Below are 115,343 nucleotides of genomic sequence, written 5' to 3'. Positions count from 1 at the left end.
GCCCGAAAAGCAGAGCGTGGAGAAGGAGTCCGGCGGCGCCGCGAAGCCCCCGGCGGTGAAAGCCGCTCCGGCCGTCACGCTCAGTGCCCCCGTCTCCCTGCGCAGTCATTTCTCCGGCCGCTGCATCGACGTACCGGCCCACGACTTCAGCGACGGCAAGGCGCTGTTCGTGTGGGACTGCAACAACGGCGAGGCGCAGAAGTGGCAGTTCGCCTCGGACGGCACCATCCGCATCAAGGGCAAGTGCCTGGACGTGGCCAACGCGAACTTCAGAGACGGCACCCCCATCCAGATCGCCTGGTGCAACGGCAACGCCGCCCAGAAGTTCGTCCTGAACCCCAGCCACGATCTGGTCAACACCGTCGTCGGCATGTGCGTCGACATCAAGGACGGCAACCGGGGCAGCGGGGCCTGGCTGCAACTGTGGACCTGCACGGGCGCCGACAACCAGAAGTGGAGCGTCTGACCACAGCGCACCACAGCACCACAGCACCCCATGACCACCGCACCACCGAACCACAGCGCCTCGGCTCCGAGAGCACCGCTACCGAAGCCCGCACGCCCCCTCGGGGACGAGGCATGATGACATCGTCGGCTCGCCGACAGGCGCCCCCGGCCCATGGGGGCGCTCACTGAAGACGCCCCCGCAGCAAGGAGGTTGGTGCGTGTCGCGCCAGGTACTGTCGGTCGGCTCCGGGGACCGCTATCGGACGATCGGTGAGGCACTCGCCGTTGCCCGCACCGGGGCGCTCATCAGCGTCCGGCCCGGGACGTACGCGGAGAACCTGGTGATCCAGACCAGGGTCACCCTGACCGCCGCCGAGGGGCGGGGCACGGTGGAGATCCGGCCGCGTTCGGGCAGCGTGATCTCGCTGCGCGCCGACGCCGTGATGTTCTCCGAACTGACCCTGCGCGGCGGTGACGCCGAGCTGCCGGCCGTGGACGTGCGGCGCGGCCAGGCCGCGTTCGACGGCTGCGAGATCGTCGGCGCCGCCTGGACCGCGATGCTTGCCGGGGGTACGGGCTCCCTCGCGCTGCGGGACTGCCGGGTGAGCAACCCGCAGGGTGCGGGCGTCGTGGTGACCTCGACGACGCCCACCACCGTGGAGTCCTGCACGCTCGAACACCTGGGCACCAGCGGCCTGGTCCTCGCCGAGCAGGGTGAGGCCCGCGTCCGTGACTGCACGGTGCGCGACGCCCGCGGCAACGGCCTGCTCGCCAACGGCGAAGCTCGTGGCAGCGTGGAGGACTGCGACCTGTCCTCCACGGACAAGCCCTCCATCGCCCTGGAACAGAACTGCGCCGTCTCGGTGGTCCGCACCGTGGTGCACGACACCAGCACCGGCGTGCACCTGAGCAGCGTGGGCCGTACGACGCTGGAGGACGTCCGCGTCACCGGTGCCTCCGGCAACGGGATAGCGCTGGCCGGGGGCACCGACCCGGTGCTGCGCCGCTGCCGCGTCTCGCGCGTCCGGGGCCATGGTGTGCTGGTCACCGACCGGGCGCGCGGCACATTCGAGGACTGCTGGGTGGACGGCGCGCAGGGCGCGGCGCTGCGGGTCGCCGGGGCCGCATCCCCCGCGCTGACCGGCCTGACGGTCCGCGACTGCGACGGTGCCGGGCTGCTCCTCGAGGAGGACTCGGCCCCGGAGCTGGACCGCCTGGAGGTGATCGGCGGCTCGCCCGCGATAGCCGTGCTCGGCGGCGCCAACCCGCTGCTGCGCAGGGCCCGGCTGGTGGAGCCCACCGGCGACGGCATCGCGGCCACCAGGGACGCCCGGGGCCGGGTCGAGGACTGCGAGATCATCCGGCCGAAGGGCGCCGGTGTGCGCGTGGCGTCCGGCAGCACTCTCTACCTGGCCGGCGGCGGGGTCTCCGACGCAGTCACCAGCGGCCTGGTCGTGGAGGACGGCGGGAACGTGACCGTGCGCGACTTCCGCGTCGAGGTGACCGGCGAGGAGGGTGTGGTGGTTGCCGGGGGTGGGGAGCTGACCGCGAACCGCACCGCGGTGCACGCCCCCAAGGGCCATGGCTTCCTGCTCCAGGAGGGCGCTCTCGTCTCGCTCAGCGGCTGCGAGGCCACCGGCGGCGCCCAGGACGGCTTCCGGGTGGAGTCCACCGCGCCGGTCTCGCTCGTCAACTGCCTCGCCCGGGAGAACGAGGGCGGTGGCCTGGTGCAGACCGCGCCCGGCGAACGGCTCGCGGTCGAGGGCCTGAACAGCATGGGCAACGGCAAGCGGGACGCCTGGGGCACCGGCAGCGCCGAGAACACCGACCCGGCCGGCTCCGGAGCAGCGGACGCGCCCCCGGCGGACCGCGCGGACGGCCCGCTCGGCGCCCTCAACGCGCTGATCGGCCTGGAGAACGTCAAGCAACAGGTGCGTACCCTGGTCAACCTGACCCAGCTCGCCCAGCGCCGCCGGCAACTCGGCATGCCCGCCCCGCCGATGAGCAGACACCTGGTCTTCGCCGGCCCGCCCGGCACCGGCAAGACCACCGTCGCCCGCCTCTACGGGTCCATCCTGGCCGAGCTCGGTTCGCTGCGCAGCGGGCACCTGGTGGAGGTCTCACGCGCCGACCTGGTCGCGCAGGTCGTCGGTGGTACGGCCATCAAGACCAGCGATACCTTCCAGCGGGCCCTCGGTGGCGTGCTGTTCATCGACGAGGCGTACACGCTCACCGCGGACAGCGGCAACGGCGGCGCCGATTTCGGCCGCGAGGCCGTGGACACGCTGCTGAAGCTGATGGAGGACCACCGAGACGACGTGGTGGTGGTCGCGGCCGGCTACTCCCGTGAGATGGACGCCTTCCTCGGATCCAACCCGGGTCTGGCATCCCGCTTCTCGCGGACCGTTGAGTTCGAGAACTACTCGGTGCCCGACCTGGTCGCGATCATGGAGAGCATGTGCGCCCAGCACCAGTACGAGCTGGGCGAGGGCACCGCGGCTGCACTGGCCGCGCACTTCGCGGCTATGCCGCGTGACGCCGGTTTCGGCAACGGGCGTGCCGCGCGTGGGGTGTTCGAGGAGATGGTGGACAGGCAGGCGGTCCGGCTCTCCGCGCAGCCGCAGGTCAGTGAGCGTGATCTGCGGCAGTTGCTGCCGGACGACGTCTCCGCCACCGCCGCCGCGACGGCCGCCGACCCCGCCGTACCGGACGACGACCCGCTGACCCGCCTCGGCGACATGATCGGCCTGGCCGAGGTGAAGCGCGAAGTCGCGGATCTGGTCAACCTCATCACCGCGGCCCGCCACCGTGCCGCCGCCGGGCTGCCGGTCCCCTCACTCAGCAATCACCTGGTCTTCACCGGCCCGCCCGGCACCGGCAAGACCACCGTCGCCCGCCTCTACGGGGAGGTCCTGACCCAGCTCGGCGTCCTTGAGCGAGGCCAGCTGATCGAGGCGGCCCGCGCCGATCTGGTCGGCCGGTACATCGGTCACACCGCCCAGCTCACCCGCGAGGTCTTCGAACGGGCCCGAGGCGGCGTGCTGTTCATCGACGAGGCATACACCCTCACCCCGCGGGGCGGCGGCGCCGACTTCGGGCAGGAGGCGGTGGACACGCTGCTGAAGCTGATGGAGGACCACCGTGACGAGGTGGTCGTCATCGTCGCCGGCTACACCGAGGAGATGGAGCGCTTCCTCGACTCCAACCCGGGCCTCTCCTCACGGTTCCCGCGCCGGATCACCTTCGCCGACTATTCCTCCGAGGAGCTGGTCACCATCGTGCGCACCCAGGCGGCGAGCATGGGCTACGAGTGCGGACCCGGCACCGGCCCGCTGCTCAAGGAGTACTTCGACGCGGTGCCCCGGGACCGTTCTTTCGGCAATGCCCGCCTGGCCCGCCAGGTGGTCGAGTCGATGGTCACCCGCCAGGCGGGACGGCTCAGTTCGCTGGCCGCGCCCACCCTGGACGATCTGCGTGTCCTCCTGCCCGCGGACGTCACGGCCGTGGCACCGAAGGTGGCTCCCCGGTGAGGCCGCCCGCCCGCGGGTTCGCCCGCCTGCTGTCCGGCACCGGCCTCGCCGCCGCCCTGCTGCTGCCCACGGCCGTTCCGGCCCAGGCGGCGCCCAGCGCACCGGCGGCCGACGGGGAGAAGGGCCAGGAACTGCCCGGTATGCCCTCCGCGCTCGATCCGGAGGCCGATGAGCTGGCGTGCACCCCAGCCTCCCGCCAGGAGGCGAAGAAGCAGGACTGGTCGCGCCAGCGTCTCGATCTGGACAGACTGCACCGTCACAGCACCGGGGCGGGCGTGACCGTCGCCCTCATCGGCACCGGTGTCGCCCCCGGCGCGGCCGGGCTGAGCGGCCGGGTCACCGCCCGGGGTACGGCCGCTGACGACTGCGTCGGGCACGGTACGTTCCTGGCCGGGCTGATCGCCGGGACCGGCGGCGACAGCCCCCGTCTCGCCGGGGTCGCCCCGGGCGCGAAGATCCTGGCCCTGCGCGGCACCGACCGGCGCGGGCGGGCGAGCTCCGCCCTGGTCGTGGACGCGCTGCGTGAGGCGACCGAGGCCCGGGCCGAAGTGATCGCGGTCGCGGTGGCCCTGCCGCGCCAGGACGCGGCGCTGAGCGGTGCGGTCGCCGAGGCCCGCCGCGCGGGCGCGGTGGTCGTCGCCGCGGCCGCCCCGGACCCGCCGTCCCGGGGCGGTACCGACGAGATCCCGTCCCGTACCTACTGGCCGGCCGGTGAACCCGGCGTCCTCTCGGTCGCCGGCATGCTTCCCAGCGGCGCCCGCCCGGACGGCTCCCCGCCCACCGACGGCATCGACCTGGCCGCCCCGGGCGCCGGAGTGGTCTCCGGCGGCCCGCGCGGCGAAGGCCACTACCTCGGCGGTGGCGTCCCGGTGGCCACCGCCTACGCCGCAGGGGCCGCCGCGGCCGTCCGCGCCGCCCATCCGGACGACTCGCCCGACGAAGTGGTCCGCCGTCTGACCGCCGCCGCCTACCCCGCCGACATCCCCCAGCTGGACGCCTACGCCGCCGTCACCACGGTTCTCGGTGATCCGGGCGGGTCCGCAGGCGCGGAGCGCGCCGCGGATGCCGTGACCGTTCGCGACTCCTCCGCAGCCGACCGGGCCACCGGCCGCGCCACCCTCTTCGTCCTCCTCGGCTCAGCCGCCGTCCTCGCTGTCCTGTGGGCCGGTTTCGCCCTTTCCCGGGCCCGCGCCCGGGGATGGCGTCCGGCGGAAGCGGGCGTGACGGGAAAGGGCTGAGCCCCTCGTCCTCGCGTCCTCTCAGTCCTGCTGTCCCTGGCTCTCCTCGACCAGCGCCGTCTGCATCAACCGGGGCCGGCGGCGGGCGATGTGGAGGGCTCGGCCCGGCGGGAGGTTGAGGGGCTTCGCGTTGCCGAAGAGACGGCCCTCCGTGGGAGGGCAGGAGAGCAGGACGGCGGGGTTGTTGGCCTCGTCGAGCCGGCGGATGAGAGCGTCACTGAGGCCGCGGCCGGCGCCCATCGCGCTGCGGGCGACGACCAGGTGCAGGCCCATCTCGAAGCCGAGGGTGACATGCTCGAAGAGCGGCTCGAAGGGACTCTGGAAGGAACTGCCGGAGACCATGTCGTAGTCGTCTACCAGGATGAACAGACGTGGGCCGGTCCACCAGTCGCACCTGCGCATGCGGGCGGGGGCGATGTCCGCGCCGGGCACGCGGGTCTTCAGCGCGCGGGCCGCGCCCTCGATCGTTTCCTTGAGGTTGTCCAGCGAGATCACATGCCCGATGCGGTACTCCTCGGGGATGGCGTCCACCAGGGTGCGGCGGTAGTCCACCGCGATGATCTTCGCCTCTGCCGGGGTGTAGCGGGTGGTGATGCCCTTGGTGATGCCGCGCAGCAGGTTGGTCTTGCCGCTCTCGGTGTCGCCGACCACGATCAGGTGCGGGGTGCGGCTGAAGTCGTGCCAGACCGGCTCCAGGGCATCCTGGTCGATGCCGAGCGGGATACGCATGCCGCCGCCCTCGGTGGGCTCGGGCGCGGGGAGTCCGGCGAGCGGGAGCCGGTGCGGCAGCATCCGGACCTGCGGAGCGGGTGCGCCCGACCAGTGCCGGGACACCTCGGCGACCAGGTGGGCGACACCGTCGCCGAGGTCGTCGAGAGATCCGCTGCCGTCCAGCCGGGGCAGGCCGGCGAGGAAGTGCATCTTGCTGTCGGCGGTGATGCCGCGGCCGCCGCTGCGCGGCACCGAGCGGGCCTTACGGGTGTCGATCTCGGAGTCCATCGGGTCGCCCATCCGCAGTTCCAGGCGGGTGGCGGCCTGGTCACGGACCTGGGCGGACAGCTCCACCCAGCGGGTGGTGGTGATGATCAGGTGAATGCCGTAGTTGAGGCCGCGGGCGGCGAGTTCGTTGAACTTGGGGATCAGGTCGTCGTAGTCCTGGCGGACCGTGGACCAGCCGTCGACCACCATGAAGACGTCGCCGAAGGGCTCGTCGGGGAACTCCCCGGCGGCCCGGCGGCGGCGGTAGGACTGCATGGAGTCGAGGGTGTGGTCCACGAAGAACTGCTCACGGTGGGCGAGCAGCGTCATCACCTCGGCGACCGCCCGGTGCACCCGCTCCGGGTTGAGCCGCGCCGCCACTCCGCCGACGTGCGGAAGGGCGGCGAGCTGCGAGAGACCGCCGCCGCCGAAGTCGAGGCAGTAGAACTGGATCTCGGCGGGGGTGTGGGTGAGGGCGAGGGCCGCGATCAGGGTGCGGGCGAGGGTGGACTTGCCGCTCTGCGAGCCGCCCGCGACGGCTACGTGACCGCCGGCTCCGGAGAGGTCCACGACCAGTGGATCGCGGCGCTGCTCGAAGGGCTTGTCCACGAGGCCGACCGGGACCCGCAGCCTGCCGGTGCCGGACCAGCCCGCGGCGGTGAGGCCGCGCTCGGGGTCGGGAGCGATGCCGGGCAGCAGGACGTCCAGCGGGGACGGTTCGTCCAGCGGCGGCAGCCACACCTGGTGGGCGGCGGGGCCGGAGTCGCGCAGCCGGTCGAGGGCCACGTCGAGCAGGGCCTCCTCGTCACCCGTCTCCTCGGTGTCCGGCTCCGGTTCGGGAGCGGCCGCCAAGGTGCGCGGCACCACCCAGCCGCTGGTCCACGGCACCACCTGACTGGCCACCCGGGCCTGCACCACCGCGCCGGTGCGGCGCCGGTAGGCGCCGGAGGAGTACGCGGCGCGGAACCGGGTCAGGGACTCCACACCGGACTTCAGGTAGCCGCTGCCGGGCTGGGACGGCAGCTCGTAGGCGTCCGGCACGCCGAGCACGCCCCGGCTCTCCATGGCGGAGAACGTGCGCAGGCCGATCCGGTACGACAGGTGGCTCTCGAGCTGGTGCATACGGCCCTCGTCCAGGCGCTGCGAGGCGAGCAGCAGGTGGACTCCGAGGGAGCGGCCGAGGCGGCCGATCATCACGAACAGGTCCATGAACTCCCGGTGCGCGGAGAGCAGTTCGCTGAACTCGTCGACGACCACGAACAGGCTCGGCAGCGGCGCGAGGTCCGCCCCGGCGGCGCGGGCACGCTCGTACTCCAGGGCGGAGGTGTAGTTCCCGGCGGAGCGCAACAGCTCCTGGCGCCGTATGAGTTCACCGTGCAGGGCGTCCTGCATGCGTTCCACCAGCGCGACCTCGTCGGCGAGGTTGGTGATGACGGCCGAGGTGTGGGGAAGTTCCTCCAGGCCGAGGAAGGTGGCGCCGCCCTTGAAGTCGACCAGGATGAAGTTGAGGGTCTCGGAGGAGTTGGTCAGGGCGAGGCCGAGGACGAGTGTGCGCAGGAGCTCGCTCTTGCCGGAGCCGGTGGCGCCGATGAGCATGCCGTGCGGGCCCATGCCGCCCTGTGCGGACTCCTTGATGTCGAGTTCCACCGGGCGCCCGTCCACGCCGACCGCGATCGGCACCCGCAGCCGGGTGGAACCGGTGTGCCGGTCGAAGAGTGCTTGCGGGTCGTGCCGGTGCAGGTCGGGAATGCCGAGGAGCGTGGTCAGCTCGACGTCGGTCTCCAGCGGCTGCGCGATGTCGGTGCCCAGGCTCATCCGGCGGGGGGCGAGCAGCCTGGCCAGCGACTCCGCGCCGAGCGGGCCCAGCCGGTCCGGCCGGCCGAGCGGCACGGACCGCTCCTTGCGGCTGCGGTCGGTGCGCACCAGGCTCACCCGCTCGGGCCCGACGGTCAGTCGCAGCATGTTGCGGCCGGGCCGCCAGCGCAGCGCGCCGGACACGTCGAGAGCCAGGGCGTTGCGGTAGCCGTGCCCCTCCCAGCGGTGGCCTTCGGGCACGGTGACGCCGTCCAGGACGACGATCGTGTAGGGCTCGTCACGGCCGGGCCGGGCGTCCGGGTCGAAGCCGGGGCGCTCGGCGAACTCGGCCCCGAGCAGGTCGTCGAGCTCGGTGAGGTCGGAGGTGATCCGGCGGGCCGGGCCGGCGCCGTCCTCCTCGTGCGGGTCCAGCACGTGCGGCAGCCACTTGGCCCACTCCCAGTCGGGCCGCCGCTCGTCGCTGACGCACAGGGCGATCCACAACTCCTCGGGCGCGTGGAACACCGCGAGCTGCCCGAGCACGGCGCGCACGAGGCCGCGTACCGCCTCGGCGCCGGGGCCCTCACCCGGGTCCTCGCCGCCCTCCCCGGACGGCGGGACGCCCGGCTCGGCCTGGTCCTTCCCAGGTGCTTCCTCCGGGCGCAACAGGATGCGGGCCGAGGAGCGCAGATACAGGCCGAGGGGCTGCCCGGGGATGGTGGAGTAGGCGCGGACGAAGCGGCGCAGGGCGTGCGCGCAGAGGGGTTCGAGGTCCTCCACCGGGCGGGTGGAGACCGGGTTCAGGGTGAGTGCGAGCTGCTGCTCACCGACCGCGATACGGACCTCGCCGAAGTCCTCGTCGGCCGGGCGGCGTTCCCACAGCCGCGAGGTGCGGGCCAGTGAGCGGAGTGAGCCGGGCTCCGGGTGGCGCCAGGCGAGCGCCCGCTGCTGCTCCGCGATGGTGGTCCGCACCCGCTTGCGTGTCTGCGCCAGGTAGCGGAGGTAGTCGCGGCGTTCACCCTTCAGACGCTGCTTGCGCTCGCTGGAGCGGCGCATCAGCTGCCCCAGCAGCATGGCACCGGCGGAGAGCGCCATGACGCCCATCGCCAGATACATGAAGACGCCGTTCCCGCCGCCGGGCCGCAGGAACATCAGCATCATCGACACCGACATCAGCGCCATCGGCAAATAGGTCCATATGGCCGAGGTGTCCGGAACCGTCTCGGCGAGGACCGGTGGCTCCTGAAGGGTCAATTGCCCCTCGGGCATCTCCGGTCCGCGCCTGCGGGCCGGCCGGCGAAACAGCACCACACTCAAGGAACAGAACCTCCGGTTTCACGGCTTTTTGGCCCGTACCGAATACCGGAGCACCCGGTAGTGGGAAAGGCCGCGCCGCGCTGATTCCCCGGGCCCACGCATGACGCGGTGAACGCCGGATGAATGTTTCGAGCGGACAGCAGGGGACGGCCAACTCCCTTGATGGCCAATTGGATACCGGATATGGACTCCGGTCCGCAGTACGACCCGGTGGTCGTAGGCAGTAGTCTGCATTCACGGAACGCGACCTGTCCACGCGGGAGTGGTGGTCGCCGGGCGCACGGACTCAATTCCCTTGCCCGGCACCCCGGTTCCCCGTTGTGCGGACCTTCCGTACTGTTCGCACACCCCCTCTGCCGGGGGAGTCCTCCTGTCAAAGCCTCCATGGAAGACGAGAGTTCAGCTGATGACCGACAGTGCGGTGGCCGAAACGTGCCGCCTGACCGTACGTGCGCCGAACGTCACCGTTGATCTGGCCGTACCCGCCGATGTTCCGGTCGCCGATCTGCTGCCCACACTGCTGCGCTACGTCGGCGAGGAGGCCGAGGAGGACGGGCTGGACCACGCCGGCTGGGTGCTCCAGCGGCTCGGTGACGCCCCACTCGACGAGGAGAGCACCCTGGCCCGTGCCGGGCTCTCCGACGGCTCCGTGCTCTACCTGCGCCCGCACACCGAGGCGTTGCCCGAGGCGCGGCTCGACGACCTGGTGGCCGGGATAGCCGAAACCGCTGCCCGGCGGCTGCACACCTGGCATCCCGGGGCGGCCCGCGGGCTGCTGGTGGGCACTGCGGTGGCAACCGTGGCGGCCGCCCTCTTGCTGGTGTTCCGGCCGGGGGTGACCGGTTCAGGCTCCTCCCGGGCCGCCTGCGCGGCCGTGGCCGGGATGTTGCTGCTCGCGGGCGCGGGCTCCGCCAGCCGCGCGGTCGGCGACCGTCTCTCCGCGACGGCGCTCGGCCTGCTGGTCGCTCCCTGCCTGGCGCTGGCCGGCTGGGTGCTGCCCGGCGGCGATGTGACCGGCCCGGACGCGGCCCAGGTCGTGGGCGCGCGGCTGCTCGCGGCGGGCGCCGCCGGTGCGGGCGGCGCGGTCATCGCGCTCGCCGCCACCGCGGTCGGCGCCCCGGCTCTGCTGGCCACCGCGGTGGTCTCGGTGGCCACCGCGGTCGCCGGGGCGTTGATCGCGTACACGGGCCTGGACGTGCCTGCCTCGGTGGCGCTGGTGGCGACGGTGGTCGCGCTCGCCGCCGGGACAGTGGCACCGTTCGCCTTCAAGCTGGCCGGCATGCGGATGCCCGCTCTGCCGTCCTCCGCGGGCCAGCTCCAGGAGGGCATCGACCCCTACTCGGGCGACGAGGTCGCCGAGCGCACCGAACTGGCCGGACGCTGGGTCACCGCGCTCTTCGCCGCCACCGGCATCATCGCCGCGGCCGCCCTGGTCGTCCTTGCCGAGCACCCGGACCTGCCCGAGGTGCTGACCGCGCTCGTGCTGAGCCTTCTGCTGCTCCTGCACTGCCGCGACCTGGTGCACATCGGGCAGCGGCTGACCCTGGCGTTGCCCGGCGTCTGCGGGCTGCTGCTGCTCACCAGAGCCTGGGCGGTGGACAGTGACGGCGACGGGCGCTTGGTGGTCTTCGCGGTGCTGCTCGCCGCGGCGGCCGGTCTCGTGACCGCGTCCTGGACGGTGCCCGGCCGGCGGGTACTGCCGTACTGGGGCCGTGCGGCGGAACTGGCGCACACCGCCTTCGCCGTCGCGCTGCTGCCGCTCAGCCTGTGGGTGGCGGGTCTCTTCGGCTGGCTGCGCGGGCTGTTCGGCTGAGAACACCCGACCGCCGGCACATGGACAACGAGTTGAGGAGAGTCTGTGCAGTCCAAGCGCGACCAGGTACAGGCCCACAGTTTCATGATGGGCAGGCTCAGTTCGGGTCTGCTGACGGCCGACCCGGACGCCCCGGAGAGCCCGCTCGGGCGCACCACCCGAGGTGTGGTCTTCGGTGTACTGGTGACCGTCCTGATCGGCGCGGGCGCCACCGTCTTCGGGCTGCTGCGCCCCGGCGGGAACGACGGATGGCGCGACGGTGAGCACCTGGTGGTCAACCGCGACACCGGTGCCAGGTACCTGTGGACCGGCACCGACGGCGTACTGCACCCGGTGCGCAACTACGCCTCGGCGCGGCTGATCGGCGGCTCCGACCTGGCGACCGTCGACGTGGCCACCGCCTCACTGCGGGACGTCCCCGTGGGAGCCCCGGCCGGCATCCCCGGCGCACCGGACACCGTGCCCGGACCCGGCCAGCTCGACGACGGCCCCTGGCACATGTGCGTCACCGGGCCGGACGGGGCACTGCCCAGCACGTCCGGAGTCGTGGCGGGCACGCGGGCGGACAAGCCAGGAGCCACCACGTTGGTCGCCGGGGCACCCCTGGACTCCCGTGGCGTCGGCGGCGACCGAGGGGTGCTCGTGCGCGGCCCGGACGAGACCGAGTACCTGGTGTGGCGGGGCAGCAGGCTGCCGCTGGACCGCGCCTCCGATGCCCGCAACGCCCTCGGCTACGGCGCGGAGCAGCCGATGCCCGTCTCTGCGGCCTTCCTCGACGCGCTGGCCCCCGGCCCCGCCCTGAAACCGCCCGCGGTTCCGGGGCGCGGGGCGAAGGGGCCGGTGCTCGGTGGCGAAGCCGGCCGGATCGGCCAGTTGTTCAAGGTCAGTGTCCCCGGCGGCGGCAGCACGTACCACCTGCTGCAGAAGGGCGGCCTGGTGCCGCTGACCGAGCTCGGCGCCGCCCTGGTGCTGGGCGACCCGGCCACCCAGAAGGACGCCTACCAGGGAGCGTCGCCCGAGGTGCGCGCGGTCGGCGTGGACGCGCTGCGCGCGCACCGGGCGAAGGACTCGTCCCCCGCCGGGTCCGCGGAGCTGCCTGACACCCCACCGGTCCCGCAGTCCGCGCCGCGCGGCACCGCGCTCTGCGCGCAGGTGGACGGCGACAACGGCGGCACCCGCATCAAATCCGTACTGGTCCCGCTCAGCCGGCTCGCCCCGGCCGTGGTGTCGGAGGGGACCGCCCAGCCGCTGACGCCTGCCTGTGTCCGGACGGACGTCACGGTGGTACGGCCCGGGCGCGGCGCTCTGGTCCGGGCCCTGCACGCGAGCGGTGCGGCGCACGCCGGGACCACGTATTTGATAGCGGAGAACGGCGTGAAGTACCGCGTTTCGGCCAAAGACTCGCTGGCGGCGCTCGGGTACGGGGCCGGAGACATCGGCTCGGTCCCCGCACCGCTGCTATCGGCCCTCCCGACCGGTGCGGACCTTGATCCGGCCGCGGCCTCCGGAGCGGCGGAACCCAGGGTCACGGCTCCGAAGTGCGCCGCCGCCACCCTGCCGGGGGAGCGGGAGGGGAACGTGGAGGCGGACAAGGCGGCCACGGCCGGCGCCCCTGGACCGGCCGACAGATCCGACTCCGCATCCTGATCCGCTCAAGCACCGCATACGGCGTCGAGGAAAGGAAAGGGCGACGGGCTGAACCACCAGCCGAACTCCATGCCGTCGGGGTCAATTCGTCGCGTGCCGTGTGCGGCGGGAAACCTCAGGAAAAGCTCAGATTTCCGGCCGGTCGTGCCCGTGGAATTCCCTGGATGCCGTGCATCGCCGGAAACGGTTCGCCCCGGTGACCGTTCGCCTCCTTTCCCTGCCATCTTTCCGAGCACATCGAGTCGGTCGGCGGATGGTGACGTACCGACGACGCGGTCGTCGGCGGGGCATCTTCATCACGCGGCAACTTTCGGGCAACTCCGTTGCCATACAAGGATTCTGTCGAACTGACCTATGCTCAAATCTTCCCCACATGCGTTGCGCCGGACGTCGGCTTCTCTTTAGCCTCGGCGGGCAACGGTGTATCGAGACTGGCCTGAACGAAGGGAGCGCGACATGGCGGACAGTGCCGCGAGGAAAGCGGACTATGCCAAGGGCTTGGGAGGTGTCTCCTCCCTGGAGTCGGCCCGGAGCGCGGTCGAGAAGATCCAGAACAACGTCGCCGAGATCGCCGCGCGTTCGGGCGTCGGCGGCGATGAGGGCCAGGCCCTGCTGAAGCTCTTCCGCAGCTGGAACTCCGAGGCGCAGAAGGTCGTCGTCCAGATCAGCAAGATGGTCGACGCGCTGCAGGAGAACGTGACCTCGGCCGACCGGCTGGCGAAGGAGAACCAGGACCTGACAGAGGTCCTCAACAGCAAGACCAGTCAGGGCGTCTTCGAAGCGCTGCGCTGACCCATCCCCTGCGGCACCGGCCCCCTCGGGGAGGCCGGAACCTGTGAGCTTCCCCGGGCCCGGCGCCCGGCCATCCAAGAGGAGACGTCATGGCCGACGGCATCATCGATGTGCAGTACTCCACGGTCCGGCACGCGATCGAGGAGCTGAAGGACCAGACCCAGCAGATCATCACGACCCTCAACAACCTGGAGGACGAGCTGAAGCCGCTCGTGACCTCCTGGGAAGGTGATGACCAGCAGATGTACCGCGGGGTTCAGGCGGAGTGGGACCAGGCCACCAAGAACATGGCCCTGCTCCTCGGCGACAGCGGCGAGCTGGTGCAGAGCATCCACGACAACCACTCCCGCGACGAGCGCAGGAGCGCGGACAACTGGGGCAACGTGCGGGCTCGCTAGCCCCGTCCGGGGCTCTCCTCCGTTCGTCCGGAGGGGAGCCCCGGCGCCCGCGCGCCCACCCGGCACGCACGCCCGCAGGCCGTGCCGACGTACGCACGGGAGCGCCCGCACGGCCGCTCCGTATCCCCGTCCGGCACCAAAGGCAGGAGGACGTCCCATGGCCGGCGAGAAGGCCGACGTCAAGCATTTCGACCTCAAGCAGATGGAGAACTTCCGGGACAACGAGGTGCAACCGGTGTACACCGCCGCGAAGAAGCACCGCGAGGACGGCGACGGGGCCCACATCCGGCCGCTCGGCCACCTCGTCGACGGGCACACCACCCCGGACAACCTCGCCCAGGACAAGCAACTCCTTCGCATCGGCAGGATGGTCACCGAACCCCTGGTCTCGGGACCGAAGCTGATCGAGGGCGTCCGCACCGCGGCCGAGGCCATCGACAAGCTGCTGGGCGACCAGATGGATCTCTTCAAGGAGCTGAAGGAGGCGCTCACCGACACCATCGATGAGGCCAACAAGACCAAGGACAAGAACCTGAACGCGATCGACGCCCAGACGCTGCTGCAGACCTTCGACGAGGTCGACACGCTCACCAGCGGGTCGTCGGAGACAGACGGCACCTGATCCCGTGCCCTGTGTGCCGGCCGTCGCCTCGGCCGCCCGGCACGCTCGCGTGAGAGACACCCGCCTGAACATCCGCACGAACAGGCCATGCGCCGACGCGGACGACAACCGACCAGAAAGGGCGCCCGGTGGCCGATCGGTACGATCCCAACTCCGTCGCCAACCTCGACAAGTTCGACAACGCCGGCGACTCGTCGACCGATACCTGGGCCACTCTGGTCACCCACATCACCGGCTATCCGGTGCCGGACCGGAACACCGTCTTCGACACGCTCCGATCCGACCACGGCGGCAAGCTCTTCCGGATGGACATCAAGGAGCGCAGTCTCGGCCTGCTCGTCAAGGACTCCGGCTTCCTGACGAACAAGGGCGAGGACTACGACATCTGGTTCTTCGACAGCGGCAAGAAGCGGTCGATCATGCAGGCCCGGATCGTCTTCGAGGGCCGTGTGAAGGCCGGCGACGAGGTCATATTCGCCGGTCCCGGCTCCGACAACGTCCAGGACGCGCAGGTCCGCGAAGGCAATGAGTTCACGGACTACAACAAGGACAAGATGAGCACCATCCCGCTCGCCCGGTACATGAACGGGCCGCGGGCGGCGCTCCTCGGGCTGCTGGGCGGCAGCACACAGGATGCCCGGTTCAGCAACCTGGGCGTGCCCGGTGCCGACGTGGTGGACCTCAAGTCCTTCACCACCACCGGGGATTCGTTCGACTTCGCGGCCAAGTTCTTCAAGGACCACGCGGTGGTGCTGAAGGACTGGGAGGACCGTTTCGGCCGGGACGACGCGAGCTGGAAGGGTGAGGCGGCGGAGGTCTTCCGCAGCCTGCTGAAGAAGATCCGCGAGAACTACGACAGTTATGTCGAGACCTTCAACTCCTCGGTCGGCTCCGGAGACGGGGCCGGCGCCGGCACCGGCAGCACGGTGTACTCGCGCGCCCTGTCTCTCGGCCGCACGTATCTGGAGGACTCCGCCAGCAAGCTGCTGGAAGCGTGGCTGTCCTGGGCAAACTCCTCGTACTACGACCCGCACCAGGTGCTGCGCTACGTCCTGGACGACCTCGCCCAGTGGGTGGACGCGAACAACGTCGCCAAGACGGACATCAAGTCGTACTCCACCCGCTACGCCACAACCATCAGCCACAGCCCGCAGGGCGGTTTCTCCCAGGTGCACCCCGAGTACGGGGACCTCACCGACATCGCGAACTGGGCGAAGGTCGGCGACAAGGCGGTCAAGATCTGGACGCAGGGCGTCGACGAGTACCTGGGCAAGCCCGCCGCCCAGGTGCAGTCGGCCCTGAACAACCACTTCCTCGAGCTGGGCGAAGACTTCTCCGACCACGTACCCGAACCGAAGTCGACCAGCACGGCTTCGGAGGTGTACGAGGAGAAGAAGCTCAAGGAGGAGAAGGAGGAGATCAACCGGCAGAACGAGGAGAACCGCAGGTACCAGGACGAGTTGCGCGCGGAGCAGGATCGGCAGCGCGAGGAGGACAAGAAGTACCAGGACGAATTGAGCGCGGAGCAGGATCGGCAGCGGGAAGAGGACAAGAAGTACCAGGACGAGCTGCGCGAGGAACAGAACCAGCAGCGGGAAGAGGACAAGAAGTACCAGGACGAGTTGCGCGAGGAACAGCGGCTCGAGCAGGAGGAGGCCAAGAACCTCCAGGACGAGCTGCGGAACGAGCAGAACCAGCAGCGTGACGAGGACCGCAAGTACCAGGACGAGCTGCGGGAGGAGCAGCGGCAGGAGCAGGAGGAGGCCAAGCGCGAGGCCGAGGAGCAGCAGAAGGCCATGGAGGAGAGCCTCGGCGGGCTCAACGATCCCAACACGGTCAACGAGCAGAACCTCGGCAGCCTCGACGAGCTGCTGAACGAGAACATCCCGGTCACCGAAAGCCTCGGCGATCCCGGCGACTTGAACAACTCGGTTACCGAGAGCCCTGGCGGCCTGGGGGATGACCTGAACAACTCGGTCACCGAGAGCCTCGGCTCCCTGGGCGACGTGAACAGCCCGGGCGACGAGAACGGGAATCAGCAGGGGTCCGTCGGCCCGTCCCCGGTCACCCAGAGCCTGGGCAGCCTGGGCGCGCTCAACAACGGCCCGGGCGGGACGGGCAGATCCGTCAGTGCGGCCAACGACGCGATCACCCAGAACCTCGGCAACCTCGGCGACTTGAACAACGACGCCGGCGGCTCCTTGGAGACGCCGACCGGTGGCAGCACGCAGCTCACCGACGGCAAGCTCACCACCGATTTCCCGGACGGCAGCACGAGTACCTTCGACCCGGACAGCGGGCTGGTCAGCACCACGCATCCGGACGGTAGCGTCACCACGCAGGATCTGGGCGACGGCTTCCGGGTGACCAATCCGGACGGGTCGGTCACCTCTCTCGATGACGACGGCAAGCTGACCACCACGTTCCCTGACGGCACCACGCAGGTCGTCGACCCCACGACCGGTCAGGCCGTCTCCACCGACCCCGACGGCACCACCTCCACGCAGAACCTGGGCAACCTCGGCAACATGAACGGCCAGAACGGCCTCGGGGATCCGGGCGACCTCGGAACCATCAACGCCGACCTGCCCACCGAGTCGATCGGCGACCTGGGCGATCTCGGCAACATCAACGCCGATCGGTCCGGCCTGGAGACCCCGACCGGCGGGCACACCGCTCTCGAGAACGGCGACTTCACCACCACCTACCCGGACGGCAGCAAGGGAGTATTCGACCCGGACAGCGGGATGCTCACCACCACCCGCCCGGACGGCTCCACCGTGATCACGGACCTCACCCACGGGGCGAAGGCGACCAACCCGGACGGCTCCACCACCGTCCTGGACAACGGCCGGCTGAGCACCACCTTCCCGGACGGCACCACTCAGGTCATCGACCCGGACACCGGCGTAGCCACCGTCACCGACCCTCAGGGCAAGACCGGGACGGTGGATCTGAGCGACCTCAACTCGCTCGGCGGAAACGGCAGTTCGGGCGACCTCGGCGGGCTTGACGAGCTGCGCGGCCTGAACGGAACGGGCGGCGGCACCACAAGCCGGGACGTGCGGTTCTCCGATCTGGGCGTCGGTGGTGGACAGGTGAGCGCCGGGGCCCCCGGCGGCGACTTCTCCGGGGTGGGCTCCTTCTCCTCGGACGGCGGCGGTGCCGTCGCTCCCCTCTCGGACGGCGCCGCCGACGGCGCGGGCTCCCCGCTCGCCGACGCCGCCGGTGCCGGGGTCGGAGCCGGAGCCCCAGGCGCCCCGGGCATGCCCGGCAGCCCCGGCATGCCGATGGGCGGCGGAATGGGCGGCATGGGCGCGGGCGGCGAGAAGGGCAACGGCGAGCGAGTGCGCGCCGTCCTCGTCGACGCGGCGGAGGAGAGCGAGCGACGCAACCGACGCCGGCGCAGCCCGTGGAACCGCCAGGAGGACAGTGACACCTTCCTGGCCCCGGCCTCCCGGGTGGCGACCACCGGCGGCGACTCCCCGGAGGAGGAGGCCGAGCCGCGCCGCAGGTCCACCAGTTCCGCCGACTACCTGGAGGAGGACGCGGATGTCTGGGGCACCGAGGAGGGTGGCACCCCGGCCGTCATCGGACGGTGAGCACCGCGCAGGTGGGGCGCAACCATCGAGCGGAGACGAGGCACACCCTGCCCCGGCTTCCGCGACAAAGCCTCCACCAGGCATGATCAGCAGAGCAGTTGAGAACGGGAGACCAGTGCCGGACGTACGCGGAGACCGACGGAGAAGGGCGGAGCGGGCATGACGGAACCGCTGGAGAAGCGCCTGGAGAAGGCCATGGCCGAACTTCAGGCGGCCCAGGAGGCGGTCGCACGCACCGAGCGCGAACTGCGGACGGCGTCGTTCACGTCGCTCTCCTCCGACCGCGCGGTCCGTGCCACAGCCGGCCCGCAGGGTGAGCTGGCCGGGATCGAGTTCCTGGAGAACAAGTACCGCGACATGTCCCCGCAGGAGTTGGCCGCCAGCGTCCTGGAGGCCGCGAGCTCGGCGCGTCTGAAGATGAACCGGCATGTGATGAAGGCGATGGCGCCCTTCGCCGAGCCCAGCAGCAACGTGCCGGAGCTGAAGGGTTTCGAGATGGACTGGGAGCGCATATTCGGTCCCGAGGTGCTGCGCGAGGACGAGGACACCGCACGCGGCGGTCAGGCCACACCCGTCTGGCGGGACGCGCTCGGCGAAGAGGGCGAGGACTGACCATGGGACAGCGGTACTACGTAGACCCTCAGCGCATCGAGGCCCTGGCGAGGCAGTTGGAGGAGATCGGCTCCCTGACCCAGAGCATGACCGAGGAGTTCCTCGACGAGCTGGCACCCACGGTGAAGTGGCCCGGCACGGAAGGCGAGTTCGCGGAGAAGGCCAAGCCGCAGGAGCAGAAGGAACGCCAGACCACCAAGGACACCATGATGTCCATCCGCGATGCGCTGGTGGGCATCACCGATGCCACGGTCAGCCAGGTCCGGATGATGAAGGACACCCGCGACCGCAACATCGAGGACGTCGAGCAGGGCACCAACCGCATCAACACCGATGGACTCGACGGCGGCCCGGGCGGGCATGGCCGTCGCTGACCGACGCGCCGCAGGCCGCTCCCGCACCACGCTGGGAGCGGTTGCTCCGTCCTGCCCGCGCGGGCTCCAGGACGGCCCCCGTTGAGCATCCAGGTGTCGCCCGAGGTCAACGCGATGATCTTCATCCTCACCGGGGAGAGGCTCATGGACGCCGACGAGGACCTCGCGTTCGACAGCTGGCGGCCCTACTCCGGCCTGGGCCGCAAGCTGGAGAAGCTGTCCTCGCTGATCGACAAGTCGATCCACGACATCGGCGAGTCCATGCCGGACGACCTCGCCAAGTCATACGGCAAGGCGATGGGCATGCTCATCGACGACGGCGGCAAGAACTACCTGCGCGACTTCGCAGAGCAGCTCGACAAGATCGCCGAAGGCCGGCGCAAGACCTCCATGGACATCATGGAGTCCAAGTGGCAGGTCATCGCCGAGATCATCCGGCTGCTCATCGAGATCGCCATCTACCTGGCGTTGTCCTTCTTCACCGGAGGCGCCTCGGCCAGCCAGATCATGCTGGCCAAGATGCGCAGCCGGTTCTTCATCCTCACCACGCTCAGCCATCTGCTCCAGCGGCTGCACCTCGCGCCCTCGCTGACGGAGGCGTTCGCCGAGGCGTTCACGACCTTCGCGGTGCGGCTGGCGATGATGAACTTCGCCCCGGACGGCCGCCGCCCCGAGGGCATCGACTGGAACGACGTCCTCAAGTCCGCCGCGTTCGGCGCCGCGGCGGGCTTCCTCACCAGCGTCTTCGACGACGTCGCGAGGAGCATCGTCAGGAGCTACGACAACAACTTCCTCAAGAACGGCCCGGACCTCGACTTCAAGAACAACCCCAACCTGAAGAACAACCCGGACTTCGACCTCACGAACAACGGCCCGAACCCCTGGCCGAACCCCGGCCCCACCCCGAACCCCGACCGCGACAAACTCCTCAACGACCGCCCCGACCCCACCCCGTACGGGAACGGCCCCAATCCCTCGAACAACCTGCCGGTCACCTTCCGGAACAACCCGCTCTCCTTCCGGAACAACACCGAGCTGTGGCGGAACAACCAGCTCCTGCGCGACAACGCCGACCGGCCCGGTGCGCTGGCCGGGCACTACGGGATCAAGGGGACGGCCGACTTCCTCGCCGCCGGCTCCGGCGAGGCGCTCGCCGAGATCCTGATCAAGGGCGCCTTCGACGGCGACTGGTCCACCAGCTGGTCCACCTTCGTCGGCGCGGGCATCAGCAGCCAGGTCGAGGCCACGCTCAGTGACACCGCCGTGAACAGCGCCGCCGAACTGCGCCACGCCATCGACAAGCTGCGCCACCAGCCGCCCACGGTCTCCAGCGACGACAGCGACTCCGACGGTTCTTCGCGCTCCGGCGACGGCCCCGATCGCACTGACGGTCCCTCGCGCACGGACACCACGGGCGGCGGCGGCCCCGGCCTCACCTCGCCCCCGCCGGTCACCCCGCGGACCACCGGGCACGGAGACGTCACCGGCAGCCAGTCGGCCCCGCCCGCCTTCTCCGAGAACCCGCCGCCGTACACGACCCTGGACCCGCCGCCGTACACGACCCTGGACCCGCCGCCGTACTCCCCGGGCGTGCTGCCTGTGACCGCCGCGGAAAACGAGCTTTGGCAGCAGGTCCACCACGGTCCCGCCGAGGTCCGCGAGCAGGCGCTGCGGGACCTCGCCGCCGTGCGCGGCGCCCAGTCGCCCGGCGGCACCGAGATCGGTGTCCGCGACAGCCTGCACGGCACCTTGTCGCAGCTGCCCGAGGTCCGAGTGGTGCCCGCCGGCAGCAGCCCCGCCACCCAGGTCGACACGGACGAGGTCCGCCGCGCCCTCGGCGGCTTCGGTACGCAGGTCACCGTGGACACCCCCATCAGCTCGGCTCTGACTCCCCGGGAGGACAACGCCCAGGAGTCTTCGAAGAGCAACGTCCAGGGGCCGTCCGAGAGTGACGTCCAGCGCTCCTCGGCGGAGGCCGCCGGACAGAACGCCCCTGCGGCTACGGTGCCGGGCCAAGGGGACGGCGCTCCCAGCGCCGCCCCCGGCCCCGCCACCTCCGCCGCGGGGGCGGGCGCCGCAAAGACCGCCGGGGGGGCTGGGGGGGGGGGCGTGGGGGCGGGCGCCCCCCCCGCCGCCCGCGCCCCCGCCCCCCCCCCCGCCCCGGGCGGGGGGGGCGGCCGGCCGGGCGGCGTCCCCACCTCCGGAGGTGGCCCAGCTCCCTCCGCCACGTCGCCGCAGGGCGCCCGCACCCCCGAGGCCGCAGCCTCGGTGGACGGCTCGCCGACCGCAAGGGACGACTCCGCGCAAGCCCCCCTCTCCCCGGAATCGGGCGACCCGGCCAGGACCGACGTCACGTCCGAGGCCGGAGAGCGCGTCCCTGCTCCGGCCGTCGACACCACCGCTCCGGCCGTCGACCCCGCCACCGCGCCGACGAAGGTGAGCACCATCGGCTCGTTCGCCGACACCAGCGACGTACGTGAGGGCAGCGGCACAACCGAGGCGAAGTCCGCATCCACGCGCCCCGGGAACCCCGACTCCCTCCAGGCACCGCCGCTGACGATCGTGGTCTCGGCCGTGCCGCCGCCGGGGGAGGGGTCGCCGGAGGCGGCCGGACTGCTGGACGGGGCCGGGACCGACCGGGCCGTGGTGTTCGGGCCCGCAGTCGCGCCGGACGGGGCGGGGCGCACCGTCCGCGCTGCCGTCGAGCTCACCCGCGAGGGGCCGGGCGCCCCGGTCCGGGTCCGCCCGCTCTCCGGCCCGACGCCCGCCGGGGCGGCTGACGGCAGCACGGACACCACGTTCCCCGGCGCGGACGTGCTGCTGCCGCTCGCCGATGCCCTCGGCCCGACAGCCCGCCCCGCCACCCAGAGCACCGTGACGACGACCGACAGCGCCCCGGTCGTCACCTCCACGGCCGCACCCACCAAAGTGCCGCTCCCGGAGAAGGCGACTCACGTACACAGCAACGGAGCCGGCCTGGAATCCACTGACACCACCGCGCCCGCCCCGGACAAGCCCGCCACCCAATCGCGCCCCTGGACCGAGCCGGCCACCGAGCTGCACCTGGAGTCGGTCGAAGGCGACACCGGCAGCCACGGGACCGGGGGACAGGCCCCCGGCCTCGGTTCAGGACACGGCACACGGAACGGAGGCGCACCGCCCCCGCCCGCGTCGGCCACACCGGACACCGACCCTGCGACACCGCCCGTGGCACTTCCCCCGCCACCGGCCCGGATCGTCGTACGCCCCGCTGACAGCGGTGTCAGCGGCGGCAACGGAAACGGGTCCCGGCGGCCGACGAGCGAGCCGGCGGTCGTCACCCTCGACGGCCTCACGGTGCCCCTCAGCCAGGTGCGGCGCCTGGTGCCGGACACGGCGGTGCAGCCCCCACCGGGCCGTGCCGTCCGGACGCTGACCATCTCGCAGAGCCCGGCCGAGGACGGAACGGCACGCGACGCGGGGCGCAGGGCGCTGCTCGGCCAGGACATCTTCCGCGGCGTACGCACCGTCTCCACCCCCACCTCCCCCGCCTCCCCCTCCGTACCCCCGCGACCGCGGACGGACTCCGTCGCGGAGAACGAGCCGGCACAGCCCGCCCTCCGTACCGTGTTCACCGGTCCGCCGGCCCCGCTCCCCGGGGCGGGCACCGAACGGGGCGCCGACTACTTCGTCGGACACGGCACTCCCCGTACCGTCACGCTCGGCACCGACGACTCGGCGCGGCCCAGCGTGAAGGTCAGCGGTGTACAGCTGGGTGAGGTGCTCAAGTCCTGGGCGGTGGACGGCGATCAGGACCGGCCGCTCGTGCTCTTCTCCTGCGAGACCGGACGGCAGCCTGAGATCGCGGGCCTGCCGGTGGCTCAGCACGTGGCGAACCGGACAGGGCGGCCGGTGTACGCGCCGACCACCGAGGTGGGCACGGCCCGCGACGGGGACGGCGATGTGCGCGCGGTACTCGCCGAGGGCCCGGACGGGCCGGGTAGGTGGCGGCTGTTCACCCCGGAGCCCAGCGGCGGGGACCTGGACCGGTCGGCGCGTGATGCCGGTCTGCACGCGGGCCCCGGCCCCGCCGATGCGTTCGCCCGCGCCCGTACTCTCCAGCAGATCCGTACGTTGCGCGACGCTCTCGGCCCGGACGCCGAACAGCGACCGGAGAACCGGGAGTTGCTCGCCGGGCTCGCCTACGTGGACGGTCTGCGCTGGCTGGACGCGTCCAGCGCCGCCCGCTACGGCGACGGCCGCATGACCCCGGACCTGCTGCGCCGGATGGTCACCGACTGGCACACCACCACTGGCGCCACGACCGGCGCCACGACCGGCGGCCCGGCGGCCGGTGCCACCGCTGACCCGCCCGCCGACCCCACTCCCGAGCAGTACACCGCGTTCCTGCGCGCGGCGGCCGGGTTGCGGGCCGGTGCAGGGCCCGGCACCACGCTCGACGAGTTGCTGCCCCCACCGCCGCCCGAGCTGTCTCCGAGCACGCCGGTCACTCGGGAGGATGTGCGCGGACTCACCTACGCGCCGTCGGCGGAGGTCGTCTGGTCGCTGTCGGACGCACCGTTGCCCCTGTCCGAGCTGGCCCTCAGTCCCGAGGACACCGCCGAGTTGGCACGTCGCCTGCACGACCCGGCGTCCGTGCCGGGCCGCCCGGAGAGCCTCGCCGAGAGCCTGACCCTGTTCAGCAAGGGCACCGGGACGACGCCCGACCTGGTGGACCTCGTCCGGGCGGACGGTCGCGCCTTCCGCCGGGTGGCCGTCCGAGGCGACGGGAACTGCCTCTTCCGGGCGGTGCTCGACAGCGCGCGCGGCCGGGACGTGCCGCCCGCGTGGGCCGCGCGGAACATCGCCGGGCTGCGCCGTCTGGTGCGCGACCGCGTCACTGGTTCCGAGCTGGGTGCCGTCGCCGACATGGCCGTACCGGACCCGGTGTTCACCGTGGTGGACGACCTGCGGATACGCGCCCTGGCCGGCGTGGACGACGTGGAGGAGCAGCGCCGGACGACCGAGGAATGGAACCGCTTCGCGCAGGAGGTCGTCACCGACGGCGACCCCGGCCGGTGGCAGCGGATCCTCGCCGACAGCGGCTACCCGCAACTCGCCGAGGTGGCGCCCACCCCCGCCGACGCGCGGCGGCTCGGTGGGCGTGGCCTGCTCGCCGCCGCCGCGGAGCACCCCGGCCTGTGGTCGTCCCCCTTCGCCGACCTGCTCCCGGAAGTGCTGGCGCACACCCTCGACCTCGATCTGCGCCTCGTGCGGCCAGACCCGTCGGCGCCGGACATGCCCCTCGTCTCCGAACTGCACCCGGGGGGCACCGGCGGCACCCTGCATCTGGCGTACAACGGAACCGACCACTACGACGCCCTTGTGCCCACCCCGGAGCCGGCCCCGGTCACCCGCGTCGCGCCACTGGTCTCCCAGGAGCCGGACGGTTCCGACCCGTTCGGGGAGTGGCTGCGCGGCATGGCCGGGATCACCGGTCCCGACGGTGCCGAGACCCCCGACCGGGGCGACCCGGTGCCGCTGGAGACCCAGCTCGCACGGCATCGCCCGGTCCGTCTGCTCACCGGCGAGGACGCCCGCCCACCGGGGCCCGCGCCGCGCACGGTCACCTTCGAGGACGGAAGCAGGCTGCCCGCCGTCCTGATCAGGCCGGGAGCCGACCCGCGCGACACCGTCCAGGAAGGGGCGCCGCAGGGCTCGTCCACCGGGCTGCTCACCGGGCCCGGCGTGCTCACCCTGCGTTCGCCCGAGCTGGCGGCACGGGAGATCCTCGACAAGCTGCCCGCGACGGTGCGTGCGCGCTTCGACGAGGCGGAGCTGCTGCGACTGCTGTCCGACCAGCCCTCGGCGTTCACCGCCCCTCGCGGCGCCCGCATCGTCGGCCGGGAGAAGTCCGGGGTCGGCCTGGAGATGACGGTCGAAGCCATCCCGTACCACCGCTGGGAACGCTTCTCCGACGTGGGCGGCGCCACGGTCCGGCTGGACACGATGCGGCGCGGGCAGGCCGGTACGGGCGGCGGGCGCAGCGTGGGCTTCGGGCGCCGGATCGCTGCCGGTCTGGGCATGGGCCCGCCGCTCAACTGGCTGCTGAAGATCGGTGCTTCGCTGGGCTGGAGCCGCAGGACGGACTACTCCCAGGGCACCTCCGCGTACCACCAGGCCGAGCACCGCGCCCACGAGGGCTCTCACCTGCACCTGGACGACGTCCACTACCGGGTGCGGGTGGAAAGGGTCACCGAGGCGCCCGAGGCCGCCGGAACGGACAGCCGGACGACCGGTCCCACGGCCCCGTCCGTGCCGGGGCCGCGCTGGCGGCGCGCCCAGGTGCACAGCGCGGAGTTCGGCATGCGGGACGGGCTGAGCTGGCGGTTGCCGGACGATCTCACGGTGCCGTTCACGGGGCCCCGCCGGGCGCCGGAGACACTGACCTTCCCGGACGGGGTCGAGCCGCGGCTGACCGACTCCACCGGCCTGTACCTGACGGCCCCGCCGGAGGACATCGCGCTCGCCATCTCCGGCGCGCGACCGGGTAGTTCGGCGCACCGCACACTGGTCTCGTACGTCCGCCCGGGGAGGCTGCTCGGGCTGTTCGGGCGGCTCACCGGGCCGGTCAGCGGGCCCGAGCTGACCCAGGGCAGCGGTCAGCGCCCGCTGGGTCATCTGGTCGTGGAGCGTTCGGTGCCGCACCGCGCCGTGCTGGTCACCGAGTCGGTCAAGGCGGAGGTGCGCGACCTCACCCAGACCACGTACCAGAACCAGCGCGGTCACGTGCGTGAGACCCGGTTCGGGTTGCAGATCACCGCCGGGCCGAACTACACCCTTGCCGGGCCGGAGACCGACGTGCGTCTCCAGGGCGGTCCGCTGGTCCGCACGGACCTCGCCGCCGGGCGGGGCCACTACCTGGGCACCGACGCGGCCCGCAAGGTCACCGGCCGGGTCCGCAACCATCCGACGGCGCTCTACCAGGTGGAGCGCACCCTGATGGTCCGCAAGGCCGGTGAACCGTCGTCCGCGGCCCGGCCGGTGCGGGTGGTCAGCCTGGACTGGATCTCCACCCAGGACGCCCGCCGGCTCGCGGGCTGGGACAGCCGTACGCCCGGCCGGACGGGACCGAACCCGGATGCCGAGCCGCCGGTGCCGTGGTATCTCACCCGCGAGGACCCGGTGCACCTGGGCGGCCAGGTCCGCGCGGAGGGCTTCCGCCCGCAGGCACGCGCCCAGGCGCAGCCGCCGGTGACTCAGCAGCCACCGCCGCCCGCCGCCGAACAGCAAGGACCGCCGGCCACCGGGCAGCAGACGCCGCCCGCCGCCCGACAGCAGACGCCCCCCACTACTCAGCAGCAGACTCTTCCGGCGACCGAGCAGCAGACACCGCCCGCGACCCAGCAGCCGCCCGCCCCGCAGGACGGCACCGATCCCCAGGACCCCATTCGGGTCTTCACGGACGCCGTCCTGGACACCCTGCACCGCTCGTACCCGTCGATGTTCGTGCCGCCGCTGATGCTGCGGCATCCCCGGCTGGCCCGGTTCTGGTACGGCGACGGGCGGTTGCGGACCGCGCTGCACAACGACCGGCAGGTGCGCGAGGCGCTGAACCGTCCCACCCTGACCCAGAGTCTGGACGAGCTGACCACCACCGGAGTCCCGGTCACGCTCACCGAGGACGGCAAGGTGCGCCGCGGCCACCACACGCTGATCCTGCGGGCCCGGCTGACCGACCGCCGGTTCGAGACCACCATGAGCGAGCGGTCACTGCGCAACGCGGTGATCGGCAACGAGGTGTCCGGGCAGGGGCAGCAGGAGTCCAGCACCTACTCCGCCGGTGGCGAGGTGGGCATCTCGCCGCGCGACCACGACAAGGTGACCGGCCCCAACCTGCCGCGCCGGGCCGGCAACGTCTCCGTCGGCGCCCGCTACGCCCGCACCTACCAGAAGGCCACCCGGAACACGGTCACGGTCGCCCACGACCACCTGACGTTCCAGAGCGGCGCCGACCTCTACAGCTACCAGGTGCAACTCGGCGCCTCCTTCGAGGGCCATCGCCGCCCGCGCGGCTGGGCCCGGCTGCTGTCGGTCGGTCTGCTCGGTACGGGCGTCTTCGTCAGCAAGGTCGAGGACCGTCCGCTGTTCAGCCGGGGGACAGAGACCGTGGGGCGGGTCGAGCTCGCCGTGCCATCGGCGCACGGTTCGGACCGTCACGCCCCCACCGACCAGCCCGCCGACGGCACGGCACCCGCTCCCGCGCCCGTGCCGCAGCGTCTTTCCGCCGCCGAGGCGGACCAGCTTCTCGACGGCGCCCTCCCGCCGCCCGGGGCGGACTCGGACGACCGGCGGCTCGTGCGGCGGCTGCTGAGTGCCCCGCACGTGGTGCTCAGCGCCGAGGGCGGTCCGCAGCGCCAGCAGCTGATGCAGGACACCGCCGACCGCGCCTCGGGCACGTCCTGGCATGTCAGCGCGCCCGGCGCACCGGTGCGCACCGCGCTGCGCCGGGCGATGGCCAACCTCGGTGTGGCCGGTCAACTCGGCCAGTACCTCGGCCCGTTCGGCTCCCGGATCACGGGGCTCAACGGCGCCGGTCCCTTCCGGACGCACTACCTGAAGGCCGCGATCCGCGGTGAGCTGGACAACGTACGGGTCAAGAGCGATCCGAAGCCGGCCAGCCTGGAAAGCACCATCGGCAACGAGCACCGGGTCGCCGGCAGCGCGAGCACCGTCTCGCGCACCACACTCGGCGTCCAGGGCGCCTACATGCCGTTGCAGCAGGTCCACGGCGAACAGGCGGTGGTCGGCTCGTACTCGACCGCGCTCCAGTACGCCTGGGGCAAGGGCCGCGGCGCCTCGCGCGCCCTCACCCGAGGACGCAACACCACCCTGACCTTCGCCGGGCGGATGTACCTGGTGGTCGCCGACGCCACCGAGACCGTGGCGGTGCGTGACCGCTGGACGGCCGCGATGGGTACGGTCGGCACCCGTGCCGGGGCACGCGTCAGCTCCGCCGCCGGGCGGCTGTCCGCGCGCCTCGGACGCGGTCTGTCCCCGCGCCGGGCCGCCGCCGCGCTCCAACGGATCCGTGACGCGGTGATGTTCCACCTGCCGATGCAGGACGCCATCGATGCCGGGCTCGCCCCGGACGGCCTGGGCGCCACCACCCCGCGCAACCTCGGCGGCGGCTACCGGGTGCCGGGCTTCCTGCGCGGCAGGCGCTTCCCGACCCACCCCAGCGGTCAGCTCGACGCGAGCCGGGCGGCAGAGCAGTTGCTGCCGCGCCTGGAGAGGACCGGCGTACCCTCGCACGACCGGGAGCAGGTCCTGCAGCGGCTCTCGCCGGACTTCCTGCGCGCCCATCTGCACGAGCTGACCACCGACGGGATGAGCCTGCCGGTCCGCTACCGTGCCTGGTCCAGCCCACACCACCTACCGGTCGGGGGCAGTCCCGGGCAGGTCCGGTTCAAGCTGACGCCGGTCACCACGACCGTGCAGCGGCTGCGTACCGGATACGAGCTGGAGGACTACCGGACCATCGCCCGCGACGAGGCCGGCAGCGCTGCCCAGGACCGCGGCGCCGACCTCACCCTGAGCGCCGGTGAGCGCGCGGCGGGCGACGGTGTCCTGGTCGCCAGCCCCTCGCTCCAGGGCACGGCGGCCAAGCAGCGGGCGAGCAACCGGACCGAGACCGACGGCAGCACGGCGATGCCGAACATCGCCACCACGCAGGCGCACGCGGAGATCGTCACCGGTTACATCCTGACCGTCACCATGACTGACGTGGCCGGTGAGGCGCTTCCGCCGCGTGCCGTCGCACAGGTCGGCACCCTCAACGAGATCCTTCCGGCGGGGCTGCTCACCCCGGTGGGCGACGGCGACGACGGCGCGCTCACCGAGCAGGACGTTCCCGAACCGGAGCGCGCGGTACGCATGCTGACGGCCAACCAGGCCCGGCCGGAGGGTATCGCCGCCTGGCGCACCTCCGGTGACGGCACGACCGGAGACGGCTCCGACGTCCTGCCCTTCGACGACCGGATCGGCTCCGGCATCCTCGCCGTGGACATCCGCGGCGCGGCCGGTGTGCACGACGCGCTGACCCTCGTCACCGCCCGCGCCGACGGCCTCGGCGACAGCGACCTCGGTAAGCGGCACACCGGCACGGTCCTCGCCGCACACGTGCGCACGGCTCACTTCACTCCGCTCACCGGCCTGGGCACGGCTCCCGGGCAGGCGCTTCAGGAGGCCGCCTCGCAGGGTGGTCTGACCGCCGGATTCCGCGAGGCGCTCGGTGCGGACGGCTCCCGGCTGCCCGCACAGTCCTCCGCGCGCCTGTTCGGCCAGTCCCACACCGCCGGCTCCCGCCTGTACGCGAGGATGCACCGCCGCGGCGCGCGGCTGCTCGCGGTGGAGAGCAAGCCCCGCATGGAGGCCATGCAGCGGCACAAGACCTCCGACGCGCTGGAGGCCGGAATCACGGACAACGTCGAGGGCGCGGTGGGTAGCGCGCCGCTGGCCGGCAACAGCAACGCGGGTGTGACCAACCCCGGAGCCACGGTCCCGATCGGCGGTGCGAACGACAGCACCGCGCTCAAGGGCGCCGCGGACACCACGCTCGGCACCCATCTCAAGGTCGTCACCGACCGCAGCATGCTGTTCGCGCTGCCGGTGAGCTGGCTGGCGGTGGCAGAGGTGGACCACCGGATCACCCACAGCCGCCCGCTGCGCGCGCTCGGCACGGCCAGGCGCGGACCGCGCGCGGCCGAGGCCGAGACCACCGCGCTGGTCTGGCTCCGTGAGGACATCGCCCGCGACTACGGCCTCCTGGACGACAGCACGTTCCCCGACGAGGTCGGCACGGCCTGGGCGGACATGGCCAAGGCCGCCGCCGATCTCGCCTCGGCCGAGAAGGAGTACTACGACGCCCGCGCGCGGGCCCGTGAGGCATGGCTCTCCCTGAGCCCGGGGGAGCGGACCGCGCTCGGCGACGACGACCCCGCTACGGCGACCGTACTGCCGCGGGACGTCGCCCAGTCCGCGGCGGTCGTCGCCTGGCAGGCAGCCCGCGACGAGGCACGGCTGTGGGGAGGGCGGACGGATACCGCCGCCGCGGACCACCACCGGCTGCACCTCGCCGCGTCCCGCCTCACCGCCCATCACCAGGGTTCGGCCTCGGTCCCGGTGCGTGACCTGTCGCAGGAGTACGCCGAACCGGGATGGCGCTCCGAGGCGCCGGAGCCGTACGCGATCACCGAAGGCACCGGCTCCGCCCCGCGCACCCTCACCTCGCCGGACGGCGCCACGGTGCGCGAGGTGCACGACATGCCGCACGACGGCGCCTCGTTCTTCCACGCCCTGCTCGCCGCCGCCCAGGTCCGGGGCCGGTTGTCCCACCTGCTGGGCAGCGACCTCGCCGGCCGGTTCGCGGGCGCCCCCGACGACCCGGCGGTCACCGCCGATGCCATCGGCGCCGCCCGCGACCGCCTCGCCTGGGCGTTGGGCGAGGACGGCAACGAGGATCTGCTCGACGCCCTCGCCCTGGACGTCGCCGACACCTTCACACAGGACGAACTGGACGCCGCGGGCGTGGTGCTGACCCCGGCCCAGCAAGCCGAGTTCGACGCCTTCGGCCGTCTTCCGGTGACGCTCTGGCCGACGCCGGACCAGCGGGTGGCGCTGGCGACCGCCGCCCTGTCCCGCCCGTTCGCGAGCGAGCCGAGCCCGCCCGCCGCCGGACAGCCCGGCGGCGTCCCGGCCCCGCCCGAGCGCCGCGCCGGCGACAACGGCGGCGCCGACCTGCTGCCCGCCCTCGCCGCGCGGGTCCTCGGCACCCCGCTGACCGTGGTGACCGGTGAGGGCCGCGATCAGCTGTTCCTTCCGCACGGCGTCGACCCGGCCGCCACCGATCCGGCCGTCGACCCGGTGCTGTTCTCCGCCGACGGCTTCTTCCACGCCGCCCTCCCGCCGGGCACCCCGGCACCGGTCACCACCGCGCTGCCGGCCCCGACGACCGCCGGGACCTCCGGCGCGGACACCGAGCACACCACGACCGGGCAGCCGGCGAAGCCACCCGTCCACCGCAGTCACACCACCCCACCCTGGCTGCCGCCCGCCGACAGCAGTCACCCGCGCTACCGCCTGGCCCGCGACGGCATCCTCACCGCGCCCGACGGCGCCACCTACACCCAGGGCACGCCCGCCGGACGCGGCAACGGCTTCTTCGGAGCGCTCTCCAAGGCACTGCGTCAGGCCGCCGGCCAGCTCGGCGTGGACCGCCAGGAAGCCGCCAGGCTGCGGCTGCGCGCCGAGTCGTCGCCCACCCGGCTGATGCGACTCAACGGCCTCCCGGGCGCGCCGGCCGAACGGAACCCGCTGTTCGCGCCCACGCCCCTCGTACCGCCCAGCGGGGCTCCCACGCCGAGCACGGACGCCCTGGAAGGCCACCTGCGCCGTCACCTCGCCGAGGCCCCCTGGGGCCGCGGGGCCGACCGGGCGGTCGCCGAGTGGGCCGCCGCCGCGACCGGCACCACCGTCACCCTGATCGAGGAGAACGGCACCGCGCACACCTACCCCGGCCCCGCCGGCGAGAGCGGCCCGCACGTCCGGCTGCGCCGCCGCGGCGGCGACTTCGTCCCGCTGGTCCCGCGCACTCCGGCACCCGGTCCGGGAACGCCGGTTACGGAGGCCGTGCCGAAGAAGGGGTCGCAGGACGACAGCACCGGGCAGGACATCCCGGCGACGCGGGTCACGTCCCCGACGGGCGCCGACACCGTCCCGCCGGTCCCGGAGCCCGCGCCGCCGACCCCGGCCCCGACCCTGCCGGGACAGGACCCGGCCTCCGTCCCGCTGCCCCCGTCCCCGACCGCCGACGACCTGCCGGGCCTACCGGGCCTCCCGGGCGAGGAGGAGGCGTACGAGCTGAGCACGCTGTCCGGCCGACCGGGCGCCCCGCAGTCCGAGGCCGAGGCGCTGGCGCAGTTCCGGTTCACCGACGACACCAGCGACTCCGACGACACCAGCGACTCCGACAGCGACAACGACTTCGAATCCGACGACGAGGAAGCCGCCCACGACTCCACGCACGAGGCATGGCTCGACCTCCTCTTCGGACCTGCGGTCCGGTACGACTACTCGCCGGAGATGCTCGTCGGCACGGCGGCGTCGGTGCGGGAACTCGCCCAGCGGGGCCGGGAGCCGTCGTCCCTGGCCACCGGCGCCCTCGACGCCCTCCACAACCTGACCAGGCGGGTGCTGGACTTCGGCCCCGACGCCGCGGTGAGTGAGCAGCACCTCCTGCTCATCGGGTCGCTGGCCCTCAGCGCCTCCCCGGCCGAACTGGCCGACGAGGACGCCCTCGCCTCGTACCTGAGGCGGCACGACGCCGCCCTGGGCCGGGGGACCCGACTGGTGTCGGAGGACGGCACCGTACGGAACTGGACCGGCACCGGCGACCAGGTGCCACCCCTGGACGCGTACGCGGTGGAGGGCGAAAACGGCCGGGTGAGCACGTGGCGCGCACCGTGGTCGGACCCGTACGTGGTCCTTGCCCAGGAGAGGGGGGACTCGGTCCTGCTGAACACGCCCCGCGGCACGTTGACGCTGGACGACCTCGGGGAGTTCGCCCGGCTCGTCGCGCGGGACCCGGCGCGGCCCGCGGACGCCGACGTCGTCCTGGCCTTCCCGCACCAGGACGTCGCGTCTCTGGCGCGGCACGTCGCCGACCTGACCGGGGCCAGGGTCTGGTACTCGGAGCACGCCCCCCGTCCGTCCACGGACTGGCGGACCGGCACCGACCGCATCACGCTGGGCCCCGTCGGGGACGGCGTCGGCAGGGTGTGGAACTCCGTCCGGCCGGGCCAGGACGCCGACGGCGAAGGCGACTTCGACGACCTCCTCGGCCTGTACGAGCGCGACTCCGACCCCAGCGGCGGGATCGGGGCACGTCGGGCCGTCCCACTGACCACGACGGACTACGGCGTCGTGGACGACAGCGGCGAAGGCGTGCTGTTCCGCAGGCCCGGGGGGATCCGGGGCGCCTGGCAGACGCCGCGGGCGCTGAGGGACACGGAGAGCGCGCCCGAACTCGCCATGTCCGTGCAGGAGTACAGCAAGACGCTCGTCACCGACCGGCCCGCCCTGCGGATCTCCCCGGACCGCACGCTCGCGGTCGAGAACGGGGCATACGGGCAGCAGGTCTTCGCCACACCGGAGGCCGTCGCGACCGCCTCCGTCAAGCTGGCGCGGGCGGGCCTCGCGGTGCGGCTGCGGGCCGACGAGGACCTGAGCATCATCCTGCCCACCCCCGACGGGAGCAGCAGGAAGCTGTTCCGCGTCACACCCGTCTTCCTGACCCGCTCCGGCCGGTCCACGGAGGAGATCTGCCGGGACTTCGCCGACATGCTGGCCGACAGCTCCCGCACGTCGCACCTGGTCTTCCGCACCCCGGGGAGCGGCCCGGCGGTCACGGCACCGGTCAACGCGTCCGACGGGGCCGAGGTCACCGGCACCCACCACCTCGCCGACACCCTGAGCCGTGTAGCGGACGGCGACGTACGGCCCGAATCGGCGGATCCGGCATGGGCGGCCTCCCTCGTCCGCCAGGACGACCGGCCCGCCGGCGGCGACGGCGGTCCGCTGCCCGGCCGCGCGTACGGCAGCGCGCTGAGCCTCCACCAGCCGGACGACCCCCGCCGCGACGCCCTGTCCGACGCCGCACGCCGGATCGGGGTCAACGAGCACGCGTGGGCCGACATCGGCGAGGGCTACGTCGTCCAGTCCGTCGCGGCAGCCGGTGCCCAGGGCCGGCCGAGCCTCGAGCAGAACTACGCAAAGCCGCAGAATGCCGCCGGCGGCTCGCACTTCGGCTACCACTTCGTCACCGTGGTCCTAGCCAGCGAGGACGGCAGTCACCAGATCTCCCTGGAGAACCACGCGCGGGCCTCGGTGCGCGACCACCGGCACCGCAGAACGGTCCAGGCGAACCTGGACACCCTCCACCTGGACGAGCTGCGGGAGAACGCGTCGCGACTGCGCCAGGAGATCGAGCGACAGCAGGAAGCGGGTGTCGACGAACACCTCGCGGAGCTGCGCGGACACCTCGACCTCAACCTCGCCCTGGCCAGGGCGAAGCAGGCCCGGACGGACGCGCAGGCGGCGCCCGCGGGCTCACCGGAACGCGCCGCGGCCGAGCGGACGCTGGAAGGCGCCACCCGCGCCGCCGCGCTCCGCATCGGACAGCTCGAAGCGGTCATTCCGGGCAAGCACCAGTGGTACATGCGGATGTACGCGCAGCGTCCGGGCGAGTCGGCCCACGACACCAACGCGGAACTGCTGGGCGACGGGCCCTCCGCCGAGGCCAACCCGCTCACCGCTGTGGTGCTCCGCGGCCAGCAGGCACTGCCGGTGTCCGTCTCCTTCGCCAAGGACGCCCAGCACACGCCCGAGGGCGCGAAGTACCCCGTCCGGCATCTGGCCAAGGTGGTGGCCAGGGCAGGGCTGTGGAACGCCGCGAACGGGCTGCCACTGCCGGACGTCAGGATCAGCGGGCTGCGCAGCGCCCGCCTGATCGGCCGCGACCTCACCAAGGCGCGTACCGGGGCGGTCGCGGCCTCGTTCCGGCAGGAGCTGGCCGAGGCCCTCGCGGGGTATCAGGAGGGCACCCCGCAGCCGCACCTCACCGCCGACAGCTTCACCGTGGAACCGGTCGCGGTGCGCGGCCGCATGCCCTCCACAGGTGACGCGGGCACCGCGACCGTGAACATCACGGTCGACGATCACCGAGGCGGACCGCGGCAGGTCGCCACCCGCGGTCCGGGCGGCGCTTCTCTGTCGGGAGGTCTGCCGGGCGGCTCGCGCGACGACGGTCTCGACCCGGTGGCGGAGCAGTGGCCTATCGGCCGCCCGGTCACCGTCATGCGGCCCCGCTACGGCGGCGTCGACCCGGGCTTCATCGTGTCCGCCGCCGACGTGCCCGCGACCGACGTACCCGAGGACCCCGAGGGCGTGACCGACGCACCGGACACCGTGACCGGGAAGGGGAAGGCCGCAGCCGTCGAGACCACGGTCGACGCACCGGCCACCGCGGGCCCGCGGCCGAACCAGTGGTTCACGTACACGCGTACCGCCGAGTCCCGCCCGGAACCTTTCCGTTACGAGGTCGCAGACACCGGACACATCAGGCTCCCCGGAGGGGACGAGATACCGCCGGGCGGGTGGACGCGGTTCGGCCACGACTTCGTCCACGGGGCGACGGGCGCGATCCTGCGGGGCGACAGCGGCTGGATCGGCCGCGTGGCCAACATGGACACCCTCTCGGTCGTGATGGCGGACCTGGACCAGGAGTCCGCGCCCCACCGGGTCGTGGCGGACTCCGCGGCCCTGTATCTGGTGCCGGAAGGAGACGACGCCGACACGGCCCTGCGCATACCGCTCCAGGAGACCGCCGGCTCCACCCGCACGTCCACGGCAACGTCCGGCGAGGCCGCGACGCCACCCCGCGCCCGTCTCGACGACCGGCCGCGCATCGTCGTGCGATCGGCCTTCGACGTACGGCGCCTCACCCACGGCGGCGAGACCGTCACCGACCTGACCGTGCGGCTCGCCCTCCGCCCGGGGGACGGGCAGGCCGGCACCGACGCCGTCATGGCGCGGGTGCGCCAGGGCGTGGAGGAGTTCTACAACGGGCCGGGGCACACACTGCCCAACGGCGACCGGTTGCACGTCACTGTCGAGCCGGTCGGGCCGGACCAGGACCCCCACCTGACGGTCGACCTCGTCGGCCGGGACCGGCGGATGAACCAGCGGGCGTGGTGGGCCGACGCCGACCCCGTGGACTTCGCCCACGAGTTGGCGCATCAGCTGTTCCTGCGCGACGAGGCGCGCGACGCGAGCAACCCCGACCGGCTCCACGCGGCGGGGAGCCTGCTCGGCCCGTTCCGCGAGCAGGCCCCCGAGGGCCTCGCGCAGAGCGGTCTGCGCCCGCGCCACCTCCAGTTGTGGGCGGCGGTGGCCGGGGACATCGCGCCGTACACCGCGCCCGACGGAACGAGTTGGGCCGACGCGCGGACGAATGCGTCGGCGGAGCGCCGGGAGCCGGTGTGGGTCGACCCGGTGTCGCTCCCCGCGGCCTCGCCGGAGAGCGGTCCGGACGGAGCGGTGCCGCCCCCGCTGCCGCCCGGACGCGCGCTGCCCACGCTGGCGGAGGACACCGACGAGTCGGAGTCCGACTCGGACTCCGACGATGGGGCCGAGCGCCGCTGGGCCGAACCGGGCTGGCTGGACACGCTGTTCGGTCCTCAGCGCGGCACCATTCCGCGCGCACGGCTCCGGGAGACCTCCGAGGCGCTGTACGACCTGGTCCGGGCGGAGGCGGACGCGCACCCGGCGTCGCGGACGCTGCGCGACGGCCTGAACCGCGTCACCCGGCAGGTCCTGCACATGGGGAGCGGGGCACGGCCGGACGCCGCGGACTTCCTGCTGCTCGGTTCACTGGCGCTCGACGCGTCCTCGGACGATCTGGCGAGCGCCGACGACCTCACCGTGTACTTCGTCGAGCGGCAGATCGAGACCGGGCGCGGTGCCCTGGACGAGGGCACGCTGCTGCGTGACGACGACGGCAACGCCGTCGGGCGCGACTTCACCGGAGCGGGGCGGCCGGCCCCCGAGCCGGCGTCCTACGCCGTGCGTGGCCGGGGCCGGGTCATCCCACGGCCCGCTCCATGGCAGAACCCGTACCTGGTCGTGGCCAGGGCGACCGGCCGCGCCGTCGAGATCACCATGCCGGGGCGGACCTTCCGGGTCGACAGCCCCGACGAGCTGGCGATGCTCATCTCGTACGACCCCCGGCGGCCCCGGGGCGCCGACATCGTCCTGGCATTGCCGCCGGAGTACGCCGCGACTCTCGCGCCCCTCGTCGCCGGCACGACGGGCCGCCGCGTCTGGTATCCCGAGGCGCCGGTCGACGTGGCCACGCACCCGACGGCCGGGACCCGCCACCTCATGCTGGACCTGGACGGCGGCAACACCGGAGCGGGATGGGCCTCGACGGCCCCGCCAGAGGAAGGCGGCCTGCCCGGAGCCCGCGACGTCAGCAGCGGGAGCGACACGGACAGCGTGTCCGGCCAGGACAGCGACGACGACCGGTCCAGCAGCGACGGGGACGCGGAGTTCGACCGCCTGGTCGACCAGGCCGTCCTCGAACGGCAGATCGAGGGGCGCCGCCCCCGGCCGCTGACGACGCGGGACTACGGCGTCATCGACAAGCGCGGCACCGGCGCCCTGTTCACCCAGCCGCTCCCGCGTTCCGTCGGGGAGGTCCGGGCCGGCACCGGCCCCGACGCGCTGGTCCTGCCGATCCAGGACCAGGCGGACATCCGCATGGCCGACCGGCCGCCGCTGCACGTCTCCGAGGACCGGACGCTGGCGATGCTCGCGGCCGACGACGGCACGACCGGCCGCAGCCGGCAGGTGTACGCCACCCGCGCGGCGATCGAGCGCTCGTCGACGCGGCTGACCGCTGCCGGGGCAGGGGTCCGGCTGAAGCTCGACGAGTCGACCGGCGTGCTGCTGCCGAAGGAGGACGGTTCGTACGGCGAGCCGCTGTTCCGGGTGGAGCCGGAGTTCCTGACGGCCTCGGGTGGTTCCGAGCACGCGTTCACGCGGGACTTCGCCCAGATGGTGGCCGGCGCGGCGAGCGCGCCGCTGTCCCACATCGCCTTCCGGGGCCCCGATGGAGATGTCCTCTCGACCGCCCCGGTGAACGGCTTGCACGGCCGGGAGGTCACCGGAACCCACCACCTGGCCCAGGCACTGACGGAGGTCGCCGAGGGCACGCGCTCCGCCACCGACGTCACCCCGCGCTGGGCCGCCCGTCAGACGGCCCGGGACAACCGCTTCACCGGCGGTGTGGTGGGCGCCCCCACACCGGGCGAGCGCTACGGCCGCGCCCTGAGCTACACCCCGCAGGACAACCCGCTGCGCACCCCGCTGGCCTCGGCCGCGCGGCGTATCGGCGTCAACGAGTACGCCTGGGCGGGGGTCGGCGAGGGCTACCTGATCCAGTCGGTCAGCACCACGAACGACAGCGGCGCACAGCTGTTCACGCACAACCACGCCAAGCCCGGCGACCGGGTGGGCCCGCACGCTCCGTATCACTTCGCGCAGGTGGTGCTGGCCAGCGAGGACGGCACCCACCAGATCACGCTGGAGAACGAGACCCACTCGCGGAGCGATATTCCGGACGGGCTCCTCGACGAGGTCATCGATGAGAACCTCGACCGCTACGGCGAGGACGAACTCACCCGGCTGGCCGGCGGAGCCGAGCAGCGCCTCGCCGAGGCGCGGCGACGCGGTGCGGACCAGACGGGGACCGACCGCCTGGAGGGCTTCGCGCGGGTGGCCAGGGCCCTGGCCGACGTGCATCAGGCGGAGCAACTGCCCTGGTACTTCGACGAGAACCGGCCCGAGCACGCGCTGGCGGTGCGTGAGGCGGCCCGGGCGCGCTCCCGCGCGAAGGATCTGATCCGGGCCGCCGCGCCGGTGATGGACAGCAAGGACCTGTGGTCCTTCCGGGCGTACAGCAGGCGGCCGGGTGAGTCGGCGCACGAGATCAACGCGGCGCTGCTGTCCGACTCCTCGCCCGCGGTGGCCAACCCGCTCACGACGGTGGTGCTGCACGGCCACGCGCCGCGCCGGCACCAGCAGACCATCCGCTTCGAGGAGGGGGAGCGCGCCACCCCCGCAGGCGCGGAGGGCACGATCGACGGCCTGGCCCTGTCGCTGGCACGCGCGGGGCTGTGGAACCGGGCCCACGGCCTGCCGATGCCGAGGGTCACCCTCACCGGGCACGGCAACCGCTCGCAGGCCAGCGGCCAGGAGCGGGCGGACGCCGTCGCCAAGGCGCTCGCGGCCAGGCTGGCCCAGGTTCTGGACACCTTCCAGACCGGTCTGAGCGGGCCGCGCGTCGGGGTATGGGACTTCGGTCTCACCAAGGCCGCCAAGCGGGTGCGCAGCGCCACCGACCCGGCCGGGGGGCGCGTGGTGACGATCGAGATCGACGATCACCGCCTCGTCCCGCCGGGGCCGTCGGGGCGCACCACGCCCGTCGAGGAAGCGGCCCGGTCCGAGGAGTCCGCGCCCGCGCGGCCGACGACCGCCGGGCCCGCGACGACCACCGAGCCGACGGTCGGGCGGCCCGCGACCGCCGAGTCCACCACGACGCGGCCCCCGGCCGCCGAGCCCGTACCCACCCCCGAGCGCGCCAGGTCCCGGCCGCCGGGCCGTTCCGCGCAGGCGAGCCCGGAGCGCAGGAACGACGAGGCGCCCCCGTGGGTCCTGGCGCGTATCCGCTACGCCGAGGAGTCCCTCGCCTTCGACAAGCGGCTGGGCGAGTACCTGGCCGAGCACCCGGCAGTGACCGCCGAGTTCCGGAAGATGGCGAGTGCCGCGTGGGCGGCGGCGCGCCAGCGGTATCCGCGCGCGCTGGCCACGTTCGGCGACACCAGCAAGTTCAAGGCCGGTGTCGTCGGTACGTCCCGCGAGGCACTCCAGCGGGTGGTGAGGAGCGGGAACCTGCGGGAGCTCGTGGCGCTCCTGTACGAGGGGATCTCCAGCGATCTCGTGCCGGAGATGCTCGGCGGCGCCGAGGAGCAGCATCCGGAGATCGCCGAGGAGCGGCCGAGCCGGCGGCAGCGGGAGACCTACGCCGAGTACATGCGGCGCGCCACGGAGATCCAGGCGTCGGACATGACCCTCGCGGAGAAGCAGGCCGCGCTCAAGGAGCTGCCGCAGCCCGTGGCGAGCCCGGCGCGTCCGGATGACGCGCGTCCGCCGTTGAGCGAGGCGGAGCGCCGGTTCGCGGTCGACGAGGCCGGACTGACCTGGATGCCCGCGACGTCGGTGTACGACCTCGCGATGAGCGCCGGCTTCCAAGGGCTTTCCGAGGACTCCGGCGGTCTGGTGGCGACCGGCACCGCCGGGTCCACGTACCGCTTCGTGCTGCACGCCGCCCGCATGCGGGACCAGTGGGGCCTCGACCTGGACCTCGGTCTGATCCGGGCTGGGATGATGGCCATCTCGCTGACGGTGGGTCACCACACCGTCCACGAGGTGATGCGCGGCGCCCAGCTGGCGCTGAACGACATACCCGGCCACGACCCGGCACTGGACTACACGGACAACTGGGGCCGGTACTGGAACATCTATCCACTCGACGAGCGGGAGCTGCGGGAGAACGTCGCGCGGGACGGGCTGTTCCCCGACGAACACGCCCAGGCACTCCTGGACGAGCTGGAGCCGAAGTCCGCCACGGGCACCGGCACGGGTGAGACCGGCACCGGCACCCGTGCCACGCTTGCGCACCGTTCGGTCCACACCCGGCCCGTCGCCGCCGAGCCGAACCACCCGGTTCCCCAGATGCCGAACCCACCCGCCGCGCAGCGGGGCACCGCCGCCACGCCCCAGGAGGTATCGCCCCATGAGGCGGAGGTCCACCGCACGGCGGTCCTCGACGCGCTGTACGGCCTGGGCGCCCTGAACGGCGTGGACCGGGAGCGGGCCGCCGAGGCGCTGGAGCGCCTGGACCGGCTGCGGGCGGCCGACCCGGAGCTGCACAGTGGCTTCCTTGACCTGGACGCGCTGGTCCGCCGGGTGCTGCTGTTCGACCCCTCCGACACAGTGAACGCAGCCGCGCGTGGCGCCCTGGTACGGCTGGTGACGGCCCCGTTCACCGCCGGTGCCGCTACTCTGACCGCGCTGTCCGCCTCCTACCTGGTCCAACGCGGGGCGTTCCACCCGGACTTCCGCCTCACCGACGCCCAGGGCCGGCCGCGCGGCTGGAACTGGCTCGGCCGGCCCCTGCCGGCGGACTTCGATCCGGGCAGCACCGGCCGGATCTCGCGCAAGCCCGACGGCGCGACCGGCCACAGCGGGCCCGAACCCGCGCCGTGGCTTCCCACGCCCGGCCACCCCGACCCGTACCTCGTGCTGCTCGGCGGCCGGCCCGACGCGGTCGTGGTGCGTGGGCTCGGAGGGTTCGCGCGTCCCGTACCGCCCGGGGTCTTCCACGAGCTGATGGCCCTCGACCGGAACCTGGCGGGCCGGCCGGGGCCGCTGCTGCTCCACGTCGCCCGGTCCACCGCCGCGTCCCTGGACCTGCCGCGCGGCCTTTCCGACCGGCTCGGCCGAGAGGTGTGGGCCACCACCGGCCGGTCGGCGATCGGGCGTCTCCCGGACGTCCCGGACCGCTCGGTGGTCCTGCTGCTGGACGAGGAGCAGCGGGCGCCCCGGGGCCAGTGGTTCGCCAACACGCCCGCCACGGCGCCCACCACGCCCGCCGACGCGGTGGAGGACCAGGTCAGCGCTCTCTCCATCGCCCACCACGGCCACCGGTCCACGGGCTACATCTCGATGGACCTCGCCGGTTCGGACGACGGTGGCTGGTCGCGGACGCTGACGCACAGCCGGCTGGGGACGGTCACGTCCTACACGCTCCAGCGCACCGCCTACGACGCCGGGGGCGCCACCTCCCCCGTCCCCTGGGCCGAACTCAACCTGCCGGCACCGTACTTCCCCAACAACCACGGCCTGCCGGGCTCCGTCACGTGGCACACCCCGGAGGGGGAGCGGAACGACGACGGGCCGCAGTTCGCCCGCAGGCTCGCACGCCGCCGCAGCCTGGCCTCGCTCGCCCCCGACCACCCCGTGGTGCTGCTCATCTGCTACGCGGCGGCGGCCCCCGGCATCGGTGAGATGCACGGGCTGCACATCGACGGTCCGCTGCCGTTCGTGCCCGACCCGCTCGCGGCCGTCGCGGTCGGCCAGCACACGGCCACCGAGACGGGCCGCACGGTCTTCGCGACCACCCTGATGAACGCCGCCGTTCCGCCACGGCACGGCGACCAGGAGGCGTACCTCAGCCTCCAGACCGACGCGCGGGGCCGCGCCTACCCGTGGGTGATGTTCCGGCCGGAGCCGGCCGGGGACGCGCTGGACCGGCGGGCCCGTGGCGCCGGGCTGCATGACGGCGCAGGACCCGCCCCCGACGCGGTGCGGGAGCGGACCCTGCGGCTGGTCCGGGCGCTGCGCCAGATCTTCGGCTCCAAGGTCGACGAGACCCCGGAGTATCCGGAGCTGCTGCGCGGTATCGGCGCGCTCGACCTGATGCGCGAGGCCGATCCGCACCTGAGCCGCGACGGCGCGCGCGCGTTCACCCTGGACCTGTACGAGCAGCTCCTGACCCGGTACCACGGGGGCGGGCTCCCGCCCGGGCAGGCCCCGCAGTTCACGCCGGACGGCCACCGGAGCCTGCTGACGGAGGCGGCCCGCCGCTGGGACACGGGGCTGCGCGGCCCCCTGACCGACTGGATCGCGCTGCCGCACCTGGTCCACATGCTGGCGGACCTCGCCGCCACGCCCCACCGCGAGAACGTCGCCCGGCACGTCCTCGGGCTCGACGTCTCCGCGCCGGTGGGCGAGGCCGAGTGGTCGCGTCTGCTGTGGGCGTCGTTCAAGGTCGCCCTGATGACCGGCCATGTGGATCCGGGGGCGTTCGCCGCCGCGGTGCTGCACCTGCCCGCCCCCGACCCGGCGCGGTTCGGCGAAGCGGTCCTCGTGGCACGGCAGGCGGCGGCCGTCGGCCGCGACCCGTGGCAGCTGAGCGAGGTGGCCGCACACCACCTCGAGCAGCAGGGCGCGCTGGACTCCGCCCGGCTCCTGACGGACGACGACGGCACGGCCTGGGGCCGGGCGCTTGACGGCACATCCCGGCCGCAGGGCACGTTCGACCCCGGTGTCGTGACACTGCTCGGGTACGCGCCCGACGGCACGCTCGTACCCGTAGGCACCGAGCCCGCGCCCTGGACAGCGGACCCGCACCGTCCGAGGCCCTTCGTGTACGTCGCCGACGGTGACGCCGGCGGGCTGCGGATGCAGGGACCGGTGCCGCCCCGCGAGTTCGGTGAACTGGTCTTCCGCGACCCGGAGTTGCTCGCCGAGGACGGGTACGCAGAGGTCATCGCGGTGGTGCCGCACGGCAGGCCGTCCGGCGCCCGGCCGGCGGAGGGCAGTGTCCCGGGTGAGGGCGCCCGGAACTCGGCCCGGAACTGGTGGGCCACCCACAGCGCCACCACGCTCCATCACGACCCGACGACCGGGACGTACACCGTCGCGATGCTGCCGGGCCCGGACGGGCAGCCGGCCACGGCGGGCAGCTGGGGGCGGATCACGCGCTCCGAGGGCGACAGCTCCGGCACCACGGGCACTGCGGCGGCGACCAATGCGCAGTCGCCCCGTACGGCCGTGGCGGCCGACACTCCCACGGACCTCGACGCCGCCTGGGACGCGCACGCAGGGGCGCTGACCGCGCTCGGCGGGGCCGCCGCCGAAGCCGCGACGACGGAGCGGGTCAGCGGTGACGAGACGGTGGTGGCGGACGCCTGGGCCGGGGTCGACGAGGCGCGCCGCCGACTGGAGGACGCGGAGGCGCGGCTGTGGGCCCTGGGTGTCGCTCCGGACGCGCTGGGCGCGGCGCGGGAGGGCGGCCGGGGCGACGGCTCCGATGCCGGTGACGCGGCCCCGGTCGTCCCCCGGGACGTCGGCGAACGCCGCTGGATCGCGGACCAGTTGACCGATGACGACCTGCCGCCCGCCACGCCGCGGCCCGCCGGGGAAGAGACCCTCGGCCCACAGGAACTCGAGGCCGCGGGCATCACGCTCTCCGCCGGCCAGCGGACCGAGATGGCGCTGCGCGGCGACGACCGGTTGCCCGCGGGCGCGCTGTCGCCGCTGGACCTGGTCCGGGTACGGATGGTGGAGCACGGCGCCTGGTCCGACACGATGGACGCGGTGGCCGCGCACGCGTCGCGGCGGCTGTGGGCGCGCGCGTACGCCGACTTCGCGGGCACGGCACCCGACGGCACGGCCGCGACCGACACCACCCGCGCCTGGGACGCGGCCGTCTTCCTGGTGCTGCCGACGGAGCCGCACGCGGCCACCACCGACTCCCGGTACGCCGGTGACGGGTTCCGCGACGCGGTGCGCCGGGTCGCCGGCCACCTGCTGGGCGCGGGGACCGGCACCGGGGCCGCACCGGCGTCCGCCACGGAGCTGGCCGACACGCTCCGCTCCGGCCTGGGCCTGCGGCAGCGCTGGACCGCGCCCGCCACGGACCCCACCCCAGTCGCCGAGGCCGATACGGAACCGGTGCCGGTGGCGCAGTCGGGGACCGACGCCGACATGCCCGACTCCGACATGTCGCTCCTGGACGTCCTCGACCCGGACAGCAGCGTCTTCGGCGACATGTCGGCCCGGGACGGCATCGACGTCAGCGGCTTCGACTTCGAGCTGCCCGGGACGGGCCTCGCCGACCTGTACCCGACTGATCCGGCCATGACCGAGCTGGCCATGACCGACCTGGAGGGTACCCCGGTGCCCAGCCTCGTCGACTCGCTGGTCACCATGACCAGCCCGACGGCCGCCGACCCATCGGAGCCGGAGCCGGAGCCGGAGCTGGAGCCGGAGGAACTCGCCGCGCCTGACTGGGTTCTGGCACGCGTCCGCTACGCGCAGGAGGCCCAGTACTTCGAGCAGCGGCTGGCCGCGCACCTGGGCGCGCACGAGCAGATCAACGCGGAGTTCGGCAAGGTCGTGCGGTCACTCTGGCTGATCGCTCTGCACAACCGCATGGACTACCGGCTGTTCGGCAGCGACAGCGGGGAGGACGGCGGTGCGGTCGGGACCTCGTACGAGAACCTCGCGCGGGTGGTGGAGTCCGGCAACCTGCGCGAGCGAGTGACGTTCCTGTTCAACGGCGTGGCCAGGCAACTCGTCCCCTACCTCCTGGGAGGCGTCGAGTCCCCGCACCCGGTGATCGCGCTGGAGCGCCGTGACCGGCACACGAGCGAGCAGCTCAAGCGGTACGAGCAGGAGCGTGCCGAACTCCTCGCGGCGGAGCTGGACCCCGAGGACGAGGCGCAGGAGATGGAGGGGCTGGAGGAGTTGTTGCGGACGCCGCTGCGGCCCCACGAGGTCCGGCCAGCACTGAGCCCGGCTGAGCGGCTCCTCGCGGTCAGGGAGGGGACCCTGCTCTGGTCACCCGCCGGCCTGCTGCACACGCTGCCGATGTCCGCCGACTTCCAGGCGCGTTCCGAGGACTCCGCCGGTCTCGTGCTGACCGGCACCTCCGGCAGCGCCTACCGGATCCTCACGCACGTGGCCAGGCTCCCACGGCTCGCGGGTGTGACCGTGGACCTCGGCCTGATCAGGGCCGGACTGCTGAGCGTGCTGGTCGGCGTGGGCCACCACAGCTTCCACGAGGTGATGACCGGTGCCCAGCACGCCCTGGACGAGATCGACCCCACGGCGGCCTCGGTCTACGTGAACAACTGGGGCAGGTACTGGGACGTCTACCCGCTGACCGAGGAGGAGCTGCGTGCCCTGGTAGCCCGCGACGGACTGTTCCCGGACGAGCACGCCCGGGCGCTGCTGGCCGAGTTGGAGGCAGAGAAGGCCGAAGGGGCTGGGAAGGCCGCCGGAACGAGGTCGGGGAACGACGAAGGAGTACACGGGTGATGAGATGTCTTCGTGTCTTCCACTACGAGCCGCCCTGGTCATCCCGGCGGACGATCCGCGTGCGCGGTGGCAGGAGATGACGGTGGGTGCCCCGGGCCCGGACCAACCGCACCAACCGCACCACCCGCACCACCCGCACCACCGGGCCCCGGCACCGACGCGGATACCCCCAGCAAGCGAGGACACGATGAGTGAGCCCGGCGCCGAAACCCCCGCCGCCCCCATGGACCCCGCGCCTCCCGAGGAGTTCGTCCAGGCCGCGAGGCTGGCACCCGACCACTGGCTCTACCTGACCGATCCCGCCTGGCAGGGGGAGGGGCCTCCGCCGGCGTGGGCGGTGGTCGGTCAGTGGCGCTCCGACTCCGAGGGCGAGATCGTCGAGTGGGAGGACAACGAGGACTACAGGCCGTCACCCGAGGCGATGGGGTGGCCCGAGCCCGCCGATGACGTGGACCGCGCCATCCAGCTCGCCACCACCGGGTACGGCTCGGCGGAGGATGTCACCGCCGCCCTGGCCAGGGCCGAGGTCGCGGTACTGGTCACGGTGGACGGCGAGCCGGTGAGCGCGTCGGCGCCCGACGGCACGGCAGTGGTCCCGGTCTACACCTCCCCTCGCTACCTCCAGGCGGCCGGGCGGCTGGGGTTCGAACGGCTGCAGGTCGTGGACCTGCTCGCCCGGATCGCACCGGGCCACAGCCTGTACCTCAACAGCTCGGCCCCGGCCGGCATGGTGCTGACCACGGACGGACTTGCGGCGGTGCTGCGGGAGGCGGCGACGGAAGCGGCGCCGGGAGAGGCAACGGCTCAGTCCCTGAATCCGACCTGAGTTGCTGGTTCCAAAGGCGGAAGCACTACGCGCCAGGAGCCCGGTACTGGACTTGCTTGGCTTTCCGCAGGGCATCCAGCGTTTCGTCAACGCTGAGGAGGACGGTCGTCTCGAACGAACTGAGTGCGCCACCTCCACTGATCGCCAGCGCGACCGCGGCCATGGACACGTTGTCCGGAGCTTCCCAGAGGCAGTAGCCGTCGTGCTCGCCGAAGGCGTACCAGAAGCCGTGGAGCTTCCCACCGACGGACTCGATATACGACTGAGCGGCCTTTGCGCGGTCCTCGGGGTGGTCGGTCAGCCTCGCCCACGTTTCCGGCGTGTAGCTGAACTTCGACAGATAGAGCGTCATCATTTCTCTCTTTCGTTTCGTCAAGGGATGCCAACGCTGGGCGGGAGCATGGCCCGGGTGGCTCGCGGCTCCCCGAAAACCCGGGAAAGATGACCGCCACGGCCCACAGCGGAAGCCGCTGAGGGTCGCGACCAGCGACGGGAGGCCGCGGGAGTCGTAGCGCGCGCTGGGCATGGCCAGCGACAGGCCCGCTCGCGCCTCCCGTCCCGGTCCGAGGTCCGGACGGTCCGCGGGGCGATCGAGGCAGCGGGAAACGGCAGACCCAGGGGCGTCTCCCGGTACAGGGGACGCCATCCGTCTCTACTGACGGGGGCGGGGCCGCCTCCGTAACTCCGGGTGGCTCCGAACGAGTGGACTCGCCTGAACGCGTACTGGCCGGGGGGACCACGGCCAAGGCCGGATGGTGCTGTTGTCGTCCGAAGCCCCCCGACCCGGAAGGCGTCCGACATGCGACGTACCCCACCCCGTCGTCTGCTCGCTGCGGCCCTGCTCGTGGCGTCCGTGCTCGCCCCCATGTCGATGACTCCCGCCACGGCTGTCCACGCCGGGGGCGTCGACCGGCACGACAAGGTCGAGTGCCCGCCGGGCGGTCTGGGGCCCGAGCTGACCGCCCGGCTCGACAAGACCATCGAGGACGTCCGCCGACAGGCCGGCATCCCAGGCGCCGTCGTCGGGCTGTGGATGCCGGGCAAGGGAAGCTATGTCCGCGCGACCGGTGTCGCGGACACAGCCACCCGCCGGCCGATGACCACCGACATGTTCGTGCGGATCGGCAGCGAGACCAAGACCTTCACGGTCACCGCGCTGCTCAAGCTCGTCGACGACCGCAAGATCCGGCTGGACGACCCGATCTCCGCCTACATCGACGGTGTGCCCAACGGCGACCGGATCACGCTGCGTCATCTCGCCGAGATGCGCAGCGGCCTGTTCCCGTACAGCGCGGACGCCGGCTTCGAGCACGATCTGATGAGCGACCCGAGCCGTACGTTCACGCCGCAGGAGTTGCTCGCGTACGGCTTCAAGCACAAGAACACCTTCGCCCCGGGGAAGCAGTTCCAGTACTCCAACAGCAACCTCATCCTCCTCGGCCTCGTGATCGAGAAGGTCAGCGGTCACCGCCTCGCCGACTTCATCGACAGGCGGGTGCTCCGCCCGGCCCACCTGCGCCACACGCTGTTCCCGACTGGCGCGGAGTTCCCCGAACCGCACCCACGCGGGTACACCGACCAGACTCTGAGCGGTGAGGTCGCCGACTCCACGGACTGGAACCCCAGTTGGGCCTGGGCGGCCGGAGCCATGATCTCGGACCTGCACGACCTGCGCCGCTGGGCGAAGATCGTCGCCACCGGCACGCTCGTCAGCCCGGAAGCCCAGGCCGAGCGGCTCAAGATGCTGCCGACGGGCTTTCCCGGCACGAGTTACGGCCTCGGCATCTTCGAGACCGGCGGCTGGATCGGCCACAACGGCTCCATCCCGGGATACGAGACCGTGACCGTCTACCTGCCCGCGCAGAAGGCGACCTTGGTGCTCATGCTCAACACGGACATCTCCTCCCAGGGCCAGGAACCGTCCTCGCCGCTCGCCCGGGCGATCACCGAGATCGTGACGCCGAACAACGTGTACGACCGCCCGGTCCCTCCGCGCTAGGGAGGCTCGGGAGCCCGGCCGTGGAGTCGACGGTCGCGTCCCCGTGGCCGGGCCCCTGCGCGTCCTCCTTCGGGGGCGCGGGCTCGGGTGACGCTCCGGGCCTCATGGGATCCGGATGCCTGGCGGGGCGTACCCCGGTACGCCCCGGCGGCAGCACGGCTACGCTCCGGCGCCACCCGACGGCACGGCGCCGGCCACCGAGCTGACCACCAACCATCGTCGCGACACTCTTCCCCGCGCGGCTGAGCTCGGCGGGACCGAACCGACCTCCGGGAGCACCCATGCGGCTGTTCGACCACCCCCTGTTCCAGATGTTCGCCGAGCGCGCTCTGATGACGATCACCGGTGGGGGCGCGGAGTACGGCGAATGCGCCCTGACCGCGCAGCGGATCACGGAGGGCGACGCCGACAGCTGGTACGAGGAGTGGATGGCGACGGCGGCGATGGTGCGAGGGTGGGCCGAGGAGAGCGCGGAAGGCGGCCACGGGGTCAGCTCCCGCGAGGCGTACCTGCGGGCCTCCACGTACTTCCGTATCGCCTACTACCCGCTGTACGGCGCTCCGGTGGACCCTCGGCTCACCGAGGCGGCCACGCGCGAGCGGGAATGCTTCGCCCGTTTCGCGGCAATGTCCGACCCGCCGCTGGAGCCCGTGAGGGTGCCCTTCGAGGGGACGTTCCTGGACGGTTACCTGTGCCGGGCGCAGGGTCCCGCCCAGGGGCCGGCGGGGGAGGGGCCGCCCCGCCCGACCGTCCTCGCGGTCAACGGCTACGACTCCAACGTCCACGAGATGTACTGGGCCCATGCCCGGCCCGCGACGCGCCGCGGCTACCACTGCCTGCTGGTCGACGGCCCGGGTCAGGGACTGGCCCTGGTCGGACAGGGCCTGACCATGCGTCCGGACTGGGAGTCCGTACTGCGCCCGGTGATCGATCACGCGGTCACGCTGCCCGGGGTGGACGCCGACCGGCTCGCCGTCGTTGGCTGGAGCTTCGGCGGCTACCTCGCCCCGCGCGGCGTCGGTGGGGATTCGCGGGTGGCCGCCCTCGTCGCCGACCCCGGGCAGTGGGACCAGCTGGAGAACTTCCGGGCCGTCCTGCCGCTGCCTCAGGAGATGAAGGACCGTCTGCCGGACGTTGACCCCGCCGAACTGGAGCCCCACCTCGCGCCACTGGTCGAGTCTCCGGCCATGCGCTGGCGGCTGGTCCAGCGCGGACTGTGGGTGCACGGGCTGAAGAGCCTCGGCGAGTACGTCGTCGAGATGGACCGCTACCGGCTCTCCGAGGTCGCCGCGAACATCTCCTGCCCCACCCTGCTCACGTTGAGCGACGGCGACCCGACCGCCGCCCAGGCCGAGAAGCTGTATCAGGCCCTCACGTGTCCCAAGACGCTGGTGCGGTTCTCCGCCGCCGAGGGCGCGCAGGGGCACTGCGAGAGCTGGAACCGCTCGCGCTACAACCAGCGGGTGTTCGACTGGCTGGACCGGGTGCTGGCCTGACAACCCGCCGACCAGAGGTACGTCGGCACCTGCTCCCGTGCCCGGGTGCTCACGTGCCGGCCCGCACAGGGTTCCGCAGCAGGTAGACAGCGGCCGTCGAGACCAGGGCGGCCATGCAGGCGATGAAGACCAGCCCCGCTCCCTCCAGACCGATCGGGCCGGTCAACACCCCCACCCCGATCACCGGCACCGAGATGCCCGTGTACGCCACCACGAACAGCGTGGAGACCACCGACGCACGACGGTCCGCAGGAGAAGCCCCGGTCACCGCGGACAGTGCCCCGCGAAATGCCAGCCCCTGCCCGGCCCCGCCGACGAGGGCGCTCAGCACCACCAACAGCAGCAGGTCCCAGTGCAGAGCGCCAGCGAGCAGTGCGAGACCGGCGAGAAGCCCGGCGCAGCCCAGCGGCAGTGACCGGTCCGCACCGACCCGGCCGACCGCCAGCTGGCCCGCGGTCGATGCGAAGAAGGCGAGCGCGACGACGCCGCCGCTCACGGCGTGGTTGTCCACGTCCAGGGACTGGGCGAGGAACGCCGGGCTGACGGACGTGAACACCCCGAACAGGGCGAACCCCACGAACGAGGCGGTCGCGGCCGGGCCGAACACCACCCGCACCTGTGGGGGCAGGCCGGGTCGCTGCGGTCGTACGGTGCTCAGCGGTCGCCGCTCGCGAACGGTCTCCGGCAGCCACCACAGGACGGCGGCCGAGCCGGCCACCAGGGTGAGGTGTACGGCGAAGGGGAGGTGCAGCGGCCAGGCGGCGTACTGCGCGAGCACACCGGCGAGCAGCGGACCGCAACCGAGACCGCCCATATTGGCGGCGGTCGCGACGAACGTCGCCCGGGAGGCACCGCCCGGCGGGGCCAGCTCCATCACGTACACCGTGGCGGCCCCGGTGAAGAGGCCGGCGGACAGCCCCGACAGCAGACGCCCCGCGTAGAGCCAGCCCAGCCCCGTGGCGGACAGGAAGCAGACGGCGCTCGCCGCCGCGAGTCCCAGGCCGCACAGCAGTACCGGCCTCCTGCCCACGGCGTCCGAGACGTTGCCCGCGAGCAGCAGGACACCGATGACCCCGAAGGCGTACACGGCGTACACCACGGTGACCAACAGCTCGGAGAAGCCGAACTTCTCCTGGTAGAGGCCGTACAGCGGGGTCGGCAGGGTGGTGCCGGCCATGCACACGGCAAACACCGCCCCGCCGAGCTCGCACCGGCGCCACGCTCGACGATCACCGTCCATGCAAACGACGCTAGCCCTCGAACCGTCCATTGCCTGAGCGACGTGCCGGAAGCGCCGCCGCTACCGGGTGACGGCACGTATCTCCGCATCGGAGTCGAGGGACCCGGCGTGGTCGACGGCCGCGGTTGACCGCGGCCTTCGACCACGCGAACAGCTGCGAGAGTGTTTACGGACCGCTCGGTGTTGAAGACATCTGGGACCTCTAGTCGTGCCTGCGGGCGATCTGCACGTTCTCCAGCACGCCGAGTGCGTTGGGAACGAGGATGGCGGCGGAGTAGTAGGTGGTGACCAGGTACGAGAGGATCGCCTGCTCGCTGACACCCATGAAGCGCACCGACAGGCCCGGCTCGTACTCATCCGGCAGGCCGGTCTGACGCAGACCGATGACGCCCTGGTTGTCCTCACCGGTTCGCATGGCGAGGATCGAGCTGGTCTGCTCCTTGGTGATGGGGATCTTGTTGCAGGGCAGGATCGGGACCCCGCGCCAGGCATGGACCTGCTGTCCGCCGACGTCGACGTGGTCCGGGTAGATCCCGCGGGCGTTGAGCTCGCGCCCGATCGCCGCGATCGTCTTCGGGTGGGCGAGGAAGAGCTTCGTACCCCGCCGGCGGCAGAGCAACTCGTCCAGGTCGTCCGGGGTGGGAGGGCCCGAGTGGGTCTGGATCCGCTGCTTGAAGTCGGCGTTGTGGAGCAGACCGAACTCCCGGTTGTTGATCAGCTCGTGCTCCTGGCGCTCCCGCAGCGCCTCGATGGTGAGCCTGAGCTGCTCCTCGGTCTGGTTCATCGGCCCGTTGTAGAGGTCCGCGACCCTCGTGTGGATGCGCAGCACGGTCTGTGCGACGGAGAGCTCGTACTCGCGTGGCTTGAGCTCGTAGTCGACGAAGGCGCCGGGCAGCGCGACTTCGCCTACGTGGCCGGCAGACATCGCGATCTCGGCCTCGCCATGCCGGTTCTGGCGTTGGAGGGGGAGCGAGCTGAACTGTTGAATGTGCGCCTGAAGGCTCGGCGCCGAGGTCAGGACTGCGGCGAAGTCGGTCCGGGACAGGGTCAGTAGTGTGCCGGAGGTCTCGGCGGTCGCGGTGTAGTCCCATCTGGCGTCGGCGTCCAGAAGCGCGTTCTCCCCGAACTGGTCGCCGTCGGCGAGTACGGCGACGTCGACCGCGTCGCCGTACTTGCCGACGGAGTTCTGACTGATGCGGCCGTGGGCGATCAGGTGGATCTGCCCGGCGGGGGTACCGCGCTCGACCAGCACCTCGCCGGCACGGAAGTCGCGCTGGACGCACCGGTCGGCGATCGCGGTCAGCACGTCGACGTCTTCGAAACCGCGCAGCAGTGCCAGTTCGCCGAGCTCTCGGGGGATCACCCGGACGTCGGTCCCGTCCTGGACGAACTCGATGCTCCCGTCGCCGACGGTGTACGTCAGCCGGCGGTTCACCCGGTAGGCGCCGCCCTTGGTCTCCACCCAGGGGAGCATGCGCAGCAGCCAGCGGGAGGTGATCTCCTGCATCTGCGGGGCGGACTTGGTCGTGGTGGCCAGGTTGCGGGCGGCTGCCGTGCTCAGGCTGGACTGCGGGGGAGGGTCTAATTGTGCTTCCGGGCTGGTCTCAACGGTCATGGGGACAGCTCTCCTTCGCAAGGGTGGTTCATCGGTGTAGGCGCGACGACACGCGGTGCATGGGGAAGCAGGGGGTAAACGTCCGACGGAGTTGGTACAGAACTCGTGGAACAGTAAAGGCCGTTACGCCCGGCCCGCCCGATGAGCCCGATGGCAGTACTCGAAGCGGTGATCTCGCTCCGCGCGGGTTTATCTGGACGAACGACTGCATTCGAGCCACTGGCGGAGAGGGCGCCCGGTGAGTGGCGTGGTCGCCCGCCCTGGCCTGTCCTGAGCACAACGCGAGCCGAGCTGATCGGCCCGGGCACACCCTCGCGGGGGACCGGAGTCATCGCTCTGACTCCGTACGGCCTCCCGTCACCCGGCCCGCGTCACCAGCGGATCGACGAATACGCGGGGGAGTGAGCGGCCTGCAGAGCGTCCCTTTGAAGGACCCTAGGATGCGACCATGGTTCGATTCGACGAGGTCAAGGCGACGTTCTGGGACAGGGATTTCGAGGAGGTCCAGCCACCGTTGACCGACGCCGCCGTCCAGGAGGCGGAGGCCGAGCTCGGCGTCCGTTTGCCCTCCTCACTGCTGGAGATCCTGCGCATCCGGAATGGCGGCGTGGTGGCGTCCCGATGGAACGCGTTCCCGACCACGGCGCCGACGTCATGGAGCGAGGACCACGTTTCTCTCGACGAGGTGATGGGCATCGGCCGGCGCGAGAACCAGTCGTCGCTGCTGGACACGCCCTATCTGGTGGGGGAGTGGGAACTACCGTCCTCTCTCGTCCTGGTCTCGGGTGACGGGCATTCCTGGATCGCGCTCGACTACCGGGAGTGCGGCCGCCAGGGCGAGCCGTCGCTGACGTGGTTCGACGCGGACGAGGAGACGGAACTCGCGCTCGCTGCGGACTTCACGACGTTCGTGGAGCGGCTCACCTGCGCTGAGAACCTTGGTGCCGACAGCCCGAACCAGAGCACGGGCCTGCTGTGAGCGGGGTGCCCGCCTCATCGCGTCCGGTCTGTGTCCGCCCACTCCGGTCGTACGACACGTTCCGCCGGGGGTCAAGTAGCGCCGGGGAAGCCCGACTTACTAGTGGTTTCAGAATGAGTTGCGACCGCTTGGGTGCAAGCGCGGCCTGACCTCCATGGCGGATGTGGAGTGCGCCATCATCGAGGTCGTGCCACGGCCGAACACGGGCGCGCGCTGATCGCCCTGCCGCTGACACGTCAGCGGCACTCGCTATCGTCCATGCCATGACCTCAAGTGATCATCTGCTCGACCTGATCCAGACCACCCCGGAGATCGATCTGCTGCTGCGGTCGTTCGGCTTCGACATCCACCGGAAGCACTACGGCGAGGGCTTCAGACTTTCCTCCGGTGCGCCGCTGGAGGTGATCGCTGGGGAATCTGCCGGTGGGGCGTACTTCCTGTGTGCTGAGCAGGACGGACGCCGACCGGTGGTGTTCGCGAGTTCCGAAGGGGAAGGCGGCTTGCTCGCCGATGACCTCGCGGAGGCACTGGAGATCATCATCGGGCTGGAGTGGCGGGACTGCCTGGCGTTTTCGGGCGGTGGCGATGTGGAAATCATGCAGATCTCCGCCCAACATCTAGGGCCTGTGTGATGTCGTGATCATTCTTGGATTCCGTCCTCCTCGAGGGGCGGAATCCGGTAGGACTGTGGTCGTGACGCGCAGGCAACTCACCAATGCCCAGTGGAAGTTCATCGAGCCGTACCTGCCGATCGGTAGGTACGGCCCGTACCCGCAGCGGTTGCGGGAGCAGTTCGAGGGGGTGATCTGGCGGTTCCGGTCCAGTGCCCAGTGGCGGGAGATGCCTGCCGAGTTCGGCCCCTGGGCCACCGTCTACGGACGCTTCCGCGTCTGGCGGGACGCCGGTGTCTTCACCGCCCTGCTGGAAGGCCTGATCGCCGAGGGGGCCCGCACGGGCAGAGCAGACTTGTCGCTGGTCAGTGTGGATTCCACCACGGTCCGTGCCCACCATGACGCGGCAGGGATGCGCGTCAGCAAGCACCTCATGGAGGCCCTGGAAGAAGCCGCGCAAGAGCAGGTAACAGCCCGGCAAAAGGGGGCGGACCGGAGGAACAGAACGGACAGGCCGAGCGCCGGCGTATCCGGCGCAGACGCAAGCTCCGCCTGAAGGAAGCCCTGCTCGGCAGGTCCCGGGGAGGACTGACCAGCAAGATTCACCTCGCCGCCGACCGCAGGTGCCGTCCGCTCGCCCTGGTTTTGACCGTCGGGCAGGCCGGGGACAGCCCGCAATTCATCCCCGTGCTCGCGAGGGTGAGAGTCCGCCTGCCTGTCGGCCGTCCCCGCACCAGGCCCGGCGCGGTCGCCGCGGACAAGGCCTACTCGTCCCGCGGCAACCGCTCCTACCTGCGCAGACGCAGAATCAAGGCCGTCATCCCGGAAAAGCGGGATCAGGCCGCCAACCGGAAGAAGAAGGGTGCACGTGGCGGCCGTCCCGTCAGCCACGACGCCGACCTCTACAAGGAGCGGAACACGGTCGAACGCCTCATCAACAAGCTGAAGGCCTGGCGAGGCATCGCCACCCGCTACGACAAGACACCCGAAAGCTACCTCGCCGGCCTCCACCTCCGGGCCGCAATGATCTGGATCGACGACCTGATCAAGACCGCCGAATGATCACGACATCACACAGGCCCTAGAACGGTCCCGTGACAAGCACAACCCCGACATCGACAACGAAGCTGCCCAGGTGGCCGCAGCCCTGTCGCTGCGTATCGTGCCTGTCGCTGACCTGGTCATCCGGTTGCACGCAGCCGCCTCGAAGACCGAACCGGACTACATCGTGACCGACGACGACGGGCAAGAGTTCGATCCACCGTTCGGCGAGTGTGTGGAACCTCGCCACGGAGGCTGGCGCTGAACCCGACCGGCCGCTGCCGCCAGTCGCATCGACACCGGTAGTTCGGCCAGTATCTGACAACACGTCGGCCAGACTCTCTTGAGTGTCTGCCGACCCGACCGGAGCCGACCGGGCAGCAAGCATCACCTGATCGTCGACCGGCACGGCACTCCGCTCGCCGTCACGCTGACCGGTGGCAACCGCCATGACGTCACATAGCTCCTGCCGCTCCTGGACGCGATCCCACCGATCCGGGGCCTGCGCGGACGCCCGCGCACGCGGCCACGCAGGCTGTTCGCCGACCGGGCTACGACTTCGACAAGTACCGGCGCCTGCTGCGGAAGCGTGGGATCAAGCCGCACATAGCCCGTCGCGGCGTCGCCCATGCTCGGGTCTGGGCAAGACCCGTTGGGTGGTCGAGCGGACCTTCGCCTGGCTCCACCAGTTCAAGCCCCTGCGCATCCGCTACGAGGTACGCGCCGACCTGCACCTCGGCCTGCTTCAACTCGCCTGCCGCATCATCTGCTTGAGACGACTCCGAACCTCATTCTGAAACGGTCAGTTACCGCGGATGGCGGTGGTACGGCCATCGACTGGCCGATGAGCGGAGCACTCGCTCGACCACCTCCGGGCAGCGGCTCGGCAGGGTGCATGGTCCGCTCGGGACAGTGAGCGGTGTTCCCCCACCCACGCTGCCGGCCTCGCCAGGACTCGTTTGCGTTCACCTGTCGAGCCACCACGGGCTTCGGCCGCTCGGCGACTGTTGGCATACGCACGCCCGTCAGCGAGCCAGGGGTGGTGATACGTGGCCCGGAAGCGGTAGGGGAGCGGAGTGGGCGAGGCAGGACCGCACATGCGTGTGCCGGACACGTGCGGGCAGGTCCTCGTCGTAGACCTGTATCCGGTGCCGGTTGAAGCTGCTCTTTCCCGCACGCTACGGCCTGACCGGCACGGATCGCACTCGCGTCGTCGCAGAAGGCTTCCCCTTGCTGCTCGATCGGCCACTGAGCCTTCTTCAACCTGCTGAGCGTGTGCGGCAGTTGCCGACAGGCCCTGCTCACCTTCGCTCACCTGCGCAACGGGCATCCCTATGCCCAGCTCGCAGCCGGGTTCGCCATCGGCACGACCACGGCCTACCGATACAGCACCAAAGCCGTCGACCTCTTGGCCGCCCTGGCACCCACGCTCGAACGAGCCGGCGCCGGGCCCACACTGACCAGGTCCCGCCGTAGCCAGCGAGGTCTCTCGGCGCGGTCGTCATCCCGGCCCCGCTGCGCGGCCGTTTCGCTCGACTCGGCTGAGGGCCGCCGGGGGCTGGGGACGGTGACCGGCAGACCGGGGCGAGCCGCTTGTCCATCTCCAGCCGGAACGTTCCGGATGTCTCCTTCCCGCCGGTGCACGGGCTCGCCCGGTGCGCGGGCACCGGGCGAGCCCGCTCGCTCGGTCTGCGGGTCCACTCGGTCCGCGGGCTCAGTCGTCGAAGACGATGTCCTCGATGTCGTGGGTCCAGCGGACCTTGCTGTCGTTGACCTCGATGATGAGGTCGAGGCCGGTGCTGGTGTGCCCGGTGGAAAGGATGGTAAACGTGTCGGCCTTGCGGCGCAGGAACGCCACGAAACCGCCGAGGTCGGGGTCTCCGTCGTTCAGCAGCACGTACTCGCCGAGCCGCCGGTAGAACTTGGGCAGGATGACGTCCTTGCTGACCTCCGGAGGGCCCACGACTACCGTGGGCTTCTGAGTCTTGTCGAGCGGCCACAGACCCTCGCTGTCGGCCTGGGCCTTGTGCGCTGTCGCGGTCATGTCGTTGCGCAGGTCGGGGAAGAGGGACCGGTAGAAGGTCGGGTAGACGAAGCCCTTGGCGAGCAGCTTGTGGTTGACGGTCTCGTGCAGCATGGCCGACGTGAAGAAGACGCTGCCATCGGCATCGGCGTCGGGTCCTGCTCCGGGCCCGGTGAAGGCGATGCAGCGGCCGAGCGGGTCACCGCCGCGGGTCAGGACGTATCCGCGGACGGCGGCGGGGTTGGTCGGGGCCTTGACCTTCCCGCTCGGAGTGCGCTGTACGGGGTCGAACCCGAGGAGGCGCAGCAGTTCGGCGGCCGCCCCTTCGGCCTGCGCCTTGGGCTGGTGCAGCACGCCCCCGCCGACGAAGGGGGGATCGAAGTGCGTCTCCAGGGCGTCGATGCCCTCCAGGCGCAGATTGGCTCCGCCGGGGCCGCGGATCTGAATGGGAACCGGGCAGGGGATCGTGTCCCACACCGCCGGGTCGTCCGGGTAGAACCGGACCGTGTCCCCGTCGGGGCTCGTCCCCACGATCCGGAATTCGCCTTGGATGCGGGTGTACGGCATGAGGGGGCCTCCTCACGGACGCCTGGTAGCGGCCAGAAATGCGCGGACGGACGCCGCACGGCCTCTCCTCACTATGCGTCCGCGGCGCCCGGGGGTCCTGTTGGCGGTTCAACGTCTGCGAAGGGAGACGTTGAACCACCACCGGGCGCTCACGGGGTTCTCACCGCCCGCAGCACTCCGCGGCCAGCAGACCGTCCAGGCTGTGGAGCTCCCAGAGCGGCCAGTCGCCGCTGTGGTTGAGCACGATGGCGCCGACGACGGCGTACGGGGCCCTCTGTACGCCCCGTACGTCGCCGAACTGGGCCGCTGCCTCGCTGGGGACGGTAGGAGACCCTGTCCCCAGGCCAGAAGGCGGTGAACCGGACCCACGCGAAGATCCGGGCGCTCGTCGAGCAGGCCATCGCCACCCTCAAGTCCTGGCGACTCCTCCGCAAACTACGGTGCTCGACCTCCCGGATCACCGAACTCGTCCAGGCCGTCCTGACCCTTCATCTGACCAGCTCAGAGTGAGGATGGAAAAGGCTCACTGTGACTGGGCATGAGCGGGCCCGGCTCGGTTGCTGGCTGTTCCCGGTGCGTGGGAGCGCCTCGGCTCCTGGGACCGATTCACGTTCGACTGCGGGGTGACGGTGTGCCGGAAGCCTGGTGCAACCACGTCCCGAGAGCCTCGTAGTCGGCGTCGGTGAGCCCATGTACCGGGTCGACGCGATGGAGCAGGGCCTGTCCTTGGTGGTGGGCGTGCACCCAGGCTCGATCGGTGTCGGTGATCTCGTCATCCACCCAGGCGAATGAGCGTCCCGCTGCCCGGGCCACGAGAGTGCGCGTCTTCCAGTGCAACCCGGCCCGCTCGGCTCGCTCGTCGGCGGCGGATGGCTCCGGCCAGATCACGACGGGCAACTGCGGCAGGCCGATCCGGGGCGAGACGCATTCGTTCGCCTCGTGCATCCAGGTCGTGGCCCAGACCAGGTCGCAGGGCAATGCCATCAACCGTGGTCCGTGCTCGGGGTTGATCCTGGCCAGCAGCGGATTCGAGGCGGCCATCGCGACTCCGTGAGCCGGCCGATAGGCCGGGTAGCCATCCGGATACTGCTCCGGTGAAGCGCCGAAGGGAATGAGTGGTCCGTCGATGTCGAGGAAGAGCAGTGGACGTGGTGCAGAGCCGGTCACGCCCGCACGATAGCTGTTCTGCTGCCCTCATCCCCCTCGCGGCTTGGACTGGTGTCCGGGGAGGGAGGCCGGGTGTCCGGGTGCCTGCTGCCGGGCGGGCTCGTCGCGACGTCCGCGCCGCGGTGAGAGCGCTTGCTGTGGGCGGGAGTGTCGGTCGTTCCGTAGCCGAAGGGTGGGATGCGCCTCGGCGCCGGAGGTGCGAGCCCGCACGGAGGCGTGTCCCGGCGGTGAGCCGAGCGTGGCGGCCCGGAGCCCCCCGGGCGCCGGCGGCAGCGACGAAAGCACCTAACACTCCGGTTGGTTCCCGCAGCCGATGCGGTCTGTGCGGTGAGGGGGTGACCGGGTCGGTGATCTCGCGGCGTGCCAGTCGGTTGTCGCGGTGTGACCTGGGGGTTTTGGGCTTCGGGTCTCCTCGGTGGTGCGCTGCCGTGCGAGGGCGCCGCAGCCTTCGGCCGAGGGTGGGGGCGGAGCATGGTGGCCATTCTGCGGCGCGCCACCCCGGCCGCCGGTCGTGATGACGAACGACAACAGGTGTGCGGCTCCGGGGAGTTATTCATTCCGGAAAGCGCCAAGAACCTTGTCAGTCGAACAGAAGCGGCCCTATGCTGCGCGAACAGAAAGCGCTTTCCCTTCCGGGTTGCCGTGAATCGATGCATGAGCCGCTATCGATCCGGCACGAGGCGGGCGCAGAGCGACAGTTCGGCCTGATCACATCGAAGAGCCCTCAGATGCAGGGCAACCAGAACCTGCTCAGCGACACGTCGGCAGCTCAATGGGTGGCATGACATGTCCACGGCAGGTATGGGCGGTACTCGACATGCGAAGAGGAATGGGGAGACCAGGATGAGACGACCATTCGTACTCCGACTCTGTGCGGCGCTGGCCACGTTGTCCGTTGCGGCGGTGGGCGGCGTGGTTCTTGCGACGCCCGAGGCGTCGGCGGCGACCGGCAGTGCCACCGGCTATGCGACCCAGAACGGCGGGACCACCGGCGGTGCGGGTGGGCAGACGGTGCGTGCCACCACGGGGACCGCGATCCATGCGGCTCTGTGCGGCCGGGCCAGTAGCAGCACCCCGATCACGATCGAGGTCGAGGGGACCATCAACCACGGCAACACCGCCAAGGTATCGGGCACCAGCTGCAGCACCGCCGACGGTGTGATCGAGCTCAAGCATATCAGCAACGTGACGATCGTCGGTGTCGGCAGCGGGGCGACGTTCGATCAACTGGGCATCCACATAAGGGAGTCCAGCAACATCATCATCCAGAACGTGACCGTCCGGAACGTCAAGAAGTCCGGCTCGCCCACGTCCAACGGTGGTGACGCCATCGGTATGGAGAGCAACGTCCGCAACGTCTGGGTGGATCACGCCACCCTTGAGGCGTCGGGCGGGGAGTCGGAGGGGTATGACGGCCTCTTCGACATGAAGGACAACACCCAGTACGTGACCCTGTCCTACAGCACCCTGCGCAACTCCGGCCGCGGCGGCCTCGTCGGTTCCAGTGAGACCGAACTCTCGAACGGCTTCATCACGTACCACCACAACCTGTACGAGAACATCGACTCCCGGGCGCCCCTGCTGCGTGGCGGCATCGCCCACATGTACAACAACTACTACGTGAAGCTGAACGAGTCCGGGATCAACTCCCGTGCCGGGGCCCGTGCCAAGGTGGACAACAACTACTTCAAGGACTCCAAGGACGTCCTGGGCACCTTCTACACCACCGCGGCAGGCTACTGGCAGGTCAGCGGTAACACGTTCGACAACGTGACCTGGTCCGCCCGCGGCAGCGAGAACAACCCTGCCGGTCCCAACCCGCAGTCCAACACCACCGTCAACATCCCTTACGCCTACAGCCTCGACAACGCGAGCTGTGTGCCGGCTGTGGTGGGCCAGACGGCCGGCGCCAACAAGGGCTTGAAGGTGTCGGACGGCAGTTGCTCGCCGCAGAACCCCAGCCCGACGCCGACACCGACCAACCCCACCCCGACACCGACCACGCCCACGCCGGGGCCCACGACTCCCACCCCGGGTCCGACCCCGCCCAGCGGAACCAACCTCAGCATCGGCGCCGGCTCCGACGGCTCCAGCAAGGCCGACGGAACGAGCTACGGCAACGTGCGCGACGGGGTCATGAGCACCTACTGGTCGCCGGCCGGGTCGACCGGCTCCGTCTCGGTCAAGTGGGGCTCCGCCACCGCCGTGTCCTCGGTCAACATCCGGGAGGCGGCGGGCTCCACGGGCAGCATCGGCTCCTGGAAGGTCATCAACGGCGACACCGGCGCCGTACTGAACTCGGGCAGTGGGGCGGGCGCCATCACCTTCCCCCGGACCTCGCTGAGCAAGGTCACCTTCGAGATCACCAGCTCGACCGGCACACCGAAGGTCGCCGAGTTCGAGACCTACGCGGGCTAGTTGCTCGCTCCTCGTCCACCAGGCACGGGGGAACGCGCAGCACGGGGGAACGCCAGGCGCGGGAAGCTCCAGGAACGGGGCCGTCGGATACGACGGCCCCGTTCCCGTGCTCAGGGCGTACGTCCGCGAGCGGATAGGGCCGCCGAGCCGGTCGAGTGGAGCACCCGAGCAGGGCGCCCTGTACGCGGTTGATCCCGGCCTGCTGTCCGGCCGCGACGGAGATCACGGCACCTGCGGCGTCCTGGTCCATCGTGATGCGCTCTGCGTCGACGAGCGGCGCGACGAGGAGCGCGCACAGGACGGCCACGCCGGGACGGTCACGCCGGGACGGTCACGCCGACGGACGTGGCCCCGTGGCCGAGGAAGTGGAAGGCCGGCTGCCCGACGACGACGCCCGCGACGACCTCGCACACGACGCGTACCGCGTTGGTACCCCGCCCTCCGACGGGGGTGTTGAGCGCGAAGAGGGTTGCGATCGGGGCGAAGACAGGGACGTGGTGGTCGAAGAGGTTACTGCGATCCACCAGAGAGCGCGGCCCACGGCCTGCTGGAATACAGGCCACAGGCTGTCACCTTTACCCTTTCTCAGCACTCCTCATCCGGCGCCGCTCGTGATCGGGGAGACACGGCACCGGGCGTCCCGGTACAGGTCCCGGACCTCGGGGAGTTGCTGGAAGCCGGCTGACTCGTAGGTGGCGACGGCGCCCGCATTGGAGCTGGGGGTGCAGACGATCGCGCTCGTCGAGCCCAGCTCCCGGAGTGCGGCCGCCGCGGGGACGGTGCCTGGACGGGGCGCAGGGCAGGTGGTTTTGCGGGGGCGATCATGCGGTCATCCCGCCCTAGGTAATCGCGTTGTGGATCAGGGGCGGTCGGCGGCCGATCTTCGGAGAGCGGCCGCCATGGCCGGAGTTATGAGGGACCAACTCGGGGTAGGGAGAGGGCTGCCCGACCCTGGAGGCGGACTGTGTCAGCCCGGGACAACCCGGGGTCACCCGGAGTTGTACCCCCAACGGGCCTGGCCGTCCTTGCCCATGAAGCACTTCGCGGGCCGCCCGTCGGACGTTGTCGCGGTGCCGCCCACGGGGGAGCAGAACTGCCCGAACCGGACCCCTGAGCTGCCGCCGGTGCTGCCGCCCGAGCTGCCCGAGCCGCCCGAACTGCCGGAGGAGCCGCCGGTGGTGGTGCTTCCGCCGGAACCGCCCCCGGAGGTGGTGCTTCCGGCGCTGCTGCCCCCGGAGGTAGTACCCCCGGTCGTCGTGCCGCCCGTCATGCCGCCCGTCGTGCCGCCTCCCGACGTCGTCCCGTAGGACGGCTTCGGTGCCGGATCGGGCTTCGGGTCAGGCTTGGGCTTGGGCTTTGGCTTCGGGCTGGGTTCGGTGCAGGGCTCGGCTGGTCCGATCAGCCAAAGGTCGACCCGTGTGTGGGCCGAGACCTCGGTGTCGGGGTCCGGCTGCTGGCGACAGACCTGCCAGTCGGCCAGGTCACGCGAGGTGTCGTCGAGACGCTTGCCGGTATGGGCGTGGAAGTGGACGGCTCGATCGAGACCGAAGTCGTCGAGGGCCCGTGAGGCGTCCTCGTACCACTCGCCGATGAGGTCCGGCATGAGGACGCGGCGCGGGCCGAGCAGTCGCGTCGGGCACTCCTCCCGGTCCGGGACCGCGTACAGCGTCAGCATCCTTGCTGAGGGGCGGACCGTCTCGTCGCGGTCGGGTGTCTGGAAGCAGACCCGCCAGCCAGGTTCGGCCGGCGTCAACGGCCGGAAGGCGGAGGAGGCGTCCATGGCCGAGACCTTCAGCCACGGGTGGTCGCCGGCCTCCGTCGCGGCCGTGGTGAGCGGGGCCCCGGTGAAATCGGGGACGGTCAGGGGGTGGTCCGCACGGACCCGCGCCGACGCCTCGTCCCCGCCACCGTCGGACGCGAGGCCGCCGAGGAACATCAGGGCCGCGCCGGTGGATATCAGGACGGGATGCCGGCGTATCCAGGTGGCGATCCGTGTCCCGCGACGAGGGCGCGCGGGGGATGCGGCAGGCAGGAGTGCCCCCATGGACTGGAGGAGTTCTCCCTTCGGGTCGAGCTTCGAGCCGTCGAGCTTGCGCGGTGTGCCGTCGACGAGGATCTCGACGGCGTCGAACAGGCCGTACGTACGCCGGAGTATCAGCAGGGGCGCGGGCACCCGGGTCACCTTGGGGGCGGCCCAGAGGTTCCGGAGGAGGATGAGGCCGTTCCCGGTGAGCGCGGCATGACCCCACCCGTCGCGGTAGAGGGCGCGGACGACCTCGCCCGGCGCCAGCTCTTCCAGCAGCGCCTTCTTGTGGTCGTCGGGGAGGGAGATGCTCTCAGCCGCGGCAGCCGCGGCCGTCCGCGGGTCCTCCGCCAGCGTGTCGGGCACCAGCGTGCCCGCCTGCATGACGAGTTGGCCGGACGGGTCGAGCCGCGAGCCCCAGAGGCTGACGCGCCGCCCTTCCACCGACACGTCCACGCGCCGGCGGGCGCCGTGCGTGGTGCGCAGGATCGCCAAGGGCTTCGGTACGCGCGTCGCCTGCGGCGCGGACCCGACCCCCAGGAGGATGAGACCGCTCTCGGTGAGCGCGGCGTGCCCGAGCCCCTGACGGTAGAGGGCGAGCACCTTCTCGCCGGCGCGGAGGGTACGGAGAAGGGCCTGTGCCCCCGGGACCGGGAGCGCGAGGGACTCGTGAGTCGCCACCCTGGTGGTGCGGGAGTCGTTCCGCAGGAGGCGCTGGGCGGGAGCGTCGGACATGTGGGGATGTTAACGGCCGGTGATCTTCGACCGGGCACCAGTACGGGACTTTCCGCAGGTCACCTTTGGTCTTGTTCCCGAGGGCCTCGGTCCGCCGTCCCCCGCGCCCGCGGGTGCGGCACGCTACTTGTCGCCGGGCCGGGGGTCGGGTAGCTCACCGACGCGGCCGGCTCCCGTATCTCCCCGATCATCCGGGCGGTGCGCGTCGAGCGGGTGACGCTCGTACCCCGCACGCGCGCTGCGCGGTGTACCCCACCCAGCCGCATGTGGCCGAAAGAGGTTGACCGGATGCCGACGTATCAGGCCGGGTTCATCGCGGCTCTTGGCGTACGTAGCTCTGTCGGTGCCCGAGAAGGAGAACCCGTGCGTTCGAGAAGCAAGCTGTCGGTTCTGGCCGGTGTATGCGTCAGTGCCCTGACGGTCGGTGGTCTTGCCCAGCCCGCGATGGCGGACGGCACGTACGACCCCGTCACCGACAACTGCAACGCGGCGAGCGCAGTGACACCGGGCTCGTACGGCATCGGGAGCCTGACATGGTGCATCCTGGCGGCGCAGCAGAGCGCCCAGACCAAGAGACTGGCCCGTGAAGCCTTCGTCAAGGGTCTTCTCGACATGCTGACGAACCGCACCGGCGGCTACTACAACGTCATGATCCTCGACATCAAGGGCAAGAACGCCTTCGGAGATCCGTGGTTCGTCAACCGCTACCAGCAGAACCTTCAGGACGTGGCGTTCCAGACGGACGTGGAGTACCAGGACGAGACCTCGCGCGAGGACCAGACCTATCGGATCTGGATCTTCTCCGGCGGCGGCAGTTTCACCAACGAGGGCGACGGCGGCTGGGGCAACTGGGCCTTCTACGGCCTGTGGGACCGCAACGGCTCCACCGTGAACTTCCGTCCCACCGAGGTGCCCACGATCCCCGCGGTGCCCAAGGGGGAGACGCCGGGCCCCGGCGACACACCCATCACGCCCGGTGTGCCCGCCCAGCCCGGCCCTCGGCCCGGCTACCGCGCCGACACGGCGGCGACCACCCCCGACGCCTCCGGCCGTCCGCCGGTCGGCGTCCCCGTGTACCTCAAGACCGTCAACAACCTGGGAGCCGTGGCGACGAACGCCACCTCCGGCTCGACGGTGGTCGCCGGAGAGCTGGGTGCCGCGAACTCGCGGTGGACCCTGAAGGAGACGGACGGAGGCCGCTACGAGATCACCAACGGCCTGGGGCCGGACCTCACGGAGAACAAGAGCACCTACTTCGCGAACGTCACTACCTGGAAGGGGAGTTCGCTGCAGAAGTGGGAGGTGGTCGGTGTCGCGGGCGACGCGTACCAGATCAGGATCAGTGATCAGGACTGCCTGACCTACGACGAGGACTACAAGAAGCTCGGCGTGTGGACGTGCGACGGGTCCGAGGCCCAGCGGTGGACGATCGCCCCCTGAGCGGTAGGGCGGCGAACCGCTGAGCGCTGCGGTTGCATGTCGCTGAGCGGTACGACTGCCTACCGCTCACCCGACGACGATCCTGTCAGCGCAGGTCGAGCCGCATCAGGACCCGGGGGTGACCGGCCAGCACCGAGGTGGTGTCGGCGGCGTTGGTGAATCCGGCACGTTCGAAGTTCTTCCGGATTCCGGCGTACGCCATCGTCAGGTCGACCTTGGCGTCGCCGTTGTCCAGTGGGTATGCCTCGATCGCCGGTGCACCGTGCGCACGGGCGAAGTCGACCGCCCCGGCGATGAGAGCGTGTGAGATCCCCTGCCTGCGATGACCGGGGCGCACGCGGATGCACCACAGCGACCAGACGGGCAGGTCGTCGACGTGCGGGATCTTGCGGCTGCGTGCGAAGGAGGTGGCCGAGCGCGGTGCCACGGCGGCCCAGCCGACCGGCTCGTCACCCTCGTAGGCGAGCACTCCCGGCGGGGGCTGCGTACGGCAGAGCTCAGCCACGTACTCACCGCGGGCCGGTCCGCGAAGCTCGTTGTTGAGCTTGGAGGGGACGCGGTAGCTCAGGCACCAGCAGACGTTGGCCCCGGGTGACTTCGGGCCGAGAAGGGTGCGGACGTCGCCGAAGACCCAAGCCGGGCGCACCTCGATGGTCATGCTGCCACGATGCCACGGGCTACGCTGCGATGCCCCTCGGTCCGTGCGGTACGGGTCCGGGCCGCCCGGACGCGTGTTGCCCGGAGTCCCGCCCTCACGGGTATTCACTCGTCCCTGCCCTGTTCCTCCCGGGGCTCGGCCGTGCCCATGGCCCGCTGGTCCTCGTCCGTCCACTTCTGGGTGTCACGCGGTTCGACGTAGGGCTCGTCGTCCGGGTCGTGACCGGCGATGACCGCTCGCTCCCGTGCCATCTCCGCGTCGAACTCGAGCCCCAGCAGGATCGCCAGATTCGTGATCCACAGCCACACCAGGAAGATGATGATGCCGGCGAGTGCGCCGTACGTCTTGTTGTAGGAGCCGAAGTTGGCCACGTAGAAGGCGAAGGCCGCCGAGGCGGCCAGCCAGATCAGCAGGGCCAGCAGGCTTCCCAGCGAGACGAACTTGAAGCCGCGGTCCTTGGCGTTCGGCGCCGCCCAGTACAGGATCGCGAGCATGATGGTCACGAGTACCACGAGGACGGGCCACTTGGCGAAGGACCAGACGGTCAGGGCCGTGTCGCCGATGCCCAGAGCCGTGCCGATCTGACGGGCGATGCCGCCCGTGAGTACGACGATCAGCGCACTCACACACGCGAGAATCATCAGGACGAGAGTCAGGCCGACGCGTACGGGCAGCACTTTCCAGGCGGGCCGGCCCTCGGGAATGTCGTAGACGACGTTGGAAGTGCGGATGAACGCGGCGACGTATCCGGAAGCCGACCACAGAGCGACGAGCAGCCCGACGATCGCCAGCACGGAGCTGGTTCCGCCGCTGGACTGCAACTGGGTCACCGCGTTGGTGATCACGTCACGAGCCGCGCCGGGGGCCAGTTTCTGAATGTTCTCCAGTACGGTCCGGGTGGCGGACTCGCCCGCGATGCCCAGCAGGGCGACGAGGACCAGCAGGGCGGGGAACAGGGCGAGGATGCCGTAGTACGTCAGGCCGGCCGCCCTGTCGGTGAGCTCGTCCCGCTTGAATTCCTTGGCCGTGCGCTTCAGCACCTTCATCCATGACGCCTTGGGGACCTCGGTAGGCGACTGGGGTGGCTTACCGGACTGTTGCACTGACATACAGCTCACCTGCCCTCGGGGGTGTGTGACGCGATGGCGGGCCCCGTGCGCCGGAGGTGCCTACGTCGTCCTGACCGGCGTCGGAGGCACCTCTTATCTGTCCCGGCCGGGAGGAGTCAGCCCCTAGGCGACTGGTCGCGTGCTTCCTGCGCGGCTTCCTGGCCGGTGTCGCGAAGGCCGGATGCCGCCTCCTTTCCGGACTCCCGGGCCTGCTGCGCAGCGGCTCCGGCCGCACCCCGCGCGGTGCCCTTCAGAGACTCCGCGGCCTCGGTGACCGGTTGGCGCATCTCTTCCCTGACGTCCTGCGCCGTCTGTTTGACGGGCTGGAGCAGTTCGTCGGAATGCTCGCTGAGCCGCGTGCCCAGCCGTTCCTCGGCCGCTGTGGCAGGGAGGAACGCGGCAGCGAGCATCCCGGCACCGAAGGCGATCAAGCCTGCGGCGAGCGGGCTGCCCTGCGTCTGCTGTGCGACCTGGCCGGGAGCGTTGCGTACGGACTCGCCGACCTGGTCGGCCGTCTGCCTGACCGCGGCGCCGACCTGCCCGGCGGCTTCGCCGGCGCTCTCCGCCTGGCCGGACGTCGCGTCCCGGGTGTCGCTCGCCGCTCCCATCACGCGCTCCTTGAGACCGGTCAGCCGGTGCTGCGCGGCTCCGGCCTTCCGCCGCGCGACCCTCCTCGGTGACACCCTTTCCGCGAGACGGTCCACGTTGCGTGCCAGATGGGCCCGGGTGTCCTCCACCTCGGTCTTCAGCTCGTCGGGTTGCGCACCCATCGCGCATCCTCCTTCAGTGATTCGGACGTCCGTTCCGGCACTCGTACCGCGCGCAGGCGTTTTCGACCCGTCACGAAGAGAATGGCTCCCACGAGAGCCCAGAACGCTGTCACGATGAGCGCGGCCCAGGCGAGGTCGACCACGTGGGCCAGACCGAAGATCGCCGCCAGGCTCCCCAGCAGCAGCACCAGGTGCCCGGCGTAGCCGGAACCCGCGAGCATGCCCGCTGCTTTCCCGGCCTTGGCCGTCTCCTGTTTGATCTCTGTTTTCGCAAGCTCGATCTCACTGCGGACGAGTCGTGAGAGGTCCTCGCTGATCTCGCCGACCAGTTCTCCGACCGAGGGGTCCGACGAGGGTGCCCGCGTGCTGGTGATCCCGTCCGGCTGGACGGCCGGGTCCTCCGAGTAGTGAATGGCCATGGTTGAGCCCCCCTTATGGCTGCCGCGAATCCGGATCCGGGTGCGGTCCGGCCACCGGAACGGGGCCGGTCGACGACACGCTCCCGCCGTAGGACGGGGTGCTTCGCGGCGGGCCGTGGCCGTCGCCGGAATCCTCCGCGTCGTATGCGTACGGGGGACCGGGAGCCTCCGCGCGGCGGACGCCGTCCGGGGTTTCCCCCTCCGGCCGGCCCTCTCCGAGTTGCTGAGAGTCCGGGACTGCCGAGGGCCCCGACGTCCGTGGGCCGCTGCCTCCGGCCGACTTGACGCCCTTGCCGATCCTGGCAGCGGCGAAGCCGGCGAGCGCCGCACCGGCGAGGAACGCCCCGGGCCGGCGACGGGCGAAGTCCTGGAGGTCGCTGAGGAGCCCGTCCGGGCCCCTGCTCTCCAGGTGGTCGGCCATGCGCTGCCCGCGGTCCGCGATCTGCCTCACCGCGGCCGATGCCGAGGAGTCGCCTTCCGCTTTGTCGCTCATGTTCCGCAAGTCGTCGGACAGCCGCCGTACGTTCTGTGCCACACGCTGCGTCTGGGACCGGGCCTGTCCCTGGAGCTGCTCGCGCAGGTCGCCTGCGAGATCCTGGACCCTGGCCGACGCCTCGCCCGCCACGTTGGCTGCCTGTTCCCTGGCGGTGCCGACCGTCTCGGCCGTCTTCTCGCTCACCAGTCCGGCGCCTTCGCCGGCCTTCTCCCGCGCGGTCTGCGCTACCGCCGCCGCTGCCCCCTGGTCCCGGCGGCTCGAACCGTCGAAGTCACTCAATGTTCCTCCTCGGTCGGTCCTGCACCTCGTGATGTGGTGATCACGCCGCCCATGTCGGACGTCCCTTCCATGATGACAATCGGGATGGAATGCGCCAAATGGGACGAATCGACCACGGGGGGAGATGTGAACGGCACCAGTTGCATGCTCAAACAAGCGTCGGCAGGGACATCCCTTCTGCGTGATCAGACGCTGACGAACGAGGTGGGCTCCCGCACCCTGTGTCGTGGCTCACGTTCGTGTGCGCCCGCTGGGCCCCGGGGGGAGCGTCGGGCATGCTCGCTCTGCGGCCGTGGCCGGTGGGGGCACGGCACAGGGGGATGCATCCGGGGGGATACATGTCGCAGGTGGATGAGGTGCGCTCCGCCGAGCCCGCACGGGGACGAGGCGTGCTCGAAGGCGCGTTCGCGCTGCTTGACGCGTTACGGCGGTGCGGTGGCGAGGCGGGGCTGACCGAGATCGCCGTGGAGTGCGGGTTACCCAAGGGCAGTGCGCACAGACTGCTCGATCAACTGCTGCTCGTGGGCGCCGTGGAACGGCGTGGCAGTCGCTACCGGGTGGGCTCCCAGCTCTACCGCCTGGGGCAGGCGTGGCAGCCGTACCCCGGCTTACGGGTGGCGGCGCGCCACCCGCTGCACCGGCTGCGCGCTGCCACCGGGGCCAGTGCCCTGGTCACGGTGCTGCACGACGGCCGGGCCCTCACCGTCGCGTCCGTACCCGGGGAGGCGGAGCCGTTGGTGCCGGTCAGGAACGGCATGAGTTTCCTGCTGGACACGGCCGCCGGGCAGGTCCTGAGTGCGCCGGGCCCCGCGCGTACAGCAGGACGTCTGCCGGGGGCGGTCCTGGAGCACGGGGAGGTGTTGGACGGCATCTGCTGCGCCGCGCTGCCGGTCCGCTCGCCCGACAACAGGACCGTGGCCGCGGTCGCCGTCATGGTCCTGTCCGCCCAGCGCCTGCAGCGCGCGGCCCAGGAAGCCGTGCAGGCGGGGGCCGCTATCACCGCCGCCCTCGGGCGTTCCGCGGCCGCTTCCCGCGATCTTCCCGCCGTCCTGCACTACTGAGGTACGCGAACGTCCCCGGCCACCTCGTCGGCGGACGGCCGTGGGCCTGGCCGTCGGGACGGTTCCGCTCAGCGGAACGCGCGTAGAACGCCGGCAGGCAGGCGCGGCAGTCTGTAGCCGAGCCGGTCGGGGGACCGGCAGTAACGACCCGAAACGGGGGACAACATGACCGTCAGAAGCCTTACCAGCCTCGCCCTTGCTGCGGCTCTCGGCCTCAGCTCACTGGTGGGGGCCGCGAGCTCCGCGCATGCCGACCCGGTCGACTACGTTCAGATCCAGCTGATCGACCTCCACTGCGGTGACGAGAGCGAGGGCGACCACGACGAGGCGTACCTGAACATCGCCGGAGTCGGGAAGCCGGTCAAGCTCTGGCCGGCGAGCGCCAAGTACCAGACCATGGGCACCGGTTACGTGCGGTCGCTCGCCGAGAGCAACAGCAACGCGCAGCTCATCCTGGGCAAGCAGGAGAGCCGCACCCTCTCGCTGTGGGACTACGACAGCACGAGTGGCGACGACCTGATGGGCTCGGTGACCATCACGGGCAACGAGTTCGGCGCCGAGACGCAGTACCGGGTGCTCCAGGGCTCGGGCGGCGTCTACACCATCGCCTACCGGGTCATCGACATCTGATCCGGCCCGCACCGGACGGCCCGCCGAGTCCACAACGGACCCGGCGGGCCGCCTCGTTGCGGGCGGACGCCAGGAACAGGACACCCTTCCCCTGATGGCCCACGGCCGATCCACCGCCGTTCATCTGCGCTGACCAGGATCACCACGGGCACGTGGAGCATCGGCACCGTCTGCCCGTCACCTTGCGGCGATCAGGAAGGGCGGCTGCTGATGAGGCCGGCAGAGCGGCGAAGACCACGGAGTGGCGTATCCGGCCGGCGACGGCTGGTGGGAGCGGCGTTCGCCGTCCTGCTGCTCGTCTGCGGGAATCCGACGACGGCGCACGCCGGCGCCCGGGCGGAAGAGCCCCCGCGAGGACACAGCGCCTCGCCGGACAGCGACAGCACGGCTCTGCCCACCCTCACTCCCGGAGACGGGGCGTACATGGAGGGTACGGAGGAGGTCCGCGCCACTCCGACCCTGGCCGGGGACTCCGTGACGGGGCTCGCCGTCGACGGCACGAGGATCGACGCCGAGCCGACGCACGGAGTGTCCCGCCTCACCTTCGACGTCGGGTCGAACTCGACGGAGGCCCGCTACCGCAACCACGTGGTCGTCAACGGGGATTACCGGGCGGACATCGGCGACCTCGTCAACGAGCGGGGCACGATCGAGATCCCCGACCAGCACCTGCTCAAGGGCGAGAACAGGATCGAGATCCTCGCCGGCACGGTGGAGAGCTCGTGCGGCACCAACTACGACGACTTCGTGCTCTCCGACATCCGCCTCGAACTGCTCGGTGAGGTAGCGGACGGCGAGGAGAACGAGTACACCTACGCCTTCGGTGACGGCAGCTGCGGCTCCAACACCTCGCTGATCAAGCGTGCGGAGCTCAGCTTCTTCGTCCTCGGCGACCCGAAGGCCACCACCGGCCTCCGGGCCGGACTCGATACCACCCGGCTCGGCAACGGGGAGCACGTCCTCAGCGCCAGGACCAGCTCGGGCAAGTCCGTCACGAGCACCGTGACGGTGAACAACGCCCCGGCCGGAGCACCCCGCGTCCTGCCCAAGGACGGCACGCTCACCGCCGGCCGGCAGTCCGTGTTCGCCGGTCGGCCGGCGGGCTCGGAGGAAGGCGTCGCGTCCCTGACGGTGGACGGAGCAGCACCCGTCACGTACCCGCGCCTCGGCAACGGCGCGGCGACGTTCTCCTTCGACGTCGGGCCGGACTCGATCGACGACAAGTACGACAACCACCTGCTCGTCAACGGCAAGCGCATCGACCTCGGCGGCACCTGGGTGAGCCAGCGAGTCGGCATAGCGATCCCGGCGCGCCACCTGGTGCCCGGGGACAACACGATCACCGTCGTCACCAGCCCGTACAAGGAGAGCTGCGGGAACAACCGCGACGACTTCGACCTGGCGAAGCCCACCCTGGCCCTCGACGGTGCGACCGTCACGGGCCGGGACATCGCCGACTCGTACCCCCTGGGGGACGGCGCCTGCGGCAGCGGCGACACCCGCCTGCGCGAAGCGGCGCTGCACTTCACGGTCGACGCCCCGCCCGTCGCCGTCTCCGAAACGCTCGGAACCGGCAGCGCGACCCTCGGCTTCACCGTCGGCAGCAACTCGATCGACACCGACTACCGCAACAAGATCGTGGTCAACGGCCAGGAGCTGCCGCTCGACAGCGACTTCGTCGGTGAGCACGTCGACCTGACCTTCTCCAACGAGTGGCTCGTCCCCGGCTGGAACACCGTCGACTTCGTGACCGGCACGTACGCGACGGCGTGCGGGGACAACCGCGACGACTTCAGCATCTCGGGCATCACGCTCACCCCTGCCGCCGGCACCGCCACCGGCCGCATGGTCAAGGGCTCGTACGCCATGGGTGACGGCGACTGCGGCAGCAACGTCAACCCGCTCACCGAGATCGACCTCCAGTTCTTCGTGGACGGCCCGGCCGAGGGCCTGCGCGCCGACCTCGACACCACGAAGATCGACGACGGCAGCCACACCCTGGCCGCGACCTCGCGGACCGGCACGACCGCGACCCGCACGCTGGTCACCGACAACTCGGCTCCCCGCGTGGCCGGGAGCACCCCCGGCGCGGGGCAGCGGCTCACCGCGTCGGTCGTCCTGGACGTCCGCGTCGAGGACGCCTCCGGGGTGGTGGACGGCCCCGACGTGAAGCTCGACGGCCGGCCCATCGAACTCGGCGCCTCCGTGGGCTCCGGCCTGCCCGCCGGCGAGCACACCCTGTCGGTGTCCGCGACCGACGGCCTGGGCAACACAGGGGTCCGCGAGGTCACGTTCACCTCCGCGGGCATCCCGGACGCACCCGCCGACCTCGCCCCGAAGTCCGGCACGACCGACGCGGGCGGCAGCGTCGAGCTGTCCGCGAAGGTGGCCGAGCCCGACGGCGGCGAGGTGAGCGCCGCCTTCTCCGAGGCCGAGATCCTCACCCCCAATGAGGTGTACGAGGGCACGGCCACGTCCGTCCCCACCACGCTCCGGGTGAAGGGCGAGAAGAAGGTGAAGGCAGCCGGCCTCGCACCCGCTGACGGTGTGACACTCGACGCCCCGGCCGCCGAGGACGTCACCTTCCAGCGGTTCGACGTCCAGGTGAAGGGCCACGTCGACGAGCCGGTCCTGCGCTGGGAAGGGGTCATCGACCCCGAGCGTCTCGCCGCTCTGCGCGTGTGGAACACCGCGGCGAAGCGGTGGGACGTCCTGACCAGTGCCCGTGGAGCCGCCGAGGGCAACACGGTCCTGGCCGCCTCCGTCGACCGGACGTACATCGACCGGCAGCAGGTCCACGTCATGCTGACCGGCGAGGACCCGTTCGCCGACGACATCGAGGCGGGCGACCCGAACTCGTTCGCCGACCCGGACTCGTACGACTTCTCGATCGTCCACCACACCGATACGCAGTACCTCTCTGAGGGCGCGGTGGAGCAGGAGACGGCCGAGGAGCGCGCGGTCTGGGAGAAGGCGTACGGCGACGTCACCCGCTGGGTCGCGGCCAACAAGGACGACCGCAAGATCGCCTACGTCGCCCACACCGGCGACATCATCGAGAACAACATCCGCAAACCCACCACCGAGGCCGGCCGGCAGCAGGCCGTCGGTGAGATGGAGGTGTCCTCGAAGCAGCAGAAGGTACTGGACGACGCGGGCGTTGCGAACGGTGTGATCGCGGGCAACCACGACAACCAGTCGGGCACCGAGAACGGCCCGTCCGCCCTCTACAACCAGTACTACGGACCCGAGCGCTACCAGGCGTCGGCCCAGGGCTGGGAGCACGCCGAGTACGGTGGCCCCTGGCGCGAGGGTGACAACCAGAACCACTACGACCTGTTCTCCGCAGGCGGTGTCGACTTCGTCGTGGTCGGCCTGTCCTACTCGGTGACGCGCGAGGAGGCCGAATGGGCCGACTCCGTGTTCAAGCGCTACCCCGGCCGCAACGGCATCCTGCTCTCGCACGACTACCTCGCGCCGAGCGGCAACGCCGACGGACGCGGCGCCGCGTTCTCCGCGCCCGACGGGTCGATGCTGTACAAGAAGGTGGTCCAGAACAACCCGAACGTCTTCCTGATCCTCGCCGGTCATGAGCACGGTGTCGGCACGAACGTGAAGCCGCGCGTCGGCGAGGTCGCCCACGACGTCGTCGAACTGCTCGCGGACTACCAGTTCTACACAGTGTCGGCGGACCGGCTCGGGCTGACGGAGATCGGGGGCTACCGGCCCGACGAGCAGCTGCGGTTCGGGGCGAGCTTCTTCCGGATGCTCCAGTTCGACGTCGACCGGTCGGAGCTGACGGTGGACACCTACTCGCCGCTCCTCGACGAGTTCGGTGCCACCGAGTACGACACGGACCACCGTTACGACGGCACCGAGGACAACATGGTCCTCCCCGTAGACCTCACCACCCGTACGACCTCCTTCAAGACCGACTCGGTGGCGCTCTACAACCCCGTGCGTGTGATCGGCAGGACAACGGTCGACTCCGGCACCACCGCTTCGGTGACCTGGAAGAGGCTCAAGCCCGGTACGGCCCACGCCTGGTTCGTCACGGCCCGCTCACGCGGCGGCGGTGTGACCGCCTCCGAGCCGAGCGTCTTCGTGACGAAGGAGACCGACGGCCGTCCCGGCACCTGGGGACCGCACGTACCCGCCTACCAGTGGTTCGCGCACCTCTCGCCACAGCGGTGACCGGCTTCCCCGCAGCGGTGACCGGCTGACGCACCGTCCGGCTCCGCCACCTCACGCCCGCCGCCCCCGACCAGAGAGTTCGGGGGCGGCGGGCCCCTCGCATGAGCCCCCACCGCAGGTGCTCCTCGCGCATGCGCACCCCACGAACGTGATCTACGCGAAGTCGAGAACAGAGACCGCCATGCCGCCTCCCCGCCCGCCCGTACCCGCGCCGCCCTCCCGCTCACCCCGGCCCCGGCCCGACCGGCGGGCGGCCAGGCTCCTCTCCACCGTCGCGGCCCTGCTCACCCTGCTGACCGCCGGCCTCGCCCACCCCGCCCCGGCAGCCGCCCACGACGCGACCACGGCCGCCTATGTCGCTGCCGAGGGGAGCGGGGCCGAGGCCGAGGTCACGCTCGACCTCGAGTACGACCTGCTCATGAAGTCGGCCTGGCTCTACGCGGAGGCGTACGACGCGAAGGACCGCGCCACGCAGCTGCGCCAGCTGAAGATCAACGCCGACGCGGTGACCGAGTACGTCACCGAGCGTTTCGCCCTCACCCGCGACGGCGAGACGTGCGCACCCCGCCGCACCCGCGACGCCGATGTCCGCACCCGAGGCACCCGGGCCTTCGCCGTCCTGGCCCTGTCCTACGACTGCCCGGGTGGCGACGGCAGCCCGTACACGATCTCCAGCGCCCTGTTCCCGGACAGCGAGACCTTCGTGCACAGCACCGAGACGATCGTCCACTACGACATCGACGGGCAGCGCGGCTCCCGGGTCCTGACGGCTGCGGAACCGACTCTGGAGACCACCGGACCGCACGGTGCGCACCGGAACCAGATCGGGGAGTTCTTCCTGCTCGGCACCGAACACCTGCTGTTCGGCCTGGACCACATCCTCTTCCTGCTGTTGCTGCTCATGGGCGCCCGCAGCCTGCGCGACATCGTGCTCACGGCGACCGCGTTCACGGCCGCGCACAGCATCACGTTCCTACTGGCCGCGATGGGTGTGGTGAACGTGCCCGCAGCGGTGGTGGAGCCGGTGATCGCCGCCTCCATCGCCGCCGTGGGCACAGCCAACGTGTTCCTCCGGGACCGCCCGCGCAACGAGCGCTGGCGGCTGCCGACCGTCTTCGTCTTCGGCCTGGTCCACGGCCTGGGCTTCGCGGGCGCACTCGGCATCGAGGAGCGCTGGTCGTGGGAGCTGCTGCTGTCGCTGCTGAGCTTCAACGTCGGGATCGAGGCGGTTCAACTGGGCATCATCGCCGTGGTGTTCCCCCTCCTCGCCCTCCTCCGCCGCACCCCGGCACACCGCTGGGTGCTGCCCGCGATCACGGCGCCCATCGCGGTCGTCGGCCTGTACTGGTTCTGGGACCGGATGGCCATCGCGGCCTGACGCCCGCACTCCTGCCCGCAGGTCGTCACCGGGGGCGTACGCGGGTCATTCGCATCCGCGGCGGGATGACGGCCGGAAAGAGTCGTCCGTGTGCGCTGTCAACGACTGATCTCCGGCCTGCGCGCCGGAGGATCCGGACAACCCTGGGGGGAATCCGATCATCTCGCCGCTTGCGGACTGTCCGTTGCGTATTCTGCACCGCGCGATCCGCACGTCACGTTCCTCGACCACGCCGCTTCCTCCGCATGTTTGCGTACTCAAGAAGGCAGCGGAGAAGGCCCCCATCGCTTCCGTCGGTGGCGCGATGCGCGTCACGGTCGCCGGAACAGGTGCAGCCGGCAACCTCTGGGACGCGGTGGTGGGCCGAGCACCGGAATCCAGGCCGAGGTCGGCAACTACGTCGGCGCCGCCGCGGCCAAGGGGAAGCTGCCGGTCCTGGTGGCGTACAACATCCCCGGCCGTGACTGCGGTGGCGCCTCCTCGGGCGGTTCCGAGGACGCCGCGCGCTACAAGGCGTGGATCGACGGGTTCGCCCAGGGCATCGCCGGGCGCCCGGCCGTGGTGATCCTGGAGCCGGACGCGGTCGCCCAGGCGTCCGACCCCGCGTGTGTCTCGGGCGAGGCGCTCGAAGCCCGCTTCGACATGCTCTGGTACGCCAACCAGCACCTCGCCGCGCAGGGTCCCTTCACGCGGACGTACCTCGACGCGGGCAATGCCACCTGGACCCTGGGGCCGGACTTCAACAACACCGGAGGCATCGGCCTGGCGCGCATGGCCTACCTGCTGAATCGTTCCGGCGTCTCCATGGCCAAGGGTGTCTCGATCGGCGTCGCCAACTTCCACTCCACCGACATCTCCAACCAGTACGGTGCCCGGCTGGCCACGCAGATCAAGAACGACTTCGGCGTCGACACCCGCTGGGTCATCGACACGGCCCGCAACGGTAACGGCGGTTACGTCACCCCCGGAGTCCCGTCCAGCGGCCACGTCGGCTTCTGCAACCCTCCGGGCCGCAAGCTCGGCGTGACCTCCCGCGCGGGCACGGGAGGCGCCGAGTACCTCCTGTGGATCAAGAACCCGGGTGACTCCGACGGCAACTCCCCGCAGTGCCCTGCGGGCTCCCCGCCGGCCGGCGCCTTCTCGCCGGACCTGGCGGAGGCACTGATCGACGGCAGCTGACGAGCGCGCGGTGGTGAGCGCGCGGTGGCGAACGCTGATGACGTGGGGGCGGTGACGAGCGGTGGGTGACCACCGGCAGTTGATGACCGCTCTCTGACGATCCCCCGCTGAGCCGGTCCCCGGGGCGGCTCAGCGGGGGATCGTGGAGGATGGCCCGGGAAGCTCAGGCCCTCCTCGTTACGCCTGCCCCTGGGTGAAGAAGTCCGCCAGGACGGCACCGGAGGACATGCCGAAGGCGAGCGCGGACCCACCGGCACGCCCGATCACACCGCGCGAGTCATCGGGATGCGGACCCGCGCAGCTTGGAACTGGACCGCACAGTACTGCTGAGTACTGATCGGTCCAGCCCACTTCCACGGGGGCTGAGGTCTCCGTCAGGCGCCGACGTACGTCGCGAGATACTCGCCGGTGAGCGTGGAACGGTCGGCGACCAGGTCGGCGGGCGTGCCCTCGAAGACGATCTGTCCGCCGTCGTGGCCGGCCCCGGGGCCGAGGTCGATGATCCAGTCCGCGTGCGCCATGACCGCCTGGTGGTGCTCGACGACGATGACCGACTTACCGGAGTCCACGAGCCGGTCGAGCAGACCGAGCAGCTGCTCGACGTCGGCGAGATGGAGGCCGGTGGTCGGCTCGTCGAGGATGTAGACGCCCGCCTTCTCGGCCATGTGGGTGGCCAGCTTGAGCCGCTGCCGCTCGCCGCCGGACAGGGTGGTGAGGGGCTGGCCCAAACTGATGTAGCCGAGCCCCACGTCGGCGAGCCGCTCAAGGATGCGGTGCGCGGCCGGCGTACGGGCCTCACCCGCGCCGAAGAACTCCTCGGCCTCGCTCACCGACATCGCGAGGACCTCGCTGATGTCCCGGCCGCCGAAGCGGTACTCCAGGACCGATGCCTCGAACCGCTTGCCCCCGCACTCCTCGCAGGGAGTGGCGACCCCGGCCATCATCGCCAGGTCGGTGTAGATGACACCGGCGCCGTTGCACGTCGGGCAGGCACCCTCGGAGTTGGCGCTGAACAGCGCGGGCTTCACTCCGTTGGCCTTCGCGAACGCCTTGCGGATCGGGTCGAGCAGTCCGGTGTACGTCGCCGGGTTGCTCCGGCGTGACCCCTTGATCGCCGTCTGGTCGATGGAGACGACATCCGCCCCCACCGGGATCGACCCGTGGATCAGCGAGCTCTTGCCGGAACCCGCCACTCCCGTGACCACGCAGAGCACCCCGAGCGGGATGTCCACGTCGACGTTGCGCAGGTTGTGCCGCGTCGCACCGCGGATCTCCAGCGCTCCGGTGGGCTTGCGCACCGACTCCTTGAGGGCGGCCCGGTCGTCGAAGTGGCGGCCGGTGACGGTGCCGCCGGCCCGCAGCCCCTCGACGGTGCCCTCGAAGCAGACGGTGCCGCCCGCCGAACCGGCGCCGGGGCCGAGGTCGACGATGTGGTCGGCGATGGAGATCGTCTCCGGCTTGTGCTCCACGACGAGCACCGTGTTGCCCTTGTCCCGCAGGCGCAGGAGCAGGTTGTTCATCCGCTGGATGTCATGGGGGTGCATGCCGATGGTGGGCTCGTCGAAGACGTAGGTGGTGTCGGTGAGCGAGGAGCCGAGGTGGCGGATCATCTTGACGCGCTGCGCCTCGCCGCCCGACAGCGTGCCGGACGGGCGCTCCAGCGAGAGGTAGCCGAGGCCGATCTCCACGAACGAGTCGAGGGCCCCCAGGAGCGCGGTGAGGAGCGGCGCGACCGACGGATCGTCGAGGCCGCGTACCCACTCGGCGAGGTCGCTGATCTGCATCGCGCACGCGTCGGCGATGCTGATCCTGCCGATCTTCGACGACCGGGCCGCTTCGCTGAGCCGGGTGCCATCGCACTCGGGGCATTCCGTGAAGGTGACCGCACGGTCGACGAACGCCCGGATGTGCGGCTGCATCGCCTCCCGGTCCTTGGAGAGGAACGACTTCTGGATCTTGGGGATCAGTCCCTCGTACGTGAGGTTGACGCCCTCCACCTTCACCTTGGTCGGCTCCCGGTAGAGGAAGTCCTGCATCTCCTTCTTGGTGAACTTCCTGATCGGCTTGTCCGGGTCGAGGAAGCCCGACTCGGCGTAGGTCCGCACCGTCCAGAAGCTGTCCGACTTCCAGCCCGGGATGGTGAACGCGCCCTCGGCGATCGACTTGGAGTCGTCGTAGAGCTGGCTGAGGTCGATGTCGGAGACCGAGCCCCGGCCTTCGCAACGCGTACACATGCCGCCGGTGCGGGTGAACGTCACCTTCTCGGTCTTGGTCTTGCCGGCCCCGCGGTCGACGGTGAACCCACCGCTCGCCTTGACCGAGGCGACGTTGAACGAGAACGCGTTGGGCGAGCCGATGTGCGGCTTTCCGAGACGGCTGAAGAGGATGCGCAGCATCGCGTTGGCGTCGGTGGCCGTGCCGACCGTGGAGCGGGGGTCGGTGCCGAGCCGCTGCTGGTCGACGATGATCGCGGTCGTCAGACCGTCGAGTACGTCGACCTCGGGCCGGGCCAGCGTCGGCATGAAGCCCTGCACGAAGGCGCTGTAGGTCTCGTTGATCAGCCGCTGCGACTCCGCGGCGATCGTCCCGAACACCAGAGAGCTCTTGCCCGAGCCGGAGACACCTGTGAAGACCGTCAGCCGGCGCTTCGGGATCTCGACGCTGACGTCCTTGAGATTGTTCACGCGCGCACCGTGCACACGGATCAGGTCGTGGGCGTCGGCGGCGTGCGGCGCAGGCGACTGCGTGCGGGTTCTCTTGGCCGTGCTCATCGTGTCTCCATCTGTTGCGCGGGGCCGCCTCGCGGTCCCCGTGGGCATCGCCCGGCTCGGTTCGGCAGCCTCCGGACCTTATATCCCGCGTGCGTCGGCACGCAGGGGTTTCAGCGGTCCTGCAGCAGCCCGAGCAGGTTGCCGTCGGGGTCGGTGACGGTGGCCATCAGCCGGCCGCCACCGACGTCGTGGGCCTTCTCCTTGACGGTGGCGCCCGCGGCGGTCACCTCCGCCAGCTTCGCCTCGATGTCCGGCACGTGCCAGAAGGTCACGGGCGAGGTCATGCCCTGCGGTCCACCGGCCGGCACCAGTCCGATGTGCTGGCCGGCCGCCTCGAAGCCGACGTAGTAGGACTCGTCGGTCTGCGGGGATTCGCCGAGCAGGGCGGTGTACACGGCCTTGGCCGCCGCCAGGTCGGAGACGGGGTGCAGCACGGTCTTGATTCCCTGGGTGGGTGAGCTGGTCATGGTCGCTCCTGAAGTCGTGGGTCCGGTCGTGAGCGTCTGGCCGACGGCGGACGCGAACCCGTGTGGGTCGACAGCCCGATGCCGCGGATGGCGATGTCCGGACCACCAAACGGGTGAATCGCGCTGTTCATGTCCGTCACGCTAGCTCCGGCCCGGAGGGCGCGCTTCTCGATTCCTGACCGGTTGGGTCACCTGCCCGGCGGGGCGCACCGGACCGGGACCGTCGGGCCCGCCCCCCGGGGCGCCGACCGGCGGGTGACCCGGCAGACGGGCCGTTGTCAGTGCCCGGTGGAATGCTGTCCGCATGGACGAGCTCATGCGGCAGCGCCGGGTCTACGGCGCCGACCACGACGACCCGGACCCCGGCCCGAAGCCGGGCCACGACTACCGGGAGCTGGTCGGCGGTCCTCTCGACGGCCTGCTTCTGGACGTGACCGGGTGGACCGACGCGGCGTTGTGCGAGGGGGCGGCGCTGATCACGGAGATCGGCGCGTACGGCCCCGGCGGACGAGCCGAGTACCGGAGCAGACAGGCCGACCCGTTGAAGTGGGACTGGTGCGGAGACACCCGCTGACGCGTGCGTCCGTGGCGCCTTCCCTGTCGGTCGCCGGATGGCTGGGCAACGCGTGGTGAGGGAAAATCGGGGCATGGTGAGCGAGATTCCGAGTGCCGAGGATGGGTGATGATCATGGCTGACGAGATCGGCAACCGAGTCCATCAGATGCGCGAGAAGGCCGAGCAGCTGTCCAAGGCCGCCGAGCACGCGTCGGACGACAAGGAGAGCCGACGGCTCAAGGAGAAGGCGGCGCGGCTCCGTGACCAGAGCGAACAGCTGAACTCGATGGCCACCGGCGACGTCTACCCGAGCGACTAGAGCCTCGCAACCGTGACCGGCCCGGTGCGCGGCAGGTGGTCCGTGCGACCCCTGCCGCGCACCGGGTAGCCCGTTACACGTCGAGCTTCCCGATCACCTGCCGGGCCGCGCGTTCCCCCTCGGTCGCGCCGCCCTCCATGAATCCCTGGAAGTCGTAGCTGCAGTGCTCGCCGCCGATGTGGATGTTGCCCTGCGGTGTTCCCTCGTAGCCGGCGTAGCGGTGCAGATAGCCGACGGGCCAGTACGAGTACGCGCCCAGGGCGTACGGGTTGCGGTGCCAGGCCGACACCTGCGCCCTGCCGGTCCAGGCCGCCTTCGTACCGGGGAAGAACGCGTTGATTCCGGTGAGGCGACGCGCTGCGAGGTCACGTACGTACGGGTCGGACTCGGTGGCGAAGGGTGTGGCGGGCGCCAGCTCCCTGGCCAGCCGGCCGCTGCCGTACTGGATGAGGATGCCGCCGCTGCCCGGCTGGATCTTGGTGGTGTCCCAGGTCTGCTGGACATCGCTGTCCGTGAAACAGTCACCCGCGCTGACCCCGTGCCAGGGCCCCGTGCCGCGCCAGGGCCGGGAGCCGAACTGCATGTTGAGCTTGGTGCAGTTGCCCATGCGGGCGTCGCGCAGCAGGTTCGTCATGAGGGGGTCGAAGCCCGCCGCCGACCGGTCGAGTCCTTGGAGCACGGGCAGCGGGACACACAGGATCGTGTGGTCGGCGACGACGGTCGTGACCGTACCGGCGTCCGTGAACGTGAGGGTCTGGGTGCCGTTGCTGTGGGCACGCAGGGCCGTCAGCTGCTTGCCCATGCGCAGGGTGCCGGCGGGCAGGGCCTGCGCGATGGCGTTCGGGAGCTGATCATTGCCGCCCCTGATGTGGTAGCGCTCGTTGGACAGCCCCCAGATGTTGAACCGGCCCGGATTGGTCTGGTAGCCCATGAGCAGGACGAGGGCGAGCGCGGACTGCTCCGTGGTCTCCGCGCCGTACTCGACGTTGTAAGCGACGTCCATGAACCGGCCGAGCGGGGAGGCGTGACCCCCTGGGACGCGCGATGCGATCCACTCGTGGATCGACATGGTGTCGAGCGCCGTCCCGACGGGCGTGGTCCGGTTCCACCGGACCTCGCCCGCTTCCTGGAGATCGCGGTGCAGTGCCTGGTAGACCGCCTTGAAGTCCTCGTCGGCCTGGCTCCGGGGATAGTAGCTCCCGTTGAACCAGAGGATCTCCTCGGCGCCGTTCGGCCCGCCGCCGAGGAAGTCCTCGGTGACGAGGCCGAACCGGCGGCACAGTTCCAGGATCTTCTTGTGGCTGGTGTCGATCAGCTCGCCGCCGATCTCGGAGGTCTGGCCGTACGCCCAGTGGTCGCGCTGCGTCCACATCCGCCCGCCGACCCGGTCCCGATTCGCCTCGTACAGCGTGCAGTTGAGACCGGCGTCCTTGAGCGTCAGCGCGGCGGTGAGCCCTGCTATGCCCGCGCCGACCACGGCGATGACCGGGGCCTGACCACTCGTCAGCGGCTGCGTGGCGGCTGTGGCGGGCCGGGCGGCCAGCCCGGCGCCGAGTGCCGTGCCGAGTCCGAGAGCCGCGGCCCGGCCGAGCAGTTGGCGGCGGGTGGAGCCGCGGACATCGGCGACGGGCATGCGCAGCCTGCGTGCGGCGGCGTGCTCAGCGGCGAGCCGGCGTAGTGCGTGCATCGTGTGCGTACGGGACACGGGTGCTCCTCAGACGTTCGCAGTGGCCTGATCGGGTTCGGCGTCGGTGCGCTCGGTCGCGTCGTCGAGGACGATGCGGCCGATGATCTCGTAGCGTTCCGGCTGTCTGGCCTTGAGGTAGAAGCCGAGCCCGAGTCCGCCGAGGAAGACCACACCGACGATCCACGGGATCAGCTCGAAGAAGAAGGACTCGGCGGCGAGTCCGGCCGCGGTCTCCATGTTGAGGATGAGCAGCACGACGACGGCGATCATGCCGATGCCGCCCAGCAGGGGCGCGGTGAAGGTACGGAACCAGTGGCGGTCCTCCGGGTGGTTCTTGCGGAAGTATCCGATCACCGCGAAGGAGCAGAGGGTCTGGACGATCAGGATCGCCATCGTGCCGAGGATGGCGAGCAGCGTGTACAGGTGGATGTACGGGTCCTCGCCCGCCAGCCAGAACGCGCAGACGAGCGCCGTGGCGATGCCCGTCTGGACGTACGAGGCGATGTACGGGGAGCCGTGGGAGCGGTGGGTCCGGCCGAGCGCGGGGTGCAGGAAGCCCTCACGGCCGATGGCGTAGAGGTAGCGCGAGGCGCACTGGTGGAAGGCCATGCCGCAGGCGAACGATCCGGTCAGCAGCAGCCATTGGAAGGCGTCGACGGCCCAGGGGCCGATGAAGGACTCCGTGGGGTTGAAGAAGAGGTCGAGCGGTGAGGCGGACGAGGACACGGTGACCGAGCCTTCGAGCCCGTTACCGGCGATCGTCATCCAGGACACGTAGATGTAGAAGAGGCCGACGCCGATCACGGAGATGAGCGTCGCCCGGGGGATGACGCGCTTGGGGTCGCGGGACTCCTCCCCGTACATCGCGGTCGACTCGAAGCCGACCCAGGACCAGAAGGCGAAGAAGAGGCCGAGACCGGCGGAGGTGCCGGTGAAGGCGTTGACCGGGTTCAGCGGTTCGACCGGAATGCCGTCAGGGCCGCCGCCCGCGAGCAGGACGGCCGTGGCGACGGCGAAGAGCACCGCGATCTCGCCGACGAGCATGACGCCGAGGGCCTTCGCGGTGATGTTGATGTCGAAGTACGCCAGTACGCCGGTCAGGGCGAGCATCCCGAGGGCGTAGACGATCCAGGGGATGTCGATGCCGAGCTGGTCGGCGACGGTCGTCTGGCCGAAGTAGGCGAAGATCCCGACGATCGACGCCTCGAACACGATGTAGGCGAGGACCGCGAGCATGCCGGAGGCCAGTCCGGCGATCCGGCCGAGGCCGTGCGAGATGTACCCGTAGAAAGCACCGGCTGCCGTGATGCGCTTCGCCATGGCGACGTAACCGACCGAGAAGACGGTCAGCACCACGGTCGCGAACAGGTATCCGGCCGGGGCGCCCGTGCCGTTGCCGAAGCCGACGGCGATGGGCAGATTCCCGGTCATGGCCGTGATCGGGGCGGCGGTGGCCACCGCCATGAAGACCACACCGACCAGTCCGACCGAATTCGCCTTGAGTCGCTGGACCTCATGTGTGGGTTTGTCTGACATGGCGCACCCTCTCTCATCCTTCGCGGTCCCGTTGGTCCGGGGGCGACAGTCTCGGCCGGGGTGACCTGCGCCACAACAGACACGCGGTCACTCAAATGCCGTGCTGGGGCGACGAGTTGTCGGGGCGGAGGGCCCAGTGATGTGGTCTGTAACCGCAGGGTGATGTCCAGGGAACACGCGGATGTGCCTCCATCCGCGCGGCAGGGCGGGAGGGCGCGGGCTGCCTCGCCGCCGGGTGGGGCGCGGCGGTGAGCCTCCGGCGTACCGCCGCGCCCTGCGCCGGCTCTCCGGCCGGTACGCCACGGCCGACGCGGTGCTCGAAGGGGCCGTCATTCCCGGGGTCCGCGGCGGCCCGCGGGCGGCGTGGTGCGCCCCGGGCCGCGATGGACCCGTGACGCGCCTCCCGACGACTGCCTCGCGCGCGTCACCGCCGTCGGCCCCAAGGGTGCCGGCACCGCCCAGGCCAAACAGGCCGTCCAGCGCGGACGGGACCAGCTGGTGCTGACCACCACCACGGACGCCACCCCTCGACGACTTCGGTCTCGCGCGGAACTACTGGGGCCCAGGAAGCTCATCCCGCGCGACTGAACCAGGGGCCGGGGCCCGGTCCTGGGAAGCGGGCGCCCAGCCCTCCGCGTCGCCGTGCAGCGCGCTGTAGTACGGGTCGCCCGCGGCGATCTCACCCGCCCGGACGGTCTGCCCGGTGAAGGCCGCCTTGTAGAGCGCCGCGACCAGTTCCAGGCTCGTACGGCCGTCGGAGCCGCTGCTGCGCGGCCTGCGTCCGGCGCGCATGTCGTCGAGCAGCCCGCGCAGTTGCGCCTCGTGCGAGCTGGGCACATCGGGCCCGAAGTCGTTCCACGCGTCGAACTGTTCCGGGGTCACACCGGGCGCCGGGGTGATGCGCCAGTCCGCGTTGCGGTGCCCGTACAGATGGGTGAGTTCGACCGTCGCGCGTTCGCAGTCGATCCGTATCCGGCTGACCTCGTCCGGACTGAGGACGCTGTTCACGATCGTGGCCATCGTGCCGTTCTCGAAGCGGACGAGTGCCGTCGAGACGTCCTCGGTCTCTATGTCGTGCACCAGCCGACCGGCCATCGCGCGGATCTCCGACCACGGGCCGAGCAGATCGAGCAGCAGGTCCATCTGATGGATGCCGTGCCCCATCGCCGGGCCGCCGCCCTCGGTGCTCCACTTCCCCCGCCAGGGAACGGCGTAGTACGCCTCGTCGCGGTACCAGGTGGTCTGGCAGTGGGCCACCAGCGGCCGGCCCATCGACTGCTCGGCCAGCAGCTCCCGGACATGACCGGAGCCCGAGCCGAAGCGGTGCTGGAACACGATCGCGGCGAACGGCCCGCCGGACTCCGGCCCTTCCGCCGCCTCGATCGCGTCGAAATCCTCCAGCGAGGGGCACGGCGGCTTCTCGCACCACACCCAGGCCCCGGCCCGCAACGCGGCGATCGTCTGGTCGCGGTGGAACCGGGGCGGCGTGCAGAGCGTGACCAGGTCGGGCCGCTGTTCCGCCAGCATGAGGCCGAGGTCCGTGTACGGGCGGCCGGCGCCCGCGTCCGCGCAGAACGCCTTTGCCGACACGGCGTCGACGTCGACCGCCGCGACGATCTCCAGCGGCTGCTCGGCAGCGAGTGCGACGAGCGCGGGCAGATGGCTGCCGCGCGCGATCGCGCCCGTGCCGACGATCGCGACACGGATCGGCTCCGCGTCCGACGTGTATGCGGGCATGACAAGCACCCCTGGGTGGAAAAGAGTGCGCCCACCTGATAGCAAGCGCTTTCTCCCCGGAACCTAGGCTCGATCAGGGAGCCGGGTCAAGAGACGTCCAGGGGGCCCGACGATCAGGCCAGCAGCTTCCCCGGCAGCCAGCCGAGCTGTGCGGCCTGCTGGAACGGGCCGCCGCCCTCGTGGTCGTTGAAGTGGTACACCTCGATCTCCTTGTCCGCGTGGGCGTAGGCGTTGAAGGCGGCGAAGACCGTCGACGGCGGGCAGGTCTGGTCCTCCAGAGCCGTCGAGAACAGGGCCGGAACCCGCCCGCGCGCCGCGAAGTGGACCCCGTCGAAGTAGGCCAGGGTCGCCCGCACCTGCTCGGTCCTGCCCCGGTGGGTCTTGAGGAAGTTGCCGACCTCGCGGTACGGCGACCGGTCGGTGACGGTCAGGGCCCGCGGGAAGTCGCACAGGAACGGCACATCAGGTGCGACGGCCACCAGGTCCGGTATCAGCCCGCCGACGGCCAGGGTGATCCCACCGCCCTGGCTCTCACCGATGGCCGCGGTGCGCGTGGCGTCGGTCAGGGGGTGCGAACGGGCCGCCTCCACCGCCCGTACGGCATCGGTGAACACCCGCCGGTAGTAGTACGTCTCCGGGGCCTCGATGCCGCGGGTCATGTACCCCGGGAAGGAGGGGGCGCTGCCCACCGGGTCGGCGGTGTCGCCCGGCTCCCAGGTGCTGCCCTGCGCCCGGGTGTCCATCACGAAGTGGGCGAAGCCGGCCGACGCCCACAGCAGATGCGAGTGCGGCAGCCCGCGCCCGCCGCCGTAGCCGATGAACTCCACGATGACGGGCAGCGGACGCGTGGTGCCCGCCGGAAGCACGAGCCACCCCTTGACCGGGTGTCCGCCGAAGCCCGCGAAGGTCACGTCGTACACCTCGACCGTGCTCAGCCCGGTGTCGGTACGCAGCTCGAACCGGGCGTCCAGGTCATGGGACCGGGCCTCGTCGAGCGTCTTCGACCAGAACGCGTCGAAATCCTCCGGCTCCACCGACCCACTGCGGTACGTACGCAGTTCGTCGAGGGGCAGATCGAACAGGGACATGGGAACCACCTTGGTCGCAGGGCTGATTGATCACACCCTACGGTCAGGGATTCCCGTCAGGGGGTGCTGTCCGGCGCCTTCGCCGGAGGCCACGGCACCTCGGCCAGAACGGGCAGCAACTGTTCCTCCTCGTAGGCGAAGTGGGCGGTCAGCTCCTGCGACATCCGGGCCAGCTCGGTACGGAACCGCTCGGGGTCGGCGGCGCCGATGTCGGCGATCAGCGCGGCCAGTTCACCCTGGATGGCGGCGACGGTCCGATGTTCCTCGCGGAGTCTGTCGAACGTGTCGGCGAGGTGCGGGTGGTAGCCGGCCATGACCGGGAAGACATGGCCGTCCTCGCCGGTGTGGTGGAACTCCAGAGCCTGACAGAACGCCAGACAGCGCTGGCGGATCTGCAGACCGAGGCCGGGCGCGGGAGGCTCGCCCGGTTCCCCGGACCTCCGGTGGGCCGCCCGCGCGGCGAAGTGGGCATCGGTCTCGGCGCTCACCTGGCGCAGCTGGTGGCGCAACCAGGTGTGCACCTCCAGGATCTTGTCGGCGAGCGAGGTGACCTCGGCCGGCCCTTCGCCCGCCGGAACCTCGGAACGCTCCAGTACCACGACGGGCAGGATGCGATCGGTGCTCGCCTGGTACTCGGCGTAGCCGGGCGCGACCCGGACCACCTGCTCGAACAGCCGGTCGCGCCGGGCTCCTTCGGCGGGGACCGCGATCGCCTCGAACTCCTCGGTCCCCACCTCGACGCCCACCACGGGGTGTGCGAGCAGGTTGTGGTACCAGGCGGGATGCGAAGCGGCGCCGAGGTTGGAGCCGACGACCAGCAGCCGGTCGCCGTCGGCGACATAGCCGAGCGGCGTGGTGTGCGGACGTCCGGTCCTGGCGCCGGTGGTGGTGAGCAGAAGGAGGTCGCCGCCCGCGAAGGGGCCGCCGACCTTGCCTGCGTGGGAGCGGAACTCCTCGATGACGGACTGGTTGAAGGACAGGGGCATGGGGTGCCGGATCTCCGTAAGAGTGTGTGCGGCGGCCCGGGGCATCACTGGGTGGCCCCGGGGCGGCCGGAGGCGTGACGAATCGACGGCGTCCACGGTGCGGAGCGTCGCGCGCAAGTGCGGCGACGGGCAACGGCGCCGGGGGCTGCCGTGCGGATCAGAAGCAGGGGGCTGAGAGTGAACTCATGGCATCGTCCCTGAATGAAGGTGCCGGCCCGGCTGTCGGCCTGCCCACATCTCTCGGCCGGCGCCACGCTGCACGAACACTATTAGAACGGGGCGACCGGCGGCTGTCAACGCACGAAAACACGTTGCCCGCCCGCCGGGGCGACTGCGACGCTTCGGGCCATGTCCGTCATTGACTCCAGCCGTGCCCGCCACGTGGCAGACCTCTTCTCGCACGGTCGCCTCGTCGCCATCCCGCGCAAGGCCGCCCGTCGCGAGCAGTTGCTGAACCACCTCGCGCAGACCCTGTTCGAGCGTGACCGCGTCTACACCGAGCGCGAGGTCAACGAGGCGCTGCGCACGGTGCACGAGGACTGTTCGGCGCTGCGTCGCCATCTGGTCGTGGCGGGGCTGCTGGCCCGGCCGAAGGACGGCAGCCGCTACCAGCGAGTCAGCTGACAAGGCATCACATGCCTTGCATGCCGGCGCCCTCCTGGACGGCCAGCTCGGCCCGGGAAACAGTTCCGCGACGCGGGCAGTGGGCCGCTGTCCAGTTCCCCCGCCAGAACGAGGACGCGTGCGTCCAGGCCGGCATGGCGCCATCCTCGGCGCAGCGCGACGATCACGGCAAGGGGTTCGGTGGGCGCGGTGCCTACGCGTCGGCCGCGCGGGCTCACCGGCCGTGCCGTACTCCCCGGCGGACCCACGAGCGTGACCACCCCCTGCCCCATCTCGAAGGACAGGCTGCCGACCACGTCGTACCGTCCGGGTAGACCTTGCCGACCTGTTCGAACCGGATCATGACCGCACGTCGGGAGCCCCCGGGCGCTGCGCACACGGGCCGGGACTGTCCGGGTACGTGCCGTGTGCTGGACTGTCTCCGGACCATCGGATTTCAGGAGCACCCCTTGAGCAGTTACCGGCACCCCGGCGTCGTCTTCACCGACCGTCGCTTCACCGTCCCTCTCGACCACACGGACCCGGGCGGCGAGCAGATCGAGATCTTCGGCCGGGAGGCCGTGGCGAGCGGCAAGGCGAGCGGCGAGCTGCCGTGGCTGGTCTATCTGGAGGGCGGGCCCGGCTTCGGCGCCCGTCGCTTCGTCGGAACGGAAGCCTGGCTGGGCCGGGCGGTGCACGAATTCCGGGTGCTGCTGCTCGACCAGCGCGGCACCGGTCTCTCCACCCCGGCGAACCGCCAGACGCTCCCGCAGCGCGGCGGGCCGCGCGAGCAGGCCGACTATCTCGCCCACTTCCGGTCCGACGCCATCGTCCACGACTGTGAACTGATCCGTCAGCGGCTGACCGGCGGCGCCCCCTGGACCGTGCTCGGCCAGTCCTTCGGCGGTTTCTGTGCGGTCCGCTATCTGTCGGCCGCTCCGGAGGGGCTCCAGGCGGTCCTGATCACCGGGGGGCTGCCCTCGCTCGACGCCCACGCCGACGACGTGTACCGCGCCGCGTATCCGCGGATCGAGCGGAAGGCCGCCGCCCACTACGCCCGCTACCCGCAGGACGTCGGACGCGCCCGCGAGATCGCCGCCTACCTCTCCGAACACCGCCCGGAGAGCGCGGGGCACCGCCTGACGGCCGAGGGCTTCCAGTCCCTCGGCATCATGCTGGGCGGCGGCAACGGCAGTCACCAGCTGCACTACCTGCTGGAGAACGCCTTCGTCCGCACGCCGTACGGCACCGAGCTCTCGGACACCTTCCAGGAGGCCATGCGCACGGCCAACTCCTTCGCCGGTCACCCGCTGTACGCCCTGCTGCACGAGGCGATCTACGGCCAGGGGGAGCGCCCGACCGGCTGGGCGGCCGAACGGGTCCGCGCCGAGTTCCCGCAGTTCGACGCCGCGGAAGCGCTCAAGGGCGAGGGGCCCGTGCTCTTCACCGGAGAGACGATCCACCCCTGGCACTTCGAGGTGGACCCGGCCCTGCGACCGCTGCGTGAGACCGCCGAACTCCTCGCCGCCCGCACCGACTGGGCACCGCTCTACGACCCCGAGCGGCTGGCGGTCAACGAGGTGCCGGTGGCCGCGGCCGTCTACCACGACGACATGTACGTCGACACCGAGCACGCGCTGAGCACCGCGGCGGCGATCCGCGGACTGCGCACCTGGGTGACGAACGAGTTCGAGCACGACGGGCTGCGGGCGGGCGGGCCGCGCGTACTGGACCGGCTGCTCGCGCTGGTCAGGGACGAGGTCTGAGCCGTAGCGCAGCTCCTGGACCCGGGCACAGGGAGGGAGCCGGGTGGGCGTGCCGCGCCCCCGGCTCTCCTTCCCGTGCGGGCGCGACGCCCGCACGGCTCACTTCTGGAGCGCGTCCAGCGTGGCGCCGAGGTCCGTGGCCGAGCGCGGAGCGCGGTTGTACGGGAGCTTCGAGAGGACGGCGGCCATACCGCAGGTGTTGGTCACCGCGGAGAACACGAGCCCGGAACCGATGCCCGCGGACAGCCAGCGGGCCGCGGGGTACCGGGTCCCGGCCAGGATCCCGGCCACCACGAGCGAACCGGCGGCGAGCCGTACCTGACGCTCCATGGGCCAGGTGGCGCGCGCATCCTCGGGACGGTCCAGGCGCTGCCCGTCACCCTCCCAGGCGGAGGTGCCGCCGCTCAGGGTGGAGGCGTCGATGTCCGCGGCCGAGAGGATCTCGCAGGCCCGCGTGGAGCGGACGCCGGAGGCGCACACCACGAGCAGCGCACCCCGGGCCGAGGCGGCCTTGAGGGCGGGCACGGCCTCCTGGAGGCGGTCGAGCGGGATGTTCAGCGCACCGGGCACATGGCCGGAGGCGTACTCGCCGGGGGCCCGCACGTCGATGACGGTGAACTCCTCCAGGCGGGCGGCGGCCTGCGCGGGGGAGAGGGAAGCGGGGCTGGTCACGATCTGAGATTCCTTTCGGTCACCGGGCCGGATGGGAGACTCCGTCTCTCCTGCCCCGGACAGGCTAGAATACCCCCCCAGGTATGTGAGGAGGGTGAGTGGAACTCGACATGGCGGCCGACGAACTGAAATCGGTCCTCAATCGCCTGCGCCGAGCCCAGGGCCAGCTCAACGCGGTCATCAGGATGATCGAGGAAGGGCGGGACTGCGAAGACGTGATCACGCAGATGGCGGCCGTCTCGCGAGCGCTCGACCGTGCCGGTTTCGCGATCATCGCGACGGGTCTGCAGAACTGCATGGCCGACGGCGCCGCCGATCCCGCCGACCGCGAGCGGATGCGGGCCCGCCTGGAGAAACTCTTCCTCTCCCTGGCCTGACCTGCCCGGGACGGAATGCCGGGTGGTCCGGCACCCGCGCCGATAGCCTGCGGGCATGACGCAGCAGTTGGAACCCATGCCCACGGACTGGCAGCGCGCACTGGCCGTCGTCGCCCACCCCGACGACCTGGAGTACGGCTGTTCCGCGGCCGTCGCCAGCTGGACCGACGCCGGACGTGACGTCGCGTACCTCCTCGCCAGCCGCGGCGAAGCGGGCATCGACACGATCGCTCCGGAGGAATGCGCCCCGCTGCGGGAGCGCGAGCAGCGGACGAGTGCCGCGGTCGTCGGCGTCACCACGGTGGAGTTCCTCGACCACCGGGACGGCGTGATCGAGTACGGCACCCGGCTGCGCCGCGACATCGCCGCCGCCATCCGCCGGCACCGCCCCGAGCTCGTCATCACGCTCAACCACCGTGACACCTGGGGTGGCGCCGCCTGGAACACCCCCGACCATCGCGCGGTCGGCCGGGCCACCCTCGACGCGGCGGGCGACGCCGGGAACCGGTGGATCTTCCCGGAGCTGACCGAGCAGGGGCTCGCGCCGTGGGGCGGGGTGCGCTGGGTGGCCGTCGCGGGCACCGACAGGCCCACCCATGCGGTCGACGCGAGCGAGGGATTCGAGCGGTCCGTCGCCTCGCTGCTCGCCCACCGCACGTACATCGAGGTGCTGACCGAGGAAGACCCCGAGACGTACTGCCGTACGTTTCTGGCGGGTATGTCCCGCATGGCCGCGAGTCGGTTCGGTGGTCGTCCCGCCGTCGCCTTTGAGGTCTTCGCCCGCTGAGTCCTGCGGGGCCCACCGGGCGGCCCCTTCGCACGCGATTGACAAAGTAGTTTGCCGATCCTGCAATGGTCGGTATGACCGAACAGCACCGGGACGACCCGGAAATCGATGCCGTGCTCACGGGCGTGGGGCCCCGGCTGCGCCGTCTGCGCAAGGAACGCGACGTCACGCTCGCCGCCCTCTCGGCGGCCACCGGCATCTCCGTGTCCACGCTCTCGCGCCTGGAGTCCGGCGGCCGGCGCCCCAGCCTGGAACTGCTGCTCCCCATCGCGCGCGCCCATGAGGTACCGCTCGACGACCTCATCGGCGCCCCGCCGGTCGGGGACCCCCGCGTGCGGGTCAAGCCGATCGTCCACGACGGACGCACCGTGCTGCCGCTGACCGCGAGGCCGGGCGGACTCCAGGCGTACAAGGTCGTGCACTGGGCGGGCTGTACGGAGGTGCCGGAGCAGCGCACGCACGAGGGGTACGAGTGGCTGTACGTGCTCTCCGGGAAGCTGCGGCTGCTGCTGGCCGAACACGATCTGGTGCTGGACGCCGGCGAGGCGGCCGAGTTCGACACGCGGCTGCCGCACTGGTTCGGGCCGGTGGGGGAGCAGCCGGTGGAGTATCTGAGCCTGTTCGGGCCGCAGGGGGAGCGCATGCACGTCAAGGCCAGACCGAAACGCGCCTGAGACCGCGGTCACCGAGTCGCCCGAGGTGTTCCCAGACGGGCAAGCGACCGCTTAGTATGCGCCGGAGCAGTGGTAATGCCGACAGTGTTGTGGAGGCCCCTCATGCAGGCATGGCGAGTGCACCGGAACGGCGAGCCGAGCGAGGTGATGGAGCTCGAAGAGACGGACCGGCCCACCCCCGGAGACGGGCAGGTGCTGCTCAGGGTGCGCGCGGCGAACATCAACTTCCCCGACGCGCTGCTCTGCCGGGGGCAGTACCAGGTACGGCCGCCGCTGCCGTTCACGCCGGGCGTGGAGATCTGCGGTGAGACCGAGGACGGGCGCAGGGTGCTCGCCACCCCCGCGCTTCCCCACGGCGGCTTCGCCGAGTACGTCGTCGCGGACGAGGCGGCCCTGCTGCCCGCCCCGGAAACCCTGGACGACGCCGAAGCGGCCGCGCTGCACATCGGCTACCAGACGGGCTGGTTCGGCCTCCACAGGCGCGCACACCTCCAGGCGGGCGAGACGCTGCTCGTACACGCGGCGGCGGGCGGCGTCGGCAGCGCGGCCGTGCAGCTCGGCAAGGCCGCCGGAGCCACCGTCATCGGAGTCGTCGGAGGTCCGGAGAAGGCCCGCATCGCCCGTGAACTGGGCTGCGACGTGGTCATCGACCGGCACGCCGAGGACATCGTCGCGGTGGTCAAGGAAGTCACCGGCGGACGCGGCGCGGACGTCGTCTACGACCCGGTCGGAGGTGACGCCTACGCCAAGTCCGTGAAGTGCATCGCCTTCGAGGGGCGCGTCGTCGTCGTGGGCTTCGCGAGCGGCACCATCCCGGCCCCCGGGCTGAACCACGCCCTGGTGAAGAACTACTCGATCGTCGGCCTGCACTGGGGCCTGTACAACACGAAGGACCCGGCGGCCGTACGCGCCTGCCACGACGAGCTCACCAAGCTCGCCGCGCAGCGCGTTGTCGCACCGCTGATCAGTGAGCGTGTCGCCATGGCCGAAGCGGCGAACGCCGTCCAGCGCGTCGCCGACGGTACGAGCACCGGCCGCATCGTCGTCCTCCCGGCGGGAGGCCCCCGATGAACGCCGTCATCGAGGCGGGCGAAGTCCGCCGCCGCACCCACGAGTTGCTGGCCGCCCACCCCCCGGCCACCACGGACCGCACCGACTTCCTGAAGGCCCGCTTCGACGCCGGTCTCGCCTGGGTGCACTACCCGGCCGGCCTCGGCGGACTCGACGCCCCCCGCTCCCTCCAGCAGATCGTGGACACCGAACTCGCCGAGGCCGGGGCCCCCGACAACGACCCGCGCCGCATCGGTATCGGCCTCGGCATGGCTGCCCCGACGATCCTCGGCTACGGCACCGACGAGCAGAAGCAGCGCTTCCTGCGCCCCCTGTGGATCGGCGAGGAGGTGTGGTGCCAGCTGTTCAGTGAACCGGGCGCCGGCTCCGACCTCGCCGCACTGGGCACGCGCGCCGTCAGGGACGGTGACACCTGGGTCGTGGACGGCCAGAAGGTCTGGACGTCCAGCGCCCATGTCGCCCGCTGGGCGATCCTGATCGCCCGCACCGACCCGGACCTGCCCAAGCACCGCGGCATCAGCTACTTCATCTGTGACATGACCGACCCCGGCGTCGAGGTGCGGCCGCTGCGGCAGATCACCGGCGAGGCCGAGTTCAACGAGGTCTTCCTGACCGGCGTACGCATCCCGGACAGCAGGCGGCTCGGCCCGGTCGGCGACGGCTGGAAGGTCGCCCAGACCACCCTCATGAACGAGCGCGTCTCGATCGGCGGAGCCCGCATCCCGCGCGAGGGAGGCATGATCGGCACGGTCGCACGGACCTGGCGCGCACGCCCCGAACTGCGCACCCACGACCTCCACCAGCGTCTCCTCACCCTCTGGGTCGAGGCCGAGGTCGCCAGGCTCAGCGGCGAACGGCTGCGCCAGCAGCTCGTCGCGGGACAGCCCGGCCCCGAGGGCTCGGCCATGAAGCTCGCCTTCGCCCGTCTCAACCAGCAGATCAGCGGCCTGGAAGTCGAACTGCTCGGCGAAGAGGGCCTGTTGTACGGCGACTGGACCATGAGCCGCCCGGAGCTTGTCGACTTCACCGGACGCGACGCCGGGTACCGCTATCTGCGCTCCAAGGGCAACTCCATCGAGGGCGGTACCAGCGAGGTACTGCTGAACATCGTCGCCGAGCGGGTGCTCGGTCTGCCCGCGGAACCGCGCAACGACAAGGACGTAGCCTGGAAGGACCTCTCCCGATGACCGCACAGACAGCACAGTCGGGGCACAACGAACCGGCCCCGTTGCCCGTCCTCCTGTACTCCGAGGCCGAGGAGGATCTGCGCGCCGCCGTGCGCGCGTTGCTCGCCGACCGGGCCGACGCGCCGGGTGTCATCGCCCGCGTCGAGTCCGACACGCCGTACGACCCCCGGCTGTGGAAGGCGCTCGCCGCCGACATCGGCGCCGCCGGACTCCTCGTACCGGAGAAGCTCGGCGGTCAGGGCGCCACCTACCGCGAGGCCGCCGTGGTCCTGGAGGAACTCGGCCGCAGCGTCGCCCCCGCCCCGTACCTGACGAGTTCGGTCGTCGCGACCGAGACGCTTCTCGCGCTGGCCGCCCAGGACGGCCCCGTCGTGGAGCTGCTGGGTGAACTGGCCGCAGGCCGCAGGACGGCGGCCCTTGCCGTGCCGTTCTCCGCCCCGGCGGCCGACGAGGCGCAGCCCGCGAGCGTGGTGACCGGAAGGCTGGAGGGGACCGTCACCGGCGTCGCCGACGCGGCCACGGCCGACATGCTGCTCGTCCCCACCACCGACGGGCTGTACGCGGTCGAGACGGCGTCGGACGGGGTGACCGTCGAACCGCTCGTCGCCCTCGACCTCACCCGCCCGCTCGCCACCGTCGTGCTGGACGGCGCGACCGGTGTCCGCGTCGCCGATGCCGCGTCCGCCGTTCCCGCGGTGCGGCGCGGACTGCTCGTGGGCGCCGGACTCCTCGCCTCCGAGCAGCTCGGTATCGCCGAGTGGTGTCTGACCGAGACGGTCCGGTACACCCGTGAACGCCACCAGTTCAACCGGCCGGTGGGCTCCTTCCAGGCGCTGAAGCACCGGATGGCGCAGCTCTGGCTGGAGGTCGTCTCCGCCCGGGCCGCGGCCCGCAACGCGGCGGGCGCGCTGGCCACCGGCAGCCCCGACGCGCCGCTCGCGGTCGCCGTCGCCCAGGCGTACTGCTCGAACGTCGCGGTCCACGCGGCCGAGGAGTGCGTCCAGCTGCACGGCGGGATCGGCATGACCTGGGAGCACCCCGCGCATCTGTATCTCAAGCGGGCCAAGGCCGACTCGATCGCGTACGGGACGGCCGGCCGCCATCGCGAGGTCATCGCGGAGCTGGCCGAGCTGCCGGCCCCGTAACCGAACGGGCGCACCGGACACAGGAGTCAGGAGCGGGGGTACGCGGATGCGTACCCCCGCTCCGGCATGTCCGGCCGAGGCCGGGTATCGCGGTCACTCGCCCGTACGGTTTAATTGCGAAGCGTTCGCAATAACAGTTGATCTTCAATAGGGGTGTGCAGCGTATGAGGGCCCGATCGGTACGGGGAGGGGTCGCGATCGCGCTGGCGGCCGTGCTCTCGATCACCGCGGCAGCATGCTCGAATCCGGGCAGTTCCGGTAAGGGGGCGGCTTCCGCGGTCGTGGGGATCGCGTACGAGCCCGACAGCCTCAGCCCTTTGCTCGGCTACGGCAAGGACGGCAACTCCAAGATATTCGACGGGCTGCTGGCCCTCGACGAGAACATGAAGCTGCGGCCGGCGCTCGCCTCCGCGCTGCCGGACGTCGGCGACGACGGGCTCACCTACACGTACGAGCTGCGCCGGGGCGTGAAGTTCAGCGACGGCAAGCCCTTCGGTGTCAAGGACGTCGTCTTCACCTACCGGACCATCCTGGACGAGAAGACGAACAACCCCTCGCGCACCGAGCTGGACGCCATCGACAAGGTCGAGGCCGTCGGCGACGACACCGTCGTCTTCACGCTCAAGTACCCCTACGCGCCCTTCGCCCAGCGCACCGTCCTGCCCATCGCCCCCGAACACGTCGCGGGCAAACAGGACGTCAACAGCGGCACCTTCACCTCGCAGCCGATCGGTACCGGACCGTACGTCCTCACCAAGTGGTCCAAGGGCGAGAAGCTGAGCTTCCGGGCCAACCCCGGCTACTGGGGCGGCGAGCCGAAGGTGAAGCGGTTCACCATGGCGATCATCAAGGACGACGACGTCCGTGCCACCCGGCTGCGCTCCGGCGACCTCGACGGCGCGATCCTCCCCCCGAACCTCGCGGAAGGCTTCAAGGACGAGAACGGGCTCAGGACGTACACCGCGAAGACGTACGACTACCGCACGGTGACGCTCCCGACCCACAACGAGGTCGCCGGTGACCGCGCGGTCCGGCGCGCCCTCGACCTCGCCGTCGACCGCGAGGCCATGGTCGACGCCATCCTCAACGGTGCGGGCAAGCCCGCCTACGGCCCCGTCCCCACGGACAGCGAGTGGTTCGCCAGGGGCACCGAACGCGTCCACGACCTCGACGCGGCGAAGGAGATCCTCGACGAGGCCGGCTGGAAGCCCGGCAAGGACGGCATCCGCACCAAGGACGGTGTGCGCGCCGCCTTCCCGCTCTGGTACCTCACCGGCGACAAGCTCCGCCAGGAACACGCGCTCGCCTACGCCTCCGACGCCAGGAAGGCGGGCATCGACATCACCACCGAGGCCGGCACCTGGGAGGTCATCCAGCCCCGGATGAAGCAGGACGCCGTCCTCGCGGGCGGTGGATCACCCGCCGACCCGGACTTCGACCAGTACACCCTGTTGAAGTCCACCCTGGCGGGCGACGGCTTCAACAACATGGCGTGGTACGACAACAAGACCGTCGACGAGGCCGTCGAAGCGGGCCGCAGGAGCGGCGATCCGGCCGCCCGCAAGGCCGCGTACGACACCGTCCAGCGCGAGCTCGCCAAGGACCCCGGCTACACCTTCCTCACCCACATCGACCACGTGTACGTCGTCGGTGACCGCTTCGGCGACCTCACCACCCAGGTCGAGCCGCACGACCACGGCCTGGCCTCCGGCCCCTGGTGGAACGTCGAGAAGTGGACCCCCGGGGGCGCGGACAAGTGAGCCACCGCCTCCCCTGGGGGCCGATGGCACGGATGACGGCACGGCGGGCCCTGTCCGCCGTGCCGGTCCTGATCGCCGTCACCTTCGGCGTCTTCGCCGTCGCCGCCGCCTCCCCCTTCGACCCCGTCAAGGCGTACGCGGGCACGGCGGGCCTGACCGCATCGCAGGAGAACCTCGACCAGCTCAGGGCCAACCTCGGCGTCGACCAGCCCCTGGTCACCCGCTGGTGGGACTGGCTGACGTCCGCCGTTCAGGGCGATCTCGGCGACTCCAGCGTGCTGCGCATGCCCGTCGCCGACGTCATCGGCGAACGCGCGGGCTGGTCGCTGGCCCTCGCCACCTGCGCGTTCGTCATCGCGATCCTGCTGGGCACCGCGCTCGGCGTCCTGGCCGCCCGCCGCCCCGGCGGCGCGCTCGACCGCTGCGTCAGCTCCGCCGCGTACACCCTGGAGGCGGCACCCGCCTTCTGGCTCGGACTGCTCGCCATCTGGTTCTTCGCCCTGAAGCTGGACGTGCTCCCGGCCGGCGGTCTCACCGACGCCGGAAGCGACGTCGTCACCTTCGGCCAGGTCGCCACCCACCTGGTGCTGCCCGCGTCCGTCCTCGGGATCTCCCAGCTGCCGTGGTTCTTCCTGTACGTACGCCAGGGAGTGACCGACGCCCTCGACGAGGACCCGGTACGCGGCGCCCGGGCCCGCGGCCTCCGCGAGCGCACCGTGCTGCTGGGCCACGCCCTGCGCTCCGGAATGCTCCCGATGCTCACCCTCATCGGCTCCCGCGTCCCCGAACTCATCACGGGCGCCCTGCTCGTCGAGACGGTCTTCAGCTGGCCGGGCATCGCCGCGGCCACCGTGCAGGCCGCCACCTCCGTGGACTTCTCCCTGCTCGCCGCACTCACCGTGCTCGCCACCGCGGCCGTACTCCTCGGGAACCTCCTCTCCGACCTGCTGTACGGACTCGCCGACCCGAGAGTGGGCTTCGATGGCTGACCTCGCACTCCGGCCAGCCCGGGGCGCCGCCCGCCGCACCCGGGTGGTCACCTCGGCCGGCATCCTCGTGGCGGTGGCGCTCGCCGTTCTCCTCGTGCCCCCACTGGCCCAGCTCGACCAGCAGGCCGTCGACCTCGGAGCCAAACTCCAACCGCCCTCCCTCGCTCACCCGTTCGGCACGGACGACGTCGGCCGGGACCTGCTGCTGCGCTGTGTGTACGGGCTGCGGGTCTCGCTGCTCGTCGGACTCGTCGCCGCGTTCACCGCCACCGTCATCGGTACGGCGGTCGGCGCGCTCGCTGCGGCGTTCGGCGGCTGGACCGACCGGGTCGTCATGCGCCTCGTCGACACCTTCTCGTCCATCCCGCACCTGCTGCTCGGCATCTTCATCGTGGCGATGTTCCGGCCCGGCGTCTGGCCCGTCATCGTGTCCGTGGCGCTGACCCACTGGCTGTCGACCGCGCGGATCGTCCGCTCCGAGGTGCTGTCGCTGCGCTCGCGGCCGTTCATCGACGCGGCGATCTCCGGCGGAGCCTCACGGGGCCGGGTCATCGTCCGGCATCTGCTGCCCGGAGTGCTGCCGCAGGCCGGTCTCGCGGCGGTGCTCATGGTGCCGCACGCCATGTGGCACGAGTCCGCGCTGTCGTTCCTGGGTCTCGGCCTGCCGACCCATCAGGCGAGCCTCGGCAACCTCGTGCAGTCGGCGCGGGGTTCGCTGCTGGCGGGGGACTGGTGGCCGACACTCTTCCCCGGCCTCTTCCTGATCATTCCGACCCTCGCCCTGGCGGGGCTCGCAGGCGCCTGGCGGGAGCGGATCAACCCGCGCCGCCGATCGGAGCTGATGCTGTGAAGAACACCTCCGCGACCTCGACAACGCCCTCGACACCCACCCCGACGGCGGCCCCGGCACCGCCCGTCCTCTCCGTGGCGGGGCTGTCCGTCCGCTTCAGGATGCGCGGCGGACGGCATGTCGCCGCCGTCACCGACGCCACCTTCGACCTCGCGGCGGGGGAGTGCCTCGCCCTGGTAGGCGAGAGCGGCTGCGGCAAGTCCGTCCTCGCCTCCGCCCTGCTGGGGCTGCTGCCCGCGAACGCCGGGACGTCGGGGGCCGCGGTCCTCGACGGAGGCATCGACCTGCTCACCGCCGGGGAGCGCACCCTCGCCCGTACCGTGCGGGGACGCCGGATCGGACTCGTACCGCAGAGCCCCGCCGCCCACCTCACTCCTGTACGGACGGTCCGTGCGCAGCTGGAGGAAACCCTGCGCGAGCTGACCGGCGTGCGGGGACCCGCTGTACGGCCCGCGGCGCGGGCGGCGGCCGAACGCGCCGCGTTCCCCGCCGACCACCTCGACCGCTACCCGCACGAACTCTCCGGCGGTCTGGCCCAGCGCGCCGCCACCGCGCTGGCCCTCATCGGTGACGCGCCGCTGCTCCTCGCCGACGAGCCCACCACCGGACTCGACCGGGAGCTCGTGGAGCGGACCGTCGACGAACTGCGGCGCCTCACCGACGGGGGCCGGGCACTGCTGATCATCACCCACGATCTGGCGGCGGCCGAGCGGATCGCCGACCGGGTCGCCGTGATGTACGCGGGCCGCATCGTCGAACTCGCCGACGCAGGAGACTTCTTCGGCCGGCCGGGCCCCCGCCACCCGTATGCGCGGGGCCTGCTGGACGCCCTGCCGGAACGGGAGTTCACGCCGATCCCCGGCATGCCGCCCGAGCTGGGCGACCTGCCCGCGGGATGTGCCTTCGCCGCCCGTTGCGCCCGCGCCGACGAACAGTGCGGGCGGCAGCCCTCGTTCGAGAGCGGGGTGGCCTGCCACCACGTCACGAGCCACGAGATGCGCCGAGCCGAGGAGCCCGCCGATGCTTGAGCTCACCCGCATCACCGCCGGATACGACCCGCGCGACCCCGTCGTGCGCGACGTCTCGCTCGCCGTCGCACAGGGGGAATCGGTCGGGCTGCTCGGCCCGAGCGGCTGCGGAAAGTCGACGCTGGCGCGGGTCGCCGCGCTGCTCCACCGCCCCGACGCCGGCTCGGTCGTCCTCGACGGCACTCCGGTACGGGGCTGGCGGCACCGCGCCCCGCAGGAGCAGCGCACCGCCGTGGGCGTCGTGTTCCAGCAGCCGCGCCTGTCCGCCGACCCCCGGCTGAGCCTGCACGAGCTCATCGCCCAGCCGCTCAGGTCGACCGGGCGGCGCCGCGACGTCGCCGAGCGCGTGGGCGAGCTGGCGCGGGAGGTCGGACTCACCGAGGAACTTCTGGGACGCCGCCCGCACGCCGTCAGCGACGGGCAGCTGCAACGGGCTTGCCTCGCCCGCGCCCTGGTGCTCCGGCCGGGGCTGCTGATCTGCGACGAGATGACGGCGATGCTCGACGCCTCGACCACCGCCGCCCTCGTCGCGGTCGTGGAGGCGTACCGCGCGGAGTCCGGCGCCGCGCTGCTGGCCGTGGGTCACGACCGGGTGCTCCTGGAGCGCTGGTGCGACCGGACGGTGCGGTGGGGGGAGTTGGACGGGCAGCGTGGACCCGCCGCGGCCGTGGGCCCGCGCGGGTAGCCGGGGGCGTCGACGACCGGGTCCCCGGACTGCCCCCGCCCGTCCGGCGAACAGCGGGCGCGGCGCAGTCGACGGGCGGGCGACGGATGGTCCAATTCTTGGCAGGTACCTGCCCGTCAGGAGGGGTGCGGCTCCATACTCGGTCGCGTCCGCCGACCGGTTCCGCCCCTTGCTCCAGGGAGACGCCATGGCATACCTGACCCGTCGCAGAGTCGTCACCACCGCACTCGCCACCGCGGCCGCGGGCGTGATGATCCCCGCGCAGACGGCGGCCGCCACTGGCCGGCCCCGTCCGCGCCCTCTGGCCCACGCCCACGCGCACAACGACTACCTGCACCCGCGCCCGCTGCACGACGCGCTCGACCACGGATTCACCAGCGTGGAGGCGGACATCTTCCTCGTCGGCGGCGAGCTGCTCGTGGCCCACGAGCCCGCCGGGCTCGACCCCACCCGTACCCTCGCCTCGCTCTACCTCGATCCGCTGCTGGCCCGGGTCACGGCGAACCACGGCGCCGTGCACGCCGGACACCGCACTCCACTGCAGCTGCTGATCGACATCAAGAACGAGGGCGCGGCCGCCTACGCCGAACTCGACCGGCAGCTCCAGCCCTACCGCAAGATCCTGACCCGCTTCAGGAACGGCCGCGTCCACACCGGTGCGGTCACCCCCGTCATCTCCGGCGACCGGGCCGCCCGCGTGCCCATGGAGGCCCAGCGCACGCGGTACGCCTTCTACGACGGCCGGCTCGACGACCTCACCGGTCCGGCGGCCGCCTCCTTCATCCCGCTCGTCAGCAGCAACTGGACGCAGAGCTTCACCTGGCGCGGGGCCGGCCCCTTCCCCGCGGCCGAGCGGGACAGGCTCCGCATCCTCGTCGACACCGCGCACAACCAGGGCCGGCGCGTCCGCTTCTGGGCGACACCCGACGTACCGGGCCCGGAACGCGACGCCCTGTGGACGGAACTCCTGGCGGCAGGCGTCGACCATCTCAACACCGATGACCTGGCCGGACTCGAAACCTTCCTGCGCAACCGCGCAAGGGACGGACGCACCGACGCCTGACCGACGGTCCCCGGCGCCTCCGTGCCGAAACGGTCACGCCGAGTCAACACCCGTTCGGCGGACACGCCAGTGCGCCGGACGGCCCCTTCGCTACGCCACACTGGCGGCCGAATGCCGCAATTCAGGCGCGGCGGAGGAGGTTGGCATGGCCATTTCGATCTCACTGGTGCTGCTCCTGCTGATTCTCGCAGTGATCTTCCTGCGCAACGGAGGGCTGAAGGTCTCCCACGCGCTGGTCTGCGCCCTGCTCGGCTTCTTCCTCGCGGGCACGAGCATGGCGCCGACCATCCAGGAGGGGATCATCGCCACGGCGAACGTCGTCAGCAGCCTGCACCCCTGAGGCCACACCCTGACCTGCACCGCTTCCCCGTAACCACCCCTTTCGGCTACGCGGCTCCGTCCGATACGGGACAATGGCGACGGAACCCGGCCGCGCACTGCTCCGGACGGCCCCGCCACGTATCTGGAGAACGCAGCAATGTCCTTCCCACCCCCCGGACGGCAGTCGGGCGTCGCACACCACGAGTACTGCAACACCGGACTCTGCTGCCGGTGCCAGCAGCGGTCCTGGACGACGAAGCTGGGCAACGAACGGCTCTGCGGACTGTGCGCCGCCTGCTGCCGGGAGTGCGGCAGGTCTCCCGCCCCCCACCTGGACGGGCTGAACGACGGGCTCTGCGGCGTGTGCCGAGGTCTGTGCGCGCGCTGCCACACCCCAATGCCGCCGGAAGGCGAATGCGGATGCCGGACCTGGCACCGGAGGGCGGGCTCCGACCCCGTCGGTTACGTACTGCGCGCGATTCCGCAGCCGCTGACGCAGGCACTCGGCCGCCGTATGCCGCAGGAGATCCACGAGCTGATCCACCAGGAGCTGGGCCGGCGCACGCCCGCCCAGCTCGTGGACCGGATGGAACGCCGGTGGAACACGCGCTGGTCCCACGCCCTGCACGAGAAGGACGAGGACGGCCGCCGCCGCTGGAGCGTCGAGGAGATCACGGAGGAGTTGCTGCGGCCGGGCCACTGCTCCGATCCGCAGTGCGAGGACGGTTATCTCGTCACCAGCGATACGCCGTGCGGGCGGTGCCAGCACCCCACGCACCGCTTCGTCACCGCGGTGGCCGACCACACGGCGACCTCGGCACACGCCCGTGCCACCGCGGCCGAGATCAGGCGGGCCATGCTGGACAACCGTTCCCGCAAGCAGCACCCGAAGCCCCCGCAGAGACCGCAGCGCTGATCAGTCGCCAGGTCCCACGTACTCAGGTGCCGACGAGCCGCGAGCGGATCAGGAACCGCACCCCTTCGGGAGCCTCCAGCGAGAATCCGCTGCCGCGCCCCTCGACCACGTCGACGATCAGCCGGGTGTGGGCCCACACCGCGTACTGGCTCCTCGACATCCAGAACGGGACGGGCTCGGCGACTCCGGTGACGTCGAGGGAGGCGAGCAGCACGTCCGAGTTTCCCGTCCGGAACTCACCGGCCGGGTAGCACATGGGCGCGCTGCCGTCACAGCAGCCACCGGACTGGTGGAACATCAGCGGGCCGTGATCCGCCCGCAGCGTGCGCAGGAGGGCAGCAGCCGCAGGAGTGAGCTCTACCGTGGGAGCCGGTGCGTCGCCGGGGAGCTCGTTCGTCTCGTGTGCGTTCACCTACGGGCCCTTCTCCGAACACTCGGGACAGCCGGTTGTGCAGATCAGCCGGCCGCTGAAGACAGCTGCGCCGCACCAGTGAACTCCCCGCAACGTTGCAGGAGGGTTGCGCGCCCCCGCCGGTGCCCCGCCCGCCGGGCGCGGCGTGGCTCAGCCCTCGAAGCCGTTCTCGCCGAGCCCATCTCGCGTACCTCGGCCAGGTCACGGATCGCTCCGTCGACCACGAACGCCGCGCTGCCCCGCGGCGCCGGGCGACCGCGCACACGTTGATGGCCGCGTGCAGCATGAGGTTGCCATCCGGAGGGCACCGCACGGTGAAGGCAGGCCCCGCGATACGCGGCATCGGCTGCCGCAGCGGGCGGATGCCGATGTCCATGACCTGTTCGCGCCCGAGACCGTCGAGCGGTTCCACGCGAGGCGGATCCGGCCCGTGATCGGTGTTTCCCGGCGAGGGGGCGCCGGTCCGCCCCGTGCGGGAGGCAGACTGTCGTACCCTCCCGCTAGGTTGCCCGCATGAGTGAATTCGTGCTGGTAGCAGGGGCGTGGCTGGGATCATGGGCCTGGGACGAGGTGGTGCCCGGCCTGCGGGCCGCGGGGCACGGCGCGCACCCGTTGACGCTGACCGGCCTCGCCGAGAAGAAGGGCCGGGCCGCAGGCCAGCAGACCCACGTCCAGGACATCGTCGACGAGGTGGAGCGCCTGGATCTGCGCGACGTCGTCCTGGTCGGCCACAGCTACTCGGGCATTCCGGTCGGCCAGGCCGCCGAGCGTCTGGGGGACCGGCTGACCCGGGTGGTCTTCGTGGACTCCAGCGTCCCGGCCGACGGCGAGTCGTTCGCCTCCGGCTGGTGGGAGGGCCGGGAGAAGCTGGAGACCCCGATCAGGGAGAACGGCGGCTTCTGGGCGCCGCTCACCGCCGCGGACTGCGAGGGCCAGGATCTGACCGCCGAGCAGACCGCACGGCTCGTGGGCGGTTCGACGCCGCATCCGGGCGCCACGCTGACCGAGCCGGCCATGGTCACGGGGTCGCTCGGCGAGCTTCCGGCGACGTACATCAAGTGCCTGCTCGACGGCGACGAGCCCAGTGAGGACGTCGCCGAGCTGCTGAAGAGCGAGCACTGGCGACTGGTCACGATGGACACCGGGCACTGGCCGATGTTCTCCCGGCCCGCCGAACTGGCCGGGATTCTGCACCGGGCAGCCGTGGGCGACTGACCACGGGTGATCGATTGGCGAGGTCAGGAGCCGAGGCTTAACGTCGGTGAGGTGAGCGATTGCCGTCACCGCTGACGTGAGGCGTAGATGCCATGACGAGCTCCCACGCACCAACTTCCCGAACTGCCGCTGCCCCGGAGCGGGGCAGCGGCAGCGGAATGGCCCTGCTGGTCATCGCGTCCTGCCAGCTGATGGTGGTCCTCGACATCACCATCGTGAACATCGCCCTGCCGCACATCCAGACCTCCCTGGGCTTCTCCACCGAGTCGCTGTCGTGGGTGATCAACGCCTACACGCTGACCTTCGGCGGTCTGCTCCTGCTCGGTGGGCGGCTGGGCGACATTCTCGGCCGCCGCAGAGTCTTCATGTTCGGCATCCTGCTGTTCGTCTTCGCCTCCCTGCTGGGCGGACTCTCGCAGGAGTCGTGGCAACTGCTCGCCGCGCGCGCTCTCCAGGGCGTCGGCGGTGCCATCGCTTCCCCCACGGCCCTCGCGCTCATCACCACGACGTTCCGTGAAGGACCCGAGCGGAACCGGGCGTTCGGTGTGTTCGCAGCCGTTTCGGCGGGCGGCAGCGCGATCGGCCTGCTCGCGGGCGGACTGCTCGTGGAGTGGCTCGACTGGCGCTGGATCCTCTTCGTGAACGTGCCCATCGGCCTGCTGATCGTGCTCGCGACGCCCCGCTACATCCGTGAGTCCGAACGTCACCCGGGCCACTTCGACATCCTTGGCGCGCTCACCTCGACCGTGGGCATGGTGCTGCTCGTCTACGGCTTCATCCGCGCTTCCGAGGACGGCTGGCGCGACGGCCTGACGCTCCTGGCCTTCGCCGCCGCCATCGTGCTGCTGGCCGTGTTCCTCCTGATCGAGAACCGGTCGAAGCAGCCCATCACACCGCTGTGGATGTTCCGCGACCGCAATCGCGCCGGCTCCTACGGAATGATGCTGAGCCTCGCCGCGGCGATGTTCGGAATGTTCTTCTTCCTGACGCTCTTCGTGCAGAACATCCTGGATTTCAGCCCCTTGCGGGCCGGTCTCGCGTTCCTGCCGGTGAGCGTGATCATCGCGGTCGGCGCCGGAATCGCCTCGCAGCTGCTGCCCCGATGGGGCCCCAAGCCGTTCATGGTGGTCGGTGCGGTCCTGGCGGCGGCGGGACTCGCCTGGCTGACGCTGACGGACATCGACAGCACGTACCTGGGGAGCATCCTCGGCCCGATGCTGGTCTTCGGCCTCGGCATGGGCATGCAGTTCGTCTCGCTGACACTGATGGCGGTGTCGGGTGTGGGCGCCCGCGACTCCGGGGCGGCCTCCGGCATCCTCAACGCCACCCAACAGGTGGGCGGGTCGCTCGGCCTGTCCATCCTGGTCACGATCTTCGGTACGGCCAGCCGAAACGAGGCGACCGACCAGGTCCCGCGCTTCATGGCGGAGGCCACCCCCGCCGAACTCCAGGAGTTCCGCAGGACGGGGGAGCTGCCGGGAACCTGGGGCGACCAGGTGCTGACGTCCGGCATTTCGAGCGCGTTCATCGGCGCCGCCGTCCTGGCGATCATCGCGGCGCTGATCGCCCTGGTCGTCATCCAGGTGCGTCCCGCCGATCTGGAGCGCCTGCGCGGTGGCGAAACCACGCCCCTCGGAGCGGCCGGGGACCCCGCCGAGGGCGATGCCGACGCCGGTGCACCGGCCGGAGCGCCGCCCCGTGGCTCCGGCCCCTCCGACGGGCCGTCCCCGGGACACCCCGACCTGCCGACCGACGGAACGCCCCCCGCGCGATGACCGCGAGACCGGACACGTGATCATGGTGGCCGGGACGCGTTGTCGCGATACGGGCTGCGGCGCGGACAGCGGAGCACGTACACTCGGCCCGCACTCGCGCCCACCGGCGGGGAGTGTACGCAACTGATTGACGGAGAAGTTCGACATGAGTTCCGCAGACAGGTCCGAGGCACCGATTTACGCCAGTCTCGTGCAGGAGCACGGAGATGTGCTGGCCGAGGTTCGCCGGGTGGCCGAACAGGCACTCCGCGAAGCAGAACGCGCGATCGACTTCAGCGACCTGCGTGCGCCGGTCGCCTTCCGGTGATCCCGGCCACACCCGCCGCCTGATCACCGAGTACCCGGCCGAACGGCCCTCACTGGGAACCCGTTCACCCGTTCGATAGGTTGACCGGTCATGTGGGGAATGAGCGCTGTCGCATACCGTCGGCTCGGTACGGCCGGCTCCGTCGCGACCGTCATCGGCGGCTGGGCCGCAGGCAAACTGCCGGCCCGCGACCCCTGGGGACTGTGGGTGCCGCACGGGTCCGCGCTGACCACGTCGGCCGCCGTCCTGGCCTACGCCGGACTGACCCTCCTCGTCGTCGCCTGGTGGCAGTACGGCCGGGCAGGCGCCTCCGTACGCGAAACGCTCGTCACCCTCGTCTGGTGGACGGCCCCGATGGTGCTTGCACCGCCGCTCTACAGCGCCGACGTGTACAGCTACATCGCCCAGGGCGCCATGGTCATCGAAGGGCACGACGTCTATGCCGTGGGGCCCTCGGTCCTCGACCCCGGCGGGCTCGGCGGTGATGCCGCCTCGAGTGTCGGAGGGCACTGGACGGACACCCCGGCACCGTACGGACCCTTCTTCCTCGTGCTCGCCCGCGGCGTGACCTGGCTGACGGGCGGCACGATCGTGCCCGCCGTGCTCGGCATGCGCCTCATCGCCGTGGCCGCGCTGCTGCTGATCGTATGGGCGCTGCGGCGCCTGGCGCGCGAGCACGGCAGGAGCGAGAGCGCCGCTCTCTGGCTCGGTGCGCTCAATCCGCTGCTGCTCATGCACGTGATCGGCGGCATGCACAACGACGGGCTCATGATCGGACTCATGCTGGCGGGCGTGGTCCTCGCCATGCGTGGCCGCTGGATCACCGGCAGTGTGCTCGTCGGACTGGCCATGATGGTCAAGTCCCCGGCGGCAGTCGCGCTGCTGTTCATCGGTGTACTCGTGACCGGGGCGGCCACCGGTCCGTTCGCGCGCCGGCTGGCGAAGGGCCTGCTGGCGCCCGGCCTGGTCGCGGTGGTGGTGGCCGTCGTGGCCACCCTCCTCGCCGGGACCGGCTTCGGCTGGCTGGGAACGCAGAGCGTCGCGGGCACCATCCATACCGCACTGTCGGCCACCAGCGACGTCGGCCTCGCCCTGGGCCACCTGCTGCATCTGGTCATCGGCACCGACCCCGCAACGGCGAAGTCCGTCGTCCAGACGCTGGGCCTCGCGGCAGCGGCCGCACTGGTCCTGCACCTCGCATGGCGCTCCCTGCGCGACCGGCTGCAACCGGTCCACGCCCTCGCTCTCGCCCTGCTCGCCCTGGTCGCGCTCTCACCGATGGTCCAGCCCTGGTACCTGCTGTGGGGAACGGCGGTCGTCGCCGCCACCTCGGCGCACGGCCGCGCCGGCACAGTGGTCGCCGTAATGTCGGCTGCGCTCGTGTACGAGACGCACCCCACGGGAAGCACGCCGCCCTACGGCTTCGCCCTCGCGGCGGCCGCCGGGGTGATCGGCACGCTCCTCGTCCGCCGCGAGACATCGCGTCAGGAGCCGGTCCGTCTCCCGGCCCCACGCACCGCGGAGCCCGAGGGCGCCGAGGAAGCCCGCATCCGACGGGTGGGCTCCGGTTCCGTTTGACATGCGGTGGCCGGGTGGGAGGGTTGTCGATGTGCCGGTCCGCTGCCGTGCCCGGCAGCAGACCGCCGCGCGCGCGAGACGCGAAGGAGGACGGACGATGAAGGACGACGTGACGTTCCAGATCTGCGAGCACCTCGACGAGCTGCGGCCCGTGACCCCCGACAGCCCGGACTCGTGCCCGGAGTGCGTGGCGCAGGGCGACACGTGGGTGCACCTGCGGGAGTGCCAGAGCTGCGGACACGTCGGGTGTTGCGACTCCTCGAAGAACAAGCACGCCACCGCCCACTTCGCCGACAGCGGCCACCCGCTCATCCGCTCCTTCGAGACGGGTGAGAGCTGGTGGTGGTGCTACGTGGACCAGGTCTCCTTCGACGTCGAGGGCGCACGGCCGGCCCGTCCGGTCTGAACGTCCAGCGCGTCGAGAAGCCAGTCGTGGGCGGCGCCGGCCGTGGGCTGCGACGGGCCGGCCAGCTCGGCGACCAGCTGCCAGTAGCGGTCGATACGGGGGTCGTCCGCCAACACCCCGGCGAGCCGGCGCCGGAAGCCGGGAGTGTCCCGCGCCCCGTGTGAGCGGGCGTAGGCGGAGACGAAGCAGTCGAGCGCCTCGCCCTCGCGCCCCGGCCGCCGGGCCCGAAGCTCCGACGACGCCAGCGCGTACGCCTCGCTGAGACCTTCGTAGAGCACGGCCGGACGGTAGCCCTTGTTGCTCCGGTGCGCCTCCGGCTGGCAGTGCGTGGCAGCGACGCACACACCGGACACGAAGGAGAACAGCCGGGCGATGGACAGCACCTGGGCCGGGGTCGGATCGGCGGGTGGCTGCGGGATCGCCTGATCGACGACGGCGGAGACCAGCGGCGCGGGCAGCCGCGGGGGCAGCCAGCGTCGCCAGAAGCGCGCCAGCACGGTGGTGTCGGGCGGGAGCGGCACGGCGCCGATCAGCCGGAGCCGGTCGGCACGTTCCTGCGGGGTGCAGCCCTGGAGCAGCTGGAGGGCGGCCTCCCGCCAGCGCAGGGCGGCCAGTTGGGAGCCGATCTCCCTCAGCTGCCCCGCGACGACGTCCTCCAGCACGTCGTCCTCGTCGAGGACCCGGCCCACCTCCACGACCGGCAGGTCGAGCGTGCGCAACGAGCGGATGAGGCGGAGCCGGTCGACCGCCCCGGGGCCGTATCTGCGGTGCCCGCCCGAGCTGCGTGCGGCCTCGGGCAGCAGACCCCGGTCCGAGTAGAAGCGGACGGTCTTGACGGAGACGCCCGCGTGCTCGGCGAGCTCTCCGATGCTCCACATGCCGTCAGGGGACAACCTTGAACCTCCCTCAGGGGGAGTTACTACGGTACCTGCGAGGGGGCCGGCCCATTCGGCTGGCCCCACGGACCACAGCGTGCGAGGAGACGTACATGACGGCATTCATCCTGGTGTCGGGCACCTTCACCGGCGGCTGGATCTGGCGGGAAGTGGCCGCAGGACTAAGGGAGTCGGGCGCCGACGCCCATCCGGTGACGCTCACCGGCATGGGAGAGGGCGGCCCTCCGGCGGGACCCGGCACGGACCTGGAGACGCACATCCGGGATGTGGTGCGGCTGATCGACCAGGTGGACGCGCCCGAGGTGGTGCTCGTCGGCCACGCCTACGGCCTGTACCCCGTACTCGGCGCAGCGGGCCGGCGCCCGGAGCGCGTGGCCCGCATCGTCAACGTGGACGGGGGACTGCCCCAGGACGGTGACCCGGCACTCGGCCTCGTACCCGACCAAGCGCTCCGGGACCGGCTTCTGAACCCCTCCGGACCGGCCGGGGACGACGGGTTGATCGCCCCTCCGCCACTCGACGCGTGGCAGCGCTGGGGGAGTGTCGAGGGCATCGGCACGGACGGGCTGGCGAGGCTGGCCCGCTGCGCCGCACCACAGCCGGCGGGCACCCTCACCCAGCCGCTTCCGTTGTCCGACGCGGTCGCGGAGCTGCCGCTGACCGGGGTCCTGTGCACCGCCAACGGGTCGAGCATCCAACTGGTCGAGGCCGCGGTGGGTTTCGGTGACCCGCGCTTCCAGGCGCTCACCGACCCCCGCGTGACGTTCTTCGAACTCGCCACCGGGCACTGGCCGATGCTCTCCGTCCCCGGCGAACTGGCCGCGGTGCTGGTCCGGGCCGCCGCGGGAGAAGGACACCGGCTGGCCGAGACCGCGAAGGAGCAGCCCGTCCACCTGCGGCCGTTCCTCATGGACGTACCCGAGCGGCCCCGTGAGCGGGTCGGGCGGTTCGACCTCCACCTGCCCGAGGGGGACGGCCCCCGCCCCGCCGTGGTGTTCGTGCACGGCGGTCCGCTGCCCGCCGGTGCGCTGCCGACCCCGCGGGACTGGCCGACCATCCTCGGCTACGGGCAGTACGTGGCGCAGCTGGGCGCCGTGGGGGTGACGCTCGACCACCGGCTTCACGACTTCGCCGACTACGGGCGGGCGGCCCAGGACATCACCGACGTGGTCGAACGCGTACGCGCCGATCCGCGCGTCGACGGGGACCGCGTGGCGCTCTGGTTCTTCTCCGGCGGCGGTCTGCTCTCCGCGGACTGGCTCGCGGCGCCCCCGCCGTGGCTGCGGTGTGTGGCGGCGACCTACCCCGTGCTCGCGCCGCTGCCCAACTGGACGTTCGTCGATCCCCGGTTCCGGCCCGTGGCGGCGGTACGCGGCGCGGGCGGGCTGCCGATCGTGCTGACCCGGGTCGGCCTCGAACGGCCGGAGATCATGGCGACGGTCGAGGAGTTCCTGACCGCCGCCAAGGAGTGCGGAGCGAACGTCGAAGTGGTCGACGTGCCCTCGGGACACCACTCGTTCGAGGCCCTCGACCACACCGAAGAGGCGCGCGAGGCGGTGGAGCACGCGGTACGCACGGTGCTGGGGCACCTGCGCGGCTGAGGCATGTCCCTGCCGGTCGTGGCTACTCGAACCGCGAGGGGTCGCCCGCTCCCCTGCGGACGATCTCCGGTTCACCGCCGGAGAAGTCGATGACCGTGGTCGGCTCGGTGCCGCAGTCACCCGAGTCGACCACGACGTCCACGACGTGGTCGAGCCGCTCCTTGATCTCCCAGCCCTGAGTCAGCGGCTCCTCCTCGTCGGGCAGGAGCAGCGTGCTGGACAGGATCGGCTCACCGAGTTCCGCGAGCAGCGCCTGTACGACGGCGTGGTCCGGGATGCGCACGCCGACCGTCTTCTTCTTCGGATGCATCAGCTGGCGCGGCACCTCCTTCGTAGCCGGGAGGATGAAGGTGTAACTGCCGGGTGTGGCCGCCTTGATGGCCCGGAACACGTCGTTGTCGACCTGTACGAACTGGCCCAGCTGGGCGAAGTTCTCGCAGACGAGCGTGAAGTGATGCCGGTCGTCGAGGTTGCGGATCGACCGGATTCGGCCGATGCCGTCACGGCTGCCCAGCTGGCACCCCAGCGCGTAACACGAATCCGTCGGGTACGCGACGAGGGCGCCGGAACGGATGCTGTCGGCCACGCTGCTGATGGTGCGCCGCTGAGGATTCTCGGGGTGCACGTCGAAGTACTTCGCCATCCGCCGAGTCTAGGGCCTCGGACGATCCGGGCCCGATGGGCCGGCGCTCCGGACCACCATCCGGGCGCACCGCCCGGCGCCCCGTAGCCACCGCCCGTGCCCGGAGTGCTCCCCGCGCACGGGCGGCCGCCTCAGCCCGGCAGTCCCCAGCGGCTGCCTTTGGCCGCCGCCACCAGTTCGGGCACCGTGCCGAGTTTGGCGCGTGTCCGGCCCTGGTCCCGGCCGCGCGCCAGCTCGGCCCGGTCGATGGCCGCCAGGCCGCGGGCGTCGATCAGCCGGCGTGTGCGGCTCCGGACGAGGCGGCGGAACGCCGTCGGTGTCCGGGCCGGTGCGGGCAGGGAGCCGGCCACGGCATCGGCGAGGAGCGTGCCGACGGTCTCCGCCGCACAGGTGCGGTTGGCCCCGATGCCGCCCGAGGGCCCGCGCTTGATCCAGCCGACGATGTACGTCCCGGGCCGCCCCGTCACGCGGCCGCCCTCGTGCGGGACGGTGGCGGTCGTCTCGTCGAAGGGCAGGCCCGTCACCGGCACACCGCGGTATCCGACGGCCCGCAGGAGCATGCCCGCCGGTATCTCCAGATCCCCCGCGACGCCCGTCACCCGAGCGGCCCGGACGGTGCCGGTGCCGAGCACCTCCACGGTCGAGGAGTGGAAACGCAGGACGATGCGGCGCCCCGGGTCCGGCTCCCGCGACCAGTCGACCGTCCGCCGCGCAACGTCCCGCAGCAGCCCGGCCTTCTCCTTCGGCGAGGCACTGTCGATCGTCGCACCGGTCCGCGGATCGTGGTCGTCGACGACGAGTCCCACACCCGGGAGGTGCTTGAGGGCGCGCAGTTCGGAGGCGGTGTACGCGGCGTCCTCGGGGCCGCGGCGGCCGAGCAGGACCACTTCGCGCACCTTCGATGCCCGCAGGGCCGCGAGGGCGTGGTCGGCGATGTCGGTACCGGCCAGCTTCCCGGGGTCCGTGGCGAGGATACGGGCGACGTCGACCGCGACGTTTCCGTTGCCGACCACGACCACGCGCTCGCCCGAGAGGTCTACGGCGTCCGCCGCGACCTCGGGATGGGCGTTGTACCAGGCGACGAACGTGGTGGCCGCGATGCTGCCCCGCAGGTCCTCTCCCCCGACACCGAGCCGGCGGTCGGTGGAGGCGCCCACCGCGTAGATGACCGCGTCGTGATGGGCGGCGAGCTCCCGCGTCGTGATGTCCTTGCCCACCTCGACGCCGAGGACCATCCGCACCCGGGGGTGGGCGTGGAAACGCGCGAAGGTGTCGCCCACCTTCTTCGTCGCGGGGTGGTCCGGGGCGACGCCGTACCGGATGAGGCCGCCGGCCACGGGAAGCCGGTCGACGAGGGTCACTTGGGCGTTGGTGTGCAGCAGCAGGTCCTCGGCGGCGTACATACC

At 71.4% G+C, this 115,343-nt stretch carries 75 protein-coding genes and 6 pseudogenes (2 of these 81 only partly in view); 55 read left to right on the top strand and 26 right to left on the bottom strand.

Annotated features, from left to right (window positions below):
* From ACFWSK_RS14470 to ACFWSK_RS14460, 3 genes are all read left to right on the top strand, one after another.
* Positions 1 to 466, top strand: partial view of a ricin-type beta-trefoil lectin domain protein gene (locus ACFWSK_RS14470; RefSeq protein ID WP_383784885.1) — the 3' portion only. Its footprint begins 788 nt before the window's first position; 466 of the gene's 1,254 nt are visible here — the last part of the coding sequence; its start codon lies beyond the left edge, outside the window; its stop codon occupies positions 464 to 466.
* Positions 467 to 665: 199 nt separating this feature from the next.
* Positions 666 to 3,977: a right-handed parallel beta-helix repeat-containing protein gene (locus tag ACFWSK_RS14465; protein WP_383784882.1), complete on the top strand. Its 3,312-nt coding sequence runs from the start codon at positions 666 to 668 to the stop codon at positions 3,975 to 3,977.
* Positions 3,974 to 5,215 carry a S8 family serine peptidase gene (locus ACFWSK_RS14460; RefSeq protein WP_383784879.1) on the top strand — a complete coding sequence of 414 codons (1,242 nt, stop codon included), beginning with the start codon at positions 3,974 to 3,976 and terminating at the stop codon, positions 5,213 to 5,215. Before ACFWSK_RS14465 ends, ACFWSK_RS14460 begins: the two co-directional genes overlap by 4 nt.
* A 21-nt stretch (positions 5,216 to 5,236) precedes the next feature.
* Here ACFWSK_RS14460 and eccCa read toward each other — a convergent pair whose 3' ends face one another.
* The gene (gene eccCa / locus ACFWSK_RS14455; RefSeq protein ID WP_383784876.1) at positions 5,237 to 9,256 is read right to left on the bottom strand and encodes a type VII secretion protein EccCa; all 4,020 of its coding nucleotides are present in this window, start codon (positions 9,254 to 9,256) and stop codon (positions 5,237 to 5,239) included.
* Between the two features lie 454 nt (positions 9,257 to 9,710).
* Between eccCa and eccD the strand changes: the two genes are divergently transcribed.
* The 10 genes from eccD to ACFWSK_RS14405 all read left to right on the top strand — a co-directional run bounded on the left by eccD (position 9,711) and on the right by ACFWSK_RS14405 (position 46,537).
* Entirely contained in the window at positions 9,711 to 11,117 is a 1,407-nt protein-coding gene (gene eccD / locus ACFWSK_RS14450; RefSeq protein ID WP_383784873.1) for a type VII secretion integral membrane protein EccD, read from the top strand.
* 45 nt (positions 11,118 to 11,162) lie between these two features.
* Positions 11,163 to 12,764, top strand: coding sequence for a type VII secretion protein EccB (eccB, locus tag ACFWSK_RS14445; RefSeq protein WP_383784871.1), 1,602 nt, complete (start codon positions 11,163 to 11,165; stop codon positions 12,762 to 12,764).
* Positions 12,765 to 13,220: 456 nt separating this feature from the next.
* Positions 13,221 to 13,556, top strand: a complete 336-nt coding sequence (locus tag ACFWSK_RS14440) for a hypothetical protein (protein WP_383784868.1) — start codon at positions 13,221 to 13,223, stop codon at positions 13,554 to 13,556.
* Between the two features lie 89 nt (positions 13,557 to 13,645).
* On the top strand, positions 13,646 to 13,954 hold the full coding sequence (locus tag ACFWSK_RS14435; RefSeq protein ID WP_383784866.1) for a WXG100 family type VII secretion target: 309 nt from the start codon (positions 13,646 to 13,648) through the stop codon (positions 13,952 to 13,954).
* Positions 13,955 to 14,111: 157 nt separating this feature from the next.
* Positions 14,112 to 14,576 (top strand): type VII secretion system-associated protein, encoded by a 465-nt coding sequence (locus tag ACFWSK_RS14430; RefSeq protein ID WP_383784863.1) that lies wholly within the window; start codon positions 14,112 to 14,114, stop codon positions 14,574 to 14,576.
* Positions 14,577 to 14,704: 128 nt separating this feature from the next.
* The gene (locus ACFWSK_RS14425; RefSeq protein WP_383784860.1) at positions 14,705 to 18,178 is read left to right on the top strand and encodes an AAWKG family protein; all 3,474 of its coding nucleotides are present in this window, start codon (positions 14,705 to 14,707) and stop codon (positions 18,176 to 18,178) included.
* Positions 18,179 to 18,337: 159 nt separating this feature from the next.
* Positions 18,338 to 18,790: a YbaB/EbfC family nucleoid-associated protein gene (locus tag ACFWSK_RS14420; RefSeq protein WP_383784857.1), complete on the top strand. Its 453-nt coding sequence runs from the start codon at positions 18,338 to 18,340 to the stop codon at positions 18,788 to 18,790.
* Between the two features lie 2 nt (positions 18,791 to 18,792).
* Positions 18,793 to 19,164, top strand: coding sequence for a hypothetical protein (locus ACFWSK_RS14415; RefSeq protein ID WP_383784854.1), 372 nt, complete (start codon positions 18,793 to 18,795; stop codon positions 19,162 to 19,164).
* A gap of 81 nt (positions 19,165 to 19,245) precedes the next feature.
* Positions 19,246 to 45,711 carry a lonely Cys domain-containing protein gene (locus tag ACFWSK_RS14410; protein ID WP_383784851.1) on the top strand — a complete coding sequence of 8,822 codons (26,466 nt, stop codon included), beginning with the start codon at positions 19,246 to 19,248 and terminating at the stop codon, positions 45,709 to 45,711.
* A gap of 187 nt (positions 45,712 to 45,898) precedes the next feature.
* Positions 45,899 to 46,537 (top strand): type VII secretion system-associated protein, encoded by a 639-nt coding sequence (locus ACFWSK_RS14405; protein WP_383784847.1) that lies wholly within the window; start codon positions 45,899 to 45,901, stop codon positions 46,535 to 46,537.
* 25 nt (positions 46,538 to 46,562) lie between these two features.
* Here ACFWSK_RS14405 and ACFWSK_RS14400 read toward each other — a convergent pair whose 3' ends face one another.
* Positions 46,563 to 46,889 (bottom strand): GYD domain-containing protein, encoded by a 327-nt coding sequence (locus tag ACFWSK_RS14400; RefSeq protein WP_383784843.1) that lies wholly within the window; start codon positions 46,887 to 46,889, stop codon positions 46,563 to 46,565.
* Between the two features lie 447 nt (positions 46,890 to 47,336).
* Here ACFWSK_RS14400 and ACFWSK_RS14395 point away from each other — a divergent pair, with 447 nt between their 5' ends.
* Both ACFWSK_RS14395 and ACFWSK_RS14390 read left to right on the top strand, forming a co-directional pair.
* Positions 47,337 to 48,536, top strand: a complete 1,200-nt coding sequence (locus ACFWSK_RS14395) for a serine hydrolase domain-containing protein (RefSeq protein WP_383784841.1) — start codon at positions 47,337 to 47,339, stop codon at positions 48,534 to 48,536.
* A gap of 281 nt (positions 48,537 to 48,817) precedes the next feature.
* Positions 48,818 to 50,032 carry an alpha/beta hydrolase family protein gene (locus ACFWSK_RS14390; RefSeq protein WP_383784838.1) on the top strand — a complete coding sequence of 405 codons (1,215 nt, stop codon included), beginning with the start codon at positions 48,818 to 48,820 and terminating at the stop codon, positions 50,030 to 50,032.
* Positions 50,033 to 50,081: 49 nt separating this feature from the next.
* Here ACFWSK_RS14390 and ACFWSK_RS14385 read toward each other — a convergent pair whose 3' ends face one another.
* Together ACFWSK_RS14385 and ACFWSK_RS14380 are read right to left on the bottom strand one after the other, a co-directional pair.
* Positions 50,082 to 51,272, bottom strand: coding sequence for an MFS transporter (locus ACFWSK_RS14385; RefSeq protein ID WP_383784835.1), 1,191 nt, complete (start codon positions 51,270 to 51,272; stop codon positions 50,082 to 50,084).
* A 202-nt stretch (positions 51,273 to 51,474) separates the two neighbouring features.
* On the bottom strand, positions 51,475 to 52,887 hold the full coding sequence (locus ACFWSK_RS14380; RefSeq protein WP_383784832.1) for a family 2B encapsulin nanocompartment shell protein: 1,413 nt from the start codon (positions 52,885 to 52,887) through the stop codon (positions 51,475 to 51,477).
* 448 nt (positions 52,888 to 53,335) lie between these two features.
* Here ACFWSK_RS14380 and ACFWSK_RS14375 point away from each other — a divergent pair, with 448 nt between their 5' ends.
* The 6 genes and pseudogenes from ACFWSK_RS14375 to ACFWSK_RS14350 form a co-directional block, all read left to right on the top strand.
* Positions 53,336 to 53,866, top strand: a complete 531-nt coding sequence (locus tag ACFWSK_RS14375; protein ID WP_383784829.1) for an SMI1/KNR4 family protein — start codon at positions 53,336 to 53,338, stop codon at positions 53,864 to 53,866.
* 263 nt (positions 53,867 to 54,129) lie between these two features.
* Positions 54,130 to 54,498: a hypothetical protein gene (locus tag ACFWSK_RS14370; RefSeq protein WP_383784826.1), complete on the top strand. Its 369-nt coding sequence runs from the start codon at positions 54,130 to 54,132 to the stop codon at positions 54,496 to 54,498.
* Positions 54,499 to 54,559: 61 nt separating this feature from the next.
* Positions 54,560 to 55,539, top strand: a pseudogene (locus tag ACFWSK_RS14365) (IS5 family transposase).
* A 73-nt stretch (positions 55,540 to 55,612) separates the two neighbouring features.
* Positions 55,613 to 55,783, top strand: coding sequence for a hypothetical protein (locus ACFWSK_RS14360; RefSeq protein WP_383784823.1), 171 nt, complete (start codon positions 55,613 to 55,615; stop codon positions 55,781 to 55,783).
* Between the two features lie 96 nt (positions 55,784 to 55,879).
* A pseudogene (locus tag ACFWSK_RS14355) lies at positions 55,880 to 56,315 on the top strand (IS5 family transposase); the annotation flags it as partial.
* Positions 56,316 to 56,806: 491 nt separating this feature from the next.
* Positions 56,807 to 56,959, top strand: a pseudogene (locus ACFWSK_RS14350) (transposase family protein); the annotation flags it as partial.
* Between the two features lie 273 nt (positions 56,960 to 57,232).
* On the opposite strand, the gene ACFWSK_RS14345 reads toward ACFWSK_RS14350, so the two are convergent.
* Positions 57,233 to 58,108, bottom strand: a complete 876-nt coding sequence (locus tag ACFWSK_RS14345; protein WP_383784820.1) for a nuclease — start codon at positions 58,106 to 58,108, stop codon at positions 57,233 to 57,235.
* Between the two features lie 327 nt (positions 58,109 to 58,435).
* Here ACFWSK_RS14345 and ACFWSK_RS14340 point away from each other — a divergent pair.
* A pseudogene (locus ACFWSK_RS14340) lies at positions 58,436 to 58,618 on the top strand (transposase family protein); the annotation flags it as partial.
* A 96-nt stretch (positions 58,619 to 58,714) separates the two neighbouring features.
* Here the strand turns inward: ACFWSK_RS14340 and ACFWSK_RS14335 are convergent.
* Positions 58,715 to 59,275, bottom strand: coding sequence for an HAD domain-containing protein (locus tag ACFWSK_RS14335; protein ID WP_383784817.1), 561 nt, complete (start codon positions 59,273 to 59,275; stop codon positions 58,715 to 58,717).
* 602 nt (positions 59,276 to 59,877) lie between these two features.
* On the opposite strand from ACFWSK_RS14335, the gene ACFWSK_RS14330 reads away from it, so the two are divergent.
* Positions 59,878 to 60,060: a hypothetical protein gene (locus ACFWSK_RS14330; protein ID WP_383784814.1), complete on the top strand. Its 183-nt coding sequence runs from the start codon at positions 59,878 to 59,880 to the stop codon at positions 60,058 to 60,060.
* Positions 60,061 to 60,118: 58 nt separating this feature from the next.
* Entirely contained in the window at positions 60,119 to 61,693 is a 1,575-nt protein-coding gene (locus ACFWSK_RS14325; RefSeq protein WP_383784811.1) for a polysaccharide lyase family 1 protein, read from the top strand.
* 317 nt (positions 61,694 to 62,010) lie between these two features.
* On the opposite strand, the gene ACFWSK_RS14320 is transcribed toward ACFWSK_RS14325, so the two are convergent.
* Together ACFWSK_RS14320 and ACFWSK_RS14315 are read right to left on the bottom strand one after the other, a co-directional pair.
* Complete coding sequence (locus ACFWSK_RS14320) at positions 62,011 to 62,217, bottom strand: hypothetical protein (protein WP_383784808.1); 207 nt, start codon at positions 62,215 to 62,217, stop codon at positions 62,011 to 62,013.
* Between the two features lie 464 nt (positions 62,218 to 62,681).
* Complete coding sequence (locus ACFWSK_RS14315) at positions 62,682 to 64,451, bottom strand: PASTA domain-containing protein (RefSeq protein WP_383784806.1); 1,770 nt, start codon at positions 64,449 to 64,451, stop codon at positions 62,682 to 62,684.
* A gap of 363 nt (positions 64,452 to 64,814) precedes the next feature.
* Here ACFWSK_RS14315 and ACFWSK_RS14310 point away from each other — a divergent pair, with 363 nt between their 5' ends.
* Positions 64,815 to 65,891, top strand: a complete 1,077-nt coding sequence (locus ACFWSK_RS14310; protein WP_383784803.1) for a hypothetical protein — start codon at positions 64,815 to 64,817, stop codon at positions 65,889 to 65,891.
* A gap of 85 nt (positions 65,892 to 65,976) precedes the next feature.
* Here ACFWSK_RS14310 and ACFWSK_RS14305 read toward each other — a convergent pair whose 3' ends face one another.
* The 5 genes from ACFWSK_RS14305 to ACFWSK_RS14285 form a co-directional block, all read right to left on the bottom strand.
* Positions 65,977 to 66,549, bottom strand: coding sequence for a GNAT family N-acetyltransferase (locus ACFWSK_RS14305; protein ID WP_383784800.1), 573 nt, complete (start codon positions 66,547 to 66,549; stop codon positions 65,977 to 65,979).
* Between the two features lie 104 nt (positions 66,550 to 66,653).
* Positions 66,654 to 67,658 carry a YihY/virulence factor BrkB family protein gene (locus ACFWSK_RS14300; protein ID WP_383784798.1) on the bottom strand — a complete coding sequence of 335 codons (1,005 nt, stop codon included), beginning with the start codon at positions 67,656 to 67,658 and terminating at the stop codon, positions 66,654 to 66,656.
* Between the two features lie 116 nt (positions 67,659 to 67,774).
* A complete protein-coding gene (locus tag ACFWSK_RS14295) occupies positions 67,775 to 68,428 on the bottom strand; it encodes a DUF3618 domain-containing protein (RefSeq protein ID WP_383784796.1) in 654 nt (217 codons plus the stop codon).
* Positions 68,404 to 68,847, bottom strand: coding sequence for a phage holin family protein (locus tag ACFWSK_RS14290; protein ID WP_383784793.1), 444 nt, complete (start codon positions 68,845 to 68,847; stop codon positions 68,404 to 68,406). Before ACFWSK_RS14290 ends, ACFWSK_RS14295 begins: the two co-directional genes overlap by 25 nt.
* 13 nt (positions 68,848 to 68,860) lie before the next feature.
* On the bottom strand, positions 68,861 to 69,622 hold the full coding sequence (locus ACFWSK_RS14285) for a hypothetical protein (RefSeq protein WP_383784790.1): 762 nt from the start codon (positions 69,620 to 69,622) through the stop codon (positions 68,861 to 68,863).
* Between the two features lie 338 nt (positions 69,623 to 69,960).
* Between ACFWSK_RS14285 and ACFWSK_RS14280 the strand changes: the two genes are divergently transcribed.
* From ACFWSK_RS14280 to ACFWSK_RS14260, 5 genes are all read left to right on the top strand, one after another.
* Positions 69,961 to 70,683, top strand: a complete 723-nt coding sequence (locus ACFWSK_RS14280) for an IclR family transcriptional regulator (RefSeq protein WP_383784787.1) — start codon at positions 69,961 to 69,963, stop codon at positions 70,681 to 70,683.
* Between the two features lie 165 nt (positions 70,684 to 70,848).
* Positions 70,849 to 71,313, top strand: coding sequence for a hypothetical protein (locus ACFWSK_RS14275; RefSeq protein ID WP_383784785.1), 465 nt, complete (start codon positions 70,849 to 70,851; stop codon positions 71,311 to 71,313).
* 267 nt (positions 71,314 to 71,580) lie between these two features.
* Positions 71,581 to 75,507, top strand: coding sequence for a metallophosphoesterase (locus tag ACFWSK_RS14270; protein ID WP_383784782.1), 3,927 nt, complete (start codon positions 71,581 to 71,583; stop codon positions 75,505 to 75,507).
* 181 nt (positions 75,508 to 75,688) lie between these two features.
* Complete coding sequence (locus ACFWSK_RS14265; RefSeq protein WP_383784779.1) at positions 75,689 to 76,885, top strand: HupE/UreJ family protein; 1,197 nt, start codon at positions 75,689 to 75,691, stop codon at positions 76,883 to 76,885.
* A 90-nt stretch (positions 76,886 to 76,975) separates the two neighbouring features.
* On the top strand, positions 76,976 to 78,064 hold the full coding sequence (locus ACFWSK_RS14260; RefSeq protein ID WP_383784775.1) for a glycoside hydrolase family 6 protein: 1,089 nt from the start codon (positions 76,976 to 76,978) through the stop codon (positions 78,062 to 78,064).
* Between the two features lie 374 nt (positions 78,065 to 78,438).
* Here the strand turns inward: ACFWSK_RS14260 and ACFWSK_RS14255 are convergent, their stop codons facing one another.
* Positions 78,439 to 80,835 (bottom strand): ATP-binding cassette domain-containing protein, encoded by a 2,397-nt coding sequence (locus ACFWSK_RS14255; RefSeq protein ID WP_383784773.1) that lies wholly within the window; start codon positions 80,833 to 80,835, stop codon positions 78,439 to 78,441.
* A gap of 110 nt (positions 80,836 to 80,945) precedes the next feature.
* Positions 80,946 to 81,302 carry a VOC family protein gene (locus tag ACFWSK_RS14250; RefSeq protein ID WP_383784770.1) on the bottom strand — a complete coding sequence of 119 codons (357 nt, stop codon included), beginning with the start codon at positions 81,300 to 81,302 and terminating at the stop codon, positions 80,946 to 80,948.
* A gap of 304 nt (positions 81,303 to 81,606) precedes the next feature.
* Between ACFWSK_RS14250 and ACFWSK_RS14245 the strand changes: the two genes are divergently transcribed.
* Together ACFWSK_RS14245 and ACFWSK_RS14240 are read left to right on the top strand one after the other, a co-directional pair.
* Positions 81,607 to 81,876, top strand: a complete 270-nt coding sequence (locus ACFWSK_RS14245) for a hypothetical protein (RefSeq protein WP_185297048.1) — start codon at positions 81,607 to 81,609, stop codon at positions 81,874 to 81,876.
* 114 nt (positions 81,877 to 81,990) lie between these two features.
* A complete protein-coding gene (locus tag ACFWSK_RS14240; RefSeq protein WP_383784767.1) occupies positions 81,991 to 82,176 on the top strand; it encodes a DUF6381 family protein in 186 nt (61 codons plus the stop codon).
* Positions 82,177 to 82,249: 73 nt separating this feature from the next.
* On the opposite strand, the gene ACFWSK_RS14235 is transcribed toward ACFWSK_RS14240, so the two are convergent.
* Together ACFWSK_RS14235 and ACFWSK_RS14230 are read right to left on the bottom strand one after the other, a co-directional pair.
* Positions 82,250 to 83,881, bottom strand: a complete 1,632-nt coding sequence (locus tag ACFWSK_RS14235; protein WP_383784764.1) for an FAD-dependent oxidoreductase — start codon at positions 83,879 to 83,881, stop codon at positions 82,250 to 82,252.
* A 9-nt stretch (positions 83,882 to 83,890) separates the two neighbouring features.
* Positions 83,891 to 85,399, bottom strand: a complete 1,509-nt coding sequence (locus tag ACFWSK_RS14230) for an APC family permease (protein WP_383784761.1) — start codon at positions 85,397 to 85,399, stop codon at positions 83,891 to 83,893.
* Positions 85,400 to 85,822: 423 nt separating this feature from the next.
* Between ACFWSK_RS14230 and ACFWSK_RS14225 the strand changes: the two are divergent.
* Positions 85,823 to 85,943 (top strand): annotated as a pseudogene (locus ACFWSK_RS14225) (ABC transporter substrate-binding protein); the annotation flags it as partial.
* 8 nt (positions 85,944 to 85,951) lie between these two features.
* On the opposite strand, the gene ACFWSK_RS14220 reads toward ACFWSK_RS14225, so the two are convergent.
* The 3 genes from ACFWSK_RS14220 to ACFWSK_RS14210 all read right to left on the bottom strand — a co-directional run bounded on the left by ACFWSK_RS14220 (position 85,952) and on the right by ACFWSK_RS14210 (position 89,210).
* On the bottom strand, positions 85,952 to 87,136 hold the full coding sequence (locus ACFWSK_RS14220; RefSeq protein ID WP_383784757.1) for a Gfo/Idh/MocA family protein: 1,185 nt from the start codon (positions 87,134 to 87,136) through the stop codon (positions 85,952 to 85,954).
* A 113-nt stretch (positions 87,137 to 87,249) separates the two neighbouring features.
* Positions 87,250 to 88,224 carry an acetylxylan esterase gene (locus ACFWSK_RS14215; protein ID WP_383784755.1) on the bottom strand — a complete coding sequence of 325 codons (975 nt, stop codon included), beginning with the start codon at positions 88,222 to 88,224 and terminating at the stop codon, positions 87,250 to 87,252.
* Positions 88,225 to 88,280: 56 nt separating this feature from the next.
* Positions 88,281 to 89,210, bottom strand: coding sequence for a nitroreductase/quinone reductase family protein (locus ACFWSK_RS14210; protein ID WP_383784753.1), 930 nt, complete (start codon positions 89,208 to 89,210; stop codon positions 88,281 to 88,283).
* 348 nt (positions 89,211 to 89,558) lie between these two features.
* Here ACFWSK_RS14210 and ACFWSK_RS14205 point away from each other — a divergent pair, with 348 nt between their 5' ends.
* Positions 89,559 to 89,834 (top strand): DUF2087 domain-containing protein, encoded by a 276-nt coding sequence (locus ACFWSK_RS14205; protein WP_383784750.1) that lies wholly within the window; start codon positions 89,559 to 89,561, stop codon positions 89,832 to 89,834.
* 449 nt (positions 89,835 to 90,283) lie between these two features.
* On the top strand, positions 90,284 to 91,579 hold the full coding sequence (locus ACFWSK_RS14200) for an alpha/beta fold hydrolase (RefSeq protein ID WP_383784746.1): 1,296 nt from the start codon (positions 90,284 to 90,286) through the stop codon (positions 91,577 to 91,579).
* Between the two features lie 99 nt (positions 91,580 to 91,678).
* Here ACFWSK_RS14200 and ACFWSK_RS14195 read toward each other — a convergent pair whose 3' ends face one another.
* Entirely contained in the window at positions 91,679 to 92,251 is a 573-nt protein-coding gene (locus ACFWSK_RS14195; protein WP_383784744.1) for a rhodanese-like domain-containing protein, read from the bottom strand.
* A 98-nt stretch (positions 92,252 to 92,349) separates the two neighbouring features.
* On the opposite strand from ACFWSK_RS14195, the gene ACFWSK_RS14190 reads away from it, so the two are divergent.
* The 14 genes from ACFWSK_RS14190 to ACFWSK_RS14125 all read left to right on the top strand — a co-directional run bounded on the left by ACFWSK_RS14190 (position 92,350) and on the right by ACFWSK_RS14125 (position 105,104).
* Positions 92,350 to 92,628 carry a metal-sensitive transcriptional regulator gene (locus ACFWSK_RS14190; protein ID WP_383784742.1) on the top strand — a complete coding sequence of 93 codons (279 nt, stop codon included), beginning with the start codon at positions 92,350 to 92,352 and terminating at the stop codon, positions 92,626 to 92,628.
* 55 nt (positions 92,629 to 92,683) lie between these two features.
* Positions 92,684 to 93,415, top strand: a complete 732-nt coding sequence (locus tag ACFWSK_RS14185) for a PIG-L deacetylase family protein (RefSeq protein WP_383784739.1) — start codon at positions 92,684 to 92,686, stop codon at positions 93,413 to 93,415.
* A gap of 74 nt (positions 93,416 to 93,489) precedes the next feature.
* Entirely contained in the window at positions 93,490 to 94,089 is a 600-nt protein-coding gene (locus ACFWSK_RS14180) for a helix-turn-helix domain-containing protein (RefSeq protein WP_383784735.1), read from the top strand.
* Positions 94,090 to 94,191: 102 nt separating this feature from the next.
* Positions 94,192 to 95,160, top strand: a complete 969-nt coding sequence (locus tag ACFWSK_RS14175; RefSeq protein ID WP_383784732.1) for an NADPH:quinone oxidoreductase family protein — start codon at positions 94,192 to 94,194, stop codon at positions 95,158 to 95,160.
* On the top strand, positions 95,157 to 96,347 hold the full coding sequence (locus ACFWSK_RS14170) for an acyl-CoA dehydrogenase family protein (RefSeq protein WP_383784730.1): 1,191 nt from the start codon (positions 95,157 to 95,159) through the stop codon (positions 96,345 to 96,347). The genes ACFWSK_RS14175 and ACFWSK_RS14170 overlap by 4 nt, the downstream gene beginning before the upstream one ends.
* Complete coding sequence (locus tag ACFWSK_RS14165) at positions 96,344 to 97,492, top strand: acyl-CoA dehydrogenase family protein (RefSeq protein WP_383784727.1); 1,149 nt, start codon at positions 96,344 to 96,346, stop codon at positions 97,490 to 97,492. Before ACFWSK_RS14170 ends, ACFWSK_RS14165 begins: the two co-directional genes overlap by 4 nt.
* 164 nt (positions 97,493 to 97,656) lie before the next feature.
* Positions 97,657 to 99,252, top strand: a complete 1,596-nt coding sequence (locus tag ACFWSK_RS14160; protein ID WP_383784724.1) for an ABC transporter substrate-binding protein — start codon at positions 97,657 to 97,659, stop codon at positions 99,250 to 99,252.
* 23 nt (positions 99,253 to 99,275) lie between these two features.
* The gene (locus ACFWSK_RS14155; RefSeq protein ID WP_383784722.1) at positions 99,276 to 100,241 is read left to right on the top strand and encodes an ABC transporter permease; all 966 of its coding nucleotides are present in this window, start codon (positions 99,276 to 99,278) and stop codon (positions 100,239 to 100,241) included.
* Positions 100,234 to 101,091 (top strand): ABC transporter permease, encoded by an 858-nt coding sequence (locus tag ACFWSK_RS14150; protein ID WP_383784719.1) that lies wholly within the window; start codon positions 100,234 to 100,236, stop codon positions 101,089 to 101,091. Before ACFWSK_RS14155 ends, ACFWSK_RS14150 begins: the two co-directional genes overlap by 8 nt.
* A 101-nt stretch (positions 101,092 to 101,192) precedes the next feature.
* Positions 101,193 to 102,119: an ABC transporter ATP-binding protein gene (locus tag ACFWSK_RS14145; RefSeq protein ID WP_383784920.1), complete on the top strand. Its 927-nt coding sequence runs from the start codon at positions 101,193 to 101,195 to the stop codon at positions 102,117 to 102,119.
* Positions 102,112 to 102,804: an ABC transporter ATP-binding protein gene (locus tag ACFWSK_RS14140; protein ID WP_383784716.1), complete on the top strand. Its 693-nt coding sequence runs from the start codon at positions 102,112 to 102,114 to the stop codon at positions 102,802 to 102,804. Before ACFWSK_RS14145 ends, ACFWSK_RS14140 begins: the two co-directional genes overlap by 8 nt.
* A 187-nt stretch (positions 102,805 to 102,991) precedes the next feature.
* Positions 102,992 to 103,867 (top strand): phosphatidylinositol-specific phospholipase C/glycerophosphodiester phosphodiesterase family protein, encoded by an 876-nt coding sequence (locus ACFWSK_RS14135; protein WP_383784714.1) that lies wholly within the window; start codon positions 102,992 to 102,994, stop codon positions 103,865 to 103,867.
* A 145-nt stretch (positions 103,868 to 104,012) separates the two neighbouring features.
* Positions 104,013 to 104,207 carry a hypothetical protein gene (locus tag ACFWSK_RS14130; protein WP_383784711.1) on the top strand — a complete coding sequence of 65 codons (195 nt, stop codon included), beginning with the start codon at positions 104,013 to 104,015 and terminating at the stop codon, positions 104,205 to 104,207.
* Between the two features lie 138 nt (positions 104,208 to 104,345).
* Positions 104,346 to 105,104 (top strand): hypothetical protein, encoded by a 759-nt coding sequence (locus ACFWSK_RS14125; RefSeq protein WP_383784708.1) that lies wholly within the window; start codon positions 104,346 to 104,348, stop codon positions 105,102 to 105,104.
* Between the two features lie 22 nt (positions 105,105 to 105,126).
* On the opposite strand, the gene ACFWSK_RS14120 is transcribed toward ACFWSK_RS14125, so the two are convergent.
* Both ACFWSK_RS14120 and ACFWSK_RS14115 read right to left on the bottom strand, forming a co-directional pair.
* Positions 105,127 to 105,516 carry a DUF779 domain-containing protein gene (locus tag ACFWSK_RS14120; RefSeq protein ID WP_383784705.1) on the bottom strand — a complete coding sequence of 130 codons (390 nt, stop codon included), beginning with the start codon at positions 105,514 to 105,516 and terminating at the stop codon, positions 105,127 to 105,129.
* Positions 105,517 to 105,692: 176 nt separating this feature from the next.
* Positions 105,693 to 105,928 (bottom strand): annotated as a pseudogene (locus ACFWSK_RS14115) (RraA family protein); the annotation flags it as partial.
* Between the two features lie 101 nt (positions 105,929 to 106,029).
* On the opposite strand from ACFWSK_RS14115, the gene ACFWSK_RS14110 reads away from it, so the two are divergent.
* From ACFWSK_RS14110 to ACFWSK_RS14090, 5 genes are all read left to right on the top strand, one after another.
* Positions 106,030 to 106,731 (top strand): alpha/beta fold hydrolase, encoded by a 702-nt coding sequence (locus ACFWSK_RS14110; RefSeq protein WP_383784702.1) that lies wholly within the window; start codon positions 106,030 to 106,032, stop codon positions 106,729 to 106,731.
* Between the two features lie 92 nt (positions 106,732 to 106,823).
* Positions 106,824 to 108,506, top strand: coding sequence for an MFS transporter (locus ACFWSK_RS14105; RefSeq protein ID WP_383784699.1), 1,683 nt, complete (start codon positions 106,824 to 106,826; stop codon positions 108,504 to 108,506).
* Positions 108,507 to 108,651: 145 nt separating this feature from the next.
* Positions 108,652 to 108,813 (top strand): hypothetical protein, encoded by a 162-nt coding sequence (locus tag ACFWSK_RS14100; RefSeq protein ID WP_173317069.1) that lies wholly within the window; start codon positions 108,652 to 108,654, stop codon positions 108,811 to 108,813.
* Positions 108,814 to 108,903: 90 nt separating this feature from the next.
* Complete coding sequence (gene mptB / locus ACFWSK_RS14095) at positions 108,904 to 110,391, top strand: polyprenol phosphomannose-dependent alpha 1,6 mannosyltransferase MptB (protein ID WP_383784696.1); 1,488 nt, start codon at positions 108,904 to 108,906, stop codon at positions 110,389 to 110,391.
* Between the two features lie 97 nt (positions 110,392 to 110,488).
* Positions 110,489 to 110,797 carry a ubiquitin carboxyl-terminal hydrolase 14 gene (locus ACFWSK_RS14090; protein ID WP_383784693.1) on the top strand — a complete coding sequence of 103 codons (309 nt, stop codon included), beginning with the start codon at positions 110,489 to 110,491 and terminating at the stop codon, positions 110,795 to 110,797.
* Here ACFWSK_RS14090 and ACFWSK_RS14085 read toward each other — a convergent pair.
* Positions 110,740 to 111,675 carry a MerR family transcriptional regulator gene (locus ACFWSK_RS14085; protein ID WP_383784690.1) on the bottom strand — a complete coding sequence of 312 codons (936 nt, stop codon included), beginning with the start codon at positions 111,673 to 111,675 and terminating at the stop codon, positions 110,740 to 110,742. The two genes, ACFWSK_RS14090 and ACFWSK_RS14085, sit on opposite strands and share 58 nt — an antisense overlap.
* A gap of 110 nt (positions 111,676 to 111,785) precedes the next feature.
* Between ACFWSK_RS14085 and ACFWSK_RS14080 the strand changes: the two genes are divergently transcribed.
* Positions 111,786 to 113,294: an alpha/beta fold hydrolase gene (locus ACFWSK_RS14080; protein WP_383784687.1), complete on the top strand. Its 1,509-nt coding sequence runs from the start codon at positions 111,786 to 111,788 to the stop codon at positions 113,292 to 113,294.
* A gap of 22 nt (positions 113,295 to 113,316) precedes the next feature.
* Here ACFWSK_RS14080 and ACFWSK_RS14075 read toward each other — a convergent pair whose 3' ends face one another.
* Together ACFWSK_RS14075 and ACFWSK_RS14070 are read right to left on the bottom strand one after the other, a co-directional pair.
* Positions 113,317 to 113,937: an L-threonylcarbamoyladenylate synthase gene (locus tag ACFWSK_RS14075; protein WP_383784684.1), complete on the bottom strand. Its 621-nt coding sequence runs from the start codon at positions 113,935 to 113,937 to the stop codon at positions 113,317 to 113,319.
* A gap of 131 nt (positions 113,938 to 114,068) precedes the next feature.
* Positions 114,069 to 115,343 carry the 3' portion of an FAD-dependent oxidoreductase gene (locus ACFWSK_RS14070; RefSeq protein ID WP_383784681.1) on the bottom strand. The gene runs 375 nt beyond the window's last position, so only the last 1,275 of its 1,650 coding nucleotides appear in the window; its start codon lies off the right edge, out of view; it ends in the stop codon at positions 114,069 to 114,071.

It is taken from the genome of Streptomyces sp. NPDC058620, assembly GCF_042717135.1.
GTDB lineage: Bacteria > Actinomycetota > Actinomycetes > Streptomycetales > Streptomycetaceae > Streptomyces.
Note: the sequence above shows the minus strand (reverse complement) of the source record. Positions and strands in the feature narration are given on the sequence as shown.

Coding starts and splice junctions, on each gene's coding strand:
- eccCa (WP_383784876.1), bottom strand. CDS start 9,256: ATGCCCGAGGGGCAATTGACCCTTCAGGAGCCACCGGTCCTCGCCGAG.
- eccD (WP_383784873.1), top strand. CDS start 9,711: ATGACCGACAGTGCGGTGGCCGAAACGTGCCGCCTGACCGTACGTGCG.
- ACFWSK_RS14440 (WP_383784868.1), top strand. CDS start 13,221: ATGGCGGACAGTGCCGCGAGGAAAGCGGACTATGCCAAGGGCTTGGGA.
- ACFWSK_RS14435 (WP_383784866.1), top strand. CDS start 13,646: ATGGCCGACGGCATCATCGATGTGCAGTACTCCACGGTCCGGCACGCG.
- ACFWSK_RS14430 (WP_383784863.1), top strand. CDS start 14,112: ATGGCCGGCGAGAAGGCCGACGTCAAGCATTTCGACCTCAAGCAGATG.
- ACFWSK_RS14420 (WP_383784857.1), top strand. CDS start 18,338: ATGACGGAACCGCTGGAGAAGCGCCTGGAGAAGGCCATGGCCGAACTT.
- ACFWSK_RS14415 (WP_383784854.1), top strand. CDS start 18,793: ATGGGACAGCGGTACTACGTAGACCCTCAGCGCATCGAGGCCCTGGCG.
- ACFWSK_RS14405 (WP_383784847.1), top strand. CDS start 45,899: ATGAGTGAGCCCGGCGCCGAAACCCCCGCCGCCCCCATGGACCCCGCG.
- ACFWSK_RS14400 (WP_383784843.1), bottom strand. CDS start 46,889: ATGACGCTCTATCTGTCGAAGTTCAGCTACACGCCGGAAACGTGGGCG.
- ACFWSK_RS14395 (WP_383784841.1), top strand. CDS start 47,337: ATGCGACGTACCCCACCCCGTCGTCTGCTCGCTGCGGCCCTGCTCGTG.
- ACFWSK_RS14390 (WP_383784838.1), top strand. CDS start 48,818: ATGCGGCTGTTCGACCACCCCCTGTTCCAGATGTTCGCCGAGCGCGCT.
- ACFWSK_RS14385 (WP_383784835.1), bottom strand. CDS start 51,272: ATGGACGGTGATCGTCGAGCGTGGCGCCGGTGCGAGCTCGGCGGGGCG.
- ACFWSK_RS14380 (WP_383784832.1), bottom strand. CDS start 52,887: ATGACCGTTGAGACCAGCCCGGAAGCACAATTAGACCCTCCCCCGCAG.
- ACFWSK_RS14375 (WP_383784829.1), top strand. CDS start 53,336: ATGGTTCGATTCGACGAGGTCAAGGCGACGTTCTGGGACAGGGATTTC.
- ACFWSK_RS14370 (WP_383784826.1), top strand. CDS start 54,130: ATGACCTCAAGTGATCATCTGCTCGACCTGATCCAGACCACCCCGGAG.
- ACFWSK_RS14345 (WP_383784820.1), bottom strand. CDS start 58,108: ATGCCGTACACCCGCATCCAAGGCGAATTCCGGATCGTGGGGACGAGC.
- ACFWSK_RS14330 (WP_383784814.1), top strand. CDS start 59,878: ATGCTGCGCGAACAGAAAGCGCTTTCCCTTCCGGGTTGCCGTGAATCG.
- ACFWSK_RS14325 (WP_383784811.1), top strand. CDS start 60,119: ATGAGACGACCATTCGTACTCCGACTCTGTGCGGCGCTGGCCACGTTG.
- ACFWSK_RS14315 (WP_383784806.1), bottom strand. CDS start 64,451: ATGTCCGACGCTCCCGCCCAGCGCCTCCTGCGGAACGACTCCCGCACC.
- ACFWSK_RS14305 (WP_383784800.1), bottom strand. CDS start 66,549: ATGACCATCGAGGTGCGCCCGGCTTGGGTCTTCGGCGACGTCCGCACC.
- ACFWSK_RS14300 (WP_383784798.1), bottom strand. CDS start 67,658: ATGTCAGTGCAACAGTCCGGTAAGCCACCCCAGTCGCCTACCGAGGTC.
- ACFWSK_RS14295 (WP_383784796.1), bottom strand. CDS start 68,428: ATGGGTGCGCAACCCGACGAGCTGAAGACCGAGGTGGAGGACACCCGG.
- ACFWSK_RS14290 (WP_383784793.1), bottom strand. CDS start 68,847: ATGGCCATTCACTACTCGGAGGACCCGGCCGTCCAGCCGGACGGGATC.
- ACFWSK_RS14280 (WP_383784787.1), top strand. CDS start 69,961: ATGTCGCAGGTGGATGAGGTGCGCTCCGCCGAGCCCGCACGGGGACGA.
- ACFWSK_RS14275 (WP_383784785.1), top strand. CDS start 70,849: ATGACCGTCAGAAGCCTTACCAGCCTCGCCCTTGCTGCGGCTCTCGGC.
- ACFWSK_RS14265 (WP_383784779.1), top strand. CDS start 75,689: ATGCCGCCTCCCCGCCCGCCCGTACCCGCGCCGCCCTCCCGCTCACCC.
- ACFWSK_RS14255 (WP_383784773.1), bottom strand. CDS start 80,835: ATGAGCACGGCCAAGAGAACCCGCACGCAGTCGCCTGCGCCGCACGCC.
- ACFWSK_RS14250 (WP_383784770.1), bottom strand. CDS start 81,302: ATGACCAGCTCACCCACCCAGGGAATCAAGACCGTGCTGCACCCCGTC.
- ACFWSK_RS14245 (WP_185297048.1), top strand. CDS start 81,607: ATGGACGAGCTCATGCGGCAGCGCCGGGTCTACGGCGCCGACCACGAC.
- ACFWSK_RS14240 (WP_383784767.1), top strand. CDS start 81,991: ATGGCTGACGAGATCGGCAACCGAGTCCATCAGATGCGCGAGAAGGCC.
- ACFWSK_RS14230 (WP_383784761.1), bottom strand. CDS start 85,399: ATGTCAGACAAACCCACACATGAGGTCCAGCGACTCAAGGCGAATTCG.
- ACFWSK_RS14220 (WP_383784757.1), bottom strand. CDS start 87,136: ATGCCCGCATACACGTCGGACGCGGAGCCGATCCGTGTCGCGATCGTC.
- ACFWSK_RS14215 (WP_383784755.1), bottom strand. CDS start 88,224: ATGTCCCTGTTCGATCTGCCCCTCGACGAACTGCGTACGTACCGCAGT.
- ACFWSK_RS14210 (WP_383784753.1), bottom strand. CDS start 89,210: ATGCCCCTGTCCTTCAACCAGTCCGTCATCGAGGAGTTCCGCTCCCAC.
- ACFWSK_RS14205 (WP_383784750.1), top strand. CDS start 89,559: ATGTCCGTCATTGACTCCAGCCGTGCCCGCCACGTGGCAGACCTCTTC.
- ACFWSK_RS14185 (WP_383784739.1), top strand. CDS start 92,684: ATGACGCAGCAGTTGGAACCCATGCCCACGGACTGGCAGCGCGCACTG.
- ACFWSK_RS14180 (WP_383784735.1), top strand. CDS start 93,490: ATGACCGAACAGCACCGGGACGACCCGGAAATCGATGCCGTGCTCACG.
- ACFWSK_RS14175 (WP_383784732.1), top strand. CDS start 94,192: ATGCAGGCATGGCGAGTGCACCGGAACGGCGAGCCGAGCGAGGTGATG.
- ACFWSK_RS14170 (WP_383784730.1), top strand. CDS start 95,157: ATGAACGCCGTCATCGAGGCGGGCGAAGTCCGCCGCCGCACCCACGAG.
- ACFWSK_RS14165 (WP_383784727.1), top strand. CDS start 96,344: ATGACCGCACAGACAGCACAGTCGGGGCACAACGAACCGGCCCCGTTG.
- ACFWSK_RS14160 (WP_383784724.1), top strand. CDS start 97,657: ATGAGGGCCCGATCGGTACGGGGAGGGGTCGCGATCGCGCTGGCGGCC.
- ACFWSK_RS14155 (WP_383784722.1), top strand. CDS start 99,276: ATGGCACGGATGACGGCACGGCGGGCCCTGTCCGCCGTGCCGGTCCTG.
- ACFWSK_RS14150 (WP_383784719.1), top strand. CDS start 100,234: ATGGCTGACCTCGCACTCCGGCCAGCCCGGGGCGCCGCCCGCCGCACC.
- ACFWSK_RS14145 (WP_383784920.1), top strand. CDS start 101,193: ATGCGCGGCGGACGGCATGTCGCCGCCGTCACCGACGCCACCTTCGAC.
- ACFWSK_RS14140 (WP_383784716.1), top strand. CDS start 102,112: ATGCTTGAGCTCACCCGCATCACCGCCGGATACGACCCGCGCGACCCC.
- ACFWSK_RS14135 (WP_383784714.1), top strand. CDS start 102,992: ATGGCATACCTGACCCGTCGCAGAGTCGTCACCACCGCACTCGCCACC.
- ACFWSK_RS14130 (WP_383784711.1), top strand. CDS start 104,013: ATGGCCATTTCGATCTCACTGGTGCTGCTCCTGCTGATTCTCGCAGTG.
- ACFWSK_RS14125 (WP_383784708.1), top strand. CDS start 104,346: ATGTCCTTCCCACCCCCCGGACGGCAGTCGGGCGTCGCACACCACGAG.
- ACFWSK_RS14110 (WP_383784702.1), top strand. CDS start 106,030: ATGAGTGAATTCGTGCTGGTAGCAGGGGCGTGGCTGGGATCATGGGCC.
- ACFWSK_RS14105 (WP_383784699.1), top strand. CDS start 106,824: ATGACGAGCTCCCACGCACCAACTTCCCGAACTGCCGCTGCCCCGGAG.
- ACFWSK_RS14100 (WP_173317069.1), top strand. CDS start 108,652: ATGAGTTCCGCAGACAGGTCCGAGGCACCGATTTACGCCAGTCTCGTG.
- mptB (WP_383784696.1), top strand. CDS start 108,904: ATGTGGGGAATGAGCGCTGTCGCATACCGTCGGCTCGGTACGGCCGGC.
- ACFWSK_RS14090 (WP_383784693.1), top strand. CDS start 110,489: ATGAAGGACGACGTGACGTTCCAGATCTGCGAGCACCTCGACGAGCTG.
- ACFWSK_RS14085 (WP_383784690.1), bottom strand. CDS start 111,675: ATGTGGAGCATCGGAGAGCTCGCCGAGCACGCGGGCGTCTCCGTCAAG.
- ACFWSK_RS14080 (WP_383784687.1), top strand. CDS start 111,786: ATGACGGCATTCATCCTGGTGTCGGGCACCTTCACCGGCGGCTGGATC.
- ACFWSK_RS14075 (WP_383784684.1), bottom strand. CDS start 113,937: ATGGCGAAGTACTTCGACGTGCACCCCGAGAATCCTCAGCGGCGCACC.